The sequence below is a fragment of the Streptomyces sp. cf386 genome (assembly GCF_900103585.1).
Lineage (GTDB): Bacteria > Actinomycetota > Actinomycetes > Streptomycetales > Streptomycetaceae > Streptomyces.
Map to the genome: position 1 here is coordinate 324958 of NZ_FNHV01000009.1, position 99359 is coordinate 424316.

Annotated in this window: 87 protein-coding genes and 1 pseudogene (1 of these 88 running past the window's edge); 35 read left to right on the top strand and 53 right to left on the bottom strand. The window is 70.5% G+C overall.

The window, feature by feature from the left end:
- The 3 genes from pulA to BLU79_RS24635 form a co-directional block, all read left to right on the top strand.
- On the top strand, positions 1 to 5309 hold the 3' portion of the coding sequence (gene pulA / locus BLU79_RS24625) for a pullulanase-type alpha-1,6-glucosidase (protein WP_371131930.1). Its footprint begins 130 nt before the window's first position; 5309 of the gene's 5439 nt are visible here — the last part of the coding sequence; the start codon falls outside the window, past its left edge; its stop codon occupies positions 5307 to 5309.
- A gap of 95 nt (positions 5310 to 5404) precedes the next feature.
- Positions 5405 to 7090 carry a fused response regulator/phosphatase gene (locus BLU79_RS24630; RefSeq protein WP_093908042.1) on the top strand — a complete coding sequence of 562 codons (1686 nt, stop codon included), beginning with the start codon at positions 5405 to 5407 and terminating at the stop codon, positions 7088 to 7090.
- Positions 7091 to 7118: 28 nt separating this feature from the next.
- Positions 7119 to 7475, top strand: coding sequence for a 5-carboxymethyl-2-hydroxymuconate Delta-isomerase (locus tag BLU79_RS24635; protein WP_093908043.1), 357 nt, complete (start codon positions 7119 to 7121; stop codon positions 7473 to 7475).
- Positions 7476 to 7493: 18 nt separating this feature from the next.
- Here BLU79_RS24635 and BLU79_RS24640 read toward each other — a convergent pair whose 3' ends face one another.
- The 5 genes from BLU79_RS24640 to BLU79_RS24660 all read right to left on the bottom strand — a co-directional run bounded on the left by BLU79_RS24640 (position 7494) and on the right by BLU79_RS24660 (position 12749).
- A complete protein-coding gene (locus tag BLU79_RS24640; RefSeq protein WP_093908044.1) occupies positions 7494 to 8183 on the bottom strand; it encodes a TetR/AcrR family transcriptional regulator in 690 nt (229 codons plus the stop codon).
- Between the two features lie 56 nt (positions 8184 to 8239).
- The gene (locus tag BLU79_RS24645) at positions 8240 to 9262 is read right to left on the bottom strand and encodes a PDR/VanB family oxidoreductase (protein WP_093908045.1); all 1023 of its coding nucleotides are present in this window, start codon (positions 9260 to 9262) and stop codon (positions 8240 to 8242) included.
- On the bottom strand, positions 9262 to 10158 hold the full coding sequence (locus BLU79_RS24650; protein WP_093908046.1) for a metal-dependent hydrolase: 897 nt from the start codon (positions 10156 to 10158) through the stop codon (positions 9262 to 9264). Before BLU79_RS24650 ends, BLU79_RS24645 begins: the two co-directional genes overlap by 1 nt.
- Positions 10159 to 10253: 95 nt before the next feature.
- The gene (locus BLU79_RS24655) at positions 10254 to 12179 is read right to left on the bottom strand and encodes a hypothetical protein (protein WP_093908047.1); all 1926 of its coding nucleotides are present in this window, start codon (positions 12177 to 12179) and stop codon (positions 10254 to 10256) included.
- A gap of 93 nt (positions 12180 to 12272) precedes the next feature.
- Complete coding sequence (locus BLU79_RS24660) at positions 12273 to 12749, bottom strand: tetratricopeptide repeat protein (RefSeq protein WP_093908143.1); 477 nt, start codon at positions 12747 to 12749, stop codon at positions 12273 to 12275.
- 144 nt (positions 12750 to 12893) lie between these two features.
- Between BLU79_RS24660 and BLU79_RS24665 the strand changes: the two genes are divergently transcribed.
- Entirely contained in the window at positions 12894 to 13328 is a 435-nt protein-coding gene (locus BLU79_RS24665) for a hypothetical protein (RefSeq protein ID WP_177001161.1), read from the top strand.
- An 88-nt stretch (positions 13329 to 13416) separates the two neighbouring features.
- On the opposite strand, the gene BLU79_RS24670 is transcribed toward BLU79_RS24665, so the two are convergent.
- From BLU79_RS24670 to glnII, 6 genes are all read right to left on the bottom strand, one after another.
- Positions 13417 to 14979, bottom strand: coding sequence for a DUF1996 domain-containing protein (locus BLU79_RS24670; protein WP_093908048.1), 1563 nt, complete (start codon positions 14977 to 14979; stop codon positions 13417 to 13419).
- 201 nt (positions 14980 to 15180) lie between these two features.
- Positions 15181 to 15834: a LuxR C-terminal-related transcriptional regulator gene (locus BLU79_RS24675; RefSeq protein ID WP_093908049.1), complete on the bottom strand. Its 654-nt coding sequence runs from the start codon at positions 15832 to 15834 to the stop codon at positions 15181 to 15183.
- Entirely contained in the window at positions 15819 to 17120 is a 1302-nt protein-coding gene (locus BLU79_RS24680) for a sensor histidine kinase (RefSeq protein ID WP_093908050.1), read from the bottom strand. Before BLU79_RS24680 ends, BLU79_RS24675 begins: the two co-directional genes overlap by 16 nt.
- Positions 17121 to 17172: 52 nt before the next feature.
- The gene (locus tag BLU79_RS24685; protein WP_093908051.1) at positions 17173 to 18207 is read right to left on the bottom strand and encodes an NAD-dependent epimerase/dehydratase family protein; all 1035 of its coding nucleotides are present in this window, start codon (positions 18205 to 18207) and stop codon (positions 17173 to 17175) included.
- An 84-nt stretch (positions 18208 to 18291) separates the two neighbouring features.
- A complete protein-coding gene (locus BLU79_RS24690; protein WP_093908052.1) occupies positions 18292 to 18852 on the bottom strand; it encodes a winged helix-turn-helix domain-containing protein in 561 nt (186 codons plus the stop codon).
- Positions 18853 to 19224: 372 nt separating this feature from the next.
- A complete protein-coding gene (gene glnII / locus BLU79_RS24695; RefSeq protein ID WP_093908053.1) occupies positions 19225 to 20256 on the bottom strand; it encodes a glutamine synthetase in 1032 nt (343 codons plus the stop codon).
- A gap of 389 nt (positions 20257 to 20645) precedes the next feature.
- On the opposite strand from glnII, the pseudogene BLU79_RS50050 reads away from it, so the two are divergent.
- Positions 20646 to 21113 (top strand): annotated as a pseudogene (locus BLU79_RS50050) (maleylpyruvate isomerase N-terminal domain-containing protein); the annotation flags it as partial.
- A gap of 5 nt (positions 21114 to 21118) precedes the next feature.
- Positions 21119 to 21436 carry a hypothetical protein gene (locus BLU79_RS50055; RefSeq protein ID WP_371131931.1) on the top strand — a complete coding sequence of 106 codons (318 nt, stop codon included), beginning with the start codon at positions 21119 to 21121 and terminating at the stop codon, positions 21434 to 21436.
- Between the two features lie 323 nt (positions 21437 to 21759).
- On the opposite strand, the gene BLU79_RS24705 is transcribed toward BLU79_RS50055, so the two are convergent.
- Both BLU79_RS24705 and BLU79_RS24710 read right to left on the bottom strand, forming a co-directional pair.
- Positions 21760 to 22488: an RlpA-like double-psi beta-barrel domain-containing protein gene (locus tag BLU79_RS24705; RefSeq protein ID WP_093908054.1), complete on the bottom strand. Its 729-nt coding sequence runs from the start codon at positions 22486 to 22488 to the stop codon at positions 21760 to 21762.
- A gap of 116 nt (positions 22489 to 22604) precedes the next feature.
- Complete coding sequence (locus BLU79_RS24710; RefSeq protein WP_093908145.1) at positions 22605 to 22970, bottom strand: arsenate reductase family protein; 366 nt, start codon at positions 22968 to 22970, stop codon at positions 22605 to 22607.
- Positions 22971 to 23190: 220 nt separating this feature from the next.
- On the opposite strand from BLU79_RS24710, the gene BLU79_RS24715 reads away from it, so the two are divergent.
- Complete coding sequence (locus BLU79_RS24715) at positions 23191 to 23517, top strand: hypothetical protein (RefSeq protein ID WP_093908055.1); 327 nt, start codon at positions 23191 to 23193, stop codon at positions 23515 to 23517.
- Between the two features lie 189 nt (positions 23518 to 23706).
- On the opposite strand, the gene BLU79_RS24720 is transcribed toward BLU79_RS24715, so the two are convergent.
- Entirely contained in the window at positions 23707 to 24918 is a 1212-nt protein-coding gene (locus BLU79_RS24720) for a winged helix DNA-binding domain-containing protein (RefSeq protein ID WP_093908056.1), read from the bottom strand.
- 311 nt (positions 24919 to 25229) lie between these two features.
- Between BLU79_RS24720 and BLU79_RS24725 the strand changes: the two genes are divergently transcribed.
- Positions 25230 to 26588, top strand: a complete 1359-nt coding sequence (locus BLU79_RS24725) for a DUF2252 domain-containing protein (RefSeq protein WP_093908057.1) — start codon at positions 25230 to 25232, stop codon at positions 26586 to 26588.
- A 276-nt stretch (positions 26589 to 26864) separates the two neighbouring features.
- Positions 26865 to 27161 (top strand): hypothetical protein, encoded by a 297-nt coding sequence (locus tag BLU79_RS24730; protein WP_093908058.1) that lies wholly within the window; start codon positions 26865 to 26867, stop codon positions 27159 to 27161.
- 37 nt (positions 27162 to 27198) lie between these two features.
- Here the strand turns inward: BLU79_RS24730 and BLU79_RS24735 are convergent, their stop codons facing one another.
- The 5 genes from BLU79_RS24735 to BLU79_RS24755 all read right to left on the bottom strand — a co-directional run bounded on the left by BLU79_RS24735 (position 27199) and on the right by BLU79_RS24755 (position 30798).
- Entirely contained in the window at positions 27199 to 27786 is a 588-nt protein-coding gene (locus tag BLU79_RS24735; protein ID WP_093908059.1) for a PspA-associated protein PspAB, read from the bottom strand.
- A gap of 2 nt (positions 27787 to 27788) precedes the next feature.
- The gene (gene htpX / locus BLU79_RS24740) at positions 27789 to 28706 is read right to left on the bottom strand and encodes a zinc metalloprotease HtpX (protein WP_093908060.1); all 918 of its coding nucleotides are present in this window, start codon (positions 28704 to 28706) and stop codon (positions 27789 to 27791) included.
- A 119-nt stretch (positions 28707 to 28825) separates the two neighbouring features.
- Entirely contained in the window at positions 28826 to 29089 is a 264-nt protein-coding gene (locus tag BLU79_RS24745; RefSeq protein WP_093908061.1) for an SCO2583/SCO2584 N-terminal domain-containing protein, read from the bottom strand.
- A gap of 92 nt (positions 29090 to 29181) precedes the next feature.
- A complete protein-coding gene (locus BLU79_RS24750) occupies positions 29182 to 29361 on the bottom strand; it encodes a hypothetical protein (protein WP_093908062.1) in 180 nt (59 codons plus the stop codon).
- A 15-nt stretch (positions 29362 to 29376) separates the two neighbouring features.
- On the bottom strand, positions 29377 to 30798 hold the full coding sequence (locus BLU79_RS24755; protein ID WP_093908063.1) for a hypothetical protein: 1422 nt from the start codon (positions 30796 to 30798) through the stop codon (positions 29377 to 29379).
- A gap of 215 nt (positions 30799 to 31013) precedes the next feature.
- Between BLU79_RS24755 and BLU79_RS24760 the strand changes: the two genes are divergently transcribed.
- Positions 31014 to 31973 (top strand): hypothetical protein, encoded by a 960-nt coding sequence (locus tag BLU79_RS24760; RefSeq protein WP_093908064.1) that lies wholly within the window; start codon positions 31014 to 31016, stop codon positions 31971 to 31973.
- A 67-nt stretch (positions 31974 to 32040) separates the two neighbouring features.
- Here BLU79_RS24760 and glnA read toward each other — a convergent pair whose 3' ends face one another.
- Positions 32041 to 33450 carry a type I glutamate--ammonia ligase gene (gene glnA, locus BLU79_RS24765; RefSeq protein WP_093908065.1) on the bottom strand — a complete coding sequence of 470 codons (1410 nt, stop codon included), beginning with the start codon at positions 33448 to 33450 and terminating at the stop codon, positions 32041 to 32043.
- A 198-nt stretch (positions 33451 to 33648) separates the two neighbouring features.
- Between glnA and BLU79_RS24770 the strand changes: the two genes are divergently transcribed.
- The gene (locus BLU79_RS24770) at positions 33649 to 34116 is read left to right on the top strand and encodes an RDD family protein (RefSeq protein WP_093908066.1); all 468 of its coding nucleotides are present in this window, start codon (positions 33649 to 33651) and stop codon (positions 34114 to 34116) included.
- Between the two features lie 113 nt (positions 34117 to 34229).
- Here the strand turns inward: BLU79_RS24770 and BLU79_RS24775 are convergent, their stop codons facing one another.
- The 4 genes from BLU79_RS24775 to lipB form a co-directional block, all read right to left on the bottom strand.
- On the bottom strand, positions 34230 to 34931 hold the full coding sequence (locus BLU79_RS24775) for a DUF4191 domain-containing protein (RefSeq protein ID WP_093908067.1): 702 nt from the start codon (positions 34929 to 34931) through the stop codon (positions 34230 to 34232).
- 71 nt (positions 34932 to 35002) lie between these two features.
- Positions 35003 to 35203 carry an SCO2195 family GlnR-regulated protein gene (locus BLU79_RS24780; protein WP_093908068.1) on the bottom strand — a complete coding sequence of 67 codons (201 nt, stop codon included), beginning with the start codon at positions 35201 to 35203 and terminating at the stop codon, positions 35003 to 35005.
- Between the two features lie 257 nt (positions 35204 to 35460).
- Positions 35461 to 36426: a lipoyl synthase gene (lipA, locus tag BLU79_RS24785; RefSeq protein WP_093908069.1), complete on the bottom strand. Its 966-nt coding sequence runs from the start codon at positions 36424 to 36426 to the stop codon at positions 35461 to 35463.
- 105 nt (positions 36427 to 36531) lie between these two features.
- Positions 36532 to 37329: a lipoyl(octanoyl) transferase LipB gene (gene lipB, locus BLU79_RS24790; RefSeq protein ID WP_093908070.1), complete on the bottom strand. Its 798-nt coding sequence runs from the start codon at positions 37327 to 37329 to the stop codon at positions 36532 to 36534.
- Between the two features lie 282 nt (positions 37330 to 37611).
- Here lipB and BLU79_RS24795 point away from each other — a divergent pair, with 282 nt between their 5' ends.
- Positions 37612 to 39048, top strand: coding sequence for an NsdA family TPR-like regulatory protein (locus BLU79_RS24795; protein ID WP_093908071.1), 1437 nt, complete (start codon positions 37612 to 37614; stop codon positions 39046 to 39048).
- A 105-nt stretch (positions 39049 to 39153) separates the two neighbouring features.
- Here BLU79_RS24795 and BLU79_RS24800 read toward each other — a convergent pair whose 3' ends face one another.
- The gene (locus BLU79_RS24800; RefSeq protein WP_093908072.1) at positions 39154 to 40536 is read right to left on the bottom strand and encodes an NAD(P)/FAD-dependent oxidoreductase; all 1383 of its coding nucleotides are present in this window, start codon (positions 40534 to 40536) and stop codon (positions 39154 to 39156) included.
- A 191-nt stretch (positions 40537 to 40727) separates the two neighbouring features.
- Positions 40728 to 41633: a TIGR01777 family oxidoreductase gene (locus BLU79_RS24805; RefSeq protein WP_093908073.1), complete on the bottom strand. Its 906-nt coding sequence runs from the start codon at positions 41631 to 41633 to the stop codon at positions 40728 to 40730.
- Between the two features lie 71 nt (positions 41634 to 41704).
- Between BLU79_RS24805 and BLU79_RS24810 the strand changes: the two genes are divergently transcribed.
- Positions 41705 to 42205 (top strand): GNAT family N-acetyltransferase, encoded by a 501-nt coding sequence (locus tag BLU79_RS24810; RefSeq protein ID WP_093908074.1) that lies wholly within the window; start codon positions 41705 to 41707, stop codon positions 42203 to 42205.
- A 41-nt stretch (positions 42206 to 42246) separates the two neighbouring features.
- Here the strand turns inward: BLU79_RS24810 and BLU79_RS24815 are convergent, their stop codons facing one another.
- Entirely contained in the window at positions 42247 to 43431 is a 1185-nt protein-coding gene (locus BLU79_RS24815; protein ID WP_093908075.1) for a MarP family serine protease, read from the bottom strand.
- Between the two features lie 1057 nt (positions 43432 to 44488).
- On the opposite strand from BLU79_RS24815, the gene BLU79_RS24820 reads away from it, so the two are divergent.
- A complete protein-coding gene (locus BLU79_RS24820) occupies positions 44489 to 45250 on the top strand; it encodes a peptidoglycan recognition protein family protein (RefSeq protein WP_177001169.1) in 762 nt (253 codons plus the stop codon).
- A gap of 13 nt (positions 45251 to 45263) precedes the next feature.
- On the opposite strand, the gene BLU79_RS24825 is transcribed toward BLU79_RS24820, so the two are convergent.
- Complete coding sequence (locus tag BLU79_RS24825) at positions 45264 to 46391, bottom strand: lipid II:glycine glycyltransferase FemX (protein WP_093908076.1); 1128 nt, start codon at positions 46389 to 46391, stop codon at positions 45264 to 45266.
- Positions 46392 to 46595: 204 nt separating this feature from the next.
- On the opposite strand from BLU79_RS24825, the gene BLU79_RS24830 reads away from it, so the two are divergent.
- Positions 46596 to 46817 (top strand): hypothetical protein, encoded by a 222-nt coding sequence (locus BLU79_RS24830; protein ID WP_093908077.1) that lies wholly within the window; start codon positions 46596 to 46598, stop codon positions 46815 to 46817.
- A 24-nt stretch (positions 46818 to 46841) separates the two neighbouring features.
- Here BLU79_RS24830 and BLU79_RS24835 read toward each other — a convergent pair whose 3' ends face one another.
- The 7 genes from BLU79_RS24835 to BLU79_RS24865 form a co-directional block, all read right to left on the bottom strand.
- Entirely contained in the window at positions 46842 to 47360 is a 519-nt protein-coding gene (locus BLU79_RS24835) for a DUF4240 domain-containing protein (RefSeq protein ID WP_093908078.1), read from the bottom strand.
- Positions 47361 to 47526: 166 nt separating this feature from the next.
- A complete protein-coding gene (locus tag BLU79_RS24840; protein ID WP_093908079.1) occupies positions 47527 to 48501 on the bottom strand; it encodes a helix-turn-helix transcriptional regulator in 975 nt (324 codons plus the stop codon).
- A 101-nt stretch (positions 48502 to 48602) separates the two neighbouring features.
- Positions 48603 to 51305, bottom strand: a complete 2703-nt coding sequence (aceE, locus tag BLU79_RS24845) for a pyruvate dehydrogenase (acetyl-transferring), homodimeric type (RefSeq protein WP_093908080.1) — start codon at positions 51303 to 51305, stop codon at positions 48603 to 48605.
- A gap of 282 nt (positions 51306 to 51587) precedes the next feature.
- Positions 51588 to 52217 (bottom strand): GntR family transcriptional regulator, encoded by a 630-nt coding sequence (locus tag BLU79_RS24850; RefSeq protein ID WP_093908081.1) that lies wholly within the window; start codon positions 52215 to 52217, stop codon positions 51588 to 51590.
- Positions 52218 to 52503: 286 nt separating this feature from the next.
- Positions 52504 to 54288: a 2-oxoglutarate dehydrogenase, E2 component, dihydrolipoamide succinyltransferase gene (gene sucB / locus BLU79_RS24855; RefSeq protein ID WP_093908082.1), complete on the bottom strand. Its 1785-nt coding sequence runs from the start codon at positions 54286 to 54288 to the stop codon at positions 52504 to 52506.
- Positions 54289 to 54348: 60 nt separating this feature from the next.
- Positions 54349 to 55737, bottom strand: a complete 1389-nt coding sequence (lpdA, locus tag BLU79_RS24860; RefSeq protein ID WP_093908083.1) for a dihydrolipoyl dehydrogenase — start codon at positions 55735 to 55737, stop codon at positions 54349 to 54351.
- Between the two features lie 279 nt (positions 55738 to 56016).
- On the bottom strand, positions 56017 to 57564 hold the full coding sequence (locus BLU79_RS24865) for a leucyl aminopeptidase (protein WP_093908084.1): 1548 nt from the start codon (positions 57562 to 57564) through the stop codon (positions 56017 to 56019).
- 353 nt (positions 57565 to 57917) lie between these two features.
- Here BLU79_RS24865 and BLU79_RS24870 point away from each other — a divergent pair, with 353 nt between their 5' ends.
- From BLU79_RS24870 to BLU79_RS24885, 4 genes are all read left to right on the top strand, one after another.
- Positions 57918 to 59966: a hypothetical protein gene (locus tag BLU79_RS24870; protein WP_177001162.1), complete on the top strand. Its 2049-nt coding sequence runs from the start codon at positions 57918 to 57920 to the stop codon at positions 59964 to 59966.
- A gap of 100 nt (positions 59967 to 60066) precedes the next feature.
- Positions 60067 to 61590: a GT4 family glycosyltransferase PelF gene (gene pelF / locus BLU79_RS24875; RefSeq protein WP_093908085.1), complete on the top strand. Its 1524-nt coding sequence runs from the start codon at positions 60067 to 60069 to the stop codon at positions 61588 to 61590.
- Positions 61587 to 63038: a hypothetical protein gene (locus tag BLU79_RS24880; RefSeq protein ID WP_093908086.1), complete on the top strand. Its 1452-nt coding sequence runs from the start codon at positions 61587 to 61589 to the stop codon at positions 63036 to 63038. The genes pelF and BLU79_RS24880 overlap by 4 nt, the downstream gene beginning before the upstream one ends.
- A gap of 14 nt (positions 63039 to 63052) precedes the next feature.
- A complete protein-coding gene (locus BLU79_RS24885) occupies positions 63053 to 63703 on the top strand; it encodes a spherulation-specific family 4 protein (RefSeq protein ID WP_093908087.1) in 651 nt (216 codons plus the stop codon).
- A gap of 12 nt (positions 63704 to 63715) precedes the next feature.
- Here the strand turns inward: BLU79_RS24885 and BLU79_RS24890 are convergent, their stop codons facing one another.
- Positions 63716 to 64495 (bottom strand): adenosylcobinamide-GDP ribazoletransferase, encoded by a 780-nt coding sequence (locus BLU79_RS24890; protein WP_093908088.1) that lies wholly within the window; start codon positions 64493 to 64495, stop codon positions 63716 to 63718.
- A gap of 73 nt (positions 64496 to 64568) precedes the next feature.
- On the opposite strand from BLU79_RS24890, the gene BLU79_RS24895 reads away from it, so the two are divergent.
- Positions 64569 to 65333: a hypothetical protein gene (locus tag BLU79_RS24895; RefSeq protein ID WP_093908089.1), complete on the top strand. Its 765-nt coding sequence runs from the start codon at positions 64569 to 64571 to the stop codon at positions 65331 to 65333.
- Here BLU79_RS24895 and BLU79_RS48350 read toward each other — a convergent pair.
- Together BLU79_RS48350 and cobT are read right to left on the bottom strand one after the other, a co-directional pair.
- Positions 65273 to 65971, bottom strand: a complete 699-nt coding sequence (locus tag BLU79_RS48350; RefSeq protein ID WP_177001163.1) for a hypothetical protein — start codon at positions 65969 to 65971, stop codon at positions 65273 to 65275. The two genes, BLU79_RS24895 and BLU79_RS48350, sit on opposite strands and share 61 nt — an antisense overlap.
- Positions 65972 to 66029: 58 nt before the next feature.
- Positions 66030 to 67148, bottom strand: coding sequence for a nicotinate-nucleotide--dimethylbenzimidazole phosphoribosyltransferase (gene cobT, locus BLU79_RS24905; RefSeq protein ID WP_093908090.1), 1119 nt, complete (start codon positions 67146 to 67148; stop codon positions 66030 to 66032).
- A 218-nt stretch (positions 67149 to 67366) separates the two neighbouring features.
- On the opposite strand from cobT, the gene BLU79_RS24910 reads away from it, so the two are divergent.
- Positions 67367 to 68251, top strand: coding sequence for a class I SAM-dependent methyltransferase (locus tag BLU79_RS24910; protein ID WP_093908091.1), 885 nt, complete (start codon positions 67367 to 67369; stop codon positions 68249 to 68251).
- Positions 68252 to 68255: 4 nt separating this feature from the next.
- Here the strand turns inward: BLU79_RS24910 and BLU79_RS24915 are convergent, their stop codons facing one another.
- On the bottom strand, positions 68256 to 69458 hold the full coding sequence (locus tag BLU79_RS24915; RefSeq protein WP_177001164.1) for a bifunctional adenosylcobinamide kinase/adenosylcobinamide-phosphate guanylyltransferase: 1203 nt from the start codon (positions 69456 to 69458) through the stop codon (positions 68256 to 68258).
- Between the two features lie 113 nt (positions 69459 to 69571).
- On the opposite strand from BLU79_RS24915, the gene BLU79_RS24920 reads away from it, so the two are divergent.
- Entirely contained in the window at positions 69572 to 69781 is a 210-nt protein-coding gene (locus BLU79_RS24920) for a hypothetical protein (protein ID WP_093908092.1), read from the top strand.
- 151 nt (positions 69782 to 69932) lie between these two features.
- Here BLU79_RS24920 and BLU79_RS24925 read toward each other — a convergent pair whose 3' ends face one another.
- Together BLU79_RS24925 and BLU79_RS24930 are read right to left on the bottom strand one after the other, a co-directional pair.
- Entirely contained in the window at positions 69933 to 70634 is a 702-nt protein-coding gene (locus BLU79_RS24925; protein WP_093908093.1) for a class I SAM-dependent methyltransferase, read from the bottom strand.
- Positions 70635 to 70717: 83 nt separating this feature from the next.
- Entirely contained in the window at positions 70718 to 71317 is a 600-nt protein-coding gene (locus tag BLU79_RS24930) for a DUF3043 domain-containing protein (protein WP_371131932.1), read from the bottom strand.
- 355 nt (positions 71318 to 71672) lie between these two features.
- Here BLU79_RS24930 and BLU79_RS24935 point away from each other — a divergent pair, with 355 nt between their 5' ends.
- From BLU79_RS24935 to BLU79_RS24955, 5 genes are all read left to right on the top strand, one after another.
- The gene (locus tag BLU79_RS24935) at positions 71673 to 72440 is read left to right on the top strand and encodes a PspA/IM30 family protein (protein WP_256333455.1); all 768 of its coding nucleotides are present in this window, start codon (positions 71673 to 71675) and stop codon (positions 72438 to 72440) included.
- Positions 72441 to 72482: 42 nt separating this feature from the next.
- Positions 72483 to 72761: a PspA-associated protein PspAA gene (locus tag BLU79_RS24940; protein WP_093908150.1), complete on the top strand. Its 279-nt coding sequence runs from the start codon at positions 72483 to 72485 to the stop codon at positions 72759 to 72761.
- A 115-nt stretch (positions 72762 to 72876) separates the two neighbouring features.
- On the top strand, positions 72877 to 74094 hold the full coding sequence (locus BLU79_RS24945; RefSeq protein ID WP_093908095.1) for a sensor histidine kinase: 1218 nt from the start codon (positions 72877 to 72879) through the stop codon (positions 74092 to 74094).
- A 164-nt stretch (positions 74095 to 74258) separates the two neighbouring features.
- The gene (locus BLU79_RS24950) at positions 74259 to 74942 is read left to right on the top strand and encodes a response regulator (RefSeq protein ID WP_093908096.1); all 684 of its coding nucleotides are present in this window, start codon (positions 74259 to 74261) and stop codon (positions 74940 to 74942) included.
- 191 nt (positions 74943 to 75133) lie between these two features.
- Positions 75134 to 78289, top strand: coding sequence for an efflux RND transporter permease subunit (locus BLU79_RS24955; protein ID WP_093908097.1), 3156 nt, complete (start codon positions 75134 to 75136; stop codon positions 78287 to 78289).
- Positions 78290 to 78359: 70 nt separating this feature from the next.
- Here BLU79_RS24955 and BLU79_RS24960 read toward each other — a convergent pair whose 3' ends face one another.
- Together BLU79_RS24960 and BLU79_RS24965 are read right to left on the bottom strand one after the other, a co-directional pair.
- Positions 78360 to 78557, bottom strand: coding sequence for a DUF397 domain-containing protein (locus BLU79_RS24960; RefSeq protein WP_093908098.1), 198 nt, complete (start codon positions 78555 to 78557; stop codon positions 78360 to 78362).
- Positions 78536 to 79381, bottom strand: coding sequence for a helix-turn-helix domain-containing protein (locus tag BLU79_RS24965; RefSeq protein WP_093908099.1), 846 nt, complete (start codon positions 79379 to 79381; stop codon positions 78536 to 78538). Before BLU79_RS24965 ends, BLU79_RS24960 begins: the two co-directional genes overlap by 22 nt.
- A gap of 161 nt (positions 79382 to 79542) precedes the next feature.
- On the opposite strand from BLU79_RS24965, the gene BLU79_RS24970 reads away from it, so the two are divergent.
- From BLU79_RS24970 to BLU79_RS24980, 3 genes are all read left to right on the top strand, one after another.
- Positions 79543 to 79839 carry a hypothetical protein gene (locus tag BLU79_RS24970; RefSeq protein ID WP_093908100.1) on the top strand — a complete coding sequence of 99 codons (297 nt, stop codon included), beginning with the start codon at positions 79543 to 79545 and terminating at the stop codon, positions 79837 to 79839.
- Between the two features lie 10 nt (positions 79840 to 79849).
- Positions 79850 to 80290: a hypothetical protein gene (locus BLU79_RS24975; protein ID WP_093908101.1), complete on the top strand. Its 441-nt coding sequence runs from the start codon at positions 79850 to 79852 to the stop codon at positions 80288 to 80290.
- A 135-nt stretch (positions 80291 to 80425) separates the two neighbouring features.
- Complete coding sequence (locus BLU79_RS24980; RefSeq protein ID WP_371131933.1) at positions 80426 to 80779, top strand: barstar family protein; 354 nt, start codon at positions 80426 to 80428, stop codon at positions 80777 to 80779.
- 144 nt (positions 80780 to 80923) lie between these two features.
- Here the strand turns inward: BLU79_RS24980 and BLU79_RS50060 are convergent, their stop codons facing one another.
- The 6 genes from BLU79_RS50060 to BLU79_RS25005 all read right to left on the bottom strand — a co-directional run bounded on the left by BLU79_RS50060 (position 80924) and on the right by BLU79_RS25005 (position 88393).
- Complete coding sequence (locus BLU79_RS50060) at positions 80924 to 81232, bottom strand: DUF1266 domain-containing protein (RefSeq protein ID WP_371131936.1); 309 nt, start codon at positions 81230 to 81232, stop codon at positions 80924 to 80926.
- Complete coding sequence (locus BLU79_RS49220) at positions 81229 to 81450, bottom strand: hypothetical protein (protein WP_256333449.1); 222 nt, start codon at positions 81448 to 81450, stop codon at positions 81229 to 81231. The genes BLU79_RS50060 and BLU79_RS49220 overlap by 4 nt, the downstream gene beginning before the upstream one ends.
- A gap of 681 nt (positions 81451 to 82131) precedes the next feature.
- On the bottom strand, positions 82132 to 82563 hold the full coding sequence (locus BLU79_RS24990; RefSeq protein WP_093908103.1) for an SMI1/KNR4 family protein: 432 nt from the start codon (positions 82561 to 82563) through the stop codon (positions 82132 to 82134).
- A gap of 27 nt (positions 82564 to 82590) precedes the next feature.
- Complete coding sequence (locus BLU79_RS24995) at positions 82591 to 87327, bottom strand: putative T7SS-secreted protein (protein ID WP_093908104.1); 4737 nt, start codon at positions 87325 to 87327, stop codon at positions 82591 to 82593.
- A complete protein-coding gene (locus tag BLU79_RS25000) occupies positions 87327 to 87941 on the bottom strand; it encodes a hypothetical protein (protein WP_093908105.1) in 615 nt (204 codons plus the stop codon). The genes BLU79_RS24995 and BLU79_RS25000 overlap by 1 nt, the downstream gene beginning before the upstream one ends.
- Positions 87938 to 88393, bottom strand: a complete 456-nt coding sequence (locus tag BLU79_RS25005) for an SseB family protein (protein WP_256333450.1) — start codon at positions 88391 to 88393, stop codon at positions 87938 to 87940. The genes BLU79_RS25000 and BLU79_RS25005 overlap by 4 nt, the downstream gene beginning before the upstream one ends.
- A gap of 211 nt (positions 88394 to 88604) precedes the next feature.
- Between BLU79_RS25005 and BLU79_RS25010 the strand changes: the two genes are divergently transcribed.
- Entirely contained in the window at positions 88605 to 90845 is a 2241-nt protein-coding gene (locus BLU79_RS25010; RefSeq protein WP_093908106.1) for a protein kinase domain-containing protein, read from the top strand.
- Positions 90846 to 90903: 58 nt separating this feature from the next.
- On the opposite strand, the gene nadA is transcribed toward BLU79_RS25010, so the two are convergent.
- Positions 90904 to 92100, bottom strand: a complete 1197-nt coding sequence (gene nadA, locus BLU79_RS25015) for a quinolinate synthase NadA (protein WP_093908152.1) — start codon at positions 92098 to 92100, stop codon at positions 90904 to 90906.
- A 368-nt stretch (positions 92101 to 92468) separates the two neighbouring features.
- On the opposite strand from nadA, the gene BLU79_RS25025 reads away from it, so the two are divergent.
- Positions 92469 to 92825, top strand: coding sequence for an iron-sulfur cluster assembly accessory protein (locus BLU79_RS25025; RefSeq protein ID WP_030582488.1), 357 nt, complete (start codon positions 92469 to 92471; stop codon positions 92823 to 92825).
- Between the two features lie 109 nt (positions 92826 to 92934).
- Here BLU79_RS25025 and BLU79_RS25030 read toward each other — a convergent pair whose 3' ends face one another.
- Positions 92935 to 94695 carry a hypothetical protein gene (locus BLU79_RS25030; RefSeq protein ID WP_093908108.1) on the bottom strand — a complete coding sequence of 587 codons (1761 nt, stop codon included), beginning with the start codon at positions 94693 to 94695 and terminating at the stop codon, positions 92935 to 92937.
- A gap of 187 nt (positions 94696 to 94882) precedes the next feature.
- Positions 94883 to 95092, bottom strand: a complete 210-nt coding sequence (locus BLU79_RS25035; RefSeq protein ID WP_093908109.1) for a hypothetical protein — start codon at positions 95090 to 95092, stop codon at positions 94883 to 94885.
- 130 nt (positions 95093 to 95222) lie between these two features.
- On the opposite strand from BLU79_RS25035, the gene BLU79_RS25040 reads away from it, so the two are divergent.
- A complete protein-coding gene (locus BLU79_RS25040) occupies positions 95223 to 96197 on the top strand; it encodes a carbohydrate kinase family protein (protein ID WP_093908110.1) in 975 nt (324 codons plus the stop codon).
- Positions 96198 to 96292: 95 nt separating this feature from the next.
- Here the strand turns inward: BLU79_RS25040 and BLU79_RS25045 are convergent, their stop codons facing one another.
- Positions 96293 to 97669 carry a cysteine desulfurase/sulfurtransferase TusA family protein gene (locus BLU79_RS25045; RefSeq protein ID WP_093908111.1) on the bottom strand — a complete coding sequence of 459 codons (1377 nt, stop codon included), beginning with the start codon at positions 97667 to 97669 and terminating at the stop codon, positions 96293 to 96295.
- A 287-nt stretch (positions 97670 to 97956) separates the two neighbouring features.
- Here BLU79_RS25045 and coxB point away from each other — a divergent pair, with 287 nt between their 5' ends.
- Together coxB and BLU79_RS25055 are read left to right on the top strand one after the other, a co-directional pair.
- Positions 97957 to 98922: an aa3-type cytochrome oxidase subunit II gene (gene coxB / locus BLU79_RS25050; protein ID WP_093908112.1), complete on the top strand. Its 966-nt coding sequence runs from the start codon at positions 97957 to 97959 to the stop codon at positions 98920 to 98922.
- Positions 98919 to 99359, top strand: a 441-nt coding sequence (locus BLU79_RS25055; protein WP_177001165.1) for a cbb3-type cytochrome c oxidase subunit I, incomplete at its 3' end; no start/stop codon positions are given. The genes coxB and BLU79_RS25055, both read left to right, overlap by 4 nt.

Below are 99359 nucleotides of genomic sequence, written 5' to 3' on the forward strand. Positions count from 1 at the left end.
CCCTCGCGGCGCGGGCGGACACCCCGCCTCCGCCGCCGTCCGACGCGAAGCTCGCCGCCGAGCCCGCCCGGCACGACGCCACCCGCGAGCAGTTCTACTTCGTCCTGCCGGACCGTTTCGCCAACGGCGACACGGGCAACGACAAGGGCGGCCTCACCGGCTCCCGCCTCGCCACCGGCTACGACCCCACCGACAAGGGCTTCTACCAGGGCGGCGATCTCAAGGGTCTGACCAAGAAGCTCGACTACATCAAGGGCCTCGGCACCACCGCCATCTGGATGGCCCCGATCTTCAAGAACCAGCCCGTGCAGGGGACGGGAAGCAACGCCTCCGCCGCCTACCACGGCTACTGGATCACCGATTTCACCCAGGTCGACCCGCACTTCGGGACGAACAAGGACCTTCAGACCCTCATATCCAAGGCCCACGCCAAGGGCATGAAGGTCTTCTTCGACGTCATCACGAACCACACGGCGGATGTCGTCGACTATGAGGAGAAGTCGTACGACTACCTCTCCAAGGGCGCGTTCCCGTACCTGACGAAGAACGGCGAGCCCTTCGACGACTCCGACTACGCGGACGGGAAGTCCCCGTTCCCCGCGGTCGGCACCGAGTCCTTCCCCCGCACGCCGACCGTCCCCGCCGCGAAGAAGAACGTCAAGGTCCCGTCGTGGCTCAACGACCCGACGATGTACCACAACCGCGGCGACTCCACCTTCGCCGGTGAGAGCTCCGAACAGGGCGACTTCTCCGGACTCGACGACCTGTGGACCGAGCGTCCCGAGGTCGTCACCGGCATGGAGAAGATCTACCAGCGGTGGGTGCGGGACTTCGACATCGACGGCTTCCGGATCGACACCGTGAAGCACGTCAACATGGAGTTCTGGACCCAGTGGGCCACGGCGCTGGACGCCTACGCGGCCAAGCGGGGCCGCGACGACTTCTTCATGTTCGGCGAGGTGTACTCCGCCGACACGAACATCACTTCGCCGTACGTCACCCAGGGCCGCCTCGACGCCACGCTCGACTTCCCCTTCCAGGAAGCGGCGCGGCAGTACGCCTCCCAGGGCGGCAGCGCGCAGAAGCTCGCGGGCGTCTTCGGCGACGACTACAAGTACACGACCGACAAGGCCAACGCCTACGAGCAGGTCACCTTCCTCGGCAACCACGACATGGGCCGCATCGGGTCCTTCCTGAACCAGGACAACCCGAAGGCGACCGACGCCGAACTCCTCGCCAAGGACAAGCTCGCCAACGAGCTGATGTTCCTCAGCCGTGGCAACCCGGTCGTCTATTACGGCGACGAGCAGGGCTTCACCGGCGCCGGCGGCGACAAGGACGCCCGCCAGACCCTGTTCGCCTCGAAGACGGCCGACTACCTCGACGACGACCAGATCGGCACCGACCGCACCCACGCGAGCGACGCCTACGACACGAGCGCCCCGCTGTACAAGCAGATCGCAGCCCTCTCCAAGCTCCGCAAGGCCAACCCGGCCCTCACCGACGGCGTCCAGACCGAGCGCTACGCGGCCGACGGCGCCGGCGTCTACGCCTTCTCCCGCACCGACGCCAAGACGGGCACCGAGTACGTCGTCGCCTTCAACAACGCCGGTGAGGCGAAGTCGGCGACCTTCGCGACCGGCTCGGCCGGCATGGCGTTCAAGGGGATCCACGGCAGCGACGCCTCGCTGAAGAGCGACGCCGACAAGAGGATCACCGTCACCGTCCCGGCCGGCTCCTCGATCGTCCTCAAGGCGGCAGGCAAGCCCGCCAAGCCCGCCACCGAGCCGACGATCACCCTGAAGGCCCCGGCCGCCGGAGCCACCGGCACGGTCGAGATCGGCGCCGACGTCGACGGCGGACAGCTCAACCGGGTCGTCTTCGCCGCGCAGGTCGGCGGCGGCAAGTGGAAGACGCTGGGCTCCGCCGACCACGCCCCGTACAAGGTCACGCAGGTCGTCGGAAAGGACGTACCGGCCGCAACCGCCTTGCGCTACAAGGCAGTTGTGATCGACTCGGCGGGACGTACGGCGAGCACCACCGCCGAGTCCACCACCGGCACCCCGCCCGCCCCCGAGATCCCCAGCGCGGCCTCCCGCGACTACGCGGTCGTCCACTACAAGCGCACCGACGGCGACTACGCGAACTGGGGCCTGTACGCCTGGGGCGACCTCGCCGAGGGCGAGTCCACCGAGTGGCCGGCCAGCCACCCGTTCGTCGGCCGGGACGCCTACGGCGCCTTCGCCTACGTCAAGCTGAAGGAAGGCGCCTCGAACGTCGGCTTCCTCGTCATCGACAAGGACGGCAACAAGGACGTCTCCGCCGACCGCACGATCGACCTCGCCAAGACCGGCGAGATCTGGATCGAGCAGGGCAAGGAGGCCGTACAGACCACCCGGCCCGACTACCCGGCGCAGGACAAGACCAAGGCGGTCGTCCACTACAACCGCGCCGACGGGAACTACGACGGCTGGGGCCTGCACGTCTGGACGGGTGCCGCCAACCCCACCGAGTGGTCGAACCCCGTGAAGCCGGTCAAGACTGATACCTATGGTGCGGTCTTCGAGGTACCGCTCACCGACGGTGCCACCAGCCTCAGCTACATCCTCCACAAGGGCGACGAGAAGGACCTGCCCACGGACCAGTCGCTCGACCTCACCGCCAACGGTCACGAGGTGTGGCTGTTGAGCGGCCAGGAGAAGTACCTGCTCCCGCAGCCGGCCGGCTCCGCGGCGGCCCTCGACCTGACCACCTCCAAGGCGGTCTGGATCGACCGGGACACGGTCGCGTGGAACGGCACCGAGAGGGCCGCCTCCACCCAGCTGCTGTACAGCCGGGACGGCTCCATCGCGGTGAAGGACGGCGCGCTGACCAGCGACGACGAGCGTTGGCTGCGCCTGTCCAAGACCACCCTCACCGACCCCCAGAAGGCGAAGTTCCCGCACCTGAAGGAGTACACCGCCTGGTCCGTCGACCCGCGCGACCGCGACCGGGTCCGCGAGGCCCTGCGCGGCCAGCTCGTCGCCTCCCAGCGCGCCGCGAACGGTGCCGTGCTCGCGGCGACCGGCGTCCAGATCGCCGGCGTACTCGACGATCTCCACCCGGGCGCGACGAAGGCCGACCTCGGACCGACCTTCGACAAGAGCGGCCGTCCGACGCTGGCCGTCTGGGCGCCCACGGCCCAGTCGGTCAAGCTGGAGATCGGCGACTCCACGGTTGCCATGAAGCGGCAGGACAGCACGGGTGTCTGGTCCGTCATCGGCCCCAAGTCCTGGAAGAACAAGGCGTACCGGTACGTCGTCAAGGTCTGGGCGCCCAGCGTCCGCAAGATCGTCACCAACAAGGTCACCGACCCGTACTCGGTCGCGCTCACCGCGAACTCCGAGCGCAGCCTGGTCGTCGACCTGGGCGACAGGTCCCTGGCGCCGAGCGGCTGGTCCTCGTACCGCAAGCCCAAGGCCGTACCGCTGAAGGACGCCCAGATCCAGGAGCTGCACATCCGCGACTTCTCGGTCGAGGACAGGACGGCCAAGAACCCGGGCACCTACCTCGCCTTCACCGACAAGGCCAGCGACGGCTCCAAGCACCTGCGGGAGCTGGCGAAGGCGGGTACGTCGTACGTCCACCTGCTGCCGGCCTTCGACATCGCCACCATCCCTGAGAAGAAGTCCGAGCAGGCCACCGTCGACTGCGACCTGGCCTCCTTCCCGGCCGACTCCGACAAGCAGCAGGAGTGCGTGGCGAAGATCGCCGCGAAGGACGCGTACAACTGGGGCTACGACCCCTACCACTACACGGTCCCCGAGGGCTCGTACGCCACCGACCCGGACGGCACCGGCCGTACCGTCGAGTTCCGCAAGATGGTCAAGGCCCTCAACGACGACGGCCTGCGCGTCGTCATGGACGTCGTCTACAACCACACGACATCGAGCGGCCAGGCGGACACCAGCGTCCTCGACAAGGTCGTGCCCGGCTACTACCAGCGGCTCCTGGCCGACGGTTCGGTCGCCAACAGCACCTGCTGCTCCAACACGGCGCCCGAGAACGCCATGATGGGCAAGCTGGTCGTCGACTCGATCGTCACCTGGGCCAAGGAGTACAAGGTCGACGGCTTCCGCTTCGACCTGATGGGCCACCACCCGAAGGCGAACATCCTGGCGGTCAGGAAGGCTCTGGACGCGCTGACCCTCGCCAAGGACGGCGTCGACGGCAAGAAGATCATCCTGTACGGCGAGGGCTGGAACTTCGGCGAGATCGCCGACGACGCCCGCTTCGTGCAGGCCACGCAGAAGAACATGGCCGGCACCGGCATCGCGACCTTCTCCGACCGGGCGCGGGACGCCGTACGCGGCGGCGGGCCCTTCGACGAGGACCCCGGCGTCCAGGGCTTCGCGTCCGGGCTCTACACCGACCCCAACCCCGCTGCGGACAACGGCACTTCGGAGGAGCAGAAGGCCCGGCTGCTGCACTACCAGGACCTGATCAAGGTCGGTCTGTCCGGCAACCTCGCCGCCTATCGCTTCACCGACACCAGCGGCAAGGAGGTCAAGGGCTCCGAGGTCGACTACAACGGTGCCCCCGCCGGGTACGCGGACGCGCCGGGCGACGCCCTCGCCTACGCCGACGCGCACGACAACGAGTCGCTGTTCGACGCCCTCGCGTTCAAGCTGCCGTCCTCCACCAGTGCGGCCGACCGGGCCCGTATGCAGGTCCTCGCCATGGCCACGGCCACCCTCTCGCAGGGCCCGGCGCTCTCCCAGGCCGGCACCGACCTGCTGCGCTCCAAGTCGCTTGACCGCAACTCCTACGACAGCGGCGACTGGTTCAACGCCATCCACTGGAACTGCGCCGACGGCAACGGCTTCGGACGCGGACTGCCGATGGCGGCCGACAATGCCTCGAAGTGGCCGTTCGCCAAGCCCCTGTTGGGCTCGGTGAAGGTCGGGTGCGAGCAGATCGAGGGCACCTCGGCCGCGTACCGGGATCTGTTGAAGATCCGTTCGACGGAGTCGGCGTTCTCCCTCGCCACGGCCGACCAGGTGCAGTCGAAGCTCTCCTTCCCGCTGTCGGGCAAGGACGAGACGCCCGGCGTGATCACCATGCGGCTCGGTGACCTGGTCGTCGTCTTCAACGCGACGCCCGGGAAGCAGGAGCAGCGCGTCGACGCCCTGGCCGGAGACGGCTACCGGCTGCATCCGGTGCAGGCCTCGGGCGCGGATCCTATCGTCAAGTCCGCGTCCTTCGACGGGAAAACGGGCACGTTCGCCGTTCCGGGGCGTACTGTCGCCGTCTTCTCACGGGCTCTCTGATACGGCACTAGCTTGAGTGGGGCGGACCCGATCAGCGGGTCCGCCCCACTCGTGCGTATGCGTATTCGGGGGCAGGCGACCATGGACGGTTGACGATGGACGGTTACGACAAGCAGTCGGGTACGACCGTGATGGTCGTCGACGACGTCTCGGCCAGCCGCTATGCCATGGGCGCCGTGCTGCGCCGCGCGGGCCACGACGTCGTACCGGTGGCGAGCGCGGGCGAGGCGCTGAGCGAGCTCGATGTGCGGCTGCGCGCGGGCGCCCTGCCCGATGTGGCCCTCGTCGACGTCGGGCTGCCCGACATGAACGGCTTCGAGCTGTGCCGCCGGGTCAAGTCCCGGCCGTCCACGGCCGCGCTGCCCGTCGTCCACTTCTCCGCGATGGCCCTGGAGCCGGTGGACCGGTGCCGGGGTCTCGACGCGGGCGCCGACGCCTACCTGACCGTGCCGGCCGAGCCGAGCGAGATCCAGGCCGTCGTCCGGGCCGCCGTCCGTGGGGCGCGTCGAGGTGCCGCCGCCGAGACGGTCGCGCACCGGCTGACGGTGCTGTCCGAGGCGATCGTGGCCGTCCAGACCGCGCGCTGCCTGGGGGAGCTGGCCGACGCCGCCGCAGCGGGCGCGGCCCGGCTCGTCGGCGCGCCCGCCGTCGTGTTCGTCATCGGCCCGGACGGCGAAACGCATTGCGGCACCTCGCGCAGCCGCCTCGCGCTGCCCGACGCCAGCGCCCAGGAGGCGGCGGCACGGCTGATCACGCGGATCGGGGAGGGCTGGGGCGGGCGGACCGGCGTGCACAGCACCGTCGTCCCCGCGCCGCTGTGGCCCGCGGGCTTCTTCCAGCCCGGCGTCAACGAGGACGCCCGCCTGGTGCTGGCATCGGCCCAGGAGGGCCGAGCCCAGGTGTGCATCGCAACACCGGCATGTGCGGCGTCCCCAAGGGGCGCGGGGAACTGCGCGACCAGCCACAACGAACCCGCAGACGACCGACGACCTAGCGAGGCACTTCCCCTCGCGGCACTCCCCGCAGAGCGCCTCGCCCAGGCAACCGCCCTCGCCGCCGAGCCGCTGCTGATGTACCAGGCGGAGCGGGACATCGCCCTCACCCTCCAGCACAGCTTCCTGCCCCAGCCGCACCGGCTGCCCCATCTGCCGGGCGTCGACCTCGTCGTGCGGTACGTGCCCGCGTCCCGGCAGGCCGAGATCGGCGGGGACTTCTACGCCGCCCTGCGTACGGAGGAGGGGGTGCTCACCGTGGTCGGGGATGTCGTCGGGCACTCGCTGGAGGCGGCCACCGTCATGGTCGAGATGCGGCACGCGCTGCGCGCCCACTGTGTCGAGGAGAGCGACCCGAGGGCGCTGGCCGAACGGCTCGACCGGATGCTGCAGCACTACCACCCCGACGTCACCGCCACGGTCTGCCTGGCCCTGGTCGACCCCGGGACCGGGCGGGTCAGGATCGCCAACGCGGGCCACATCCCGCCGCTGATCGTGGGGGAGGAGGGCAAGGCCGAGTACGTCCCGGTGGACGGGCCGCTGCTGGGGCTCGCCCTGGACCGGCCCACGCCGAGCGAGCTGGTCATGGCCCCGCAGGACCGTCTCCTCATGGTCACCGACGGCCTCATCGAGACCCGCGGGATCGACCTCGCCACCTCCATGGAGCAACTGCGCACCGCCGCCGCCGACGCGCCGGCCGGCCTCGACCCGCTGTGCGACACGCTGCTGGGCTGCTTCGGGCGGGACCGGGAGGACGACATCGCGATGCTGGCGCTGAGGTTAGGGTGAGCGCTGCTGACGTAGAACAGGAGTGCTCATGCCGCAGATCACCGTCGACCACTCGAAGACGATCTCCTTCGACCGGGAGGCGTTCGCCCGGGACCTGCACACCGCGGTCGTCGAGATCGCGGCGGCCAAGCCGGAGGCGTGCAAGACGCAGTTCCGGGCCGGCCAGTTCACGGCCTTCGGCTACGAGGACCCCGAGGAGCAGGGCCACGCGGTCGTCCACGTCACGCTCGGACTGCTCGCCGGCCGCACCGACGAGACCAAGGCCAAGCTGACCGAGGCGGTTCTGGAGCTGCTGCGCAAGCACATCGAGGACGACGGGACCGTGCTGCACGGCTCCGCCGAGGTGCGCGACCTCGACCCGTCATACCGCAAGTTCGAGCGCTAGAGACTGCCCCCGCTGGCTTCAGGACGCCAGCGAGATCAGTCGGGCGACCAGGTCGCTGAACGGACCGTCGGCCGGCTCGTTCTTCAGCATGCGGCGCAGCAGCGCGCCCATCTCCTCGTCGTGGGCGGCGCTGACGGCGGCCAGCGCGGCGAAGTCGTGCACGAGCTGGACCTCCAGCTCGGCGCGCGGGATGCGCCGACCGTCCAGCCAGATCAGTGCCGTCGACTCGGCGAGCGAGATCCAGGAGCGGATGACCAGCTCCAGGCGCGCGGGTGGGTTCTCCACGTCCAGATGCGAAAGGATTTGGACATACGCGGCCTGCCGTACGGAGTCGATGAGCGCGTTGGTCGCCGTCGACCCGACGGCCGGGCCGCCCCGCATCAACGCCGAGAACCCGGGCCCGTGCTCGTCGACGAAGTCGAAGAAGCGCCGCATCACCCGCAGCAGCCGCGCCCCCAGCGGCCCTTCGTGGGCCTCCACGAACCGGTCCGCCAGTTCCTCCGAGGCTCGCTTCAACGCGGCCTCGTACAGGCTGAGTTTGCCGGGGAAGTAGTGATAGACGAGCGGCCGGGAGATGCCCGCGGCCGCGGCTATCTCGTCGATGGAGACATCGTCCGGCGAGCGCTGGCTGAACAGCTCGAGGGCGACGCCGATCAACTGCTGGCGCCGCTCGTCGACTCCCATTCTTCGCCGTACCCCGGTACTCATACGAACACCTTACCGATCGATTCCGGCCCCGAACGGACCGGACCGATCATGGGCGTTCACATGTCCAGTACGAGTCGATCACCCCGGGCCCGCGACACACAGATCAGCATCGAATCGGCCCGCTCCCCGTCCGTGAGCAGTTCGTCCCGGTGGTCCACCTCGCCCTCCAGCACCCGCTGTTGGCAGGTCCCGCAGAAGCCCTGCTCGCAGGAGTACAGGGTGTCGGGCAACTCGGCGCGGACGGCGGCCAGTACGGTCGAGTCGGCGGGGACGGTCAACGTCCGCCCGCTGCGCCGCAGTTCGACCTCGAAGGCATCGCCTCCCGAGGTGCGGGGCGTGAACCGCTCCAGGTGGACCCGCGGGAACCGCTCCTCCATGGCCGCCATCAGCCCCTCCGGACCGCAGCAGTAGACGGCGGCACCCTCGGGCGCACCGGCGAGGAGCGCGTCGAGGTCGGGCAGCCCCTCCACGACGGTCACACGGTCCCGGCCGAGCTTCTCGACGTCCTCCACGAACGGCATGGACGCCCGATCGCGTCCGCAGTACACCAGCCTCCACTCGACCTCGTCGGGCAAGGCCCGCAGCATCGGCAGGACCGGGGTGATCCCGATGCCGCCCACGACGAAGACGTACGACTCGGCCTCGACGAGCGGGAAACGGTTCCGCGGGCCTCGCACCTCCAGCTCCATCCCCTCCCGGACCTGCTCGTGCACCTCGCGCGAGCCGCCCCGCCCGTCCGGGACCAGCCGGGTCGCCACGGTGTAGGACGAGGTGTCCTCGGGGTCCCCGCACAGCGAGTACTGCCGCACCAGCCCCGACGGCAGCACGAGGTCGAGATGCGCGCCGGGCTCCCAGCGCGGCAACTCCCGCCCTTCCAGCCGTAGTCGGACGACCCCTTCGGCGACCTCCTCGCGCGAGGTCACCAGCAGACGCAGCGCCCGTGACCTGGGGCGCCCGGAGACCGGCTCCTCCAGGGCGGGCATCGGCCACAGCGGCGAGGTCCGAATACGGCGCCGCATCGCCCGCCGGGCGAGCAGGGCGGCACCGGCGACCACGGCGACGGTCCGGAGCTTCGGCATCAGGCGGCACCCTTCGCGGACTTCTCGGCGGTCTCGGCGGCCAGCGCGGCGGGGGAGGAGGCCAGGTAGGCGACGGCCTGTTCGGTGGAGCCTTCCTGCGAGGGGTGGTAAGTACGGCTCAGATACCGGGGGATGGACCTGAGCATGTCCCCGGTCGCGGGGAGCGTGCCGCGCCTGCCCCGGACGTAGAAGTCCTTGAACGTCGCCTTGCCCTCCACGAGCGTCGGATCGTTCTCCATGAAGAACCGCGCCCCGCGCTGCCACAGGAAGACGAGGGCCGTGAACGCGGTCGCCCAGGTCCGCACGCGCCGCCGGTAGCCCCCGTCGACGTGCATGAACAGCTCGAAGGCGACGGACCGGTGCTCGACCTCCTCGGCGCCGTGCCAGCGCAGCAGGTCCAGCATGGTCGGATCGGCCCCGCGCCGGTCCAGCTCCTCGGCGTTGAGCACCCAGTTGCCCAGGAAGGCGGTGTAGTGCTCGATGGCCGCGATGATCGCCACCCGCTCCATCAGCCACCAGCGGCGCGGCCGACCCGGCGGCAGGGTGCGGTCGCCGAGCAACTTCTCGAAGAGCCAGTCCACCTGGGCGGTGTACGGCGTCGGGTCCAGCCCCTGTTCCCGCAGGTGCGGCAGCACCTCGTTGTGGGCCTGCGAGTGCATCGCCTCCTGCCCGATGAACCCGATGACGTCCGCGCGCAGCCGCTCGTCGCGGATGTACGGCAGCACCTGCTTGTACACATGCACGAACCACCGCTCACCGGCCGGCAGGAGCAGATGCAGCACGTTGATGGTGTGCGTCGTGAAGGGATCCCCGGGCACCCAGTGCAACGGGGTGTCGTCCCAGGAGAAGGACACCTTGCGGGCCTTGAGGGGCACCCGGTCCTGCGTATTGGACATGGCGTCAATGTACTGACGGGTAGGTCCCGGGTGAACCCCTGTGCACGGGCTTATTTACGCGAGTGTCAGCAACGGCGCTCCCGCCGCGGCCGAGCTCACCCCAGCCCGCTGATCGAACGCCCGCTCTCCAGCGTGCCCTTCAACTCGGCCCGCGCACCCTGCGCGGCCCGCACGGTCAGCAGGCTGCCCCGGGACGAGCCGTGGACACCTCCCGTGGCCTCGATCGACTCCGTGTCGCGCGTGCCCGCCGCCAGCAGATACCAGTCGCCCGTCCGCGCCTTCCACAGCACCCCGGCCAGCACATGGGGATCCCGCGCCCCGCACGCCGCCACGTTCTGGCCCTTCGCCACCACCGCCGCGTGGGTCGCCCCCGGCGTCCGGAACTGGGCCAGCACCCGCTCGCCGCCACCCCGCCAGGTCTCGGCACGCGTGCACAGCCATTCCGCCGAACCGGTCCCGTCCGGCAGCGCCTGCCGGGCGTACGCCCAGGCGTTGACCGTACGCACGCCTGCCGAGCGCAGCGCGCCCAGCCAGCAGGAGTACGGCGCCCAGGTGCGCAGCGCCCCCGCACCGGTCGCCTCCTTCACCGCCCCGGGACGGCCGGCGGTGAGGCGGGCCGGCACCAGCTCCGCGAGGTCCGTCAGCAGCCGGGTGCCGGTGCTGTCGGTCAGCTGCAGGGCGTTCCACGAGGTACAGGTGCCGGACTGCTGGGCGCCGGGGCTCGCCATCGGCGAGGTGACGCCCTCGGTCACGGTGAGGTCCATCGCCCCGGCACGCGACTTCAGCAGATCCCGCTCGGCCGCCTTCTTCACCCAGGGCGCCAGCAGATAACGGACGTTGCCGTCGGCCCGGCTCAGCACCACCGCGCTCGCCTCCGTCCTGCCCGCGCCGTCGACCCGGGAGAAGTCCAGGGCGGCGCCGGCCGTGCCGTCCCTCGGCTCGGCGTAGCGGGCGATGCGCAGACCGTCGTAGAGGATCACCACGCGGGCGTTGTCGACGGTCCCCGCGTACAGCAGGTGCGGTGCGCCGGGCGGGCCGCCCGCCGGGGTGCCCGGGGTCGCCGAGACCTGGACCGTCTCGCCGGGGCGGGCCCACACGGCGAGGGCGCGGCGCAGCAGGGCCGAGTCGCCGGCGAGGTCGCCGCGCGCCGGCCACACGGAGAAGTCGATGCGCGCGGAGGACTGCCAGGCCAGCGCGGGGACCCTGGTCAGCTGGGCCGGGTCGAGGGCGGCCTCGGCCGCCGGGTTCTGCGCGTACGAGGGTGCGGCGGGACCCTCCGGGCCCCAGCTCTCGCCGGGCAGGCCGAGCAGCGCCCCCGACACCAGGAGGGCGGCAGCGGCGGCGAGCGCGGCCTTCATGTGCTGCCTGCGCCGCATCAGGTCGGTGGGCCGGGCCTGGAGCGAGCAGGGGTCGAACTCGGGGGAGTCGAGCAGCGCGTACTGCGCGGGAACGGCATCGGCCTCCTCCAGCGCCTCGTCCACGTAGTCGACACCGGCCGCGTCCAGCACCTCGCACACATCGTCGTCCGTGAGCTTCTCCAGGCCGCGCAGGACGTAGGCCGCCCGCGCCGGGCCGGACAGCGCCGACAGCCGCTGGTCCAGGGCGAGTTCGTCGGCGCCGCCCGACCGGGGGAAGAGGCGCAGGCCCCAGATCTGGGGCAGCAGGGGCGGCAGTTGGGAGCGCTTGGGCCAGGCCAGTCGCTTCAGGGGCCGGTCCGCCTCCAGCGCCGTACGCAGGACGCGGAGTCGCAGGAGGGCGTACCCGGGGTCGCCCTCGCGGCCGGTCGACTGGGCCGGGATCACGGGCGTCGCCGTCGCCCGGCCCCGGGGCAGCGCGCGCTGGGTGAGGGAGTGCGCGGTCACCACGCGCCGGTTGCGGCCGAGGCTCGGCGGCAGCACCAGGTAGGCGAGCCGGACGAGACGCGGGTAGTGCTCGACGAGCGCGGCCTCGGCCCGCTCGACGTCGACGACCGGGTCGTTCGAGGCGGGGGCGGGGCGCGGGGCGACATCCTGTGACTGCACGTTCAGCAGAACGAGCGAATCGTCGGTTGGTCACCGGCACCCGGTCGGCCCCGCCGCGTTTCAGGGCCGGCGCGGAGCCGGCTCAAGGAGGGCTCAGTCCCCGGGCTCCACCAGTTCACGGGCGTAGTTCGCCATCGAGCGCTGGTAGCGCGGCAGATGGGGCGCGAGGGCGCCCAGGGCGAGGGAGAGGCCCTCGCGGTCCCGCCCGAGGCTGGACAGACACAGGGCGAGTGTCGCGCGTACCGCGTCGTCCAGTTCGTCGGACGGGGCGTCCAGTTCGGGCGTCAGCAGCTTGACGCCCTCTTCCGCCTGTCCGATGTTCCTGAGCGAGCTGGACAGCTGGATCCTGGCCCGCCGTCCCTTGTAGCCGGTCAGTCCTCGGGCGAGCGCCTCCCGGTACAGCGGGACCGCGTTGTCCGAGTGCCCCGTCGAGTCCCAGGCACAGGCCTGCTCGAAGGGGCCCAGCGGGCTGTCGTCGGGCAGCTCGGCGACGAGTGTGTCGATCACGGCGCGGAAGTCGCCGGCACGCTCCTCGGTGTAGTCGTCGAAGGTCGCCCATGCGCCGGCCATGCGGTCTTCCCAGTCCTGGTCCACGGCGTCACTCTCGCACGGGTGGCCGAACACCGGCAGCGGTATTTTGAGCGCTCCGCGGGCATTTTGAGCGCTCCGCGCACGGGAGCCGTATCCACGGGGAGGCCCCTGAGGGAGGAAGACATGAAGGTGACCCGACCGATGCTCGCGGCAGCCGGCGCCGTGGCGGTGTTCGCGCTGGCCGGCTGTGGGTCCGGCGGCGACGACGAGGCCGCCGTGCCCGAGACCGCCACCGGCAGCCTGGAGCACCTGGCCGCCGAGGTGAAGTGCAAGCCGAACATGCAGACGGACGCCGACGAGATCCGGCAGGCCCTCTGCAAGAACACCGCCGGCAAGTTCGTCCTCGCCACCTTCGCCACCGACCGCGGCCAGGCCGAGTGGCTCAGCGGCGCGAAGGACTACGGCGGCTACTACCTCGTCGGCCGCAAGTGGGTCGCCGTCGGCCAGGAGAAGACGGTCACCACGCTGCAGACGACGCTCGGCGGGACCATGGAGGAAGGGTCCGCGCACATGAACCCGGGTGGCAGCCACAACAACAGCGGCAGTCACCACGGCTGAAGTTCGCTGGAGACCGTTCGCCGAAGTCCGGGGGCATACGAAAGCCGGCGGTGGGAAATCCCACCGCCGGCTTCCTAGTGGTTCAGGACTACTGGCAGTCCTGCCCGCTGTTGATGCACTGGACCATCTCGTTCATCGTGTTCTCGTCGAAGAAGTTGATGAAGTCGTTGTGGTCGGTGATCGCCTTGTGCAGCTGGTCCGGGAAGGAGTCGACCGCGAAGGCGTTCTGGACCTGTCCGTTCTGGATCTGCGGGGCCTGAACGTCGTAGACCAGGCGGACCTGGAGCTGGGGGATCGCCTGGAAACCGTTGGCGCAGGTGCCGTCGCCCTGGACGAACGCCACGTGCGTGCGGTGGTTGGCGCTGTCGATGTTCTGACCGTCCCAGCAGCTCTGGAAGTTGGACGTCCGCACCACGGAGCTGCCCTCGGGGCAGATCGGGAGCTTGTCGTGCAGCTGGACCTGGTCCTCGAAGCCGGTGCAGCTCCAGTTGGCGTTGGCGTTGGCGTTGCCGTTGACGAAGGACTTGGCGTCACCGGTGATGATGCGCAGGGCCTGCGGCATCGCGACGACCTCGCTCGTCTTGTTGCCGACGAACTTCAGCTGTGCCTCACTGGCCTCGACGATCGTGCCGACGTTGCCGTCCTGACCGCCACCCGGGGCATCCGCGTCGATGTCGTTCTGACCGTCCTGCACCCGCAGCACGGGCCAGAAGTACGACGACCTGTCACCCTGGTTCTGGCAGGTGGTGTCGCCGTTCGCCAGGTCCTGGTCGCTCGCGAAAGCGTTGTTGGCCTGGTTGCCGACGTAGTCGTGCTGGTGCTGCGCACCGTTGCTGACACCGGGAGCGACGATCACGTTGTCCGAGTTGCGGTTCTCGTTCTCGTTGGTGCCGCAGTTCGTGGTGAAGCTGCCGGTCGAACCGCTGTCCCCGTTCGCGGGGAGGCCGTTCGCGCCGACGCCCAGCTGGGCGTTGGCCTGGACCTGCGTGATGTCCACGAAGTCGTCGGCCGACGGGCCGTTGCCGGCCTGACCACCGTTGCCGCCCTGGTCCTGTCCGCCGCCGTCCTGTCCGCCCTGGTCCTGACCGTCGTTGTTCTGGTCCTGACCGTCGTTGTCGTTCTGGTCCTGGCCGTCCTGGTTCTGGTCCTCGCCCTGCTGGCCGTCGTTGGTCTCAGGCTGCTCGGCCGGGACGCCCTGGCACTGGGCGAGCTGGTCGAGGTTCTGAGGTCGCTGGCCCCCGGCCCGGTTGATGTTGATGCCGATCCGGTCGAGCGTGGCCACGCGCTTGGACTTCAGCGGGCCGAGGATGGCGTTGTTGACGTAGTTGGCGTCCCCCGCCTGGGCCTGCCGCGTCTCGGCGAGACGCTTGTAGGCATCCGTGACCTGCCTGTCCAGCAGCGCCAGCTCCTTGGCGACGCCCCTGCGCGCGCTCCGCGGCACCTTCGTCAGCTTCTGGCCGACATCAGGGCAGTTGATCGTCGCGACCTGGGCGTTCGCGGACTTCGTCTGGTTCCACCCAGAGTTGTCCTCGTGCGCCGAAGCATAGAAGTTGGCCCATACAAGCCCGCCCCCACCGAGCGCTAGGGCCGCCGATGCGGCTATGGCCTTGGTGGCCAGCGGCGTACGGCGTTTTCGAATGTTGCGTCCCATGGAACTCCTCTGACTTCCTTTTTCGGGGCATCGAGGCGCCCGACAGGAGTGAAGCGGCTCCCTTTGATACGGAGGGCGTCCCAGGGGTGTTCAGCCGTCCCGGAAATTGTTGAGAGATTCGTGAGAACGCTCTGTGCTCAACCGCCTCTGAAATACCAGGAGTTGTTGATCCCGTACGGCGGGTGAATGGCGGGTCCGGTTTTACCGGCCGTGGTCGAGATACGCGAGAACCGCCAGCACGCGACGGTTGTCGTCGTCCGACACCTCCAGGCCCAGTTTGGCGAAAATGTTGGCGGTGTGCTTGGCGATGGCCCGTTCCGTGACGACGAGCCGGTCGGCGATCGCCGCGTTCGTCCGCCCCTGCGCCATCAGCTCCAGCACCTCCGTCTCGCGGGGCGTGAGCCGGGCCAGCGGCCGGTCGTCGGCCGCGCGCCGGGTCAGCAACTGCTGGATCACCTGCGGGTCCATCGCGGTCCCGCCCGCCGCGACGCGTCGTACGGCGTCCACGAACTGTTCCGCGTCGAACACCCGGTCCTTCAGCAGATACCCCACCCCGCCGCTGCCGTCGGCGAGCAACTCCCGCGCGTACAGCTGCTCCACGTGCTGCGAGAGGACCAGCACCGGCAGCCCGGGCTTCTCCCTGCGGGCCTCCAGCGCGCACTGCAGCCCCTCGTCGGTGTGGGTCGGCGGCAGGCGTACGTCGACGACGGCGACGTCCGGCTCCAGCTCGGCCAGCGCCCGCGCCAGCTCGGGGCCGGTCTCGACGGCCGCCGCGATCTCGAAGTCGTAGGCCTGAAGGAGCCGGACGAGTCCGTCGCGCAGCAGGAACAGGTCTTCGGCTAGGACAACGCGCAAGGAATCTCCATGGTGACCATGGTGGGGCCGCCCGCGGGAGAGCTGACGGCCAGGACGCCGTCGAATGTACCCAGTCGCCGCTCGACTCCGGCGAGCCCCGAACCTGCCCCGATCACCGCGCCGCCCTTGCCGTTGTCGGTGACGGTGATGCGCAGCATGCCGTTGTCCCCCCGTTCCGCCGTGTGGTGCAGATCGATCCAGATCCGGTCGGCGCCCGCGTGCTTCACGGCGTTGGTGAGCACCTCGCTGACCGCGAAGTACGCCGCCGATTCCACGGGCGCCTCCGCCCGCCCGGGCAGCTCCACGTTCACCTCGGTCGCGATCGGCAGCCGCAGCGCCAACGCCCTTACGGCGTCGCCCAGTCCGCGCTCGGCGAGCACGGGCGGATGGATGCCGCGCACCAGGTCGCGCAGCTCGGCGAGCGCGTCGGCGGAGGACTGGCGGGCCTGCGCGACGAGTTGCCTGGCCTTCGCCGGGTCCTTTTCGAGCAGCATCTCGATGGTGCCGAGGTCCATGCCCATGGCCACCAGCCGCGCCTGCGCCCCGTCGTGCAGATCGCGTTCGATCCGGCGCAGTTCGGCGGCGGAGGTGTCGACGGCGTCCCGCCGGGTCTCGGTCAACACCCTTACTCGCTCGGCGAGTTGCCCCTGGTTGGAGCCGAGGACGGCGCGGGTGAGCCGGAAGTGGGCCCGCAGCAGGGGAGCGGTGTAGAAGTGGGCGACGAAGAGAAGCGCGAGGCCCAGGGCGCCGGCGCCGAGCGCGGACGCCTGCCCGGTGACCGGCACGAAGCCGTACCAGTACGTGCCGCCCCCGACGTCCGTGAAGACCCGCCACAGCCCGGCCGCGATGGCGAACCCCTCCAGCGGATAGAAGAGCAGTACGGCCGGCAGCAGAGCGGTGAGGAACCCCGCCGTCATGTCGACGGGCAGCCACCTCAGGTCCCGCCAGGTCGCCGGGTCGCGCAGCATCCCGAAGGTGCGGGTCCACGGATTGGCGCCCTTCGGCATCGGCCGGTACGCCGGCGGTATCCGCACCCCGCCCCACTCGGCCGCGAGCACCCGCCGCCAGTCCGCGAACGCCCGTACCCCCGTCAGCACCCACGGCGTCGTGACGATGCCGACGCCGATGGGGATGAGCGCGATGGACACGAGGGAGAGCACGAGGCAGAGGACGGAGCCCGGCAGCGTGATCAGGGCCAGAGCCAGCCCCCGTACGGCCGCAAGTCCCATGCCCCGCGCCCTCGTTCGCCCGTCGCCGCCGGTGCCGCTCTTCGTGTCGATGGTCATGGCGTCAGTCTGGCCGAGGCCAGGACAGGGGTCACGGGGCCGAGGCCCCGGATCAGGAGGTGGTGCCAGGTACACCCCCGCCGGCGCCGGTGTCGCCCGCGAGGACCTTCGCCTCCACCTCCGGATCGAGACCCTTGATGGTCCGGTCCGCCCGCATCGGCGCCGTACCCCCGATGTCCCCCAGCCAGCGCCAGGTGTCGGCGACGGTCTCCTCGACGGGACGGCAGCGCAGCCCGGTCGCGACGGCTCTGGACACGTCCGCGCTGTGCAGGGCGTCGTGCATGTCACTGCCCGGCGGCACCCACACCGGCAGCTGAGTCCACGGCTCGATGCCCGCGTCCAGGATCACCTCGGGCTCGGTCCAGCGGAGTTCGGCGGTGCCGCCGACGGTCGCCACACAGGCGTCGAGGAACGTGCCCATGGTGGCGTGCCCCTGAGGTGACATCAGGTTGTACGGCCCGCTCAGCTCCTGCTCCACCGCGCCCAGGGTCCACTCCGCGAGATCGCGGACGTCCACGTACTGGAGCGGCAGGTCCCGTGGCCCCGGCGCCAGCACAGGCCCGCCCCGTTCGATCCGCGTCAGCCACCACGGCAGCCGGCCGACGTTCTCGTACCGCCCGATGAGCAGCCCCGACCGAACCAGCACGGAGCGGTCCGCGCCGAACTCCTCGACGGCGGCCAGCTCGCCGCCCCGCTTGTCCCGCGCGTAGTCGGTCTGCTCCGCACCGGCCTCGCCCTCGACGACGGGTGCGTCCTCGGTGTACCCGGCGGGTGGGGCCCACGCGTACACCGAGCAGCTCGACACGTAGACATACCGCCCGGCGCGGCCCCGCAGCAGCCGCGCCGCGTCCCGGACCGCACGTGGCGCCGCCGACCAGGTGTCGACCACGGCATCCCACTCGCCCTCCGCCTGCGCGAGGGCGGCGAGCCCATCGGGCGCGGTGCGGTCACCATGCAGCGACCGCACCCCGGCCGGAGGGGCGTGCCGGCCCCGGTGGAACACGGTCACGTCCCAGCCGCGCCCGAGGGCCGCCTCCACGACGGCCCGCCCCGCGAAGTCCGTACCACCCAGCATCAGAAGTCTCATGACGCCGACTCTGCACGGTAAGGGCGCGGGACGGAACAGGACTCTGCCGTCAGCAGAAGGACCGCGGGGGAGCGGGCGGGTGGGTCAGCGCCCGGCCGGCGGGGCGTACTGGTACCCCACCCGGCGCACGGTCCGGATGGTGTCGCGGTGCTCGGCGCCCAGCTTGCGGCGCAGCCGGGCGATATGGACGTCGACGGTACGGCCGTCGCCCACATGCCCGTACCCCCACACCGTGGTGACCAGCTGGTCGCGGGTGTGCACCCGGTGGGGGTTGGCCACCAGATGGGCGAGCAGCTCGAACTCCAGGTAGGTGAGGTCGAGTTCACGCCCGTCGACCGCGGCGGCGCGCCGCACGGTGTCCACGGTGACGAGCGGGTCGCCGTCGGAGTCACGGACCGGCGGGACCGGTGCGACCGGCGGGTGCTGGTCGGCCGGGACGAGCACCAGATAGCCGATCATCGGCGGCTGTCCCGGCAGCGTGGGCAGGGAGTGCTGGGGAGCGGGCAGCCAGGTGGCACCCGGCGGCAGGAGGTCCGCGACGTCGATCACCTCGTCCCGGTCCACGGCGCGCAGATGATGCCGTGAGCCGTTCGGGGCGGGGGAGTTGAGCGTGGGGGCGGAGGACAAAGAACGAGTGGTCGCCATGAGAGGTCAGCTCTTTCGCGCGAGAGGTCCGTTGGGAGACGTACGTCGTTTCGCGCTGGCCGAAGGCCGAGAGGTTACGGCTTTACAGGGCCCGCGCGTTCACCGCGCGGCAACACACCCGGTCGAAGTCGTGGTGCTGACGGGAAGGCCAGAAGGGCTCGAGGTCATGGCGACCTGTCGCGGAGTACTTCTGGTAGCTGGCCATGCCTCCATTGAAGCAGACACCTTCCATGCTCAGGACCCTCCTCTCACCACTTGGACGATTCCTTGACGTGAAACGGACCCGGTCCGCTCCTGGTGGAACCCCTGCACAACGAAAGGGGGGCGCCCACCGACCTGGCGGGCGCCCCCCTCAAGCAACTACCGGGTGGCTCAGACCTGGCCGGCCTTCTCCAGCGCCGAGCAGCAGGTGTCGACGATCAGACGCGTCACGACGTACGGGTCGACGTTGGCGTTCGGACGGCGGTCCTCGATGTAGCCCTTGCCGTCCTGCTCGACCTGCCACGGGATACGGACCGAGGCGCCACGGTTGGAGACACCGTAGGAGTACTCGTTCCACGGGGCGGTCTCGTGCAGACCGGTCAGACGGTCGTCGATGCCGGCGCCGTAGTTCTTGACGTGGTCGAGCGGCTTGGAGCCCTCACCGAGCGACTCGCACGCGGTGATGATCGCGTCGTAGCCCTCGCGCATCGCCTTGGTGGAGAAGTTGGTGTGCGCGCCGGCGCCGTTCCAGTCGCCCTTCACCGGCTTCGGGTCCAGCGTCGCGGAGATGCCGAAGTCCTCGGCGGTGCGGTAGAGCAGCCAGCGGGCGACCCACATGTGGTCGGAGACCTCCAGCGGGGAGACCGGGCCGACCTGGAACTCCCACTGACCGGGCATGACCTCGGCGTTGATGCCGGAGATGGCGAGACCGGCCGCCAGACAGTTGTCCAGGTGGGCCTCGACGACCTCACGGCCGAAGATCTCGTCGGCGCCGACACCGCAGTAGTAGCCGCCCTGCGGGGCCGGGAAGCCGCCCTTGGGGAAGCCGAGCGGGTAGCCGTCCTGGAAGAAGGTGTACTCCTGCTCGATGCCGAAGATCGGCTCCTGGGCGGCGAACTTCTCGGCGACCTCGGTGAGCGCGGCACGGGTGTTGGACTCGTGCGGCGTCAGGTCGATGTTGAGGACCTCGCACAGGACGAGGATGTCGTCGCCACCGCGGATCGGGTCGGGGCAGGTGAAGACCGGCTTGAGGACACGGTCCGAGGAGTGGCCCTCGGCCTGGTTCGTGGAGGACCCGTCGAAGCCCCAGATCGGCAGCGCGTCCAGACCGGCGGGCTCACCCGCGATGATCTTCGTCTTGGAACGCAGCTTGGCCGTCGGCTCGGTGCCGTCGATCCAGATGTACTCAGCCTTGAAGGTCACGGGCCACATCCTTCGGGGGTGGGTCTAGGCGCACTTGCGGGTGCTGCGGCGCTGCGGCACTGGGGCGCCGCTCTTGATGCCCGCGAGCCTGTCAACAGGCGATTTCCCGCCCGTTGCTCGAATGTGAACCCCGTGTTACCTGGTGGTGGTGTGGCGCGACTCACGCTGTGAGCGGCCGTACAAAGTCGATACGGCGACATCCGGCACGCCCGGGGAGGATGGCCGGGCCGCTCGTATGCGATGGGAATGAGAACTGCGCACCCGCCCGTGGCGGCAAGGTGCGCGCGATGGCGCGTACCACCGCTTCATCCGAGGGCGCGCGGCCCATGCCGCGCGCTTGCCGCGTCGGCTGCGGAAATCGCTGTCCGGTTGCCGGAGCACGGTGATAGATGGCCGGAGTGGAAAAGGCTCTGGAGTTCCCCGTTCTGCTGCGGCTGAGAGACGAACGCTCGGTCGCGTTCGGGGCAGCGGTCGCGTCCGCGCCCAGCCTCGACGTGCAGGTGCCGACCTGCCCCGAGTGGACGCTCTTCGATCTGGTGCAGCATCTGGGCGCGGGGCGCCGCAAGTGGGCCGCCATCGTCGCCGCAGGGCCTGCCGACGCTCCCCCGGCCAAGTCCGCATGGGGCGGCCCGGCTGCGCCTCGGGAGCGAGAGGCCCTGCTGGGCTGGTGGGCCGCATCGGCGCAGCAGCTGGTGGACGCACTGCGGGAGTCCGGCCCGGATCGCGGCTGCTGGACGTGGTGGGATACGTCGCAGTCGCCGCAGACCGCCGGTGCCGCCGCTCGGCACCAGCTCCAGGAGATCGCGTTGCACACCTACGACGCCCAGATCGCCGTGCGTGCCCGCAACCGCTGCCGGACGAGGTGGCACTCGACGGTGTCGAGGAGTTCCTGTCCACCTGCTGTGCAACGACGAGCGCCTGGCCGCACGAGCCTGCTGCCGTCGATTACCACGCCACCGAGGGCCGCTCCTGGCGCCCGGCGCTCTCCGCCGACGGCGCACGGACCGCCCGCCTCCCCGAACCCGGCACAACGCCCGCCACCGCTGCCGGCGCCTCCCTCCGGGGCGCGGCCGGTGAGCTGGTGCTGGCCCTGTACGGCCGCATTCCGGTGGGCTCCCTGAAGGTCGACGGCGACCGGCGTCTCTTCGACCAACTCCTGGCCTGGGATCCGGATGAGTAGGACGTGACGCCATGCCACCTTGCCCAGCCCGGAGCCCAGCAGCGGCATGAGCTGAGTGACGTCGTGCAGTCGTCCAGGTCCAGCGGGTCGGCGCGGCGCAACTCGCACCGCAGGGCGACGTGCAGACGGGCCGGACGCCGGCCTCGGTCCAGTCCCGCAGCCGCCTGCAACGCACCCGCAGGCGCTACGCGAACCCCCACCGAACCCGCACAGGCCGCCGCAGGCACGCCGGCTCAACCGCCGGAGGCACACGCACGCGGGCCCTACCGCTCGTGGCCGCGAGCAGCAGGACCCATGACACGTACGGCGTGGCTACCCGCGCGTCACCCCACCTTCTCGATCACCGCTCGGCGGATCAGGAACTTCCCGGCCTCACGGACCTGCTCGAAGGCCGCGTTGTTGAGCAGCACACAGCTGCCGGACACCGAAGTGACCTCCACCGTCGTGGACTTGTTGTTGTCCAGGTTGGTGACCTTCAGCTTCGTACCGGCCGGGAACTGGTTGCTGGACGCCGCCGGCGCACCGCCCTCGCCGGACAGCGTGACGGTCGAGCCGTTGCAGACCTGCTCCCCCGAGGCCGCGGCACCGCCTCCGGCGTCCCCCTCGCCCGCAGCGTCCCCGGCGTTACCGGCGTCCCCCGCATTTCCGGCGTCCCCCGCGTTACCGGCCTCTCCAGCGTTGCCGGCGTTACCGGCGTCGCCCGCATTCCCCGCGGGAGCGCTCGCCTGGGAGTCCTGAGCCGACTCCCCAGCGACACACCCGGACGCTTCCTGCTGGACCTTGATCTGCGCGATGACGGCCTCACGGTTGGCGATCCGCGCCGCGGACTGCGCATCCGGATTGGCCTTCTGGCCCTCGATGAACCGCTGATTGTTGCCGAGCGCGGTGGCGAGCCCCTGGCAGACACTCGACTCCGCGGCGGACTTGACCGTCGGTGTCTGCGAGGCGTTCGAGGTGCTCGCCATGACGAAGGCGCCACCTCCCGCCACCGTCGCCGCACTCACCAGCAGCGCGATCTTCTTCTTCGTACTGACAGTTCGCCTACGCGACATGCGCGCCTCCTGAGAGGTAGGGGAGCGTACGCCGCTATGTACGAGATACCGAACGAAGTTACTCAGCGGTTACAGGAGTCACCGAAGTAACGTACGTCACAGCCGAGTCGAGGGCTTCAGCCCTTGCGGGACAGGGCGTCCTGGACGGCCTCATCGGTGCGCGCCACCACGGCCGTACCGTCCTCCGCGGTGATGATCGGCCGCTGGATCAGCTTCGGATGCTCGGCCAGCGCCTTCACCCACCGCTCCCGCGAACTCACGTCCCGGGCCCACTCCTTGACCCCGAGCTCCTTGGCGGCGGCTTCCTGGGTCCGGGTGATGTCCCAGGGCTCAAGTCCGAGCTGGTCCAGTACGTCCCGGATCTCGTCCTCGGTCGGAACGTCCTCCAGATAGCGGCGGACGGTGTAGTCGGCCCCCTCGGCGTCGAGCAGGCTGATGGCGCTACGGCACTTCGAACAGGCCGGATTGATCCAGATCTCCATGAGGTCCACGGTATCCCGGCGGCGTCTGTTCGAATTTTCTGTCGCCTCACGCGCATCGTGCGAGCCCTGTGTGACACCGTGACAGTTTCGTTGCTGACCTGGGGATTTCCCGAACTTCCGGGGCCTCCTGATTGTCAGTGGTGGGCAGTAAACTGGAGGCAGTGTTCGAGAGCGTCACCGGGGAACCCGGCCGGCGCTCGACCGCGACAGGAGGATGCCTGTGCCCGCTGCCGCACTGAAGCAGAAGCCGACCAGCAAGCCGTTGCCCACCCAGTCCACCGCGAAGCACCCGGTCCTGCTCGACCTGCCGTACGCGCCCATCGAGAAGCGGGTGCTGCCGCCGGGCCGTCCGCGCGAGTGGTACATCACCCACAACCGCCGTCTCAAGGCCATGCGCCTCGCGATAGCGCTGCTCGACTCGGGCGTCTACATGCCGAACCAGGCCCGCAACGACACGATCCGAAGCGCCGCGGAGATGATCGGCGTTCATCCGCCGTCGGACACGACGTGCCACATGGTGCGGGCGCTGATGCGGTACGCGCGTTAACTGTGGCGCCGGGTGCGGTCTCCTTTGGGCGGCACCCGGCGTTGTCGTTGCCGTGGACTGGGGGCTGCCGCCCCCCCCAGACCCCCGCTTCGGACCTGAAGGGGCCTCGTCCTCAAACTCCCCCAGAGGGGGCACCCCCAACGGGCCGAGATGCCCGGATGGCGTCAGCAAGTGCCCCCACGATGCCCCCTACCCCGCCAACTCCCGCTCCAACGGCGTCCGAAACCGAGGCGTCACCCGAGCCACACCGACCCCCGCCTCCGCCGGGCCCACCCACCCCCGCAACCGTTCCGCCTCCACCCCGACCGCCGCCTCCACCGCACGCCGCTCCACACCCCCCAGCTCCTCCAGCAACCGCCAGACGATCTCCCCGTCCCCCCGCTGGGCCCACCCGCCCACCACGCGCCCGTTCCACCACACCGTCGGCCCCACATTGCCGCTGCGGTCGAACAGGGACGGCCACAGCTCCGGCGCCAAGTACCACTCCCGCCGCTGCCACCCCATCGCCGTCGGGTCGAGCCCGGGCAGCAGCGCCGCCCACGGCTCGGCGGGCCCGGCCACCGGACCGACGTCGCCGTCGACGACGTAGCCCGTCCCCTCGTCCAGGGACACGGCCTGCGCCTTGATCGCCGCAAGGGCACGGCGGACCTCCGTCACCCGCCACCCGGTCCACCACTTCAGGTCGGCCTCCGTCGCCGGTCCGCACACCGCGAGCCAGCGTCGTAGCAGCTCCGACTGCGCCTGGGCCACGTCCAGTTCGGGATGTGCGGGTGCCGGCGCCCACCGGAACTGCGAGGACGTCCAGGAGCCCAGGGGGCGCCCGCGCACCACCTTGCCCTCGACGCCGAGCACCCGCAGGAGCCGGGTCGAGACGGTGTGCACGCCCTCGTAGCTCTTCCCGGCCGCGTACGCGAACTGCTCGCGCAACCGCGGCTCGTCCTCGGCGAGTTCGGCCGCCGTCGCCTGCCCGCGCCGTGCCAGCGCGGCCAGCGCCGACTCCTCGACCTCCGCCAGCCACGCGGCGTCCGGCGCCCCCGCCTTCGCCATGTCCTTGACCAGCGAGGCCCGCTCCCGGGCGGCGACCGCGAGGCCGGTGGAGGCGTGCACGACGGCGGTCAGCTCGGTGGGGAACACGAACACGGTGTGCCGCATGCCGTGCATCCGGACCAGCGCCCGGTCCTCGTACAACGCCCGCTCGGTCCGGGCGACGGTCTTCGCGGGCTCCGCCAGCCGCGCGCCCACGGCCAGGTACACGGTCGCCGGATCGGAGCCGTGCAGCGCGACCAGCGACTCGGCGACCTCGGCCGGGCTCGCCGCCCGGGCCGCCCCGGCCAGCCGATGCCGCATCCCCAGCCGAGCCCGCCGCTCGGCCACCCCGATGTACCGCAACCCGTCACCCATCCCGGCCTCCACCCGTCATGCGGTCACCTCGTCCCTCACCGCATCCTCCCGGACGCCACTGACAACGGCCCTGACAACGGTCCGCCACCGAGACGGCCACGGCCACCGGCCGGTTCACCCGATCGCCGTACCCGGCATGCGCATGCTCCTCGTCCCGCCTTCACTGCGATCAGAGGGTGGCGGCCCGCGTGAGCGGGCGTGGCAGCGGGAGGCGCGATGGACAGCCAGGGCACGGACGGCATACGACAGCCACCCCACGGACGGTCCGCGACCCCCACCGCACGGGGCGGCCGGACCCGGAACCGCACCTCGTGACCGCCCCCGGCACCCCCGCCACCCCCGCCGACCGAGCCCTCCGCGGCAAGGCCGCCCGCAAACGCCTCCCCCGCTCCGCGCACGGCGCCCGGTTGCCCTCCGTCGACCGCCCCGACCCCGTCGCCGTACTGGAACGCCAGGGCCGCGACCGGCTGCCGGAGCTGCTGCCGATCAGGTACGGCCGGATGGCGGCGTCCCCCTTCTCCTTCCTGCGCGGCGCCGCCGCCGTGATGGCCGCCGATCTCGCCGCCGCCCCGCACACCGGCCTCACCGTGCAGCTGTGCGGCGACGCCCATCTGCTCAACTTCGGCCTGTACGCCTCCCCGGAACGCGCCCTCCTCTTCGACCTCAACGACTTCGACGAGACGTACTGCGGCCCGTTCGAGTGGGACGTCAAACGGCTCGCCGCCTCGGTCGCCGTGGCCGCCCGCGAGAACGGCCACCCGGAAGTCAGGGTCCGGCGTGCGACCCGGGAGGCCGTGGCCGCGTACCGCGTCGCCATCCGTCAGCTGGCCCGGCTCGGCGAGCTCGACGTCTGGTACACGCGCATCGACGCCGACGAGCTGCTGCCCCTGGTCCGCACCGCCCGTGACCGCCGCCGCGTCGAGGCCACCCTCGGCCGCGCCCGTCGCCGCACCAGCCTGCAGGCCTACGGCAAGCTCACCGACGTGGTCGACGGGCGCCGCCGGATCATCCACGACCCGCCGCTCATCGAACCCGCGGGCAACTCCGACATGGCCTTCCTGCGCAAGATCTTCAGCGACTACCGCTCGACCCTCTCCGAGGAGCGCCGCCGCCTCCTGGACCGCTACCGCTTCGTCGACGCCGCCCACAAGGTCGTCGGCGTCGGCAGCGTCGGACTGCGCTGCTTCATCGTGCTGCTCGCCGGGCGGGACGCCGACGACCCGCTGTTCCTGCAGATCAAGGAGGCGCGGCAGTCCGTACTGGAGGAGCATCTGCCGAGTGGGCCGTACGTCCATCACGGCCATCGCGTCGTCGCGGGCCAGCGTGTGCTGCAGGCCGCCGGCGACATCTTCCTCGGCTGGATGTCGGGGCCGCAGGGCCGCGCCTTCTACTGGCGTCAGCTGCGCGACATGAAGGCCTCCGCGGACGTCGCCGGGATGAGCCCCGACGACCTCCGGTCCTACGCCCGCCTGTGCGGCACCGCCCTCGCCCGCGCCCACGCACGCTCCGGCGACCGTATCGCCATCGCGGGCTACCTCGGCAACGCCGACACCTTCGACCACGCGGTCACCGACTTCGCGCTCTCCTACGCCGACCAGACCGCCGCCGACCACGCGACGCTGGGCGCCGCCGTCGAGGCCGGGCTGATCAGGGCCACGCCCGGGATCTGACCGGCGTCCGGCGCGGACGACACCGGCCGAACTGCCGTACCGGGAAAAGAAGATGCACGCCGGGTGACCGGATCCCTACCCTGGACATGCGTAACGGAGCTGCTCACGCCGCTTTCCGCAGGGCGGGGGTCACCCCGCGGACTCGGGGCTACTCTCTACGCACCGACGGACGGCCGCCCCTCCCCAGCGCCCCGTCGGGACATCGATCACCGCTCCAGGTCCAGCACCAGATCCAGAACCAGCACCAGATCCAACCCACGCTCACGGAGGCCCGTGATGGGCACCATCGTCATGTCCGGGACTGTCGTCCTGGTGATCTTAGGATTCGGAAACCACAACTACTGGCTGGCTGCCGTCGCCGTGCTCTTCCTGTACCTGCGGTACGGGCGGGACGCCTCCGCGCCGAGCGGGGGAGCCGGAGGAGCCGGGGGAGGGTCCTCGTCGGGAGGATCCATGCCCTCGGACTACCGGGCGTACCGCGACCGCCGTGACATGCAGGCCAAGTGGGAGCGCCGCTACCGCCGCGATCGCCCGCTTGAGTCCCGTCGTCAGGAGCGGGAGAAGAGCAGCTGAGACCAGCTCTGGTGGTAGCCCGCGGGGGCGCCCACGGTCACAGGCCGGGGGCGCCCCACACCGGGAACCAGCGGTTCAGGTCCTGCTCGATCCGCAGGTCGTTCGCGAGGGCCGCCTTCACCCGCAGCTCCAGCGGGTTGTCGCGGCGTTCCGCCGTGCCGGGCAGGGGCGCGAAGGGATAGAAGGCGCCGCGCTTGTAGAGATAGACGAGGGCGAGCCGCCTGCCCTGGCGCTCGTCCTCGAACCCTGCAAGCGAGCACAGCAACTGCGGTCCGAAGCCGTTGACCTCCATCGCGCTGTTCACCGCGTGCAGGTCGTTGACCAGCTCCGGCAGCTGGTCGGGGGTGCGGCGGGAGACCAGCCACGAGTAGCCGTAACGGTCCCGGGCCAGCTCCACCGGCCCTCCGTCGCGCTCGGCGTCCGCGTCGAGCAGCGCCTGGACCTCGCGGTGGGTCTGCTCGAAGGCCGCGCCCTCGACCGCGGCGAAGCACACCGCCCCGTTCCCGGTCGGCCGGAACCCGGCCGCCGCCTCCAGCGTCACCGCCGCCGACGGCAGCCCGAAGAGCTGGTCGAGATCGGGCGCGACCGGTTTCGTCCGGCCGAGCAGAATGTCCAGCAGCCCCATGCTCACACCCCTCCGGGAGCCGCGGTCTCGCCCAACTCGGCGGAGATCCGCCCCAGTTGTTCGAGCCGCTGCTCCAGGCTCGGGTGGGTCGAGAAGAACTGCCCGATGCTGGGCCCGCGGCCCAGCGCCGGGGTGAAGTAGAAGGCGTTGAAGGCCTGGGCCGTACGCAGGTCCTTGGTCGGGATCCGGGCGATGTCGCCGGAGACCTTGGTGAGCGCGGACGCCAGCACCGAGGGCCGCCCGGTGAGCAGCGCCGCGGCCCGGTCGGCGGCCAGTTCCCGGTACCGGGACAGGGCCCGGATCAGCAGGAAGCTGATCGCGTACACGGCCGCCGACACCCCCATCACGGCGGCGAAGATCACGGCGGTGTTCTGGTCCCGGCGCCCGCCGCCGAAGATCTGCGAGTAGAAGGCGAAACGCACGATCAGCCCCGCGATCACACCTAGGAACGAGGCGACCGTGATCACGGCGACGTCCTTGTGCGCCACATGCGACAGCTCGTGCGCGAGCACCCCCTCCAGCTCGTCCGGCTCCAGCCGGCGCAGCAGCCCCGTGGTCACACAGACCACGGCATGATCGGGATTGCGCCCGGTGGCGAACGCGTTCGGCATCTCCATGTCCGACACGGCGACGACGGGCCCCGGCATATCGGCGATGGCACACAGCCGGTCGACGACCCCGTGCAGCTCGGGATACTCCTCCCGCTCCACGACCCGCCCCCGCATCGCGAACAGCGCGACCCGGTCCGAGAACCAGTACTGCGCCCCCAGCAGCCCCGCCGCCACGACCACGACGAGCACCCAGGACTTCAGCAGCACGATCAACGCGGCCACGAAGGCCACGTACAACAACCCGAGCAGAAACAGAGTGATCCCCATCCGGGCGGTCAACCGCCGATCACTCCGGAACCGGCTCTGCATCTCGCATCACCCCGCGCGCACTCAGGCACTCGTCCCACTGCCCAGTGTGCACCCGGCGTTGCCATGAACGGGTCGCGATCGGCCCTAGGACCAGCAAAGGCCCCAGGCCCGGCGGACGCCTAGTAGGCCCCGCGGAAGTTGATGTAGCCCAGCAACACGATCACCGCGGCGACGCAGCCGAGCACGACCACCGTCGACACCCACCCCGACCGGCGCTGCCGCCGTGCCACATGATCCGGCTCGGCCCGGAACGGCACCGGACCGGGCGGGCTCTCCTTCCAGCGCGCGGCGAGCATGCGGGCCCGCGCCGAGGGCTCCTTGTGCTCGGCGTTGTCCGCCCACTTGATGTCGAATTCGCGCTCGCCGTCGTCCTGTTCGGACATCCCCGTTGACCCTTCTCGAACAGCAGTGCTCCTACTTTACGACGGCGCGCTCGCCTCGGGGGAGGAAGTCCGTGAAGCCCGGGAGGCCGCCGTCAGCCCGCGTCCGGCTCGTTCGCAGGCCCCTCCGTACCGCCGTCCAGCTCCCGCCGTACCCGGCGCCAGGCCCGGATGATCCGGGGCAGCCTGCCGAGTACGTCGTCGATCTGCGCCAGCAGCAGCGTGACGCACCCGAACGCGGCCAGGACGGCCAGCGTGATCTCGCCCCATCTCACGACGGACCCCCACCCTCACTGGTCGAGCAGGCCACGGGCGGCCAGCCAGTCGAGGGTGGCCACGCCCAGCCGGTCCGGCGCCTCGAGCAGCGCGGCCTCCACGGCCGCCAGGTCGGTCAGCGCCTCGGGCGCATCCGACCGGTCCAGCGGAGCGAGCCGCTCCATCGCCGTGCGCACGGTGTCGGGCCAGCCCGGCATGCCGAACTGGTGGGGTGCCCGGGACGCGGCCGAAAGAGCCCGGTGCAGCAGTGCCGCGCGCCAGCCCTGCTCCCGTATCACCTCCGTCGTGAACCAGACCCGGTCGTCGACGTGCCGGCCGACTTCGGCCACGGACGCGGACGCGGACACCGCGCGCAGGGTGAAGGGCGAGCCGCCGGCCCACGGAAGATCCGGGTCCGAGGCGATGGCCACGAACGCGAGCAGTTCCTCGGGCCCGTCGTCCCGCGCCGCCAGCAGAGCGGCACGCGCCCAGCGGTACAGATCGACGCCCTGCGCGAAGATCTCCCCGTCGCTCGGCCCGTCGTCGGCCGCGTGGATCCCGTCCAGGGGCCCCTCGCGCCAGGCGTCAGCAACCAGACCGACCGCCGCCGCGCTCACCAGGACGTCCGTGTCGTCCGCGTCGATACCGAAGTGCGCGAGGACGGCGGGGGCCCCTTCCTCGATGCCCGGAAGCGGTGTGCGCTTCTCCTCCGTCCCGGTGCCCTCCAGGAGAGCCGTGAGACGAGGGGACGGGGGTTCGGGCTCCGGCCGCTCCAACCTGACCCCGTGCCGCAGCAGATCCTCGAAGACCTCGTCCGGCCCGCAGTCGATGTGGGTGGTGTCATGGCGTCCCGAGCAGTCCTCGGGGCATTCGAACTCCTCGCACATCTCGGGTTCCGCTGGCTGAGCCTCGTTGATCAGGTGATAGGTGAGCCGGTCGGCCACCGCCTCCCGCGCCGTGATCATGGCCAGGTCGAGCCGGAACCGCTCCTCCTTCAGCTCGGTGGCGTCGTCGGCAGCGGCGGCGGGCGGCTCGGGCGCGTCCGGGATCCAGGTGTACGCCGACTCCAGCGAGACCAGCAGCCAGGCGACCTGAAGCGGCTCCGTCCGGTCGCCGTCGGCCAGTTCGGCCACGGCCTCCGCGGCCTGCCGCACACGGTCGAGCCGGGCGAGATGCCGTTCCCGCGCCGGCCGCCAGTCCGCCGCTTCCGTCAGGGCCTGCTCGGCGTCCCGGACCAGCGCGGCATCGCGGGCCCGTCGCGCCCGGGTGACCAGCCGATGCAGACAGGGACGGCAGCCGAAGAGCCCCGACTCGGGTGTCGGGCCGAGCGCCACCGGCAACCGATCCTCGAAGGGCCGGTCGCACAGACAGCAGTCCACGGCTCCCACGTGCCGGGACGTGGGGACGGAGGGCAGCGCGGACCGGATCAGGGCATGGGCGTACTCGGGGATGTGCATGGACGGGCAACTCCTCGAAGGGCGGCGCCGGTTCCTTCACGGCGCTGGCTCCATGCTCCGGGCACCCGGCGAGGGCTTGTCGTCGTCTGGCGCCTGTGACCGGGAAGTTGGCGCAATCTGACACGGGGCCACCTGCCTGCGACTTCTACACTCTTGGCACTATCTGACGGTTCGCCCGAACCGTCGTCCGCAAGGCCGAGAGGAACCGCCCTTCCGTGACCGACACCGTCCTCCCACCGAATGAAGCCCATCGGGAGCTGGTACACGCGCTGGAGGAACTCCACCGGGCGGCGGGCAGCCCGGGCATGCGGAAGGTGAGCGCGCTGATCGCCGAGGGCGATCATCCGGCTGTCGTCAGCCATGAGGGGGTTCGTACGACCCTCAAGGGACTGACCGTCCCGCGCTGGGAGACCGTGCAGTCGATCGTGGCGGTGCTGGCCGCCGCCTGCGTCAACCCGCCCCGGGACCCGACGGCCGAGGTGGCACGGTTCCTGCCCCTGTGGCGCGCGGTGCGGGAGGGAGAACCCGGCGGCATGAAGACGGCCCGGGAACTGGCCCTCTCACAGGGCTGGGGCAGCGACGACGGGCAGTGGGACGCCGAGTCGTTCCTGGCCATGATGATCAACCCGTTCAACGCCATCCAGATCGACCCCTCCCTGGCCGTGCCGCACGAGCCGCAGATCTCGGAGGACCAGTGGGTGCAGGCCGGTGTCCGCCTCATCGAGGAGTACGGCGCCGAAACCGCCCTGCGTGCCCTGCTGCGCACCCTGAAGGGCGACTACCTCGGCGCCGACGAAGGCAGCCCCTTCGGCTACCGGTTCCCGGACCAGGAGGCGGTCGAGATGCACACCGCCTTCCGTTACGGCTGCGACCGCATCCTCCAGCGCCTCGAGGTGGAACCGAACCTCCTGCAGCGTTCGGTCAGCGCCATGCACGCCGACCGGACCATGGACCGCGAGGACCGCATCGAGATGCTGCGCGCGGAGTCGGACGCCTCGCTGATGCGGGAGGTCATGACCGCGACCCCGGAGACCTGGCACGAGCTGTCGGAGGAGGCCCACCACCAGATCTTCGGCTATCTCATCAAGTCGATCGGCCCGGTGGGCAGATTCGGGCTGCCGCCGGACCAGCGGTTCCGCATCGTCTGGCGCGTCCCCGAGCCGCCCGAGGACTAGGGCGTATTCCACGGCGAAGGCCGCCACCCCGGTGCGGGACGGCGGCCTTCTGTGCGGAATCCGCGGATCACACGTCGAAGTAGAGCTCGAACTCGTGCGGGTGCGGACGCAGCTGCAGCGGCGCGATCTCGTTCGTGCGCTTGAAGTCGATCCACGTCTCGATCAGGTCCGGCGTGAAGACGTCGCCCTGGAGGAGGAACTCGTGGTCGGCCTCGAGGGAGTCGAGGACGGCCGGGAGGGAGGTCGGGACCTGCGCGACGCCCGCGTGCTCCTCGGGAGCCAGCTCGTAGAGGTCCTTGTCGATCGGCTCGGCCGGCTCGATCTTGTTCTTGATGCCGTCCAGGCCCGCGAGCAGCAGGGCCGAGAAGGCCAGGTACGGGTTGCCGGAGGAGTCGGGCGCGCGGAACTCGACGCGCTTGGCCTTCGGGTTGGAGCCCGTGATCGGGATACGCATCGCGGCGGAGCGGTTGCGCTGCGAGTACACCAGGTTGATCGGGGCCTCGAAGCCCGGCACCAGGCGGTGGTACGAGTTCACCGTCGGGTTGGTGAAGGCGAGCAGCGACGGGGCGTGCTTGAGGATGCCGCCGATGTAGTAGCGGGCGGTGTCCGACAGGCCCGCGTAACCGGCCTCGTCGTAGAAGAGCGGGGAGCCGCCCGTCCACAGCGACTGGTGCACGTGCATGCCCGAGCCGTTGTCACCGAAGATCGGCTTCGGCATGAAGGTCGCGGTCTTGCCGTTGCGCCAGGCGACGTTCTTCACGATGTACTTGAAGAGCTGAAGGTCGTCGGCGGCGGCGAGCAGCGTGTTGAACTTGTAGTTGATCTCGGCCTGGCCGGCGGTGCCCACCTCATGGTGCTGGCGCTCGACCTTCAGACCGGCGCGGTCCAGCTCCAGGGAGATCTCGGCACGCAGGTCGGCGAAGTGGTCGACCGGCGGGACCGGGAAGTAACCGCCCTTGTAGCGGACCTTGTAACCACGGTTGTCCTCGAGGGCACCGGTGTTCCAGGCGCCGGCCTCGGAGTCGATGTGGTAGAAGGACTCGTTCGACGTGGTGGCGAAACGCACACTGTCGAAGACGTAGAACTCGGCCTCCGGACCGAAGTACGCGGTGTCCGCGATACCGGTCGACGCGAGGTAGGCCTCGGCCTTCTTCGCCACGTTGCGCGGGTCACGGGAGTACTGCTCGCCCGTGATCGGGTCGTGGATGAAGAAGTTGATGTTGAGGGTCTTGTCCCGGCGGAAGGGGTCCACCCGGGCCGTCGACAGGTCGGCACGGAGAGCCATGTCGGACTCGTGAATCGCCTGGAAACCACGGATCGACGATCCGTCGAAGGCGAGCTCCTCGTCCGGGTCGAACGCCTCGACGGGCACCGTGAAGTGCTGCATGACGCCCGGCAGGTCGCAGAACCTGACGTCGACGAACTTGACGTCCTCGTCCGCGATGAACTTCTTGGCCTCGTCGGCGTTCTGGAACATCCAGCTCCTCCTACTCCCGACCCGTCGTGCCGGGGTGGTAGTTCGTTCGTGCGGCCAGTGCGGTGGCACACGCTGTCTTCGACCCTAGGGACGGGTGATTTCTCGGGCGTGACCCATTTGTTTCGCACACGTTAACCGGACATCCCGCACCCCACCCCACCTGTCCACATCGCAAAACGGGCACAGTACCGTGGACGCGTGGACAAGAGGCAAGCAATCGGATCCTGGCTCTCGGGCCCCCGCGCCGCCGCCGAGGAAGCCGGTGTCGACTTCGGATACAGGGGTCAGCAACTCGGCCTTCCCGAGGAGGGGCCGGGCTCCATCGCCCGGCCGGGACGACGGCTCGGGGCGCTCGCCGTCGACTGGGGTTTCTGCCTCTTGATCGCATACGGTCTGATCACCGACGGCTACGGCCAGGCGACCGGAAACTGGGCCCTGCTCGTCTTCTTCCTGATGAGCGCCCTGACGGTCGGCACCATCGGCTTCACTCCGGGTAAGCGCCTCTTCGGTCTGCGCGTGGTCGTCCTGGAGACCGGCACCGTCAACCCGCTGCGCGCCCTGCTGCGCACCGCCCTGCTGTGTGTCGCGATCCCCGCCCTGATCTGGGACCGCGACGGCCGCGGCCTGCACGACCGGCTGGCGGGGACCGTGGAGGTGCGCATCTAGTACGCGTACGACCAACGCGTCCGGCACTCGTAGGACGAACGCGCCCAGCACTCGTACGACGAAGGGGGCGCCCGGAATGATCCGGGCGCCCCCTTTCTCGTACGAGGAGGAGATCAGCGAGCCTTCGGCCCGCCCTTCGGCAGCTTCATGCCCTTCGGCATGGGCCCCTTCGGCAACGGCATGTTGCTCATCAGGTCGCCCATGGCCTTGAGCCGGTCGTTGGTGGCGGTCACCTGGGGGCCGGTCAGTACGCGCGGGAGCTTCAGCATGGTGGTCCGCAGCTTCTTCAGCCCGACCTGGCCCTCGCCCGTGCCCACGATCAGGTCGTGCACCGGCACGTCCGCGACGATGCGGTTCATCTTCTTCTTCTCGGCGGCCAGCAGGCTCTTCACCCGGTTCGGGTTGCCCTCCGCGACCAGCACGATGCCGGCCTTGCCGACGGCCCGGTGGACCACGTCCTGGCTGCGGTTCATCGACACCGCGGGCGTCGTCGTCCAGCCTCGGCCGATGTTGTCCAGCACGGCCGCGGCTGCGCCCGGCTGGCCCTCCATCTGCCCGAAGGCGGCCCGCTCGGCCCGGCGCCCGAACACGATCGCCGTCGCGAGGAAGGCCAGGAGCAGGCCCAGGATGCCGAGATAGATGGGGTGACCGATCAAGAAACCGATCGCGAGGAAGACACCGAAGGTGACGATTCCGACAGCCGCGAGTACAAGACCGATCTTCTTGTCGGCCCTGCGGGTCATCTTGTAGGTCAGAGCGATCTGCTTGAGTCGCCCGGGGTTCGCAGCGTCCGCTGCCGTGTCCTTCCTCGCCATGCCACGCAGTCTACGTGGCCTCGGGAGCGCCGACGACGGCAGTGTCCAAGGGGGGCGTGGAAGGGGAGGGGTCAGGGGTGGACGGAGGTGGCCTGGTCCAGGACGCGCTGCGCCTCGACCCGGTCCTTGGCGCGACGGCGGTCCTCCAGTACGGACGTCCAGGCGTTGCGACGGGCGGTGCGCTGGCCGCTGCTCATCAGCAGTGACTCGACGGCACGGAGTGCAGTGGTGAACGACGGAATGGCGGTGGCGCGAACCGGCGCGGCCTGCATGGTGGAGGTCCCCCCTCGGGATCGGCGGCTTTGGTGAGTGGTGCACGGGGTGTACAACCAGGGTCACTGATTGGTGTTACCAGGGCGTGACCGACCGGTCAAACACCAATGAAGCCTTAATGCGCCGCCCGAAAAGCTTGACGCGGCCCTGATAACCCCCCTATCTGCGGGGACGTCCAGGACCGCGTCAATCGGCTGCTACCGAAGGGTAGTTGCTTGTGCGCAGGTTCACACGCTTCGCGTGGCACTCCGTGCCATCAGACCGCCTGCGAGGCGACGTAGGCACCACGCTTCTCGACGGCCATCTGGTACAGCCGTCCGGCGCGGTACGAGGAGCGCACCAGCGGCCCGGACATGACGCCGGAGAAGCCGATCTGGTCGGCCTCGTCCTTCAGCTCCACGAACTCCTGCGGCTTGACCCAGCGCTCCACGGGGTGGTGGCGGACGCTCGGGCGCAGGTACTGCGTAATCGTGACCAGCTCGCAGCCCGCGTCGTGCAGCTGCTTGAGCGCCTCGCTGACCTCCTCGCGGGTCTCGCCCATGCCGAGGATCAGGTTGGACTTGGTCACCAGGCCGAAGTCGCGGGCCTCGGTGATGACCTTCAGGGAGCGCTCGTAGCGGAAGCCGGGGCGGATGCGCTTGAAGATCCGCGGCACCGTCTCGACGTTGTGCGCGAAGACCTCGGGGCGGGACTCGAAGACCTGCTGGAGCAGCTCCGGGACGGCGTTGAAGTCGGGCGCGAGCAGCTCGACCTTGGTGTGGCCGCCCTCGCGGCCGGCGGTCTGCTGGTGGATCTGGCGCACGGTCTCGGCGTACAGCCAGGCGCCGCCGTCCTCCAGGTCGTCGCGGGCGACGCCGGTGATGGTGGCGTAGTTCAGGTCCATGGTGACCACGGACTCGCCGACGCGGCGCGGCTCGTCGCGGTCGAGCGCCTCGGGCTTGCCGGTGTCGATCTGGCAGAAGTCGCAGCGCCGGGTGCACTGGTCGCCGCCGATGAGGAAGGTCGCCTCGCGGTCTTCCCAGCACTCGTAGATGTTGGGGCAGCCGGCTTCCTGGCAGACCGTGTGCAGGCCCTCGCTCTTCACGAGACTCTGCATCTTGGTGTACTCGGGACCCATTTTCGCCCGGGTCTTGATCCACTCGGGCTTGCGCTCGATGGGGGTCTGGGCGTTCCTGACCTCCAGGCGCAGCATCTTGCGTCCGTCCGGTGAGACTGCGGACACGTCGGCTCCCTGTGCTTCGATTCGTCGGCGTACACCAGGGTACGCCCGTGTTTACTGAGCCCTGCGGTCAGGCCAACCCTGTAGCCGCAGGACCCATTCCCGGCCTCAGGCGGTCGCCGGCTCGATCTCCCGCGGCTTCAGCTCCGCGTTCTCCAGTACGTCCCTCAAGTGCCGCTCGATGACCGGCAGCACCTCGTCGATCGTGACGTCCCGGCCGAGCTCGGCGGCCAGGGAGGCGACGCCCGCGTCCCGGATGCCGCACGGGATGATGCGGTCGAACCACTTCATGTCGGGGTTCACGTTGAACGAGAAGCCGTGCATGGTGACGCCCTTGGCCACGCGGATGCCGATCTGGGCGATCTTGCGGTCCTCGCGACGCTGGCCCGCGTTGGAGGGCGCGTACTCGGGGCCGTTCAGGCGCGGGTCGAACTCCTCGTCGGTGAGCCGCGGGTCGAAGTCCAGCGCGAGGCCGCCGAGCGCCGGACGCTCCTCGACCGGGTCGCCCAGCACCCACACCCCGCTGCGCCCCTCGACCCGGGTGGTCTCCAGGCCGAACTCCGCGCACATGCGGATCAGGGCCTCCTCCAGGCGCCGTACGTGCGCCACGACGTCCACGGGGCGCGGGAGCTTCTGGATCGGGTAGCCGACCAGCTGGCCGGGGCCGTGCCAGGTGATCTTGCCGCCGCGGTCCACGTCGATGACCGGCGTGCCGTCCAGGGGCCGCTCGTTGTCCGCCGTGCGCCGGCCCGCCGTGTAGACCGGGGGGTGTTCGAGCAGCAGGACCGTGTCGGGGATCTCGTCCTCGAATCGCGCCGCGTGTACCCGGCGCTGCTCGTCCCACGCCTCCTGGTACTCGACGGCGTCCGTACCGAATCCCACACGGACGAACCGCAACTCACTCACGGCAAGCGCCTCCCTCGAAGTGCCCTGGCAGCTCGTAAGGCACAAAGCGTGCCTACGCCACTGTACGACCGGCTCGTTCGGGTGATGCCCCTCGGTCCGCGTCAGCCCAGTAGGGCAATCCTCACACGATCGGATGAATAGGCGGCGAAATGTGCGATCGACTGCTTACTCTCCGCTACATTCGCGCCGTTCGAGAGGCCAAAAGGGCTGCTCACCGGCAATCCGGGCACTCAGCCGCCGTATGGCTTTGCGAGGCCCGAAAGGCAGGAGACCGCACCGCAGATGACGGAACGACCCGCGCAGCGCACTCCCAACCGACAGCTCGCCGCGCTCATCGCAGAAGCGGGATTCTCCAACGCGGGTCTCGCCCGCCGAGTGGACCAGCTCGGCCTCGAACACGGGCTTGATCTCAGATACGACAAGACATCGGTCACCCGCTGGCTGCGCGGACAGCAGCCGCGCGGAACGACCCCGGCCCTCATCGCCGAGGTCTTCACCCGGCGCCTGGGGCGCCGGCTCACCGCCCAGGACCTCGGCCTCGACGCCTGCGCGCCGGTGTACGCGGGGCTGGAGTTCGCCGCGACCCCCGAGGAGGCCGTCGACATCATCAGCGGCCTGTGGCGCAAGGACTCCGGCAGCCATGCCGAGCTCCGCAAGATCGCCTTCACCCCGGCCGGCCTCGTCGTGCCCAGCCGGGACTGGCTGATCGGCCGCGCCGACGAGAGGGTCGCCCGCGGCGAGCCGCTCACCCGCATCCCGGCCCAGGGCCGCCCGACCGTGCCCCGTCAGCGCAGCCAGGCCGAACGCGGGCCCGGGCAGAAGGTCACCGGCGGCGACATCGCCGCGCTGCGCTCGGTCGGCGAGCTGTTCCGCTCCCTCGACGACAAGTACGGCGGCGGCCACGCCCGGCAGGCCCTCGTGCGCTACCTGGAGCACGAGTGCGAGCCGATGCTGCGCGGCACGTACGGCGAGCAGACCGGCCGCCAGCTGTTCGCCGCCGCCGCGGACCTGACCCGGCTCGCGGGCTGGACGTCGTACGACATCGCGGCGCACGGTCTCGCCCAGCGCTACTTCGTCCAGTCGCTGCGCCTCGCGCAGGCGGCCGGTGATCGGGCGTACGGCTCCTACGTCCTGGTCACCATGAGCCGCCAGGCCGTCTACCTCGGGCACGGCCGCGAGGCCGTCCAGCTCGCGCGGGTGGCCCAGCAGGGCGTGGGGACCAGCGCGCCGCCGGTTGTGCAGGCCCTGCTGCACGCGTGCGAGGCGCGCGGACACGGCGTACTGGGCGAGGTGCGCGCCTGTACGGCCTCCCTCGTGCGGGCCGAGCGCGCCCTCGAAGCGGCGCGCCCCGCCGACGATGTGCCGTACTGGGCACGGTTCTTCGACGAGGCGCAGCTCGCCGACGAGTTCGGGCACTGCCACCGGGATCTGCAGCAGTTTCGCGCGGCGGCTCAGCATGCGGAGCGGTCGTTGCAGCTGCGTGCGCCTGCGTATGCCCGCAGCCGGCTGTTCTGCCGCGTCGTCCTTGCCTCCGCGCGCCTGGGTCTTGGTGAGCTCGATCAGGCCTGTGCGCTCGGTGCCGAAGCCGCGGGTCAGGCTGCGGAGATGCGGTCGGTGCGGGCGATCGAGTACGTCAAGGACTTCGAGCGGAGGTTGGAGCCGTATCGGGATGCGGCGCCGGTGCGGGGTTATCGGGACAAGGTGGCGGCGTTGGGGTAGGTGGTCTCGTCGTAGCTCCGACCGGGGTGGGTCCTGCGCGGCTTGGTGGGGGCTTGTCGCGCAGTTCCCCGCGCCCCTTTCGGGGCGCGGCTGTCGGGGGCGTTCTCAAGCCGCCGTCCTCAACGGCTCCGCCCGGTGCAGTGAGCCCGCCGCCGTCAGGTCCGTCAGGATCGCCGACGCGGCGCGGTGGGCCGAGTGGAGGGCGCCCTGGACCGTGCTGGTGTCCCGGTGGTCGCCGCACACGTACAGGCCGGCCAGCAGGCGTACCGGGCGGCGCAGGTCGTGCGGTGGGCGCATCGCCGGGACGGCCTCGGGGGTGTGGTGCACGGCGAGCGTCTCCCAGCGCGTGGTGGAGGTGCCGTAGAGGCGGGACAGGTGCATCCGTACGGATGTGTCGATGTCGGGCGGAGGTGTGCCCAGGACCGTCGAGGAGATCAGGGCCCGGCCCGCGGGTGCGCGGCTCGGGTCGATCTGGCTGATCACCGCCGTGTGCGCGACCGGACCGCCCCGGTCGGCGTCGAGCAGGAGCGAGGCGCCGGTCGCGGGCGGTTCGTCGGTCGTGTGGTGGACGACCGTCACCGGGTGGAAGTCCGGTACGCGCAGGCCCGGCAGCAGCTCGGCGGCGGTCCGCGCGTCCGTCGCCAGCAACACGGCCCGGCACCGTATCTCGCCGTGCTCCGCCGTGGTCACCGAGGTCGTGGCGACCGACGTGACCCGCACGCCGGTGTGCACGGTGCCCGCCGGAAGGGCCCGCGCCAGCAGCTCCGGGAGCGCCTCGGCGCCGCCCTCGGGCACGCACAGTCGTCCGCTCGCGAAGGCGCGCAGCGCGAGGTCCGCGCACCGGCTGGACGTCGTCAGCTCCGGGTCGCACAGCAGCGCGGCGAGCAGCGGCCGCAGGAAGCCGTCGATCGTCCGCGCGGGGAGGCCCCGCTCGGCGAGGGCCTGCGCGGCCGCCGACTCGGGGCGGGCCAGCAGCCGTTCGACGGGCGCGGAGGCGAGGCGGGCGAGCGCGGCGCCGAGCCGGGCCTGGTCGACGGCGGTACCCAGCGGGGCGCTCGCGCGCACCCTCGGCAGGGTCGTCTGCCCCGGAACGCCCCGCACGGACGTCGACCGAGGGGCGCTCGCCAGGGCGCGCACCGCATGGAGTGCGCCCCTCGCGCGCCTCGTGCTCATCGAGCTCGGTACGGCGCCCGCGCGGTGTCGTCGTCCGTCGCTGTGCAGCAGTACACCGGGCGCGAAGGGGCGCAGTGCGAGTGCGTCGAGCCCTGGTGTCAGGCGAAGTTCGGGATACGAGGTCGACAGGAGCTGGCCGATCCGGTCGAGCCGGAACCCGTCGATCTTCTCGGTCGACATTCGGCCGCCCGCGTAGGGGGTGGCCTCCAGGACCGCGGTCGTTACTCCTGCGCTGGTCAGTCGATGCGCCGCGGAGAGTCCGGCGACCCCGGCTCCCACGATGACGACGTCCGCCTGGTACGCGGGCTCAAGCACGTGCCCCTCCTCGAGGTTGCGCGGCCGGTGGAGACGTCATGCCCCCAACGGGCTCTGGAGATACCCGAGTTCGGGACGAGGTTAGGGCCGTGATCGGTCGGGAACAGTCGCGCATCGACAGAGCACGGTCGCACAGCGGTCGCATACGGACACGGAGTGGAGCCTTCCTTTGCTCGGCCCCGGATTGCCCTTTACTCGGCCGCCGCCCGGATCGCCCCCTCGATCTCCGGGAACGCGAAGGTGAACCCGGACTCCAACAGCCTTGTGGGCAGCACCCGTTGGCTGCCGAGCACGTCCCCGGCCATCTCGCCGAGCACGGTCCGCAATACCGGCGCCGGAACCGCGAAGAGCGTCGGCCGGTGCAGCACCCGCCCCATCGCCGCGGTGATCTCACGGTTCGTCAGCGGATACGGGGCGGTCACATTGAACGGGCCCGACAGGTCGTCCCGGTCGATCAGATGCCGGATGGCGGCCACCTCGTCGTGCAGCGAGACGAAGGACCAGTACTGCCGCCCGTTCCCCATCCGCCCGCCGAGGCCCGCCTTGAACAGCGGGAACAGCCGCCCCCAGGCCCCGCCCTCGCGGGCCACCACCAGCCCCGTGCGAGTGAACACCGTCCGTACGCCCGCCTCCCGCGCGGGCGTCGCGGCGCCCTCCCAGTCGACCACCAGCGAGGGCAGGAAGCCCTCCCCGGGCGGGGCGCTCTCGTCGACGGCCCGCTCGCCGGTCTCGCCGTAGTAGCCGATCGCGCTGCCGTTGACGAAGACCCGCGGCCGTTCCGCGGGCCGCAGCGACGCCATGGCCTTTGCGAGCGCCGTCGTGCCCAGCACCCGGCCGCGCCGCAGCTTCGCCTTGTACGCCTCCGTCCAGCGGCGCGAACCCACGTTGGCCCCGGCCAGATTGACGACCGCGTCGCACCCGGCGAGCCCCGCCGCGTCCACGGACCCGGCCTCCGGATCCCACTGCACCTCGTCCTTGGACCCGGGCGCACGGCGCACCAGCCGCACCACCTCGTGCCCGTCGGCACGCAGGGACTTCACGAGGGCGCCGCCGATGAGGCCGGAGGATCCGGCGACGGCGATTCTTGAATGTTCCATAAACCTCATCCTGCCTCTGACCACATAAGACCCCGGTCGGGTTTCGGTGCCCGGGATTTAGGGTGGCGCCCATGCCGCAGCTCTACCAGTCGCCGTACATACGCATCGCCCTTCCGGACGACGAGGAGGAGCTGTCCGTCCTCGACCGCCGCACATGGTCGTACCTGCACGCGGTCGTGCCGCAGCCGCGGGCGCCCTACCCGCCGTTCTTCGACGAGCGCCACGCCCCCGACGACCATCTGGTCGCCGAGCTCGACCGCCGCATCGTCGGCTTCGTCCGTCTGGGCTTCCCCACTCCGCTCGCGTCCAGCGCGCATGTGCGGCAGATCCAGGGGCTCGCCGTCGCCGACGAGGTGCGCGGCCGGGGCATCGGGCGGGCCCTGATCCGCACGGCCGTCGAGGAGGCGCGACGCAGGGGCGCGCGGCGGATCACCCTGCGCGTCCTGGGCCACAACACGCCGGCGCGCAAGCTGTACGAGTCCGAGGGGTTCGTGGTGGAGGGCGTGCTGCCGGAGGAGTTCTTCCTGGGCGGTCAGTACGTGGACGACGTGATCATGGGACAGGGGCTCTGATCGCTCACCGCGGGGGGAGGGGGGGACGTCGGGACGCGGCGTCAGGACGAGACGAGATCCCCTGTGTCCACGGGCGCCGTCGCCTTGGCCGCGCGCTTCGCGTCGGCGGCGACCTCGGCGGCCGTCAGGACGTAGCCGGTCTCGTCGTCGGACGTGGAGCGGGCGAAGACGACACCGAACACCTTGCCGTCGGTGGTCAGCAGCGGACCGCCGGAGTTGCCGGGGCGGACGGTGGAGCGGATCGAGTAGATCTCGCGGGTGACGGTGTCGTCGTTGTAGATGTTCTGGCCGGTCGCGCGCACGCGGTTCGCGACCGTCGCCGCCTGGAGGTTCAGGTCGCCGTCCTCCGGGTAGCCCGCGACGACGGCCGAGTCGCCGCGGTCGGCGTCGTCGTCGAACCGCAGGACGGGGGCGCGCAGGTCGGGCACGTACAGCACGGCCACGTCCCGCTCCGGATCGAAGAGCACCACCCGTGACTCGTACGACCTCCCGACGCCTCCGATCCGGACGCCGGGCTCGTCGATGCCGGCCACCACGTGGGCGTTGGTCATCACGTGCTGCGGGGCGTAGACGAAGCCGCTTCCCTCGCGGCCCTGGGTGCCCGAGACGCCCTCGATCTTGACGGTGCTGCGCTTGGCGGCGTCCGTCGCGGCCGAGGTGACGCTGTCGCCGGTGGGCTTGGCGACCTCGGCCGTCGACTCGTTCTCGAACGGGTTGAAGACCTGCGGGAAGCCCGCCTCGGTGAGCGCGGAGGTGGCCCGGGAGAACCAGGCCGGGGTGGTGTCCGGCATCGCGTCCTGCACGGTGCCGAGCAGCCGGGAGTCCCGGATCGCCGAGGTGAGCAGCGGGGAGGAGGACGCGGCGAGGACGCTCGCCGCCACCCACGACACGATCAGTACGGCCACCGAGTTGGCCACCGCCCCGCCGACCCCGTCGGCCACCCTGAGCGGTCCTTGGTCCAGCTCCCGGCGCAGCCGCAGCGCCAGCCGCCCCGCCAGCTCGTGCACCACCACGGCCGGGACCAGCACCGTGAGCACCGCCGTGACCGTCGCCTGGGTCGTACCCGGTGTGACCAGGTCCATCATCCACGGCAGGATCCATACGCCGATCACCGCGCCGCCGACGAAGCCGGCCAGCGAGACGCAGCCGGCGACCAGTCCGCGCCGGTAGCCGGATGCCGCGTAGGCCAGGATGACCAGCAACAGCAGGATGTCGAGCAGGTCCACGGAGCCGCCTTTCTCTCGGACCCCTTAGTACGCGCGGGATGCGCCCGTTGATCAGCACACGCACGCGTGCCGCCCGGAACCGGCCACGCTGCGTGCACCTGGAGAAACGCCCCGGACCAGGACGATGGTTCCACCGGGTGGCACACCACACATCGCGGGCGGACGGGATCCGTCGGACAGTAAGACCATGCGTGCCTTCCGACGGGTCACCCGACGGGTCTTCAGGAGAACGCGGGGGAGACGAAGACCACGTGCCGTGCGAATGCCTTGGGCTGCGCGGATATGGGGGGTGACGGGGGCGGAGGGGTGTGCGCCGGGGGCGACCGGGGCGAGTGGTGGTGCGGCGGGGGTGGACGGGGCTGCGTGCTGGGTGAGCGGGAGGCGGGGGGAGGGAGCTGCGCGGCCATCGGGGGGTGAGGTCGAGGTTGAGGGGGTGTGGGGGGCCGCGATGAGGTCGGGCGCGGGGTGTCTGGGGGAGGCTGCGCTTGGGCAGGGCGTGGAGCAGGGTGAGGCTGCGTGTGGGGCGGGTGGGGTGCCAGACGGGCGTGGCGCGGGCGTGGAGCAGGGGGAGGAGACGGCGCTTGGGCGGGGCGCGGAGCAGGGTGAGGAGGCTGTGCGCGGGTCGGGCGCGGGGCGCGTAGAGGGGGCGGCGAGTGAGGAGGGGGCGGCGCGGGCGGCGAAGGGCTCGGAAGCGCTGCGGCCCTGGAGCGGGCAACCTCGAGCGCGGCTTCAACCCCCTGCCGATCAGCGTTTCCGAAAGCGGCCGCGGCCCTCCTCCGTCGGCGGGCATCGCAGAACCCGGCTGCAACCCGCCGCTCGGCACCCTCGTCCTGGGGCGCTGCCGTTGGCCGGCCGGCGCTTCCGATCGCGGCCTGAGACTCCCGTCGGCCAGCTCTTCCGGTCCCGGTTCCAGACTCCCGCCGGCCCTCGCTTTCGATCCGGGCCCGAGCCTCCCGTGGGCGGTCGCCTCCGAGCCTGGCCGCGGACCCTTACCGGCCACCGCCTCCGTTCACGCCTCCAGCCCTCCACAGGCCGCCCCATCCCCGCCGCCCTCCTCGTGCTCCTCGGCTGTCTCCCCGGTCTCGCAGCCCTCCTCGCGTTGGTGCTGTGTGCGAGCGGGGTGGAGCGTACGGTCGCTGCGGGCGGGCAGGGGGCGGTCGTGGTGCGGCAGGCCGCCTCGCATCAGGCGCCCCGGCCGGACATCGTGCCGAGGACGGCCTGGCTGGACGAGGACACCCGGCATGCGCAGCCGCCCCCGCGCTACGACGACGGCGTCGTCGCCGTCTTCGTCCATCACACCGACTCGCCCAACGGCTACGACTGCGCCGACGCGCCCCGCATCATCCGCTACCTCTATGCCGGCCAGACCGGCTCCCGGCACTGGGACGACATCGGCTACAACTTCCTCGTCGACCGCTGCGGCACGATCTACGAGGGCCGCGCGGGCGGCGTCGACCGTGCCGTCACCGGCGCCCACACCCAGGGCTTCAACCACCGCACCACCGGCATCGCCGCACTCGGCACCTTCACGGCCGGTGTCGCCGTGCCGAAGGCGATGACCGAGGCGATCGCCGCGCTGGCCGCGTGGAAGCTGGGGCTGTCCGACACGGACCCGCGCGCGAAGGTCCGCCTGACCTCCAGCAACAGCCTCAGCCGCTACGCCTCCGGCAGCACCGCCACGCTCCCCGCCCTCGCCGGCCACGACGACGGCTACATGACCAGCTGCCCGGGCGCCGCCCTCACCGCCCGCCTCCCCGAGATCAGACAACTGGCGGCACATCTCCAGGGCAGAAACACGGTGGTGGCGCAACGGCCATGAGCCCGGCCCCTCATCACCTACGCCCGAGATAAACCCCCAACGCCCGCTGCAACACCTTCCCCTGGCTCCCCACCGGCAGCTCCCACTCCCCGAGGTACTCCACCGCCCGGCCACCCGTGCCCGTCTTGAAGCGGAGTCGGCCGAGCAGGCGGTCCTCGGTGAGGGAGGGGGTGATGGAGCGCAGGTCGTAGGTCTCGGTGCCCGCCGCTCGGGCGTCGAGCAGCATGCGCCACAACAGTGCGCTGCTGGGACGCAGTTGGCGTCCCCGGCGGCCGGACGCGGCGTACGAGTGCCAGGCGCGGGAGCCGACGTTGATCATGAGGGCCGCGGAGAGCACCTCGCCGTCGTACTCGGCGAGATAGAGCCGCAGCCGGTCGTCGTCCTCGGCGTTCAGGGCCTGCCACATGCGTCCGAAGTAGTCCAGTGGGCGGGCCTTGAAGCCGTCGTGGGCGGCGGTCGCGGTGTACAGGCGGTGGAACTCGGGCAGGTCGGCGGCCGAGCCCCAGGAGACCCGGACGCCCGACGCCTCGGCCGTCCGCAGGGACTGCTCCCAGTGCGGGGCGAGGGCGCCGCGCAGATCGTCCACCGAGCGCCCCGCCAACGGGATCTCACAGCCGTACCGCGGCTGGCCGAGGCCGAAACCGCTCCCGTCGTCCTCCGCGCACCGCCGCCACCCGAGCCGGCGCAGCCGTTCCGCGACGTCGAGCGCGTAGCCGTCGATGCCGGCCGTCGGCAGATCGTGGAGGTGGCGTACGTCGGGGTCGGCGATGCCCGCGGCCACGGTGTCGGCGTCCCAGTGCCGTACGACGAGGGGCGGCCCGATCCGGACCGCGAACGCGCCGATCCGCTTCAGGTGGGCGACGAGCGGGTCCAGCCACCGCTCCAGACGCGGAGCGCGCCAGTCGATCGCGGGTCCGTCGGGGAGGTAGGCGAGATAGCGCCGGGTCCCGGGGAGCGGCCGGTACAGCACCAGCGCCGTCGCGATCATCTCCTCGCCGTCGAACCAGCCGACGCTCTCCGGCAGCCAGCCGGGCTTCACGTCGCCCCACTCGGGGATCTGGAGATGGCTCGCGTCGGGATTCCGCCGCAGATCGGCGAGGTGTTCCGCGCGCGGTATCTCCCGCACGAACAGGCTGGTCATGGGCAGGGTGCTCCTGGTCGGGGCGGCCACCGTAATCCGGGGATCACCGGATCGGTCAAGAGTTCACGGGTGAACGGAGGCCGACGGACACCAGAACTCCGCGCGTGCGCGCCCGCCCTCACAGGTTTCTCGTAGCCGACTCAAGGATCGCGCCGAGGCGGCCTTCCTATCGTCATGCACACGCACTGACCGGAGGTGGGGATCATGAGCAGCAGTGGTGACAACAACAGCGGCAGGGGCACCAGCAGCGCGCGCGTCTGGACGGTGGTCTGCGCGGTCGCGACCGTCGTCCTGGGCCCGGCCGCCGTCACGGCGTCCGCGCTCGACCAGGCCAACCAGGCGCCGATGTACCACGCGGTGAAGGCCGAGCAGACCCAGGCGTACATCCCGTCGGAATCGACCCGCAGGCGTGCCGCCGTGGCCTGAGGAGCAGCCCTTCAGGTCGGGGAGTCAGTCCTTGAACCGCTCCCACAGCCTGGGCAACCGCTCCGCCAGCGCCCGCTCGTTCTCGAAGTCGACCGGCGTGCCCACCGGTTCCGGGGGCGCGGGCTCGATGCCGAGGTCGGGGGCGACGGTGCCGGTGAGCTGTTCGTAGGCCTCGTCGGCCGCGTAGCCGAGTTCCTCGGCGTCGCCGTCGAACTCCTCGTCGAAGTCGTCCAGCAGGTCGGCCAGCGAGTCGGGGTCGTGCACAGCGCCCTCGTACACCTCGCGGCCCTGGCCGATCAGCCAGCACCGGAAGAAGTCGAACGCGTCGTCACTGGCCCCGTCCAGCAGGACCCAGGCGGCGGCCCAGAGGTCCCAGGTGTACGCGCGGTTGTAGCGGGCCTCGAAGTGACGGGCGAAGTCCAGGATCATCTCCGGGTCCAGCGCCAGGAGCCGGTCCACCAGCAGGTCGGCCTGCTCCTCGGGGTCGCCCTCGGCGGCCTCCCTGGTTCCGTCGATCAGCTCCCAGAACTCCGTCTCGTCCATCACGGGTCCAGCATCGGCCCTGGGCGGGTGGGGCGCACGTGGAGTGGGGCGGATTGTTATACCGGATTGTCATGGCCGCACGGATACCGGATGGGCATGGCCGCACGGCCCGTGTGCGGCCCCGCATGGCGGGCATACGGCTCGGCCCACGCCGTATGCCTGCGCGTCACGTGCGATACAGCTCGGCCAGCCGTATCGCATCGCTCGCGAAACGCGCCCTCAGCGCCTCCGGCGCCAGCACCTCGACCTCGGGCCCGAGCATCGCCAGCTGGGAGTGGGCGACCTCCTCCGACTCCACCGGCAGGGTCAGCGTCACCCACCCGTCCCCGTCCGGCGCACCGGCCGCCTCCAGCGCCTCCCGCGCGGACTGCGGATCGAGGGCGTACGGCAATCTGCGCGCACCGCCCGGCGACACCCGCACCACGACCTCGCCCCGCAGGATGGACCGCGCGAACTGCTCCGCCCGCTCGTCCCAGAAACCCGGCAGATCGAACTCCTCGTCCCGCTCGAACCGCTCGTCACCGGCGTCCACGGCGGTGAACCGGTCGATCCGGTACACCCGGTACGAGCCGTGCCCGGCCACGCGGGCGCACACGTACCAGACCCCCGCCTTCAGCACGAGCCCGTACGGCTCCAGCTCCCGCTGGACCTCGCCCTCCCCGCGCCGGTACCGGGCCACGATCCGCCGGTCGTCCCACACCGCTTCCGCGACGGTCGGCAGCAGCTCGGGGGTCTTCGGTTCCTTGAACCAGTTCGGGGCGTCCAGATGGAACCGCTGGGCGGCCGTACGGGACGCGTCGCGCAGGGAGGGCATGAGGGCCGCCGACACCTTCAGCCGGGCGGCGGAGGCGGCGTCCTCCAGCCCCATCTCCCGCAGCGCACCCGGAACACCGCTGAGGAACAACGCCTCGGCCTCACTCCGCCCGAGCCCCGTGAGTCTGGTCCGATACCCCCCGATGAGCCGGTACCCGCCGGCCCGCCCCCGATCCGCGTACACCGGCACCCCGGCCTCCGACAGCGCCTGCGCGTCCCGCGTCACCGTCCGCTCGGACACCTCCAGCTCGCGCGCGAGTTCGGCGGCGGTCATGGAGGGCTGGGACTGGAGCAACAGCACCATCTTGATCAGCCGGGCAGCACGCATACGGCCATCATGCCGGGGCCCACTGACAACGCCATCGACAACGATGAAGGGGTACGGCGGTCGCCGTACCCCTTCACCGAGCGTTCACCGAGCGTCGGCTGTTACAGCCCGTACTTCTCCCGGGCTTCCTTCACCGCCGTCGCCTTGACCTCGCCCCGCCTCGCGAGCTGGGCCAGGGCCGCGACGACGATCGACTCGGCGTCGACCCCGAAGTGGCGGCGGGCCGCCTCGCGGGTGTCGGAGAGGCCGAAGCCGTCGGCGCCGAGGGAGGAGTAGTCCTGCTCGACCCACTGCGCGATCTGGTCGGGAACCTGGCGCATGTAGTCGGAGACCGCCAGCACCGGGCCCTCGGCACCCTGGAGCGCCTGACGGACGTACGGCACCCGCTCCTCGCCCCGCAGCAGCGCGGCGTCCGCCTCCAGGGCGTCCCGGCGCAGCTCCGTCCAGGACGTCGCCGACCAGACGTCGGCCGCCACGCCCCACTCCTCGGCGAGCAGCTTCTGCGCCTGAAGAGCCCAGTGGATCGCCGTGCCGGAGCTCAGCAGCTGGATGCGCGGGGCGTTCGCCGCCGGGGACAGGTCCGCCGACTCCGCCGTGTTGAAGCGGTACAGGCCCTTGACGATGCCCTCGTCGATACCGAGGCCGGCCGGCTTCGCGGGCTGCGGCATCGGCTCGTTGTAGACGGTGAGGTAGTAGAAGACGTTCGGGTCCTCACCCGGCGCCGCCTCGCCGTACATACGGCGCAGGCCGTCGCGCACGATCGTCGCGACCTCGTAGGCGAACGCCGGGTCGTACGTCAGCGCCGCCGGGTTCGTCGCCGCGATCACCGGCGAGTGACCGTCCGCGTGCTGCAGGCCCTCGCCCGTCAGCGTCGTACGGCCGGCCGTCGCGCCCACGAGGAAGCCGCGGCCGAGCTGGTCGCCGAGCTGCCACATCTGGTCGGCCGTGCGCTGCCAGCCGAACATCGAGTAGAAGATGTAGAACGGGATCATCGCTTCGCCGTGCGTGGAGTACGCGGTGGACGCGGCGATGAAGTCGGCCATCGAACCGGCCTCGGTGATCCCCTCGTTGAGGATCTGGCCGTTCTTGGCCTCCTTGTAGTACATGAGCTGGTCGCGGTCGACGGGCTCGTACGTCTGGCCCTTGGGGGAGTAGATCCCGAGGGACGGGAACAGCGACTCCATACCGAAGGTGCGCGCCTCGTCCGGCACGATCGGCACCCAGCGCTTGCCCGTCTCCTTGTCGCGGACCAGGTCCTTGATGAGGCGGACGAAGGCCATGGTGGTGGCCACGTTCTGCGTGCCGGAGCCCTTGTCGAAGGAGGCGAAGGCCTTCTCGGCGGGGGCGGGCAGCGGGGCGAGCGCGTGCGTACGGCGGGCCGGGGCCGGGCCGCCGAGGGCCGCGCGGCGCTCCTGGAGGTAGCGGACCTCGGGGGAGTCGGCGCCGGGGTGGCCGTAGGGGACGACCCCGTCGACGAACTGGCTGTCCGAGATCGGCAGCTCCAGCAGGTCGCGCATGTTCTTGAACTCGTCCACCGAGAGCTTCTTCATCTGGTGGTTGGCGTTCTTGGACGCGAAGCCCTCGCCGAGCGTGAAGCCCTTGACCGTCTGGGCCAGGATGACCGTCGGAGCGCCCTTGAACTCCAGGGCCGCCTTGTAGGCCGCGAACACCTTGCGGGCCTCGTGGCCACCGCGCGACAGGTGGAAGCACTCCAGGATCTTGTCGTCGCTCAGCAGCTTCGCCATCTCGACGAGCGCCGGGTCCTTGCCGAAGAAGTCCTGGCGGATGTAGGCGGCGTCGCGGGTCTGGTACGTCTGCACCTGCGCGTCGGGTACCTCGCGCAGGCGGCGTACGAGCGCGCCGGTGGTGTCGAGCTGGAACAGCTCGTCCCAGGCCGTACCCCACAGCGTCTTGACGACGTTCCAGCCGGCGCCGCGGAACTGGGCCTCCAGCTCCTGCACGATCTTGAAGTTGGCGCGGACCGGGCCGTCGAGGCGCTGCAGGTTGCAGTTGATGACGAAGGTCAGGTTGTCCAGGCCCTCGCGGGAGGCCAGGGCGAGGGCCGCCGTGGACTCCGGCTCGTCCATCTCGCCGTCGCCGAGGAAGGCCCACACGTGGGACGCGGAGACGTCCTTGATGCCGCGGTTGGTGAGATAGCGGTTGAAGCGGGCCTGGTAGATGGCCGACAGCGGGCCGAGGCCCATCGACACCGTCGGGAACTCCCACAGCCAGGGCAGACGGCGCGGGTGCGGGTACGACGGGAGGCCGTTGCCGCCGGATTCCTGGCGGAAGTTGTCGAGGTGCTGCTCGTTCAGCCGGCCGTCGAGGAAGGCGCGGGCGTAGATGCCGGGGGAGGCGTGGCCCTGGATGTAGAGCTGGTCGCCGGAGCCGTCCCGCTCCTTGCCCTGGAAGAAGTGGTTGAAGCCGGTCTCGTAGAGCCAGGCCGCGGAGGCGAAGGTGGCGATGTGGCCGCCGACGCCGTATTTGCTGCCCCGGCTCACCATCGCGGCCGCGTTCCAGCGGTTCCACGCGGTGATACGGGCTTCCATCGCCTCGTCACCGGGCACGGACGGCTCGGCGGCGGTCGGGATGGTGTTGACGTAGTCGGTCTCGAGGAGCTTGGGCAGCGCGATGCCGGTGCCCTCGGCTCGCTCCAGCGTGCGTCGCATCAGGTATGCGGCGCGGTGCGGACCGGCCGCCTTGGCGACCGCGTCCAGTGAGGCCTGCCATTCGGCGGTCTCCTCCGGATCCCGGTCGGGGAGCTGGTCGAGCGCGCTCGGCTGGATGGCGTTGGGGTCGGTCATGTCGCCGCCTTCCTCAGTCGAAGGGGGTTCCCTCATCGGTAAGGGTTCGGGGGTGCCCTTGGTCTTTGGCAGGACAGGGCGGAGACCTCGGTGGAGGTCCGTCGGCGACAATAACTCGCTGATCGATGATCGATCAAAGGGTTGAGGACGAAAACCTCTTGATCACGAGAAAGTAGGCACGCGGTGCCTTTCGGGCAGGCACCGGGTGCCGCGTTTTCGAGCGGTTTTCGCAGGTGGGGATACGTATGAGCGGGGTGGCGCTCAGGGCGTGCGCGGTCGCGCTCAGGGCTCGTGCCGGGGGGCGCAGCCGAGCACGTGGGCCTTGACGATCTCGGCGATCCGCGGGTCCCGGCGCTGGAACGCGGCCACCAGCTCCTGGTGCTCCTCGGCGTACGACTGCTGCACGGTCCCCAGCCAACGGATGGACAGGGCCGTGAACACCTCGATGCCCAGGCCCTCCCAGGTGTGCAGCAGCACGGAGTTGCCCGCCGCGCGGACCATCTCGCGGTGGAAGGCGACCGTGTGCCGTACCTGGGCCGTGCCGTCGGACGAGCGGTCGGCCTCGTACAGGGCCGCGACGTGGGGCTCCAGGGCCGAGCAGTCCTCCGCGAGGCGGTCGGCCGCGAGTTCCGCCGCGATGGCCTCCAGGCCGGCTCGGACCGGGTAGCTCTCCTCCAGGTCGGCGGCCGTCAGACTCCGTACCCGTACGCCCTTGTTGGGCGCCGACTCGATCAGCCGCAGCGACTCAAGCTCGCGCAGGGCCTCGCGTACGGGGGTCTGGCTGACCTCCAGCTCCGTCGCGATCCGCCGCTCTACGATTCGCTCGCCCGGCTGCCAGCGACCGCTGATGATCCCCTCCAGGATGTGCTCGCGGATCTGTTCGCGCAGCGAGTGGATGACGGGGGCGGTCATGAGGGCTCCTTAGGGCGCGTTGACGTTTAGACAATACGGCCGTTGCGCTCCGTGGGGGTGGCGCTTGAGGGCGCTTTAGTGCAGGTGAGACGAGACTTACACGCCGTGGGTGGAGCGGGGCGCCCAGGGGCTCGGTTCGGATTGTCGTCGTGCGGCTGCGCGTCGTGTGTGGCTGGTCGCGCAGTTCCCCGCGCCCCTGAGGGGGTTGCAGGCGGCCCCTGCTGCATAAGCGACGCCCCGTCCGGAGAAGCTCCGGACGGGGCGCCGTACTACCCGACAGGGGAGATCAGAGGCCGAGCTCGACCTCGAACTCGCCCGCCTCCAGGATCGCCTTGACCGCCGTCAGGTAACGGGCCGCGTCGGCGCCGTCGACCAGGCGGTGGTCGTAGGAGAGGGTCAGGTACGTCATGTCGCGGACGCCGATGACCGTGCCCTCCTCCGTCTCGATGACGGCCGGGCGCTTGACCGTGGCGCCGATGCCGAGGATCGCGACCTGGCCCGGCGGCACGATGATCGTGTCGAAGAGCGCGCCGCGCGAACCGGTGTTGGAGATGGTGAAGGTCGCGCCGGACAGCTCGTCGGGCGTGATCTTGTTGGCGCGGACCTTGCCCGCCAGGTCGGCCGTGGCCTTGGCGATGCCGGCGATGTTGAGGTCGCCCGCGTGCTTGATGACCGGGGTCATCAGGCCCTTCTCCGAGTCCACCGCGATACCGATGTTCTCGGTGTCGAAGTAGGTGATCGTGCCCTCGGCCTCGTTGATCTTGGCGTTGATGGGCGCGTGCGCCTTCAGCGCCTGGGCCGCGGCCTTGACGAAGAACGGCATCGGGGAGAGCTTGACGCCCTCGCGAGCCGCGAAGGAGTCCTTCGCCCGGGCGCGCAGCTTCATCAGACGCGTGACGTCGACCTCGACGACCGACGACAGCTGCGCCTGCTCGTGCAGCGCCTTGACCATGTTGTCGCCGATGACCTTGCGGATGCGCGGCATCTTGACGGTCTGGCCGCGGAGGGGGGAGACCTCCAGGGACGGCGCCTTCTTGGCAGCGGCGGCAGCCGGCGCGGCAGCGGCCGGAGCCGGAGCAGCGGCGGCGGCCTTCGCGGCCTCGGCGGCGGCGATGACGTCCTGCTTGCGGATACGGCCGCCGACGCCGGTGCCCTTGACGGTGGCCAGGTCGACGCCGTTCTCGGCGGCGAGCTTGCGCACCAGCGGGGTGACGTAGGCGCCCTCGTCGGTCGCGCCGACGGCGGCCGGAGCGGCCGGAGCCGGGGTGACCGGGGCCGGAGCCGGAGCCGGAGCCGCCGGGGCGACCGGAGCCGGGGCGGCAGCGGCGGGCGCGGCCGGCGCGGCGGGGGCGGGAGCCGGAGCGGCCGGAGCCGCGGGGGCAGCCGGAGCCGGGGCAGCGGCGGCGGGGGCCGGAGCAGCCGGGGCCGGGGCGGCCGCCGGAGCGGCACCCGCGACGCCGATGACGGCCAGCTTGGCGCCGACCTCGGCCGTCTCGTCCTCGCCGACCACGATCTCCAGCAGCGTGCCGGAGGCGGGCGCGGGGATCTCGGTGTCGACCTTGTCCGTCGACACCTCCAGCAGCGGCTCGTCGGCCTCGACGCTGTCACCGACCGACTTCAGCCAGCGGGTGACGGTGCCCTCGGTGACGGACTCGCCGAGGGCGGGCAGGACCACGTCCGTGCCCTCGGCGGCACCGGCCGGAGCGGCGGCGGGGGCCTCGGCGGCGGGCGCCGGGGCGGCGGGGGCCTCGGCCACGGGGGCCGGAGCGGGCTCGGCGGCCGGGGCCGGAGCCTCGGCGGCGGCGGGCGCCGGGGCAGCCGCGGGGGCACCGGTCCCGTCGTCGATCACGGCCAGCTCGGCGCCGACCTCGACCGTCTCGTCCTCGGCGACCTTGATGGAGGCCAGGACGCCGGCGGCGGGGGAGGGGATCTCGGTGTCGACCTTGTCGGTGGAGACCTCGAGCAGCGGCTCGTCGGCCTCGACGCGCTCACCCTCGGCCTTCAGCCAGCGGGTGACAGTGCCCTCGGTGACGCTCTCGCCGAGCGCCGGAAGGGTTACGGAAACCGCCATGGTTTCGGTTGCTCCTTACGAATTGCGGAAGTCTGAAGTCGTCGCTTCGTCGACCGAGGGTCAGTCGTGCGAGTGGAGCGGCTTGCCCGCCAGGGCCAGGTGGGCCTCGCCGAGCGCCTCGTTCTGCGTCGGGTGGGCGTGGATGAGCTGGGCGACCTCGGCCGGCAGGGCCTCCCAGTTGTAGATCAGCTGGGCCTCGCCGACCTGCTCGCCCATGCGGTCGCCGACCATGTGGACGCCGACCACGGCACCGTCCTTGACCTGGACGAGCTTGATCTCGCCCGCGGTGTTCAGGATCTTGCTCTTGCCGTTGCCCGCGAGGTTGTACTTCAGAGCGACGACCTTGTCCGCGCCGTAGATCTCCTTGGCCTTGGCCTCGGTGATACCGACGGAGGCGACCTCGGGGTGGCAGTACGTCACCCGCGGGACACCGTCGTAGTCGATCGGAACGGTCTTCAGACCGGCCAGACGCTCCGCAACCAGGATGCCCTCGGCGAAGCCGACGTGCGCGAGCTGGAGGGTCGGGACGAGGTCACCGACGGCGGAGATGGTCGGCACGTTGGTGCGCATGTACTCGTCGACCAGGACGTAGCCGCGGTCCATGGCGACGCCCTGCTCCTCGTAGCCGAGACCGGCGGAGACCGGGCCGCGGCCGACGGCGACCAGCAGGACCTCGGCCTCGAACTCCTTGCCGTCGGCGAGGGTGACCTTGACGCCGTCGGCGGTGTACTCGGCCTTGGAGAAGAAGGTGCCCAGGTTGAACTTGATGCCGCGCTTGCGGAACGCGCGCTCAAGAAGCTTGGAGGAGTTCTCGTCCTCGACCGGGACGAGGTGCTTCAGGCCCTCGATGACGGTGACGTCGGAGCCGAAGGACTTCCACGCCGAGGCGAACTCGACGCCGATGACGCCGCCGCCCAGGATGATCGCGGACTTGGGCACGCGGTCCAGGACGAGGGCGTGGTCCGAGGAGATGATCCGGTTGCCGTCGATCTCCAGGCCCGGCAGCGACTTCGGCACGGAGCCGGTCGCGAGGAGCACGTGGCGGCCCTGGATGCGCCGGCCGTTCACGTCGACCGAGGTCGGGGAGGACAGGCGGCCCTCACCCTCGATGTACGTCACCTTGCGGGAGGCGACGAGACCCTGCAGGCCCTTGTACAGGCCGGAGATCACGCCGTCCTTGTACTTGTGGACCCCGGCGATGTCGATGCCCTCGAAGGTGGCCTTCACGCCGAACTGCTCGCTCTCGCGAGCCTGGTCGGCGATCTCGCCCGCGTGCAGCAGGGCCTTGGTGGGGATGCAACCCCGGTGCAGGCAGGTGCCGCCGACCTTGTCCTTCTCGATCAGGGCGACGTCCAGGCCCAGCTGCGCCCCGCGCAGGGCCGCGGCGTAACCGCCACTACCACCGCCGAGGATCACTAGGTCGAAAACGGTGCTGGCGTCGTTCGCCACGTCACGTCCTCCATGCATGTGCGCCGTGCGCCGGTCGTCGATGACCGACAGGCGGCTGGTGTCCGGCCGCTCTTTCTTCGGCCCTGTGGTGGGGCCCTGTCCTGCCGAGCCCCATCTTCGCACTTGTCCACACCGAACGAGACGCCGGGCCGGTGTGTGAGACGTCCCACGTTCAGTTGAGCGGACGGACGAGGGGCATGAACGAGCGCATGAAATAAGGGGGCTCCGCCCTACCCGCGCGCGGAGCCCCCTGTTGTTCAGAGTTTGTTCAGAGCAAGCTCACCCGAGGTCGCCGGCCGCCGTGAGTTCAGCGAGCCGGACCAGCGTCCGCACCGCGCTCCCCGTGCCACCCTTCGGCGTGTATCCGAAGGGCCCGCCCTCGTTGTACGCGGGACCGGCAATGTCCAGGTGTGCCCAGGTGACGCCCTCGCCCACGAACTCGCGCAGGAAGAGACCGGCGACCAGCCCGCCGCCCATCCGCTCACCCATGTTGGCGATGTCGGCGGTGGGCGAGTCCATCCCCTTGCGCAGGTGCTCCGGCAGCGGCATCGGCCAGGACGCCTCCCCGACCTCCTCGGCCGCCTCCACGATCGCGGAGCGGAACGCGTCGTCGTTGGCCATCACACCGAAGGTGCGGTTGCCCAGCGCCAGCACCATCGCGCCGGTGAGCGTCGCGACGTCGACGATCGCGTCCGGCGTCTCCTGTGACGCCGCCCACAGCGCGTCGGCCAGCACCAGCCGGCCCTCGGCGTCGGTGTTGAGCACCTCGACGGTCTTGCCGCTGTACATGCGCAGCACGTCACCGGGGCGGGTGGCGGTGCCCGACGGCATGTTCTCGGCGAGCGCCAGCCAGCCGGTGACGTTCACCCGCAGCCCGAGCCGCGCGGCGGCGACCACGGCGGCGAACACGGCGGCGGCACCGCTCATGTCGCACTTCATCGTCTCGTTGTGCCCGGCCGGCTTCAGCGAGATGCCGCCCGAGTCGTAGGTGATGCCCTTGCCGACGAAGGCGAGGTGCTTGTCCGCCTTGGAGGTCGTGTACGACAGCTTCACCAGCCGCGGGCCCGCCGCCGACCCGGAGCCGACGCCCAGGATGCCGCCGTAGCCGCCCTTGGTCAGTGCCTTCTCGTCGAGCACCTGCACCTTGATGCCGTGCTCCTTGGCCGCCGCCGTGGCGACCGCCGCGAACGACTCCGGGTTGAGGTCGTTCGGCGGCATGTTGATCAGGTCGCGGGCGCGGTTGAGCTCCTCGGAGACTGCGATGGCGCGCTCGATCGCCGCCTTGTGCTCCTTGTCGCGCGGCTTCCCGCCGAGCAGCGCGGCCTCGGCGAGCGGGGCCTTGCCGTTCTTCTTGGCCTTCTCGTCCTTGCCGTTCGCCTTGTACACGTCGAAGGCGTACGCCCCGAGCAGCACGCCCTCGGCGACGGCGCCGACGTCACCGGCGTCGCCCAGCGGCAGCGCGAAAGCGGCCTTCTTGGAGCCGGCGAGGGCGCGGGCGGCAGCGCCGGCGGCCCTGCGCAGCGCCTCCCCCTCGTACGCCCCGTCCTTGGAGTCCTCGGGCTCCGCTCCCAGGCCCACCGCCACCACGAGCGGGGCCTTGAAACCGGCGGGCGCGGGGAGCTTCGTCACCTCGCCCTCGGATCCGGAGGCACCGAGGGTCTCCAGGACGCCGGCGAGCTTGCCGTCGTACGCCTTGTCCACGGCCTCGGCGCCCGGTGCGACGACCAGGTTCCCGGACCTGGATGCCGTGCCCTTGGCGACACCGATCACGATCGCGTCGGCCCGCAGGCCGGGCGCCGCGGCGGTGCTGAGAGTGAGAGCAGTCACGGTGGTGAATTCTCGCTTCCGATGTGAAGTTGCATGGCCGAATGGTGTGGGTCGACCGGGCCCGACGGCCGACCCTAGTTCCGACCTACGGGTGCGGTATCAGCGGGGCCTTCCCCGGTGCGGCGAACACTCGGGATGAGCCTACGCTCGTGTGAGCGTTCGCTCATTCCTACGGGCGTTCACCTGTCGGTGGCGTCGTGGTCATTTCTTGATCCTCGGCCTCGGTGAGCTGAGTCACACTCGTCTGGTTCCGGTGAGCGATCGGCTTGCCGCTTTGCATGATTTCCACGGATCCTCCGCCGATTTGTCACACGTGGTCGCAAGGGGATCTTCTGGGGGGAGAGGGACGATCAATGGCGCAGAGCGCGCGCAGATGGAGAAACCGCAGAAACGGCGTGGCCGCCTTGACGGCCGCGAGTCTGCTGACCCTGGGCCTGGCGGCGGCCCCGAGTGCCGTGGCCGCCGAGGTGCCGCGCATCGATCTCAAGGTGCTGGTCGTGGACAACGGCGACAGTCCCGTCGGGGCCATCACCGCCCAGCTGAAGAGCACCGGCATCCCGTACACCACCGTCGACCTGAACGACGCGAACCGCCCGACCATCACGGAGGCGTTCCTCAGCGACACGGTGAACGGCAGGCCGCGGGCCAAGTACCAGGGCGTCGTGCTGCCCAACGAGGCCCCCTTCGGCGCGGGTTCGGCGGAACAGACCGCGCTGGAGAGCTACGAGCGGACCTACGGCATTCCGCAGGTCGACGCCTACACCTGGGCCCACCCGGGCGTCGGACTCGACTACACCAGCTCGGGCGGCTGGGCCGGCACTCTCGACGGGCGTGAGGCGTCCGTCACCGCCGAGGGCAGGGCGGGGTACTTCGGCTATCTCGACGGCGCCTTCACCTTCGAGGACAACGACGCCTCCGTACAGGAGAGTTACGGCTACGTCGCCCGGCCCCGCGCGGGCTTCACCAGCTATGTCGACCTTCCCGTGCCCGCCGGCTCCGGGCGCGGCAGCCTGATCGGCGAGTACAACCACGACGGGCGCCGCGAACTGGTGGTGACCTTCGCGTACAACCAGTACCAGCAGCAGTTCCGGGTACTCGCCCGTGGCGTCGTCGAATGGCTGACGCAGGGCGTGCATGTGGGGCAGGCACGCAACTATTTCGCGGTGCATGTCGACGACGTCTTCGCGCCCGACAGCCGCTGGGACACCGAGCGCAACTGCACCCCCGGTGACTTCGACTGCGTGGGCGGTGACGGCGAGGGGACCACACCGATCCGGATGACCGCCGAGGACGCGGTGTACGCCGCCCAGTGGCAGCGCGAGCACGGGTTCAAGCTGGACATGGTCTACAACGCCGGCTCCGGCGAGGAGTGGAAGAGCGAGAACGGCGGCACCGACGCCCTCACCGACCGACTGCTCGCGGACAAGGCGCAGTACCGCTGGGTCAACCACACCTACACGCACCCCTTCCTCGGCTGTGTGCAGGACACCTCGACCGTGCCGTGGAGCTGCGCCAAGAACGCCGCCGGCTCGACGCAGTACATGAGCCGCTCGGACATCTCGGCGCAGATCCGCGACAACTACAACTGGGGCCTCACCAAGGGCCTCCCGCTCGACCGCACGGAGCTCGTGACCGGTGAGCACTCGGGTCTGAGGACCCTGCCCCAGCAGCCCGCCGACAACCCCAACCTGGCCGGCGCCCTCGCCGACAACGGCGTCACCTGGATCGCCGCGGACAACTCCCGTGAGCCCGACCAGCGTTCGGCCGGCGCCGCGCTGACCGTGCCCCGGTACCCGATGAACGTGTACTACAACACGGGTACCGAGGAGGAGATGGCCGACGAGTACAACTGGATCTACACCTCCGCGGCCGACGGCGGCAGCGGCATCTGCGAGACCAACCCCGCCTCCACCTGCCTCGACGACCCGCTGGACCTCGCCACCGGCTACGACTCCCACATCGTCCCGCAGGAGGCCCGCACCGCCCTCGGGCACGCGATCGGCAACGACCCGCGCCCGCACTACGCGCACCAGTCCAACCTGGCCGAGGACCGGACGCTGTACCCGGTCCTGGACAAGGTGCTCGCCGACTACCAGGCGCTCTTCGCCGACAACACCCCGGTGGAGAACCTCGCGCAGAGTGCCATCGGCACCGAGCTGAAGCGCCGCGCCGCCTGGCAGACCGCTCTCGCACGCGGCTCCGTCACGGCGTACCGCGTCGGTGGCACGGTCACCGTCAACGCCCCGTCCGGGACGCAGATCCCGGTGACCGCACCTGAAGGGACCACCAAGCAACTCCTCATCGGCACCACCGCGTTCGGGACGCCGTACGCGGGAGAGCGCTCGGCCTGGACCACGCCGGGACTGCTGCAGACCGCTCTCAAGCTGAATCTGCCGTCGTAGCGCAGCGCAAGTCACCAGCGCACCCCGGCGCCTGACCGACCATCTGCCGGGGTGCGCTCCGAGACGCCGCACCGTCTTTGTTCCACAGGGGGGAACTCGCATGATGCGCACGGGCCGTCATGTCACCATGCTCACCGAAGGCACCTATCCGCACGTCCACGGCGGGGTCAGCACCTGGTGCGACCAGCTCGTCAAGGGCATGCCGGAGGTCGACTTCCACATCGTGTCGCTCACCGGAACCGGCCGCGAACCCGTGACCTGGGAGCTGCCGCCGAACGTCTACCGGCACACCTCGGTACCCACCTGGGGCCCGCGTCCGGGGCGCAAACGAGCGCCGTACGGCCGGGCCCGCCGTCGTTTCACCGACTCCTACGAGCGTTTCCTGCTCTCCTTCCTGGACCCCGAGGCGCACTGCGACTTCGGCGACGCCCTGGACGAACTGGCCGAACTCGCCCGCGACGGACGCCTGTCGGCGGCCCTGCGCACGGAATCCGCGCTGCGGTCGCTGATGTGGATATGGACGATGCCGCATCTGCCGACGGCGGCCGCCCGCCCCACCGTGCACGACGCCCTGACCGCCACCGACCTGCTGGAACACGCCCTGCGCCCCCTCGGGATCCGCATCCCCGAGGACTCCGTCGCCCACGCCGTCAGCAGCGGCCTCGCGACCCTCCCGGCCCTCGCCGCCCGCAGGCTGGACGGCGTGCCCTTCCTCCTCACCGAGCACGGCATCTATCTGCGCGAGCGCTACCTCGGCTACCGCAGCGACGCCCAGCGCTGGCCCGTGAAGGCGTTCATGCTCGGCTTCTACCGTGAACTGAACTCCCACGGCTACCGCACGGCCGACCTGGTCACCCCCTGCAACCAGTACAACCGCCGCTGGGAGGAGCGCGGCGGCGCCGACGCCGACAAGATCCGCACGGTCTACAACGGCGTCGACCCGCACGCCTTCCCGCACGCCGGACCCGAGCCCGAGATCCCCACCCTCACCTGGTGCGGGCGCGTCGACCCCATCAAGGACCTGGAGACCCTGCTGCGGGCCTACGCCATGGTCCGCGCCGAACTCCCGGAAACCCGCCTGCGGTTGTTCGGCCCCGTCCCGCCCGGCGGCGAGGCCTACCGCACCAAGCTGGAGAAGCTCGCCGCCGAACTCGGCGTGACCGACGGCCTGACCTTCGAGGGCCGCATCAGCGAGGTCTGGCGCGCCTACGCGGCCGGGCACCTGGTGATGCTGTCGTCCATCTCCGAGGGCTTCCCGTTCTCCATCATCGAGGCCATGTCCTGCGGCCGCACGACGGTCTCGACGGACGTCGGCGGAGTGCGCGAGGCCGTCGGCGACACGGGACTCGTCGTCCCGCCGCGCGAGCCGGAGAAGATGGCCGCCGCCGCCCTCACCCTGCTCCGTGACGACGAACGGCGTCAGGAATTGGGCGAGTTGTCCCGCCAGCGGGTGATCGACCGGTTCACGCTGCGCCGTTCCGTGGACAATTTCCGGACGATTTACCAGGAGCTCGCGGGCAGCACCGAGGTGTACGAGCCCACGCTCGAAACGGTCACCGACTGGACCCTCGAACTGCGCGACCCCTGGTACGAGAAGGTCGCCACGGACGGGACCGGCTGGTGAGCGGAAGCATCTGGATGCCGCCCGGCTCCCGCCCCGACACCCTGCCCGCCATCCCGCGCCAGCGCATCAAGCCCAGCTGGGCTCAGCCCGACCCCCTCGACGAACTCGCCGAACGCCTCGACGACTTCATAGCCGCCGCCGTCCACCCCGACGAGATCGCCGCGCTCCTGGAGTCCGACGGACTGTCGGACGACCAGATACGCGAGCGCTACGGCGTCAAGAACTCCTTCGCGCTCGCCGAGGAGCTGTACGAGCGGGTCGAGCGCCGCTACCCCGAACCGGACGGCCCGGTCCACGACCCCTGGCAGGTGGGCCTGCTCGGCTGCCTCCTCAGGGGCGTCGTCTTCGCCCTCCCCGGCCTCGGCTACGTCCTCGGCGGCCCCCTCCTCGCCGGCCCGCACGACGACTTCGGCCTCCCCGCGGGCACGGTCCCGCTGCTGGCCGGCGCCCTGGTCGGCTGGACCTGGAACCAGGGCCTCGCGCACCGGGCGTACTCCTGGCTCGGGCTGGGCGACCGGGATGCGGCGCGCCGGTCGCTGCTGCTCGGCGCGCCGGCGGGCGCGTTGCTCGGCTCCCTGGTCGCGTTGGCCGTCGCGGGCGCCGCCCAGCCGGTCGCCGTCGCCTTCGCAGCCGGGCAGTCCGTCTACCTGGGCGCGGCCACCGCCCTCCTGGTGATGAGCCGCGAACGGGCCCTGCTGGCCGCGTTGTTGCCGATGGCGGCGGGAGGGGTGCTGGCGCTGGTCCATCCGGTGCCGGACGCGGCGAGACTGATCCTGTTGCTGGGTTCGCTGACGGTGGTGGCGCTTCTCGGCCTACGTGAGGTCGCGCCCCTGAAGGGGCGCGGGACTGTACTGAATGTGGGCCCCCGTCTCTCCGCATCCCTCCCGTACGCCCTGTTCGGCCTGGCCACCGGCGTCCTCGTCCTCTACACGGCCCTGGGCGACTTCCTCACCGGCGAGCAGCGCAGCGCCATCGCCGCCCCGGCCGCAGTGGCCCTCACCCTCAGCATGGGCCCCGCCGAATGGCTGCTGTACCGCTTCCGCAGCGGCAGCCTGGCGGGCCTGCGCTCCAGCAGCACACCGAGGGCGTTCTGGCGGACCACGGTGCTCACCGTCCTGAAGTGCCTCTCCGGCTACCTGCTCGCCCTCCTCGTGCTCAGCCTCGCCACCTCGGCCCTGTGGCCGCACGCCCCCGGCATCGCAGGCGTCCGCCTCGCCGGACTGCTCCTGCTGGGCGTGGTCCTGTGGACGGGCCTGCTGCTCCAGTCCTTCGGCGCGGTGCTCAGCGCGGCGGCGATCTGCTGTGCGGCGGCGCTCGCCCAGTCGGTGGCCCTGGTGACGCACGCGGGCAGCCCGCACTGGATCGGCCTGATCGTCCACGGGACGGCGGCGGTGGCCCAGGCCACCCTCGTCTGCGCCCTGTTGGGGAGAGTGACCGCCCACCGATGAATGACCGCACACCGATGAGAGATCTGCTGATCCCGTACTACGAGCACCCGTCCGTCCGCCCCGCCGAATGGGACGCGATCATCGCGGCGGCGCCCCGCCTCTGCGGCGTCGTAGTGAACCCGGCCAGCGGCCCCGGCGAAACGCCCGACCAGGCGTTCGCCGAGGTCGCGGCCCGGCTCCGGGAAGCGGACGTGCGGGTGCTCGGCTACGCCGACACCGACTACGGTCGCAGGCCGACCGCCGACGTCGTACGCGACCTCGTGCGGCACCGCGACTGGTACGGCGCGGACGGCGTCTTCCTCGACCAAGTCGCCGCGGGCCGCGAGGAGTTCCCGTACTACCAGCGGCTCGCGACGGCGGCCTGGGGCGCCGGCTACGGCACGCTCACCCTGAACCACGGCACGACACCGCACCCCTCGTACGCCAGGATCGCCGACGTCCTGGTCACCTTCGAGGGCACCTGGGCGACGTACACCCGCCTCGGCCCGCAGCAGTGGCGGGGCGGCGGGGGAGTGCGGCTGTGCCATCTGGTGTACGGCGTCCCGCCCGACGTCGATCTCACGGAGCCGGCGCGCGATCGCGGGGCCACGGTGCACTGCGCGGTGCCGGGGATCGGCGATCACCCGTGGGGGACCTTGCCGCACGCACTGGCGCCGACCGGTTGAGATACGGCCGCGTCAGCCCAGCGACAGCACCACGAGCGCGGTCGTCGCCGCCGTCTCCGCGAGGCCGCCGAAGACGTCGCCCGTGATGCCGCCGAAGCGGCGGGTGCAGTGGCGTAGGAGGAGTTCGGCGGCGGCGAGTGCGGCGAGGACCGCGAGGGCGGTGCGGGCGATGTCGTACGTCCCGAGCAGCGCGCCCGCTGTGGCGGCGACGACGGTCACGGCCAGGGCGACGGCCACCGCGCCCCGTAGCGGGACGACTCCGGCCACCGCGGCGCCCAGCCCCTCCGGCCGCGCGGCGGGCACGCCGGTGCGCGCGGCGAGGGTGAGGGCGAGGCGGGCGGCGACGGCCGAGACGACGGTGGCGAGGGCGCCCCGGGCCCACGAGTCGTCGTAGAGCCGGGCGAGTGCGGCCACCTGCGCGAGCAGCACGAACACGAGCGTGATGACGCCGAACGGCCCGATGTCCGACTGCTTCATGATCCGCAGCGCGTCCTCGGCGGGCTTGCCACTGCCGAGCCCGTCCGCGGTGTCGGCGAGCCCGTCGAGATGCAGCCCCCGGGTCAGTACGGCGGGGACGGCGGCGCCCGCGACGGCGGCGAGGAGGGGACCGGCGCCGAGGAAGAGGAGCAGGAGCGCGACGAGGGCGGCGCCGCAACCGAGGACCACCCCGACCAGTGGCGCGCACAGCATCCCGCCACGCGCCGTCTCCCGGTCCCAGCGGCTCACCTGGACGGGCAGCACGCTCAGGGTGCCGAAGGCGAAGCGGAGGCCGTGGAGCGAGGGCGGGGTCATGGACACGTCCGCAGACTAGCCCGGACGTCGTTCCCGCCGGGCAGGCCGTCCCCGTCCCGGACACACTGAAGCCATGGGTGACTGGTGGCAGCGCAACATCATCGAACCGGGAAAACTCCCGCTGCTCCTGGCCCTGACCGCGTTCGTGGTCACCTTCGCCGTCACCCGCGTCATCACCCGCCTCATCCGCGCGGGCAAGGGCCCCTTCCGCAACATCAAGAGCGGCACCGTCCACATCCACCACGTGGTCCCCGGAGTCGTCCTGACGGTCATCGGCGGTTTCTGCGCGGTCGCCGGAGGCCAACGCGGCTTCGGTTCGGCCATGGCCGCCGTGGTCTTCGGGATCGGCGCCGGTCTGGTCATGGACGAGTTCGCGCTGATCCTGCACCTGGACGACGTCTACTGGACCGAGGACGGCCGCAAGAGCGTCGAGGTGGTCGTGCTCACCGCGGCCCTGGTCGGCCTGCTCCTCCTGGGCTTCGCCCCCTTCGGGGTCAACGACCTGAACGACGACGAGATGCAGAACCGCGGGACGGTGATCAGCACGATCGCCGGGAACTTCCTGCTCGCCCTGATCGCCCTGGCCAAGGGCAAGGCCAGGATCGCGCTCTTCGGGGTGATCGTCCCCTTCATCGCCCTGTTCGGCGCCATCCGCCTGGCCCGTCCCACCTCCCCCTGGGCGAAGCGCTTCTACGGCCGCCGCCCGCGCGCCCGCGCCAAGGCCCAACTGCGCGCCTACCACCACGACCGGCGCTGGGCGGGCCCCAGCCGCAAACTTCAGGACTGGATCGGCGGCGCACCCGACGCGGAGCCGCCCCGGGCCCTGGAACACCGCTGACGCCACGCGCTCCCCGCGCACAGCGCCAGCGCCGCCACGATCGCCGCCAGGTGCTCCTTCCCGGCGAGGTTCTCCTTCAGTGCCACCTCGACCACCATCGCCACGATCACCACCCCGGCCGTGACATACGCGCCGTACCGCCACCCGAGGAACACCGCCAGCCCCACCACGGCCGCCGACGGTCCCGTGTCCACGACCCGCGCGTCCGAGGCGGGCAGCCCGATCGGGTGGTCCGGGCCGAGCGCGATGCCCACGCGCGCGTACAGGCTGCCGGCGAGGGTGGCGACGTACGCGACGACGAGGGTCCGCCACCACCCCAGACACATCTCGGCGATCCCGAACACGATCAGTATCTGCGCGAGCGCACCCCACACCGGCAGGTCGAGGGCGGGCACAAACAGCGACAACGGCGTCCGCAGGAGAGCCGGCCAGAGGGGATCCTCGGCCCGGACACCCCCGAGGTTCTGGACGACCCGATACCCCCAGGACTGGTTCTGCACGACGTGCATGACCCCGGTCAGACACACGGCCCCGAAAGTCATCGGAACGGCCCACCACCGCCGCGCCACCCACGCCCCCCGCACGGCGAGGTACAGCGACCCCCACTCGGCGCGGGCCAAGCGGGCGAGGGTGCTCATAAGGGGATTATCTGCGCGGAGGGGACGGACTGCGCGTCACCTCCGGTCGGTCTCCGATCTACTCGGTCTCCGACTGCTCCACCGGCTCGTCGTCCCCCACCGGCTCGTCGTCCCCCGCCGTCTCCGACTCCTTCGGCTTCTCCGGCAGCTCCGCGGCCAGCGCCGCCGCGGCCTGGACCATCGGCAGGGCCAGCAGGCCGCCGGCCCCCTCGCCGACCTTCACGCCCTGGTCGAGCAGGGGTTCCAGGGCCATGCGGTCCAGTGCCTTCGCCTGCCCCGGCTCCCCGCTGTTGTGCGCGGCCAGCCACCAGTCCGGCGCCCGGAACGCGATCCGCTGGCCCACCAGCGCACAGGCGGCGACCACGACGCCGTCCAGCACGACGGGCATCTTGCGCACCGCGCTCTGCAGCAGGAACCCCGTGATCGCGGCGAGGTCGGCTCCGCCCACCGTCGCGAGCAGCTGCAGCTGGTCCCCGAGCACGGGGCGTGCCCGGCGCAGCGCGTCCCGGATCGCCGCGCACTTGCGCATCCACGCGAGGTCGTCGATGGCCAGCCCGCCCCGCCCGGTGACCACGGAGGCGTCGGTCCCGCACAGCGCCGCGACCAGCACCCCGGCCGCGGTCGTCCCGCCGACGCTCACATCGCCGAGCACCACCAGATCCGTACCGGAGTCGGCCTCCTCGTCGGCCACCGCCACCCCGGCCCGGAAGGCGGCCTCCGCCTCCTCCAGGGTGACCGCGTCCTCGACGTCGATACGACCGCTGCCGCGCCGCACCCGATGCCGTACGACCGCCTCCGGCAGTGACTCGGGGTCGCAGTCCAGCGCCATGTCGACGACCCGCACCGGAACCCCGAGCCGCCGCGCGAGCACGGACACGGGCCGGCCGCCCTCGAGGATCTCCCGCACCAACTCCCCGGCGCCGCCAGCCGGTCGCGCCGAGACACCCAGCTCGGCGACGCCGTGGTCCCCGGCGAACAGGACGACCCGCGGCCGGTCGATCGGCCGCACCGGCACGGCCGACTGCGCCGCCGACAGCCACTCACCCAGTTCGTCGAGGCGGCCCAGCGCCCCGGGCGGCACGATCTGACGCTCACGGCGCGCCTCGGCGTCACGGCGTACCCCACCGTCGGGGCGCTCGATCAGATCAGTGAAGTCGTCGAGATTAAGCGAGCTCATTCGCCGAACAGTACCGGCACCGGTCGAACAGAACGGCGCCACATGGCCCCCAGGGGCTCCGCCACGTCACCGCCACATCCGCGCGACGTCGTTGCACCCAAGATCGCCATCCCATACGTTCCGTTTTGCAGTGGATTGTCGGGGCATGCTCGCAGCACCATTCCGCCGTACGCCCGCCGTACGCCCCCCGCCGTACGCTCTAGCGCCCGGGAGCCGCCATGACCGCGACCGCATCCTCCGAACGACGCCGTGCAGGCTGCGCGTTCACCCTCGCCGCATGCCGGGACCACACCTACGCCCCCCGGTTCCTGAGACTCGTACGGCAGGCCTCGCCCCGGCACCTGAGAGCCGCGGCCCGTGCGGTGCTTCCCTTCGCCGAGCCGGAGAGCTGGCTGGACGTGGGTACGGGGGACGCCCGCTTTCCGGAGGCGGCGAAGGACGTCCTTCCCTACACCGCGTTCGACGGCCTGGACCCGACCCACCGAGTCCTGCACGCGCGCGTGGCCGAGCGGATCGAGGAGGCCCACGTAGGGCAGCTGACGGACCCTCGGATCACGGCGCGTCTGCGCACCCGCTACGACGTCGTCAGCATGCTCCGCCACCTGGAGCACACCCCGGACCCCCGCGCGGAACTCCGTGCCGCCCTCGCGGTCCTGCGCCCGGGCGGCCATCTCGTCCTCGAACTCCCCAACCCGCGCAGCGCGTTCGCCCTGCTGTTCGGCGCGGCGTGGATCCCGCAGAGCCCGCACGGACACCTGCATCTGCTGCCTGTGCGCACGCTCCACGAGGAACTGCGGTCCCTGGGCTGCACGATCGTGGCGACGGACCGCCGCACCTCGCACATCCCGTACGACCTCGGGGCCACGATCGCCCTGGTGCTGAATCTCCTCCTGGGCCCGGTACTGGCAGTGCTGGGCGCGCCCCTGGTGGCCGCCGCCTGGGTGATCGACCTGGTCCTGGCCCCCGTGCTCCGCCGCACCCCCCTGTCGAACGGGTACCGAGTCGTCGCCCGCAAGGAGCCGATCACCCAGAGGGCACCGGCCGCACCGGCAGCACGCACCGCACCGTCAGGACCGACGGCACCCGCATCCCCTCCGGCCTGAAGTCCTAGCCGCGCAGCACCAGCGCCTGCCCCGCCACCACCAGCACGACCTGCTCGCACTCCCCGGCGAACGCCGCGTTCAGCCGCCCCAGCTCGTCCCGGTACCGGCGCCCCGACGCCGTCGCCGGCACGATCCCCGACCCCACCTCGTTGGACACGGCGACCACGGTCCGCCGCGTGGCCCGCACCGCGTCCGTCAACTCCCGCACCCGTTCCCGCAGTGCCCGCTCCCCGCCCTCGGCCCACACGGCGTCGTCCCACGCTCCGACGGAGTCCATGACATCCGTCAGCCACAGGGACAGACAGTCGATCAGCAACGGCGCCCCGTCCTCCGCCAGCAGCGGCACCAGGTCGCAGGTCTCGGCCGTACGCCACGACCCCGGCCGCCGCTCCCGGTGCACGGCGACCCGCTCCGCCCACTCGGTGTCCCCGCCCCGGGTACCGCCGGTCGCCACGTACAGCACGTCCGGAAAGGCCTCCAGCCGCCGCTCCGCCTCCACCGACTTCCCGGACCGGGCACCGCCCACCACCAGGGTCCGCCGCGGCACATCGGGCACGTCCTCGTACGCCCCCACCACCAGCGTCGCCCCGTCCGGCACCGCCCGCGCCCCAGCTGCGGCCAGCCGCCTCCGCAACTCGGCGCCCGGCGGAACGTCATGGTCCAGATGGACGGCGATGACATCCGTCGTCGGCCCGACCGCGCCCACCGCCCGCAGCTTGGCCAGGGCGTCCGGCCGCCCCACGACATCGGCGACGACCATGTCGTACATCCCGACGGCCCCCTCCTCAAGCCCGGCCGGCGCACCCCCCGGCGGCAGATACAGCAGCCGCTGCCCGTCCGGCCCGGTCACCGCGTACCCCGTGCCCGGCGAGTCCATCGCCACCGCCCGCACCCGATGCCCCGTCAGCAGCGCCAACTCCCGCCAGTCCGGCACCCGCCCGGGCTGCGGCAGTCCCGCGGGCACCTCGACGGCGGGCCCGTTGTGCGGATGCGACAGCAACACCTGCCGAACGCCCGCCAGCGAACGCCCCGCCCGAGCCGCCGCGAACGCCGCCCCGGGCGTCAGATCGAGCAACAGCGCCCCGTCCACGAGCAAGGCGGTCGCCGCCCGCGCGTCATCACCGAGCGCGCCCGCACAGGCCGCACACGAACAGTCGGGGCGGGGGAGTCCCGCGGGGGCACCGGTGCCGAGGAGAGTCAGTTCCACGGAGCCGATTTTCGCCTGTCTGCGCAGGTCTCGCGCATCCGACTAGGCTGCGGGCAGGAGCCGGACGTCGATCCGGCTCCTGTTCTGCACGTGCTGACACCTTGGAGGCCTACATGGCGGCATGGACGTGGCGGTTCGAGAAGGCCGACGGGGCTGAGGTCCAGCCCGCGGTGCAGCCCGAGGAGTTCACCACCCAGGGCGACGCCGAGTCCTGGGTCGGGGAGCACTGGAAGGCGCTTCAGGAGGGCGGCGCGGACCAGGTGCGGCTGTTCGAGGACACCACGGAGATCTACGGCCCGATGAGCCTGCACGCCGAGGCGTGAGAGGGGCGGGGGCGAGGGCCGTACTCCCTCGCTCCCGCCGCTGCTCAATGTTGGCTCGCCTGTCGCGCATCGCGCCCGAGGACAGCGACCGCGACGGCCGGCCGCAGGGCACGGGAACGGCGAGCATCCATGCCCCGTACGGACAACCGGCTCAGCCGCGCACTCCGCACAGATGCAGCAGCGCCGCGACGCTCCGATACGGATCCGTCTTCCCGGCCCGTTCCTCGACCGCCACCAACGTCTCCAGGTCCGCCGGGATCTCCGCCTCGTCGGCCGCCGTGTCGGTGAACACCCGCACGCCGTACCAGGCATGCAGCGGCGCCCCGATGCCCGCGAGCGTCGCCGTCAGCTCCGCGAGCCGGTCGGCGCGGACGTCGAGGCCGAGCCGGTTGCGATAGGCGGTCGTGTCGAAGGCGGCCAGCGCCCCGGCCCAGTCCCCGGCCAGCCCCGGCCGCATGGCCAGCGCGTCGCCGTTGCGCACGAGCAGCGACAGCAGCCCGCCCGGGGCGAGCATCCGGGCCAGTCCGGCCAGCAGCGGATCGGGCTCCTCGATGTACATCAGCACGCCGTGGCACAGCACGACGTCGAAGCTGCCCGGCAGAAAGTGGACGCCCGTGTCCCGTCCGTCCCCCTGGACGATACGGACCCGCTCCCGGATCCCCTCGGGCTCGCCGGCCAGCTCCTCGCGGGCCGTCGCGATCATCTTCGGGTCCTGCTCGACACCGGTCACCTGGTGCCCGGCGCGGGCCAGGCGCAGCGCCTGGGTGCCCTGGCCCATCCCCACGTCGAGCACCCGCAGCCGCTGCCCGACCGGAAACCGCCCGGCTATCTGCTCGTCGAGCTGCCGGGCCACCAGCTCCTGTCGTACGACATCTCGCAGCCCGCCCAGCTTGGTCAGCCAGGCGTCGGCCGCACCCCCGGAGAACGCGGCTGTGCTCAGGGTCGCTCTCCGCGCTTGACCTGCGGCTTCGGCAGCCGGAGCCGGCGCATCTGGAGGGAGCGCATCAGCGCGTAGGCGACGGCGCCGCGCTTGTTGTCGTCGGCGAAGCGCTCGGCCAGCCGCTTCTTCAGTCGGACGCCGGTGACGATCGAGTCGAGCACGATCAGCACGATCACGATGAGCCACAGCAGCAGCGCGATGTTCTGCAGCGCCGGGACCTGGACCATGCTCAGCACGAGGATGACCACGGCCATCGGGAGGAAGAACTCCGCGATGTTGAAGCGCGAGTCGATGAAGTCGCGCGCGAACTTGCGGACCGGACCCTTGTCACGGGCCGGCAGATACCGCTCGTCGCCCCCGGCCAGCGCCTGGCGCTGCTTCTCCAGGGCGGCACGGCGGTCCTCGCGCTGGCGCTTGGCGGCCTCCTTGCGCGTCGTCGGCGTGTTGGCGACGCTGCGGCGCTGGGTCTGGGCCTCACTGCGCTTGGGCGTGGGGCGGCCCTTCGGGGCCTCGGGGTGACGGGTCTGAGTGGAGTCGGTCACCGGCGCCTTGTCGGCGGCCTGGGCCTTCTCATCCTTGGCACGGCTACGGAACACAAAACCCAAGGGTACGGGGTGCCAGGGGTTGGACCCCAGCCCGGTGGGGAACGATCCGGCAACACCAGTCGTCGTAGGGGGACAGAGGGGACGTTGCAGACGGTTCGTTCGGCGGCCACGGGGGAGGCACTCGGGCGGCACCGGTTGGACACCCATGAGGCCACCCGGGAGTCACCTACTCCTTACGCCGGAGCGGGAGCGTCAGCAGTCGTCCTTGGGGATGAGCGCATCAGTCCCCGAACAGTGCGGTAATGGATGCAGGGCCCGTACTGTGGGTTCTGTCGCAGGTGCTGGAGTGGAGTCCGTCAGAAGGGGGCGCGCGAAGCCCATGAGCGGTGTCATGAAGCGTATGGGGATGATCTTCCGCGCGAAGGCGAACAAGGCCCTTGACCGGGCCGAGGACCCGCGCGAGACCCTCGATTACTCGTACCAGAAGCAGCTGGAGCTGCTCCAGAAGGTCCGCCGCGGAGTGGCCGACGTGGCCACGTCCCGCAAGCGCCTGGAGCTCCAGCTCAACCAGCTCCAGTCGCAGTCGTCCAAGCTGGAGGACCAGGGCCGCAAGGCGCTCGCGCTGGGCCGTGAGGACCTGGCCCGCGAGGCGCTGTCGCGCCGCGCCGCCCTCCAGCAGCAGGTGACGGACCTGGAGACCCAGCACGCGACGCTGCAGGGCGAGGAGGAGAAGCTCACCCTCGCGGCTCAGCGCCTGCAGGCCAAGGTCGACGCCTTCCGCACCAAGAAGGAGACGATCAAGGCCACGTACACCGCGGCCCAGGCCCAGACCCGGATCGGCGAGGCGTTCTCCGGCATCTCCGAGGAGATGGGCGACGTCGGCCTGGCCATTCAGCGGGCCGAGGACAAGACGGCACAGCTCCAGGCCCGCGCCGGCGCCATCGACGAACTGCTCGCCTCCGGCGCCCTTGACGACCAGTCCGGCATGCACAAGGACGACATCCAGGCCGAGCTGGACCGGCTCTCCGGTGGTACGGATGTAGAGCTGGAACTGCAGCGCATGAAGGCGGAGCTGGCGGGCGGTTCCTCGTCGCAGCAGGCGATCGAGGGCGGCACCGGCCAGGCGCAGTCCCAGCAGCAGCCGCAGGACACCCCGCGCTTCGACAAGCAGTAGCCGACGGCCGGGGCCCACGCCTAGGAGGGCGCGATGGGCGACATGATCGTCCGGATCATGGGCGAGGGGCAGGTGAAGCTGTCCGACAGCCACCTGCCCGAGCTGAACAAGCTCGACGACGAGCTCCTGGCGGAAATGGAGAACGGCGACGGCCCCGGCTTCCGCCGCACCCTGGCAGCCCTCCTCTCCAAGGTCCGCGATCTGGGCGAGCCCCTGCCCGACGACTCCCTGGAACCGTCGGAACTGATCCTGCCGTCGCCGGACGCGACGTTGGAGGATGTTCGGGAGCTGCTGAGCGACGACGGTTTGATCCCGGGGTGAGTACTTCCAGGCGTCGGCCCGCGTATTTCAGCCCGTCCGGCGTTTCACGCAATGCCAGGAACCTCCAGGCAGCCCCCGTTCCAAGCCCCGCAGGGACGCCGTACCGTAATCAAGCGTGAGCATCCTCGAACGGACCCGTCGGCATCTGAAAGCGCATCCCATGGCGCTGGACGCGGCCCTGGCCGTCGGCGTCCTCGCCTGCATGGTGGCCGGATCGTTCGTGGACCCGCACGAGAAGACCGACGTCACCTGGGGCCTGCGCACCCCGGACGCGCTGAGCCTCGTCCTCATCGTCCTCGGCGCCGCGGCCCTCGTCTTCCGCCGCCGGGCCCCGATGACGGTCCTCGCCCTCACCGGCACCGTCTCCCTCGTCGAGTCCGTCACCGGTGACCCCCGCGCCCCCGTCGCCATGTCCGCGGTCATCGCCCTCTACACCGTCGCCTCGACCACCGACCGCCCCACCACCTGGCGCGTCGGCCTGCTCACCATGACCGTCCTGACCGGCTCCGCCATGCTTGCCGGCCCGCTGCCCTGGTACGCCCAGGAGAACCTCGCCATCTTCGCCTGGACCGGTATCGGCGCCACCGCCGGCGACGCCGTCCGCAGCCGCCGCGCCGTCGTCGCCACCATCCGCGAGCGTGCCGAACGGGCCGAGCGCACCCGCGAGGAGGAGGCCCGTCGCCGCGTCGCCGAGGAGCGCCTCCGTATCGCCCGCGACCTGCATGACGTCGTCGCCCACCACATCGCCCTCGTCAACGTCCAGGCCGGTGTCGCCGCCCACGTCATGGACAAGCGCCCCGACCAGGCCAAGGAAGCCCTCGCCCACGTACGCGAAGCCAGCCGCTCCGCGCTCAACGAACTCCGCGCCACCGTCGGCCTGCTCCGCCAGTCCGGCGACCCCGAGGCCCCCACCGAACCCGCCCCCGGCCTCAACCGCCTCGACGAACTCGCCGGCACCTTCCGCAGCGCGGGCCTCCAGGTCGAGGTCGCCCGCGCCGACCAGGGCAGCACCCTCCCCGCCGCCGTCGACCTGGCCGCGTACCGCGTCATCCAGGAGGCCCTCACCAACGTGCAGAAGCACGCAGGACCGGACGCCAAGGCCGAGGTCAGCGTGGTCCGGGTGGGCCCGAACATCGAGATCACCGTCCTGGACGACGGCGCCGGCGAGGACGACACCCCCGACAGCGGCGGCCACGGCCTGCTCGGCATGCGCGAGCGCGTCACCGCCCTGCGCGGCACCCTCACCACCGGCCCCCGCTACGGAGGCGGCTTCCGCGTCCATGCGATCCTGCCGGTCAAGAGCCGTACGCGCGCGGCGGAGGACGCCGTATGACGAAGCCGCGGAACTCGTCGTGACGAAGCCGCGGAGCTCATCATGACGAAGCCGCGGAACTCTCGCGCACCCCGCGGAAGTTGTCGTATTACGAAGCCGAAGCCGAAGCCGAAGCCGAAGCCGAAGCCGAAGCCGCCCACCTCGTGCCCCGCAGAGGACCTGCCATGACCATCCGCGTCCTGCTCGCCGACGACCAGGCCCTCCTCCGCAGCGCCTTCCGGGTGCTCGTCGACTCCGAGCCCGACATGGAGGTCGTCGGCGAGGCGTCGGACGGGGCGGAGGCGGTGCGGCTGGCCAAGGAGGAGCGGGCGGACGTCGTGCTGATGGACATCCGGATGCCCGGCACCGACGGCCTCGCCGCCACCCGCATGATCAGCGCCGACCCGACCCTCGCCCACGTCCGCGTCGTCATCCTGACCACCTTCGAGGTCGACGATTACGTCGTGCAGTCGCTGCGCGCCGGCGCCTCCGGCTTCCTCGGCAAGGGCTCCGAACCCGACGAACTCCTCAGCGCCATCCGCGTCGCGGCCGGCGGGGAGGCCCTGCTCTCCCCGGCCGCCACCAAGGGCCTGATCGCCCGCTTCCTCGCCCAGGGCAACGGCGCGGACGACTACCGCGACCCGGCCCGTGCCGAGCGGCTCGACGCCCTCACCGTCCGCGAGCGCGAGGTCCTGGTCCAGGTCGCCGGCGGGCACTCCAACGACGAGATCGCCGAGCGTCTCGAGGTCAGCCCGCTGACCGTGAAGACGCACGTCAACCGGGCCATGTCCAAGCTCGGCGCCCGCGACCGGGCCCAGCTAGTGGTGATCGCGTACGAGTCCGGGCTGGTACGTCCAAGGGTGGAGTGACCCCGACCCGGGCGTACTGCGCCCGGAGTATGCGCCGCATAAGGAACGGGACCTGCGGCCTACGAAACCGGGCTCCCCGATGGCTCAGTGTGTAGGGGCGGGCGCTCATTTGTTCATGCGCTTCTGTCATGCACAGGCGTCCGCTGCGACTTTTGCCGCTTCTGCCGCTCACAGAAGAGAGACCCTGACACATGTCCTGGCTGTCCCGATTCAGCCTCGCCCAACGTGCCCTGATAGGCCTGATGTCGATCATCGCGATCGCCTTCGGCGCGATCGCGATACCCCAGCTCAAGCAGCAGCTGCTGCCCTCCATCGAACTGCCGATGGTGTCCGTGCTCGCGCCGTACCAGGGCGCGTCGCCGGACGTGGTCGAGAAGCAGGTCGTCGAGCCGATCGAGGACAGCCTCGAAGCCGTCGACGGCATCACCGGCGTCACCTCCACCGCGAGCGAGGGCAACGCCGTGATCATGGCGTCCTTCGACTACGGCCCCGACACCCAGCAGCTCGTCGCCGACGTCCAGCAGGCCGTCAACCGGGCCCGCGTCCAGCTGCCCGACGACGTGGACCCGCAGGTCATCGCCGGTTCCACGGACGACATCCCGACCGTCGTCCTCGCCGTCACCTCCGGCAAGGACCAGCAGGCCCTGGCCGACCGGCTCGACCGGACCGTCGTGCCGGACCTGAAGGACATCGACGGCGTCGGCCAGGTCACCGTCGACGGCGTACGGGACCTCCAGGTCACCGTCACGCCCGACGACGCCAAGCTGGCGAAGGCGGGCCTGACCTCGGCAGCCCTCTCCCAGGCCCTGCAGGCGGGCGGCGCCACCGTCCCGGCGGGCTCCTTCGACGAGGGCGGCGACAACCGCACGGTCCAGGTGGGCGGCGGCTTCACGTCGATCCAGCAGATCAAGGACCTGATGGTCACCGGTGGCGAGGGCGCTTCCGGCTCCGGCTCCGCGAAGCCGGTCCGCCTCGGTGCCGTGGCCACCGTCGAGCAGGAGCAGGCGGCGGCCGACTCCATCACGCGCACCGACGGCAAGCCGTCCCTCGCGGTCGCGGTCACCATGGACCGCGACGGCAGCGCGGTCGCCATCTCGGACGCCGTCGAGGGCAAGCTCGCGGAGATGCGCAAGGACCTCGGCTCGGACGCCACGGTCACCGTGGTCAGCGACCAGGGCCCGGCGGTGAAGAAGTCCATCGACGGTCTGACGACGGAGGGCGCGCTCGGCCTGCTCTTCGCGGTCCTGATCATCCTGGTCTTCCTGGCGTCGATCCGCTCGACGCTGGTGACGGCGGTGAGCATTCCGCTGTCCGTCGTCCTGGCCCTGATCGTCCTGTGGACCAGGGACCTCTCCCTGAACATGCTGACGCTCGGCGCGCTCACCATCGCCATCGGCCGGGTCGTCGACGACTCGATCGTGGTCCTGGAGAACATCAAGCGGCACCTCGGCTACGGCGAGGAGCGCGAGGACGCCATCATCAAGGCGGTCCGTGAGGTCGCCGGAGCGGTCACCTCCTCCACCCTCACCACGGTCGCCGTGTTCCTGCCGATCGGCCTGGTCGGCGGCATGGTGGGCGAGCTGTTCGGCTCGTTCAGCCTGACGGTCACGGCGGCGCTGCTGGCGTCTCTGCTGGTGTCGCTGACGGTCGTACCGGTCCTGTCGTACTGGTTCCTGCGGGCGCCGAAGGGCACGCCCGAGGACGCGGACGAGGCCCGCCGCAAGGCCGAGGAGAAGGAGGCGAAGAGCAGGCTCCAGCGCTTCTACGTCCCCGTCCTGCGGTTCGCGACGCGTCGCCGTCTGACGAGCGTGGCGATCGCGGTCGTGGTGCTGGTCGGCACGTTCGGCATGGCGCCGCTGTTGAAGACGAACTTCTTCGACCAGGGCGAGCAGGAAGTCCTCACCGTCAAGCAGGAGTTGAAGCCCGGCACCAGCCTGGCGGCGACCGACGAGCAGGCGAAGAAGGTCGAGCGGCTGCTCGCCGACACCAAGGGCGTCAAGGACTACCAGGTCACCATCGGCTCGTCCGGCTTCATGGCGGCCTTCGGCGGCGGCACCGACACCAACCAGGCGTCGTACCAGGTGATGCTGGAGGACTCGGCGTCGTACGAGGACGTACAGGACCGTATCGAGAAGGGCCTGGCCGGCCTGGAGGGCGTCGGTACGACGACCATCGCGGCCGGTGACGGCTTCGGCGCCCAGGACCTGAGCGTGGTCGTGAAGGCGGCCGACGGGGAGGTGCTGCGCAAGGCGGCGGAGCAGGTGCGGGAAGCCGTGGCGGGCCTGGACGACGTCACCGACGTCACCAGCGACCTGTCCCAGAGCGTGCCGCGCGTCTCGGTCAAGGCCAACGACAAGGCGGCCGCGGCCGGCTTCAACGACCAGACCCTCGGTCTGGCGGTGGCCCAGGCGGTCCGCGGCAACACCGCGGCCCAGGCGACCCTCGACGACACCGAGCGGGACGTCGTCATCAAGTCGGCCAAGCCGGCGAAGACCCTGAAGCAGCTTCAGAACCTGCGCCTGGGCCCGGTGAAGCTGGGTGACATCGCGGACGTGAAGCTGGTGGACGGCCCCGTCTCGATGACCCGGATCGACGGCCAGCGCGCCGCCACGATCTCGGCGAAGCCGACCGGTGACAACACCGGCGCGGTCAGCGCGGATCTCCAGTCCAAGATCAACGGCCTGACCCTCCCGGCCGGCGCCACGGCCGCGATCGGCGGCGTCTCCGAGGACCAGGACGAGGCGTTCGCCAACCTGGGCCTGGCGATGCTGGCGGCGATCGCGATCGTCTTCATGCTGCTGGTCGCGACCTTCCGCTCCCTGGTCCAGCCCCTGATCCTGCTGGTCTCCATCCCGTTCGCGGCGACGGGCGCGATCGGCCTGTTGATCGCCACGGGCACCCCGATGGGCGTCCCCGCGATGATCGGCATGCTGATGCTGATCGGCATCGTGGTGACGAACGCGATCGTGCTGATCGACTTGATCAACCAGTACCGGAAGCAGGGGTACGGGGTTGTGGAGGCGGTGATCGAGGGTGGCCGTCACCGGCTGCGCCCGATCCTGATGACGGCCCTGGCGACGATCTTCGCGCTGCTTCCGATGGCCCTGGGCGTCACCGGCGAGGGCGGCTTCATCGCCCAGCCGCTGGCGGTGGTGGTGATCGGCGGCCTGATCACGTCGACGATGCTGACGCTGCTGCTCGTTCCTACGCTGTACGCGATGGTGGAGCTTCGTAAGGAGCGGCGGGCTGAGAAGAGGGCGGCTAAGCGGGCGAAGAAGGCGGGCCTTCCGGGTGAGTCTTCTGAGCCGACGTCGGCTTCGGATGAGCCGGAGACTGCGGGGGTCTGACCTTCGGCCTTGCTCAGAACAACAGCCCGTCCCAGGAGAAGACCTGGGACGGGCTGGTTCGTTACTTGGCTCAGTCCTTGAGGGCCGCGACGAAAGCGGTCCAGGAGGCAGCCGTGACGACAAGGGCGGGGCCGTTGGGGGTCTTGCTGTCGCGCACGGGGACCACGGCGGCGAAGTCCTCGGTGACTTCGACGCAATTGCCCCCGTTGGCGTTGCTGTAGCTGCTCCGGCGCCACCGGGCAGAGTTCAGCTCGAGGGTGTGCTGCATGGCTTGTAGTCCTTCATCGCGTCTCGGATCAGCTCCGCCGAGGCTGCCGGTGGGAGGGCGTTGGCGCGGAGGATCTCGTATCGCCGTCGCCACTTCTTCGCCAAGTCCCGGTCCTCGTAGAGGTGACCGACCTCGATGCCCTCTTCGTAGGCCACGGTAGAGCCGTTGGGAAGGGTCAGCAGGGTCAGCGCGCCGCCCATCAAGTAATGCGCACCGGCGTTGAAGGGCAACACCTGGACCTTGCTGTCTGGAGTATCCACCTGTTCGAGCAGCCGGGCCAGTTGTTTGTACGTGCATTCCCGGCTGCCCATCTGCCGCCGGAGCACGGACTCGTCAATGATCGCCCAGTACAGGGGCGGCTCGGTCGAGCGCAGCCGATCTTGCCGGGAAATGCGGGCGTTGACGAGTTCCTCCACCTTCTCCCGGGGGAGTTCTTCCTGGAGGCCGAGCTGCGCGCTGGCGTACTCCTTGGTCTGCAACAGCCCTGGGATGACCTGCGGTTCGTAGTTCTCGATGACTTCCGCCCGCGACTCGAAGCCCATGAACCTCTGATACTGGTCGGGATGCGCCTCCCGCTTGGCCAGCTCGTACAGCCCATGGAAGTGCTCGTCCGTCCCGAACGCGGCGTCCAGTCGGCCCGGCAGGTCCGGCGGCGGCATCAGCTCCGCCGTCTCGATGCGCGCGAGTGTGCTCTTGCTGGAGTTCACGATGCCCGCGAGCTGCACCAGCGAGAGCCTCGCGCCCTCGCGGTGGCGGCGCTGCTCGGCGCCGAAGTAGTGACGGGCGGACAGGTACGGGGTCAGGGCCTGCGGCTTGAACGTCATCGGTCTCGCCTTTCTGTCGTCGGTTGCCGTCGTCCCCATCCCAAGGTCGGGACGGGGCAGTCCTGTTGAGCGACCTACCGGAGCGCAACGATGGAAGCACACAAGGTAACCATCGGTGTTCAAGCCCGCTACAGGGACTGGTTCGAAGGGAGCGACAGAAGATGATGCGCGATGGAATGGGCACCCCATTGCGACTACTGCCCTGGACCACACCGGACGGCCGCCCGTGCTATCTCAGCGCGGACCACGCCGAGAGCCGTCTGTCCCGTATGGCGGACGAGTTGGAGGCGGAACTCCTCGGCTCGGCCGAGTACGTCCTGGACGCGGCCAAGTCACTGCTCGACGAACCGAGCGCGGGGAGGCGGGAGTTGCGCTTCGCGGGCGTACGGCTGGCCGAAGCGCTGGGGGATGCGTTGCGGATCGCGGAGAGCAGGGGCGCGCGATTGCGGGAGCCATGAGAATGATGACGTGAGGACTGAAGAGGGCACCCCAGTTATCGAACGGCTTCTGCTCGTCGAGAGTCGTGCCGACGAGAGTGCTCTCGCTGCTTTTGGGCAAGGGCTTCCCGCATGCTCCGCGAACGAGGAAGCCCTCTTCCTGTCCTACAACTATGCAGACGTGGCGGTGGGTAGAAGCTTCGATTGCTGCTTCCGTCGCTCTGATAAGAGCGATGTCGCCTGGGTGACGACGACCGTCGTGGCGGTCACCCAGCAGTTTGGAGTCGTGTGGGACGTGATCCCTCACGGTTGGAAGACGTTGGCAGTGTTGAGGTTCGAGCCTGAGATCCCCGCGCTGATCCGTGACCTTCCGGAGGCTGCTCGATGGTTCGACCAGCGTATCTCCGTCTACGTCTCGGACAGCGACGCTTGGCAAGCGCGAGCCACGATTGGGCAGCGCAACATCAGTTGACAACTGGAAGGAGGGTGGTGTCGGTGCACACCGTGCCCTGGGTGCACGTCGTTCCGGGAGCAGGGCGCCGTGCCTGTCGATCTACTGCTTCCCATGACTGGTAGGGCGTACGTAGCGCGTCTCAACGGCCGGCAGATGCACGACACGGACGCCGTCTTCCAGCAGTTCTACGACGGGCTGAACCTGCCCAATTACTTCGGGTGGAACTGGGACGCCCTCTCCGACTGTCTGCGCGATCTGAAGTGGCTGCCCGTGGACCATTACATTCTGATCGTCGAGGCCGCGGATGAGGCACTGCCGGGCGATGCCGCTGGGCGCCAAATGCTCTTCAGGACCCTTCTGCGGGCAGGACAGCGATGGTCCGGCACACAGCAGCCCGTGGGCATCGACTTCGGCAGGCTCGTGGTTGTCATGTCCTGCGACGCAACATCTGTCCCGGACCTTCAGGAACAGCTGCGATCGTGCTGGGAAGACACGGTCCCGTCATAGAAGGGCTGCATCTCGCGGACCAGAAGATCATGCCCGCGACGTGGAGTCCGGTCAGTGGGAGTGTGCGGCTGGGGGATGCGTTGCGGATCGCGGAGAGCAGGGGCGCGCGATTTCCGGGGGAGTCGCCGTACGGCACCACCGGCCTTACCGGAAGGGGATGTTGAGCCAGGGGCTGCCGGGGTCGGACATGAGGATTCGACGGACGGCGACCATGTCCTGGTACCAGCTGCCGAACTTGTCGTTGTCGAAGTGCAGGCAGCGGCCGAGGATGAAGCCGGCGGAGAAGTCCTGCCAGTGCTCAGGCCCCAGCGCGCCATGCAGGAGGCTCGGCCGAGGTCCCAGGCGTCGGCGGAGGTGAGGTACTCGCCCTCGCTGAGGATGCCGTGGCGCGCATGCGGGCCTCGTAGCGGGCGATGAGACGCTGGACGCCCTTAATGTGCCACTCGGTTTCAGCTGGGGACGGAGGCGGCGGTCCTGGTGACGCCGTCAGAGGTGATCACGGTCTCGCCTTCCGCCCGCCGGCGCAGGACGCGTGCGGCGGCCTCGCGCCAATAGCCGGTCTCGACGTAGCCGCCGAAGTCGCGGGCGATGGCGCGGCGCACCCCGAGGGCGAACTCCCAGACCGGGTTGGCGCCGTCGGTGGCCAGCAGGGCGGCTGCTGCGCCTGCCACTCCTGGTGGCTTGTGATGCCCCACGATCTGCGCAGCATCTGACGCTCGGCGGGATAGCCCTGGCCGTGGTAGGCCATGGCATTCCAGGGAAGGTCCTGGTGGACGATGAGGTGGGCGCCGCAGGCCAGCCCGTGGGCCACTGGGCCGTGCAGTGGCCGCCCACCACCCGCAGGATCCGCAGCGTTGGCTGGGCCGAGGGGCCGCCAGTTCGCTCGGTGTACTGGGCCCAGGCGGCGGAGTGGGGCGGCGCGGAGGGCAGGAACGCCTCGCACGGGCTGCAGGGATTGACGACGATCATCGGCGGATCGGCGGGTTGCCAGACCTCAGCGAACCAAGCGAGGACATCCCAGTCGAACACGCGATGCGGCTCGGGTACCGGAAGCATGCCCTCGGTGTATATCGCCCATCTCCTCCCACCGGCCACACGCGGGTCGACGTCGAGGATGGGACAGATGTCACCCCGCTTGCCGTCGACCTTGACCCGGTCTATCGCGAAGTACAGCCGATTGCGCGCGAGCGCGTCGAAGTACGCCGCCCAGTCCTCACGCGACTTGGCCTCGAACAACGCCTACTCGACTTCCGTCGGAGGGGTCCAGGCAGGCGGGGTGGTACGGCCGAAGCTTGCGGGCGGCGGACCGAACGACATAGTTCACCCATCGATCTTTCACGCGTAGAAACGCGTTAGCGGTACCAGTCTTCACCGTCACTCCCCAGGGCACTGCGCAGGAAGTGCTCAAAGGAGGGTGAGATCCAGTTCCGGCTGTCTGTTTCGTGATCCCAGACGAACACGTCATCCCGTTCCGGAATTCGGATAAAGGCGAACTGATCCCCGCCTCCGTTATCACCGAAGAAGAGGAGCGGGTCGAAGGGCATGTAGAGGGACTGGAACTCCTCATTGTTGCGGAGCGAGGTGTTCTCGGTCAGGATTTTCTCGGCTGACCAGACGACTTCCGTTCCGTAAGCGGCATTGACTCCGTCGGTCTCGGCGAGGAGCGATCGGAGTGGCGATGGAATTGCCTGCCCAAGTCTTTCTTCGATGAGTGAAAGGGTTTCTTCGGGCGCCGGAGGGCGTAGCTCTACGCTCGAGAATCCAAGGGCAAGTTCACGCCACATGTGCGTGATCCTTTCGATTTGGTTTGATTACCTGATGCGCGGGTTGAACCAGTGGCCGAGCATATCATCGACGCGTGTGACGTGGTCGAGTACTTCCTGGCGCGTCGGGTTGGGATGTGTTCTGTAGAAGCCATTCCATGCCACGCGTATCTCGCTCAAATGCACGCGACTGTTGATATCTCCCTTTGGTATCCCTCGAAGATTTTCCAGGGAGTGGATCTCGTCAGCTGAGAACAGGCCGGGATAGCGCTTGAGGACTTGCTGTTCGATGGCATGATGGACAACTACGTTTCCTTCGAGGTCTGGGTTGGCATTGAAGAATGTCCTCTTGTAGTTGTGGTCAGTTGTGCTGCCGACAGACGCCTCGTTCCGAACAGGTACATCTTGGCCGAGAATCGTTTCGTTTCTCGCCGCTGCATTTTTCTCCGCGTCTTTGCACGGTGTGAGGCCACAGGGGTCGGTCCAAGCCAGGGGGTTGTGGACGTAGGTGGTGGGGTTGGGCGCGGGGGCGAGGCCGAGGGGATCGGGAGTGAGGTATCGGGCGGTTTCGGGGTCGTAGTGGCGGAAGTAGTTGTAGTGGAGGCCGGTTTCGGGGTCGTGGTACTGGCCGGGGAAGCGGAGGGGGGTGTGGGCGGTGGCGGTGCGGTTCCAGGTAGTGGTGCCCCAGATGGTGGTGTGGGTGCGCCACGCGATGTGGCTGTGTTCGTCGACAAGTTCGGTGGGAGTGCCGATGAGGTCGGTGACGATCGCGTAGAAGCGCTGATCGACTTCGTCACTGGTTAGGTGTTTGTGTTCGGTCTGGGCCAACGGGCGTATGCCTAGGTGGTCCCAGGTGAGGGTGATGGTCGGCTGGTCGCTGCTGGAGGCGTGCGTGGACTGCTCGCACAGAGTCGTGCCGTCCCAGGTGAAGTCCACCTGCTCCGCGACGGTTTCGCCGTCGGTGGCGATGCGTTGCTTAGCGATCCGGCGGCCCAGAGGGTCGTAGCGGTAGCGCCAGGTGGTGCCGTCGGGTGTGATCACGGACGTCAGGCGGTCTTCGGCATCCCAGGTGTAGCGCCAGGTGTCCGGCTTCCGCGACAGGCGGGACTTTTGTCGCAGGGTGATTCGGCCGGCTTCATCGTGTTCGTAGCGGACGTTGCCTGCGCGGGTGATGCGGGTGCCGGTGTAGGCGCGGTCGCCGGTCGATTCCTGGCCAGGCATGGAGTCCGGCCAGGTGGCGTGGGTCTGGTTGCCCGCCGCGTCGTATGCGTAGGACTCCGTCCAGTTCGTGGCGTGGACGGTGGTGACGCGGCCAGTGGCGTCGAGGTCGAAGCGGCGGGTGCCGTTCAGGTGGTCGTCGATGGCGGTCAGGTTGCCGTCGGCGCGGTAGGTGTAGGCGCGGTGCTGGAGGCGTTGGTTGGCAGGGCCGGTGAGTTCTTGCTTTGTCAGGCGGCCCAGGGGGTCGAAGGCGCTCGTGAGGGTCAGAGTTTCGCCGATGTGGCGGGTCACTTCGCGGCCCGCGGCGTCGTGGGTGAACGTGAGGGTGCGGCCGCAGGTGGTCAGTTCTGTGCGGTTGCCTGCCGTGTCGTAGGTCCAGGTGCTGGTCGCGCCGGTCGGTGTCGTGCGGCCGTTGCGGCGGCCAAGGACGTCGTACCCAAAGGTGAGCGTGCGGCCGTTGACCGTCTCGGACAGTAGGTGGCCCATCTCGTCGCGCTGCAACGTCAGGACCGCGTCCGGGCTCGACGCCTGGGCCAGGCCGCCCGTCAGGCCGTACGCGTACGTTGTGACCGCCCCGGCTGCGTCCTTCCTTATGATGCGGCCCAGGACGTCCCTGTCGAAGCGGATCGTTTGGCCGGTGGCGGTGGTGCTGGCGGTCAGCTGGCCGGCTGGGTCGTGTTCGTACGTCAGGCTGCGGTTGTCGAAGTCCGTCTCCGCGATCAGGCGTCCGGCCGCATCGTATTCGTAACTCCAGGTCAGGCCCTGTGGGTTGGTGACCTTCGTCAGGTGCAGTTCGGTGTCGTGGTCGAACTCGTAGCGGACGCCGTCCGGGCCGGTGCGGGCGGCCAGCAGGTCGAAGTGGGTGTATTCGTAGCGGGAGACGGCACCCATGGCGTCGGTATGGCTGGTGCGGTTGCCCTCGCCGTCGTATGTCCACGACTCCGTCGTGCCGTCTGCGGCTGTGCGGCGGGACGGGCGGCCCTCCACCGTCCACTCCAGGCGGGTCACAGCGCCCATGGGGTCGGTGATGGTGATCGGGCGGCCGAAGGCGTCGCGTTCGTAGCGGGTCACGGCGCCCAGCGGGTCCGTGATCTCCAGGGGCAGGCCCGCGGTGTTGCAGCGGATTGTCGTGGTCGCGTCTGTCGCGTCCGTGACCGCTGCCAGGTGGCCGTGATCGTCGTACGTGAAGCTGGTCGTGGTCCCGGACGCGTCGGTTACGGCCGTGCGGTTACCGAACTCGTCGAACTCCTGGGTGGTATGCGTGCCGTCCGGGCCTGCGATGGAGACGGGCAGACCCTGGCCGTTGTAGCCGATGCTGGTATAGCGGCCGTCGGGGCGGACGGCCATCACCATGCGGCCCGCCTTGTCGTACGCGTAGCTCAGCGTCCGGCCGAGCGGGTCGGTGACCGTCAGCGGACGGTCGTAGCGGTCGTAGGTGGTGTGGGTCGTCGCTCTGTCGGGGCCGGTCTCGGCGATCACTTGCAGGTCGCTGTTGACCTGGTAGCTCGTGCTGTGGCCCAGGGAGTTGGTCGCGGTGATGGTGCGGTGGCCGGTGGCCGGGTCGATGTCGCCGTAGGCGAAGGTGTTGCGCAGGTGGCCCGCGTCGCCGGTCTGGGAGGTGCAGCGGCCCTCGTCGTCGTAGACGTAGTGGTAGGACGAGTCGTTCGTGTCGGTCCAGGCGGTGATCAGGCCGGCGGGGTCGTTGGTGAAGCGGGTCGGGATGCCCGAGGAATTCGTGACCGCTGCCAGGTGGCCGTGCTCGTCGTAGCCGAAGCGGACCAGCTCGACGTCGCTGCCATCGGCTGCGGCCCCGGCCAGGCGGAGGGCGGTTATTCGCTCCCCGGTCGTCTCGATGGTGAGGTGGTAGCCCGCCGAGTGCACGATCGCCGTGGGGGCGCCCTGGTGGTTGTACTCGAAGGTGAGCCACTGGCCGCAGCGGTCGGTGATCTGTTCCAGCAGGGCGATGCCGTTGCCGTCGCCGCCCGGGGCCGCGAAGTGCCAGGTGCGGCCGGTGGCGGGGTCGGTGACGGTGTAGTCGCCGTAGGCGTCGATCGTCAGCGGGTTGGGGGCTCCGGCCAGGGGCAGGGTCGGTACGCCGGGGGCGGGGTGTGGGTAGGCCAGGAGCGAGCCGTCCTCGTGGATGCAGATGACGCCCTCGGCGTCGATCTCCAGGCGCTGGTCGGCGGTGGAGGTCCACTTCGGGCCGAACCAGCGGCCCGCCTCGTACGACGACTCGAACTGCCGGGAGAAGACCAGCGGCAGTCTGGCGGGCAACGTCACGTCGGTGGCCGGCAGCGACATCCGGCCGGTGGCCATGTCGATCGGGTCGCCGCCGAACACCTTGCACCACAGCCGCCTGGCGGTGTCGCTGATCGATTTGGTCACAGCATTGCGCGCCCCCGACTTGGCCGCGCCCTCGGCCGCCCCACGCGCCGCCCCACGCGCCATGCCGCCCGCGCCTTTGCCGCCGATCAGGTTCGAGGCCAGGTACCCCATCGCGTCGCCCGGATCGCTGCTCCAGCCGCTGCCGATGATGGCCCTGGGCAGCCGTTCAGGATGGGCGGCGGTGCCCACCAGGCCGGCCAGCAGCATGTTGGAGTTCTTCGCGTACTCGCCGGGGTGGGTGATGTTGTACGGGTCATACGGGTTGACCATGCGGACCATTTGCACGACGTCCGTGACGCCCTTGACGAAACCGCCCACGACGTGGGCCTGGTTCAGCGTGGTACTCACCACGGCGTCCACGACGTCGGACTTCAGCCGGTCCGTGAACTCCGGCTTCGGCGGAGCCGCCTCCAACGCGTCGGCCACCTTGCGCTGCGCCTCGCGGGCGGCGTCGGTGCGCTGACGGCGCGCCTCGGCCAGGCTCTCCTCCGCCTCGCGCCGGCCCGCCACACCCGGATCGGTGAAAGCGCCCGGCTCGGTCGGTTTCGGGCCCGCCTCGTGTCCCGCCGACACCGCCGCGTTGTACTGGTCGGCGGCCTCGTTGTACGTCTTCACCCGAGCGTTGTGCGCGTCAGTCGCCCGCCGGCTGTCCTCCTGCGCGCGGCGGTAGGCGTCGATCGCCGCCTGCGCCTGCTGCTGCGCCCAGCGAACGGTGTCCGCGTACGTCTCCAGCGCCCCGGCCGCCGCCTCGCAGGCATCGGCCGCCGTCAGCCACTGCCTTGGATGCATGTCGAACTTCTCGCGGAAGGCGTCCGCGGCCTTGCCCTGCCAGCCGTCACCGCCCAGCGAACGCATGCCCTGGCCGACGTTCTCGAACGCCTTGGAGAAGTCACGCAGATGCTTCGCCCGCGCCTGCAACGCCTGAACGCTGCCATGGACCAGTTCCCTGGGATCCTCGCTCTCCCCCAGCCCGCGCTCGGCGACATCGCCGCCCAGCCGGTTACTCACCCCCTCACCGAAGTCGCGCACACCCTCGGCCGCACTGTCCGCGCCGACCGCCGACAAGCCGTCCGCCGCCTTGTCCGCCGTCCAGTCGACAGCCTCGCCGACGTTCTGCGTCACACCGTCGACAGCACTGTCCAGACTGTCTCCGAGGCTGTTGACCACATCCCCGAAGCCCATCAGCGCTCACCTTCCCCGGACTTAGAAGACTCCGCGGCCTGCGAAGGGCCGATCCGCTGCCATTCCGTCCGCGGATCGGACGCCGCGCCCGGGATCACCGTCGATGTCCGCACGTCCTCGGCCGCCTGCCCCCAGGCCTGCCGGGCCGCCTCCTCGCCCTCCCGCTTCGACTCCTCGCTGAAGTCCGCGTTCATGACGTGGGATACGGGGTTGTCCTCCAACGTCTGCGACCAGGAACGCTGCTCGACCTCCTCCGGCGTCAGGCCCGGGTTGCCCGCCGTCGCCGTCCACACCCTCTTCAGGGTGTTCGAGGCGTACTGCTCCTGCTCGTGATACAGCCCCGCCGACAGATCCAGCCGACCCGCGAACTCATTGGCGTCCCGCACCAGCGAGTACACCCCCCAGCCCCACCGCTCGCAGAACTCGGCGAAAACCTGACGCAGCGCCCCGTCTCCCACCTCCAGACCCGCCAACTCCAGGTCGTCGAAGCCGCGGCCCTGACCCGCCTCGATATCGAAGCCCAACTCCTGTAGCTCACCGATCGCCTGGTTGATGCCCCGGGTGATCCGCTCCAGCGCCTCCGGATCGACCTGGTAGCCATCACCGCCGCTCACGCGCCCACCCCTTCCGCATACGTCCCTTCCGCACCCACAGCCGGAGTCGTATCCGAAGCCGCCGCATCCACAGCCACCGCGTCCGGAACGATCCCCTTCACCGGAGGCAGCACCATGCCCGCCGGCCCGCCCGCGTCCACCGCGACCCCGACCGGCCCGCCCGACCTCGCCACCCTCGGAACCACCTGATCCAGCAACCGCGCCCCATGAACCGGCATCCCCTCGGGCACCGCCTCACCACGCGCCCGGGCAAACCGCTCCAACGCCGCCTCATCCGTGAACGCAAAGAGCCAACGGACACCGTCCGCCTCAACCGACAGCAGCGAACCGTCCACCACCGGCACCAGCACCTCACTGCGCCGGAACTCCCCTACAACCGCACGCAGATCGCCCTGCCCGCTCTCCGCCAGATCCGCCAGCCGCGTCCGCAGCCTCAAGGTGTCGGCGCTCACGTCAGCCCCCGTCGAAAACTTCACCACACATCGCACAAGCGAACGATCATGCTAGTCCGCCGAGATCAGATGAATCCAGGAGAGCGCCGGCCTCCGCGTTTCGGCCAGGGACGGACCTGGTGCCCCAAGCGCCGCCGCCCGGCCGCCGCCGTCACCGCCGGTTACGTATTCTGTGCCCTCGAACTGCTCCACGGCGAAAGGGGATTCGGGCGTGCCGCTGCGCAAGGACGACCCGAAGTCGGTCGGCGGGTACAAACTGCTCGACCGGCTCGGGGCCGGTGGCATGGGTGCCGTCTATCGGGGCAGGTCGCGTTCCGGCCGTGAGGTCGCCGTCAAGGTCGTGCATGCCCAGTACGCCGAAGACCCCGTCTTCCGTGCCAGGTTCCGGCAGGAAATCGAGGCCGTCCGCAAGGTGAGCGGTGTCTTCACCGCGCCGGTGGTGGACGCCGATCCGGAGGCGGAACGGCCCTGGATGGCCACGCAGTACGTGGCGGGGCGTTCGCTCGCCGACCGGATCCGTGACCGGGGCGGGCTGCGCGACGGCGAACTGCGGCAGCTGGCACTGGGGTTGGTGGAGGCACTGCGGGACATCCACCGGGCCGGAGTGGTGCACCGGGACCTCAAGCCGGCCAACGTGCTGATGGCCGAGGACGGCCCCCGTGTCATCGACTTCGGTATCTCCCGCGCGGCCGAGAACCACAACACCCTGACCGAGACCGGCCAGATGATCGGCACCCCGCCGTTCATGTCCCCCGAGCAGCTCACCGACGCACGGACGGTCGGCCCGGCCTCCGACATCTTCTCGCTCGGCGCGCTGCTGGTGTACGCCACGACCGGCAGGGGCCCGTTCGACACCGACAGCCCTTATCTGACCGCGTACCGGGTGGTTCACTACGAGCCCGTGCTGGACGGCATCGGACAGCCGCTCCGGGGAATCCTGGAGCGCTGCCTGAGCAAGGAGGCCGCGGACCGCCCCGGACTCGACGAACTGGCAGGGGAGTTCGCCGACGGCCTGCCGGAGGCCGACCCGGGCGACATGCCGACGGTGACGCTGCGCGGCGACCACCCGGTGGTGGCGCGGACCCGCCCCGACGCCGTGGCCGACCCGGCCTCGACCACCTGGTCCGGCCGTCGGCGTCGCCGTATCCGTCCCCTGCTGGCCGTGACCGGCACAGTGGGCGCGCTGGCCCTGGGGCTGCTCGGGTACATACGGTTCGGGCCGGGATTCGCGGACAGCCCCCAGGAGGGGACCGCTGCCCCGACCGCGACCACCCGGTGGAGGACCCTGCCCGGCGACTGGGAACCCTGGCAGACGACCCTGTCCGAGACGGCACCGCTGGGCGCGAAGAAGGCGCTGGGAACGGACGACGGCTCGGTGGCCGGCGAGCCGACGTGCCTGATGAACGGCAGCGGCGTCTACTGCGCGGGCGAGGGCATCCTCCCGGTGCGCCTGGACGCCCGGACCGGCAAGACCCTCTGGCGCGCCGAGGCCCCACGGGGCGGCGACGAGATCGGGTCGTACAACTCCGCGCTGCTCGGCGTCCACAGTGGCACGGTCGTCCTGCGCCAGTCCGTCTTCAACGCCGCCCGCGGAACCGATGTGGCCGAGGTGCTGGGGATCGACGCCGGGACCGGCGAACAGCTGTGGACGCACCGGGTGAACGACGAGAACCTCGACATGGCCATCTCCGACGGCCTCGTCATCACGTCCGGCGACAACGGTACGACCGTGACGGCTCGGTCCCCGCGTACCGGCGCGGAGCGCTGGACCGCGCAGATGCCCAAGGGTCACTACTGCTCATTCGTGAAGGGCGGCACCGACGTGTACGCCCAGTGCATCTCGACCTCGGGGACGAGCGAGACCTCGATGATCCTGGTGCTGGACCCGGCCGACGGCTCGGCGCGGACGCTGAAGGCCCCGGCCCAGAGCGGCATCCTCGGATTCCTCGACGGGCGGCTGGCCATGATGCAGGCGCCCGAGGAGGAGGGGCCGTCCGGTGAGATCCTGCCGTACGACCGGGTCCTTCTGGTGGACCCGGACACCGGCACCCGCACCACGGTGAAACTGGCGGAGAGCTTCGACGGTGAACCGGTGCTGTCGTCCGGCACACTCTGGTTCGTCTCGCCCGGCGGCGTGGTGAGAGCCGTTTCCCCCCGTACCGGCAAACTGCTGTGGGAGACCCGGACCAGCCTGGAAGGACCAGGTGCGGCCAGCTACGACGCGCAGACGCGCACCCTGTACCTGGCCAGCATCAGCGGCCGCGTGGCCGCCCTCGACGGGCGCGAGGGCACCTCGCTGTGGGAGACGCTGCCGCGCACGGAGCGGTCGGACAGCGCGCCGGTCGGGCCCGGGGTCCTGCTGCACGAGGGCTCGGTGATCGTCGCCACCTCGGACGGCACCGTCTTCGCCCTCGACCCCGCCGACCCCGAGCGGAAACCGGCCTCGGGGTGACGGCGGGGCGGGGCGAGGGTTACGTACGGCAGGGACGAGGGTTACGGCAGGGCGAGGCCTACGGCAGCGCCAGCATCCGCTCCAGCGCCAGCTTCGCGAACGCCTCGGTCTCCTTGTCGACCTCGATGCGGTTGACGAGCTTGCCCTCCGCCAGCGACTCCAGCGTCCAGACCAGGTGGGGCAGGTCGATGCGGTTCATCGTCGAGCAGAAGCAGACCGTCTTGTCGAGGAAGACGATCTCCTTGCCCTCGGGCGCGAAACGGTTCGCCAGCCGGCGGACCAGGTTCAGTTCCGTGCCGATGGCCCACTTGGAGCCGGCCGGAGCCGCCTCAAGGGCCTTGATGATGTACTCCGTCGAACCGACGTAGTCCGCCGCCGCCACGACCTCGTGCTTGCACTCGGGGTGCACGAGCACGTTGACCCCGGGGATCCGGGCGCGCACGTCCTCCACCGAGTCAACGCTGAAGCGGCCGTGCACCGAGCAGTGGCCGCGCCACAGGATCATCTTCGCGGCGCGCAGCTCGTCGGCGGTCAGCCCGCCGTTCGGCTTGTGCGGGTTGTAGACGACACAGTCCTCCAGGGACATGCCCATGTCCCGGACGGCGGTGTTGCGCCCGAGGTGCTGGTCGGGGAGGAACAGGACCTTGGTCGAATGGGGCTCCCCCTGCTCGAAGGCCCAGTCCAGCGCACGCTTGGCGTTCGACGAGGTGCAGATCGTGCCGCCGTGCTTGCCCGTGAACGCCTTGATGTCCGCGGAGGAGTTCATGTACGAGACGGGGACGACCTGCTCGGCTATCCCGGCCTCGGTCAGCACGTCCCAGCACTCCGCCACCTGCTCGGCCGTCGCCATGTCGGCCATCGAGCAGCCGGCGGCGAGGTCGGGGAGGACGACCTTCTGGTCGTCGGAGGTCAGGATGTCCGCCGACTCGGCCATGAAGTGCACACCGCAGAACACGATGTACTCGGCCTCCGGGCAGGCGGCCGCGTCCCGGGCCAGCTTGAAGGAGTCGCCGGTCACGTCCGCGAACTGGATGACCTCGTCGCGCTGGTAGTGGTGGCCGAGCACGAAGACCTTGCTGCCGAGCTTCTCCTTGGCCGCGCGGGCGCGCTCGACCAGGTCCGGGTCGGACGGCGAGGGCAGATCGCCGGGACACTCGACGCCGCGCTCGCTCCTCGGGTCGGCCTCACGGCCGAGGAGCAGCAGGGCGAGGGGCGTCGGCTGTACGTCGAGCTCCTGGGTCTGGGCGGTGGTCACGACACGCACCCTTTCTGTTCTGCGGCTCGCCGGGGCCGGAGTATCCGGACCGGCGGGTCATTCGGGACACCTTCATCGACTTCTCGTCGATTTGACGCTATCTATCATAACCGGTTCACGTCACTTTGACGACGGCCATCGTGTCGATGTGACGTGAATCCCGGCGAGGTGCCCTCAGGAGGCATGGAGGGGGCCTGGAGGTGGCCTGAAGAGGGCCCGCACTCCCGAATCAGGCATTTTCCGCTCCACGCGCCGTGTGCGAGCATGAAGAAGGACCGAAAGACAAGCGCCCGGCCCGGAATGAATCCGCGGCCCCGACGGTTGCAACCGTCGGCAAGCAGTCTCCGTACAACCCGGGAGAGATGTAGATGTCCGTATCGGACGAGACCAGCACCGTCACCGACGGCATCATCCTGTCCGACGCCGCCGCGGCGAAGGTCAAGGCCCTGCTCGACCAGGAAGGCCGTGACGACCTGGCCCTGCGCGTCGCCGTTCAGCCGGGTGGCTGCTCCGGCCTGCGCTACCAGCTCTTCTTCGACGAGCGGTCCCTCGACGGCGACGTGGTCAAGGACTTCGGCGGCGTCAAGGTCGTCACCGACCGCATGAGCGCCCCGTACCTGGGCGGCGCCTCCATCGACTTCGTCGACACCATCGAGAAGCAGGGCTTCACGATCGACAACCCGAACGCGACGGGCTCCTGCGCCTGCGGCGACTCCTTCAGCTGAGCCCGGCCGACCCGGCGACCGCCCACGTGGCTGACCGCCGATCCGGCTGACATACGAGAAAGCGGCGACCCCCTCCGACGGGGCCGCCGCTTTCCCGTATCCGCAGGCCCTACCGGGCCCCGGACGTCTCCGGCACGCCCGCCCCCGGCTTCTCCTTCGGGAGCGCCTGGCCGTCCGTGCCCACGACCTTGCGGTCACCGAGCGGCTTGTCCAGCTGCACGGTCTTGTGGAACACCTTGGCGATCAGGATGCAGACCTTCTCCGGCTGCGACGTCTCGGTCACCCGGACCGTCACCTCGTCGCCGCTCTCGCTCGCCGTCACCTTGTAGTCGGCGCACACGCCGCCGGTGAAGGCCACGGTCAGCTCCCTGCCGTCGACCGTATAGCCGTCCACCGTCACGTTCCGTGTGACCGGCGCGGAGGTCGGCTCGTCCTTCGGGTCGGTCGGCCGCGGGGTCGGCTGCCCGGTCGGCTCCTCGGACGGCGTGGCCGAGGCCAGGAACTTCGGGTCGATCGCCGGATACGTGACGGTGAAGCTGTCCTGCGCACCGGGCGCCTTCACCTGGAACAGCCAGGACGGCACCAGCGCCTGCCGCGCGTCCACATAGTGCGCGGCCAGCCCGAACACGGCCTTCTCGACCGTGACGGTGTCCTTCGACGGCGTCCCCGCCGACGCCTCCGCACCGCAGGGCGCCTCAAGCCGGTCCTTCAGCGGTACGGGGCTGGCGCAGCCGCCGATGCCCATGCGGCCGTCGGTCCCCGGCGCCGCGTTCATCAGCCCGAGCGTCTTCTCGGCGCTGAGCACGGGATACGTGTCCGACTTCGACGGCGCCTTCAACTGGCCGCTTCCGCCGACCACTTCACCCTGGGCGTTCACGGTCACCCCGGTGGTCCAGCCGTACGTGGGCAGCCCGCCGACCACAGGATCGGCGTTCACCACCCGCTGGGTGCCCATCAACTGGCCGGCGTCGCGCTTCGCGTCATCCTGACCCACCGCCTTGAGGATCGGCGCGGCGGCCTTCTTCGCGGCCTCCTCGCCGACCGGGTCGGCGGCCGACTCGGTGGAACCCTTCTGGCACTTGGTGGTGCTCTGGCAGTTGTCGGTGCCCGGCGCGTACCGGTAGAACGTCCAGGTCCCCGGCGCCTGCTTGTTCACCTGCAGACTGGGCCCCGCCCCGTCCGTCGCCCCGACCCGCCAGGTCTGCCCCTGCGCCACCGGCGTCCCGTCCATGCCGAGCGCCTTGGCCAGCCGGGCCACCTCGTCAGCACCGACCACGCCCCCCGCCCGGTACACCGGCGCCGAGCCGGGCCCGTCGGCGAGCTCCCCGTCGGCCTTGTAGGTGACGCCGTACGGGTTGGGCTCCCCGGGCGCGATGCCGCCGGTGTCGCTCCCGGTGTCGCCTCCGGTGTAGCCGTCGAGCTGGAGCGGCGGGGGAGTGTCGCCGGGCGCCGCCGACGTCGTACCGCCGTCCGAACCGCCGGACGCGTTGGCGGCGAGGTAGGCGCCACCGCCTCCGACGAGCAGTACGGCGGCGGCGACGGAGGCGATGATCGCGGGGGAGCGACGCCGGGCGCCGTCCTGGGTGTCCTCGGACCCGTCGGCCGGGGAGGGGGCGGTGCCGGGGCGCTCGGCGGTGGGGGTGGGGGCGGCGGGAGCATCCGCAGCCGACGAGGCCGGGACCGAGGCCTCCTCCGAGGCCTTCTCCGGGGCGTCCTCCTCCGAACCGTCCTGGCCCGCCGCGGCCTCGGCCGCCTCGCTCTCGGCTCCGAGCCCCTCGGTACCGACGGCGTCCTTCTCCTCCCGGACGCCCTGCTCCTCGGCGGAGCCGTCGGCGCCCGTGTCGTCGTTCTCGGGTCGCTCGGTGTTCACCGCATCGCTCCTTCGGCTGCGCACATGTCCCATAACCCTGACCAGGCCCTGTCAAATAGGTCGGTCTGTCGGGTCGTATCCCGCATCCCCTTTACGGGGGACAGCGATGGGACGCAGCGGGGGAGCGCACGGTTCCCTGAAGGCGCCGATTCGGGTCGCCGAGATTCGACCGGTCGGCGCAGCGCGATCAGTCGCCGTAGTCCGACATCGCGTCCACCAGTCGCGCCGACTTCGACGGCACGGTCACCCCGTGGATGAGTGACGGGGAGACCGGAAGGGAATGGACGCGGTCGGGGGCGGCCCAGTGGGGAGCCATCCGCGCGCAGTCACCGAGGAGCGACGCCAGGTCGACCTCCGGGTCGGCCGGAACGGGGGCATGGACCTCGAATTTCGTCATAGCGGCACCGTAGGCACGCCGGAGCCCGCGAAGAAAGATCTACTATCAGGTAGTTTTGACTGCTTCAGTGTCCCGGTCACGCACGGTAGCGTGGAATGTCAATCCCACCTCCCCGCAGGAGACTCCAGCCGTGCGCATCGCAGTCACCGGCTCCATCGCCACCGACCACCTCATGACCTTCCCCGGCCGCTTCGCCGACCAGTTCGTCGCGGACCAGCTGCACACGGTCTCGCTCTCCTTCCTGGTCGACAACCTGGACGTACGCCGGGGCGGCGTAGGCGCGAACATCGCCTTCGGCATGGGCCAGCTGGGCACGAACCCGATCCTGGTCGGCGCCGCGGGCTCCGACTTCGACGAGTACCGGGCCTGGCTGGACCGGCACGGTGTCGACACCGGCTCGGTCCGCATCTCCGAGACCCTGCACACCGCCCGCTTCGTCTGCACCACCGACGCCGACCACAACCAGATCGGCTCCTTCTACACCGGTGCGATGAGCGAGGCCCGCCTGATTGAGCTGAAGACCGTCGCGGACCGCGTCGGCGGCCTCGACCTGGTCCTCATCGGCGCCGACGACCCCGAGGGCATGCTCCGCCACACCGAGGAGTGCCGCTCCCGCGCGATCCCGTTCGCCGCCGACTTCTCCCAGCAGATCGCCCGAATGAACGGCGACGAGATCCGGATACTGCTGGACGGCGCGACGTACCTCTTCTCGAACGAGTACGAGAAGGGGCTCATCGAGTCCAAGACGGGCTGGTCGGACGAGGAGATCCTGTCCAAGGTCGGCCACCGCGTCACCACCCTCGGCTCGCGGGGCGTACGCATCGAGCGGCAGGGCGAGGACCCGATCGAGGTCGGCTGCGCCGAGGAGGAGCGCAAGGCCGATCCCACGGGTGTCGGCGACGCCTTCCGCGCGGGGTTCCTGTCGGGGCTGGCGTGGGGTGTGTCCCTGGAGCGGGCCGCGCAGGTCGGCTGCATGCTGGCGACTCTCGTCATCGAGACGGTGGGTACGCAGGAGTACCAGCTGCGGCGGGTGCACTTCATGGACCGGTTCACCAAGGCGTACGGGCATGAGGCCGGCGAGGAGGTTCGGGCCCACCTTGGCTGAGGCCGGGTGCGACCAATCGGCTGCCTCAGCGGGTTCGTTGTCGGCTGTGGGGGCGTGGGGGCTGGTCGCACAGTTCCCCGCGCCCCTGAGGTGGGTCAGCTCACCCGGCGCACCATGTACGCCGTCCCTCGCTCCGCCGGCTCCTCGCCCACGTACTCCTGCCCCCGCATCTCGCACCACGCCGGGATGTCCAGCCGGGCCGCCTCGTCGTCCGACAGGACCCGCACCAGCCCGCCCACCGGCACATCCCCGATGACCTTCGCCAGCTCGATGACCGGGATCGGGCAGCGCTTGCCGAGGGAGTCCACGACCAGGACGTCGTCCCGTACGACCGTCTCGGCGACCGGAGCCCCCAGCTTCTCCCGCACCGCGGTCACCGCCCCGGGCAGCACCTCCAGGAACCGCTCGACATCCTCCGCCGCCGTCCCGAACGGCAGGGACACCCGCACGTTCCCCTCGCTCAGCACACCCATCGCCTTCAGTACATGGCTGGGCGTCAGCGTGCTGCTCGTGCAGGACGAACCGGAGGAGACCGAGAACCCGGCACGGTCCAGTTCGTGCAGCAGGGCCTCTCCGTCGACATAGAGACAGGAGAAGGTGACGATGCCGGGTAGCCGTCGCACCGGATCGCCGACCACCTCCACATCCGGCACCAGCTCCGGCACCCGCGCCCGGATCCGCTCCGTCAGCTCCCGCAGCCGTACCGCCTCTTGGGCCGCCTCCGCCTGTACGGCCCGCAGCGAGGCCGCCGCGGCGACGATCGCCGGGATGTTCTCGAACCCGGCCGCCCGCCCCGACTCCCGCTCGTCAGCAGGCCCTTGCGCCGCGAACCGCACGCCTTTGCGTACGACGAGCAGCCCGACCCCCGACGGACCGCCCCATTTATGCGCGCTCCCGGCCAACACCGACCAGGCGCCCTCGACACGTCCCCAACCCAACGACTGCGCCGCGTCCACCAGCAAGGGCACCCCCGCCTCCTGGCACACCGCGGCCACCTCCGCCACCGGCTGCTCGGTCCCCACCTCGTGGTTGGCCGACTGCAGACAGGCGAGCGCGCTGTCCGGCCGGAAGGCCTCCGCGTAAGCCTGAACACCCACCGCCCCCGCCCGGTCCACCGCCACCTGAGTGACCGTCCCCCCGGCACCCTCGTGCGCGTCAGCCGCATGGAGCACAGAGGAGTGTTCGACCGCAGACACGATCAGGTGGCGTCCGACGCGCCGCCGCCCCGCCAACACCCCGGCGACACCCGAATGGACGGCCCGAGTACCGGACGGCGTGAACACCAGCTCGTCCGGCCGACACCCCACTGCGTCAGCGGCCGCCTCCCGAGCCGCATCCAGCAACAACCGCGCCCGCCTCCCTTCCCGATACAGGCGTGCCGGATCGGCCCACCCCTCATCAAGGGAGGCTTGCAGAGCCTGCCGAGCAACAGGATGAAGAGGAGCACTGGAAGCAGCGTCAAAGTAGCCCACACAGCAACGCTAAACGCCCCTTCACTGCAACGCCGCAAAGGGGCGCGGGGCTGTGACATTTGCGGCTCCGCCGCGGGGCGCGACCAGCCACAAACAGCCCGCACCCGCCAAACCAGCGAACCACCCCACCCCATAGGCACCCCTCCCCGCGAACCCTCGGAGAGCGTCGGCTAGGGTTTGGTCCGCATAAACATCCAAACCCCTGCCCGTCGCAGGGCGGCGACCGACCAGCGAGAAGGCCAGGCCGCAGCCATACCGCGCGGGCGAGACTCTCGGGAAGGCGCTACGTGAGTCCCAACGGCTCCGACCGCTCGCCGCGGCGCCCGATGCGGCGGAAGCTGCTGCAGGCAATGACCGCGGGCCTGGTCCTGGCGACAGCCACCGGTTGCTCGTACAACTGGGAAGACTTCCCCCGCCTTGGTATGCCCACCCCGACCACAGAAGAGGCTCCGCGGATCCTCTCCCTGTGGCAGGGCTCCTGGGCTGCCGCGCTCGCTACCGGCGTGCTGGTGTGGGGCCTGATCCTGTGGAGCACCATCTTCCACCGGCGTAGCCGCACCAAGGTCGAGGTCCCTCCGCAGACCCGGTACAACATGCCCATCGAGGCGCTGTACACCGTGGTCCCGCTCATCATCGTCTCGGTGCTCTTCTACTTCACGGCCCGCGACGAAACGAAGCTCCTCAGCCTCAAGGACAAGCCCGACGTCACCATCAACGTCGTGGGCTTCCAGTGGAGCTGGGGCTTCAACTACGTCGAGCCTGTCGAGGGTTCCACGGGCAACGCGAAGACCGACAAGAACCTGGCCGCCATTCCGGACCGGTTCAAGGAGGACTTCCCGGCGAACGCCGGCGGTGTCTACGACGTCGGCACGCCGGGCACCCGGAACCCGCAGACGGGCAACCCGGGCCCCACGCTGTGGCTGCCCAAGGGCAAGACGGTCCGCTTCGTCCTCACCTCGCGTGACGTCATCCACTCCTTCTGGGTGGTGCCGTTCCTGATGAAGCAGGACGTCATCCCGGGCCACACCAACGCCTTCGAGGTGACCCCCAACAAGGAGGGCACCTTCCTGGGCAAGTGCGCCGAGCTCTGCGGCGTCGACCACTCCCGGATGCTGTTCAACGTGAAGGTCGTCTCCCCCGAGCGCTACGAGCAGCACCTCAAGGACCTCGCCAAGAAGGGGCAGACCGGTTACGTTCCCGCCGGCATCGCGCAGACGAGCCACGAGAAGAACCGGGAGACGACAAACCTGTGAGCATCCTCAACGAACCCCAGGGTGCCGCCGCAGCTGAGGACTCGTACGAGAACGAGCTGCCGGTCAGGCGCAGGCAACCCGGCAACGTCGTGGTCAAGTGGCTCACCACCACCGACCACAAGACGATCGGAACGCTGTACCTCGTCACGTCGTTCGCGTTCTTCGTGATCGGCGGCGTGATGGCGCTGCTCATGCGCGCCGAGCTCGCCCGGCCCGGTCTGCAGATCATGTCGAACGAGCAGTTCAACCAGGCGTTCACGATGCACGGCACGATCATGCTGCTGATGTTCGCGACGCCGCTGTTCGCCGGCTTCACGAACTGGATCATGCCGCTGCAGATCGGCGCGCCGGACGTGGCGTTCCCGCGGCTGAACATGTTCGCCTACTGGCTGTACCTGTTCGGCTCGCTCATCGCGGTCGGTGGCTTCCTCACCCCG

Coding starts and splice junctions, on each gene's coding strand:
- BLU79_RS48350 (WP_177001163.1), bottom strand. CDS start 65,971: ATGAGCACCCTCGCCCGCTTGGCCCGCGCCGAGTGGGGGTCGCTGTAC.
- BLU79_RS24995 (WP_093908104.1), bottom strand. CDS start 87,327: ATGGGCTTCGGGGATGTGGTCAACAGCCTCGGAGACAGTCTGGACAGT.
- BLU79_RS24780 (WP_093908068.1), bottom strand. CDS start 35,203: ATGCAGGCCGCGCCGGTTCGCGCCACCGCCATTCCGTCGTTCACCACT.
- BLU79_RS24850 (WP_093908081.1), bottom strand. CDS start 52,217: ATGACCGCCCCCGTCATCCACTCGCTGCGCGAACAGATCCGCGAGCAC.
- glnA (WP_093908065.1), bottom strand. CDS start 33,450: ATGTTCCAGAACGCCGACGAGGCCAAGAAGTTCATCGCGGACGAGGAC.
- BLU79_RS25035 (WP_093908109.1), bottom strand. CDS start 95,092: ATGACGAAATTCGAGGTCCATGCCCCCGTTCCGGCCGACCCGGAGGTC.
- pelF (WP_093908085.1), top strand. CDS start 60,067: ATGATGCGCACGGGCCGTCATGTCACCATGCTCACCGAAGGCACCTAT.
- BLU79_RS24810 (WP_093908074.1), top strand. CDS start 41,705: ATGCCGCAGCTCTACCAGTCGCCGTACATACGCATCGCCCTTCCGGAC.
- BLU79_RS24980 (WP_371131933.1), top strand. CDS start 80,426: ATGCACGACACGGACGCCGTCTTCCAGCAGTTCTACGACGGGCTGAAC.
- BLU79_RS24665 (WP_177001161.1), top strand. CDS start 12,894: ATGAAGGTGACCCGACCGATGCTCGCGGCAGCCGGCGCCGTGGCGGTG.
- BLU79_RS24805 (WP_093908073.1), bottom strand. CDS start 41,633: ATGGAACATTCAAGAATCGCCGTCGCCGGATCCTCCGGCCTCATCGGC.
- cobT (WP_093908090.1), bottom strand. CDS start 67,148: ATGAGCTCGCTTAATCTCGACGACTTCACTGATCTGATCGAGCGCCCC.
- BLU79_RS24940 (WP_093908150.1), top strand. CDS start 72,483: ATGATCGTCCGGATCATGGGCGAGGGGCAGGTGAAGCTGTCCGACAGC.
- BLU79_RS24950 (WP_093908096.1), top strand. CDS start 74,259: ATGACCATCCGCGTCCTGCTCGCCGACGACCAGGCCCTCCTCCGCAGC.
- BLU79_RS24745 (WP_093908061.1), bottom strand. CDS start 29,089: ATGTCCGAACAGGACGACGGCGAGCGCGAATTCGACATCAAGTGGGCG.
- BLU79_RS24955 (WP_093908097.1), top strand. CDS start 75,134: ATGTCCTGGCTGTCCCGATTCAGCCTCGCCCAACGTGCCCTGATAGGC.
- BLU79_RS24690 (WP_093908052.1), bottom strand. CDS start 18,852: ATGGCGACCACTCGTTCTTTGTCCTCCGCCCCCACGCTCAACTCCCCC.
- BLU79_RS24730 (WP_093908058.1), top strand. CDS start 26,865: ATGGGCACCATCGTCATGTCCGGGACTGTCGTCCTGGTGATCTTAGGA.
- BLU79_RS24650 (WP_093908046.1), bottom strand. CDS start 10,158: ATGTCCAATACGCAGGACCGGGTGCCCCTCAAGGCCCGCAAGGTGTCC.
- BLU79_RS24630 (WP_093908042.1), top strand. CDS start 5,405: ATGGACGGTTACGACAAGCAGTCGGGTACGACCGTGATGGTCGTCGAC.
- BLU79_RS24795 (WP_093908071.1), top strand. CDS start 37,612: ATGACGGAACGACCCGCGCAGCGCACTCCCAACCGACAGCTCGCCGCG.
- BLU79_RS24825 (WP_093908076.1), bottom strand. CDS start 46,391: ATGACCAGCCTGTTCGTGCGGGAGATACCGCGCGCGGAACACCTCGCC.
- BLU79_RS24840 (WP_093908079.1), bottom strand. CDS start 48,501: ATGCGTGCTGCCCGGCTGATCAAGATGGTGCTGTTGCTCCAGTCCCAG.
- BLU79_RS24960 (WP_093908098.1), bottom strand. CDS start 78,557: ATGCAGCACACCCTCGAGCTGAACTCTGCCCGGTGGCGCCGGAGCAGC.
- BLU79_RS24720 (WP_093908056.1), bottom strand. CDS start 24,918: ATGGGTGACGGGTTGCGGTACATCGGGGTGGCCGAGCGGCGGGCTCGG.
- sucB (WP_093908082.1), bottom strand. CDS start 54,288: ATGGCGGTTTCCGTAACCCTTCCGGCGCTCGGCGAGAGCGTCACCGAG.
- BLU79_RS24680 (WP_093908050.1), bottom strand. CDS start 17,120: ATGACCATCGACACGAAGAGCGGCACCGGCGGCGACGGGCGAACGAGG.
- BLU79_RS24710 (WP_093908145.1), bottom strand. CDS start 22,970: ATGGAGATCTGGATCAATCCGGCCTGTTCGAAGTGCCGTAGCGCCATC.
- BLU79_RS24775 (WP_093908067.1), bottom strand. CDS start 34,931: ATGGCGAGGAAGGACACGGCAGCGGACGCTGCGAACCCCGGGCGACTC.
- BLU79_RS24885 (WP_093908087.1), top strand. CDS start 63,053: ATGAGAGATCTGCTGATCCCGTACTACGAGCACCCGTCCGTCCGCCCC.
- BLU79_RS24755 (WP_093908063.1), bottom strand. CDS start 30,798: ATGCACATCCCCGAGTACGCCCATGCCCTGATCCGGTCCGCGCTGCCC.
- BLU79_RS24935 (WP_256333455.1), top strand. CDS start 71,673: ATGATCTTCCGCGCGAAGGCGAACAAGGCCCTTGACCGGGCCGAGGAC.
- BLU79_RS24965 (WP_093908099.1), bottom strand. CDS start 79,381: ATGACGTTCAAGCCGCAGGCCCTGACCCCGTACCTGTCCGCCCGTCAC.
- BLU79_RS24970 (WP_093908100.1), top strand. CDS start 79,543: ATGATGCGCGATGGAATGGGCACCCCATTGCGACTACTGCCCTGGACC.
- BLU79_RS24920 (WP_093908092.1), top strand. CDS start 69,572: ATGGCGGCATGGACGTGGCGGTTCGAGAAGGCCGACGGGGCTGAGGTC.
- BLU79_RS24890 (WP_093908088.1), bottom strand. CDS start 64,495: ATGACCCCGCCCTCGCTCCACGGCCTCCGCTTCGCCTTCGGCACCCTG.
- BLU79_RS24660 (WP_093908143.1), bottom strand. CDS start 12,749: ATGGCCGGCGCATGGGCGACCTTCGACGACTACACCGAGGAGCGTGCC.
- aceE (WP_093908080.1), bottom strand. CDS start 51,305: ATGACCGACCCCAACGCCATCCAGCCGAGCGCGCTCGACCAGCTCCCC.
- BLU79_RS24670 (WP_093908048.1), bottom strand. CDS start 14,979: ATGGGACGCAACATTCGAAAACGCCGTACGCCGCTGGCCACCAAGGCC.
- htpX (WP_093908060.1), bottom strand. CDS start 28,706: ATGCAGAGCCGGTTCCGGAGTGATCGGCGGTTGACCGCCCGGATGGGG.
- BLU79_RS24870 (WP_177001162.1), top strand. CDS start 57,918: ATGGCGCAGAGCGCGCGCAGATGGAGAAACCGCAGAAACGGCGTGGCC.
- BLU79_RS24635 (WP_093908043.1), top strand. CDS start 7,119: ATGCCGCAGATCACCGTCGACCACTCGAAGACGATCTCCTTCGACCGG.
- BLU79_RS24705 (WP_093908054.1), bottom strand. CDS start 22,488: ATGTCGCGTAGGCGAACTGTCAGTACGAAGAAGAAGATCGCGCTGCTG.
- BLU79_RS24895 (WP_093908089.1), top strand. CDS start 64,569: ATGGGTGACTGGTGGCAGCGCAACATCATCGAACCGGGAAAACTCCCG.
- BLU79_RS24735 (WP_093908059.1), bottom strand. CDS start 27,786: ATGGGGCTGCTGGACATTCTGCTCGGCCGGACGAAACCGGTCGCGCCC.
- BLU79_RS24645 (WP_093908045.1), bottom strand. CDS start 9,262: ATGCCGAAGCTCCGGACCGTCGCCGTGGTCGCCGGTGCCGCCCTGCTC.
- BLU79_RS24990 (WP_093908103.1), bottom strand. CDS start 82,563: ATGTGGCGTGAACTTGCCCTTGGATTCTCGAGCGTAGAGCTACGCCCT.
- BLU79_RS24910 (WP_093908091.1), top strand. CDS start 67,367: ATGACCGCGACCGCATCCTCCGAACGACGCCGTGCAGGCTGCGCGTTC.
- BLU79_RS24830 (WP_093908077.1), top strand. CDS start 46,596: ATGAGCAGCAGTGGTGACAACAACAGCGGCAGGGGCACCAGCAGCGCG.
- BLU79_RS24640 (WP_093908044.1), bottom strand. CDS start 8,183: ATGAGTACCGGGGTACGGCGAAGAATGGGAGTCGACGAGCGGCGCCAG.
- BLU79_RS24685 (WP_093908051.1), bottom strand. CDS start 18,207: ATGAGACTTCTGATGCTGGGTGGTACGGACTTCGCGGGGCGGGCCGTC.
- BLU79_RS25025 (WP_030582488.1), top strand. CDS start 92,469: ATGTCCGTATCGGACGAGACCAGCACCGTCACCGACGGCATCATCCTG.
- BLU79_RS24835 (WP_093908078.1), bottom strand. CDS start 47,360: ATGGACGAGACGGAGTTCTGGGAGCTGATCGACGGAACCAGGGAGGCC.